Genomic DNA, 93,725 nt, shown 5'->3' on the forward strand with positions numbered 1-93,725 from the left:
TTTGACAAATATAGGTGAAATTCAAAATCAAGGATTTGAATTTGATCTTGGTTTAGTACCGTTAAAATATGAAAACTTCCAATGGGATTTAGGTGTTACAGTAACTACTAATAAATCTGAAGTTATCTCATTGGCAGATGGAGCAGATCGTTTACAAGTAGGAACTGGATTCCAAAACACAGCAACATTATTTGCGCAAGTAGGAGAAGCTTATCCAGCTATTTTTGCACCAGGTTATGTTAGAGACCCAGAAGGACGTGTTGTAATTGATGCAAACACTGGAGATCCACTAGTGACTAACGAGTTTATAAATTTAGGTTCAACTGTCCCAGATTTAATTATAGGAGCAACAACAAGAATACGCTTTAAAGATTTTACGCTTTCTGCTGTAGCTGATTATAAAACAGGTCATGTATTCTACAATACAGTTGTTGAGGCATTAGAATTTGCAGGTTTGACTGTGCATAGTGCTTCTACAAACAGACAGCCGTTTGTGTTTCCTAATTCATCTTATGAAACATCACCAGGATCTGGAGTTTATGTGGAAAATAATAACATAACCACTTCGGGAGGAAATAGAAATTTCTGGCAAACATCTTATAATAACATAAAGGAGAATTATGTAGTAGATGCTTCAGCTATCAAGATAAGAGAGATTGCATTAGACTATAATTTGCCTTCTAAATTTTTGGAAAAAACACCTATTGAAGCCTTGTCGTTTGGAATAGTTGCTAATAATTTACTTATGTGGCGTGCTAAAGAAAACAAATATACTGATCCGGAATTTTCAATAAACACAGGAGGTAATGGTGTTAGTGGTATTGGTTCAAGTGCGCAAACACCACCGACTGGGACTTACGGATTTAAAATGAATGTTAATTTTTAAAAAAATGAAAATGAAAAATATTAAAACAAACTTATTGCTCTTTTTGATGCTTGTTTCTTTAGCATCATGTAGTGATGAATTTTTAGACGTTAACGATAGTTCAACAAACCCACCGTCGTCAACACCTGAACTCACGTTGCCTGCAGCACAAAAGTATAGTGCAGATATGATGTACAATGCTAACAATGCTAATAACTCCTTCAATTTGTTAGGAGGTATTTATGCTGGAGTAATCTCGGATTCTGGAGATAGAGTTTGGTATCAAACCGAACAATCATATATCATTAACAATGATACCTATCAGTCTTTATGGAACAATACTTATACACTTGCTTTATATAGTTATGATTATGTAGAAACTTTTCCAGAAGCAGGTTATGATTATTATAAAGCTATAGCCAAAATAATGAAAGCTTACCATTTTGCTGCCTTGGTAGATATGTATGGTGATATTATTTATAGTGAAGCATTTCAAAGAGGAGAGAACACTCAACCAGCTTATGACGATGATAGAGCTATTTATGATGCTATCTATGAACAATTAAATGTAGCAATCAATATGATATCCAACGCAGGAGCTAATACAAAGTCAGTGACTACTGATGTTATTCTTGGCGGTGATATGAATGCTTGGCAAAAATTCGCAAACACGTTGAAATTGAGAATGCTTTTACGTCAGATTAATACAGGTGAAGATTTAACAGCACAATATAACGAGTTGATGAATAGTGGAATAGGTTTTATTGATAGCACAGTATCAGTAAATCCGGGTTATTTAGATGAAGCAGGAAAACAAAATCCGTTTTATGCTGTTCATGGATTTGCTCCTGGAGGGACAACTCCTGGGCCAAATGGAGGAGCAACCAGAGGTAGTGATACGTATATTGATTTCATGACAGATAACAATGATCCTCGAGTTGCAAGGCTATTTTTGCCTGTTGGAGGTGAGTATGTAGGTGTTCCTCAAAATGTTTATGATAATGCATATAATTCAAATCTGGTGTCAGATTTAGGACCTGGGATTATTAATTCCAGTTCTCAAGACGCTCAACTAATGTTACTTTCTGAAGCATTATTTCTTCAGGCTGAAGCAGCGCAAAGAAACTTAATTACAGGGAATGCAGGAGATTTGTATAAAGCAGGTATTGCAGCATCATTTGCTGAACTTGGAGTTCCAAATCCAGTTGCTGCTGCTGCTGATTATGAATCAAATAGTATTAACCCAATAATCAATTGGGAATCTGCTGATGGTATAGGGAATGAAATCGAAGCAATAATTACCCAAAAGTGGATAGCAGGAGGCTTCATTTCAGGTTTTGAAGTGTGGATGGATCGTGTTCGTACAGAATTTCCATCTTTTGTTCCTATACCAGTAGGCGCAGCTTCAGCTGTGTTTCCTTCTAATTTACTTTATCCAACTGCAGAATTAGCATCAAACTCAGCTAATGTTCCGGCTCAAGGTGCTAACGCGGCATTTGATAGACACACATTTTGGATGCAATAACCATAAAACAAATAAAAACAGATATGAAAACATTTAGATATATATTAGTATTGTTTGCAATGTCATTTGCAATAACATCTTGCGTTTTAGATGATGATGAGCAAACGTTCAATGAAGGACCCAATGTATTATTATTTCCTTCTTCACAAGTAACAGGATTTTTCTTAAATGATAATGCTGATGATTTTACTTATACTGTTCCTTTAAGTATTACTGGAGGTGACGGAAATCCACTTAATGCACCAACAAATGCAAATTTTGAATTGGATGCTTCTTCAACTGCTATAGAAGGTGTTGAATTCGATTTTGTGGACAATAGCGGCTCTGTGGTTATCCCTGCAGGCAACACATTTACTAATGTGCCTATAATTGTGCATTCAGGAGAATTGGATCCTGCAAACCCAACAACAGTTGTATTAAATATAACAGGAGGTTCGTCTTCAGCATCAAATAATATTGTTGCTTCAGGAAACCGAGGTCAAGTAACTATTGTATTACAGGCAACATGCTCTTCTGATTTAGGTGGTATATATGAATTGTCAGTTACATCAAGTTCTGGATTAACCAATTTTCACCCAGCAGAATCAATTACAGAAATTAGTGAAGGTGTTTATTTGACAAATACATCCGGTACTTGGGATGTGGGTGTTCTCAATGGAGGGGTTAGAGAAGGCTTTATTTTTACTGAAGTCTGTGGAAGTATTGTCATTGAACAGCAAAATTTAGCTGGTATCTATAGTAACCTCTTGGAAGGTACAGATGTTTTAGGAACTGTTGACCCTGCCACTGGTGATATAACTTTGGAATACACAATAGGATTTAGTGGTAATACAGTGTTTAATACATATACGGCTACTTATGTTAAACTTTAAAAAAATAATTATGAAAATAAATTTAGTAAATAAGTTGCATTACGTCTTTTTATCAGCATTACTAATTGGCTTAAGTGCCTGTGAGAATGATGATGTTGAAGATGTAGTAATTGATGGTAATCAACCAACTTTAACAGTTACGAGTTCTACTGGAAGTTTCAATTTTAATGAGGTAGAAAATGATCAGGTTATCACATTGACAGCAACACTTGATAAGCCTACTAATAAGCAAGTTCGAGTATATATTTTTCAAGAAAGTGGTACTGCTGATGGAAATGATATTTCATTGCCTGCCACAGGATATATAAATATACCGGCATATCAAACATCGGCAACAGGAACAATCACTATTCATAAAGATATAGTTATTGAAGATACAGAAACCGCTGTGATTAACATAGGTGATTCGCGTACAACTGCAGCATTTTATCAGCCATTTCAAATGAACATAGCAATTCAAAATTTTTCTAATGAAAATGCTACCATGTTACTTGAGTGGGATGATGATAATTTAGATGATCATTTATGTGATATGGATTTTGATGTTTATTTAGATACATTTGAAGCATATGCATTTACTGGTGATTGTCCAGAAAATTTATTTGAGCCGTCAAACCCAAATAATTTGTGGACAGGAGAGTTGACAGAAGGTACACATAATATCATGGTTGACTTATGGGATACTAATGGCTTTATGCCAGATCCTGCAATAGCTATTCCTTTAAGATTAACATTTGGAAAGTTAGGATCATTTGCAGCATTTTTAGACTTAAATGGATTATATACATCAGAAAGTGAAGATTCCAACAATGGTGCAGGTGGTGTAATGATGGTAGGCTCTGTTGAAGTTGTGAATGGTCTTTATACTGTTTATGATAGAAATGGAGTTTTAATTGCTCAAGAATCAAACTAACTTATAATTATGATTGGTTGAGATGAATTTAATTCATCTTGCGAGAAAAGCCATTGATTTCAATGGCTTTTTCTTTGAAATTTGATTGTAGGTTTCCTTTTAAATCAAATTTCAAGGCTTTCATATCAAAACAATCTATTCAACAGATAAGATTGATACTTTTGAGTAAGTTATTCCACTAAACTTTGATAATAAAAAAAGGAATAAAATTTGGATTAGTCTCCTATAAAAAGGCTTGAGGTAACTCTAGCCTTTTTTTTGATTAAGATATATCAAAATGAAACCAAGGTAAAGCGTTGTCACTATTATAGTTCCATTAAAACCAAAAAACTCGATTCATACGAATCGAGTTTTTTCTGGTGGTGCCTCCAGGAATCGAACCAGGGACACAAGGATTTTCAGTCCTTTGCTCTACCAACTGAGCTAAGGCACCAGTCGCATAATTGCGGATGCAAATATAAAGTTGTTTTTATTATTCACCAAAAGAAAATTTATAAAAAATGGTTTTGTAAATTTACCACCTTAATTTTGCCTATGAATTTAATTGTAGATGTTGGAAATACTTTCGTAAAGTTAGCTGTTTTCAAGGATGATAAACTATTAGTAAGTAGAAGTATAGAGGTTATTGGTTTTGAAGCAGAGTTTAAAGTTTTAAATAAAAAATTCCCCAATATTCAAAGCTGTATAATATCTTCAGTAGGAAATTTGCCTGTTGAAAATATAAAATTAGTTAGAGAAAGATTACATGTAATTTACCTTGACTCGTCAACCCCTCTTCCTTTTGAGAATTTATACAAAACACCCACAACACTTGGTGTAGATAGATTGGCTTTGGTTAGTGCATCTGCAATTCAATATCCAGATAAAAATGTGCTGATAATAGATGCTGGTACGTGTATTACTTTTGATTTTATAAACAACAAAAACCAATATTTGGGTGGAGCAATATCACCAGGTGTTCAAATGCGATACAAATCACTAAATAATTTAACTGCAAATCTTCCGTTATTAGAAATTAAAGAGCCAAAAAACTTGATAGGTAATACAACCAGTGAGGCCATTCATTCTGGTGTAATCAATGGCGTTTTACATGAAATTGATGGCGTAATTGAAGCATATAAACTAAAATATGCAGATTTAACAGTTATTTTAACAGGAGGAAATGCTAATTTTTTGTCTAAACAATTAAAAAGTAGCATATTTGCGAACTCTAATTTCCTTTTAGAGGGCTTAAACTATATTTTACAATTTAATTCAAAAGAATGATTAAAAAACTTGTATTAGTTTTCATCGTATTATTTACCATTAAAAGTTTTGCCCAAAATGGTACTTCGTCACCTTATTCATTTTACGGAATAGGTAGCCTTAAATTCAAAGGAACTGTTGAAAACAGGAGTATGGGAGGTTTAAGCATCTATACGGACAGTATCCACATTAACTTAAGAAACCCTGCTTCATATGCTGGAAAGAATTTAGCATTATACGGTAACGAGGGTAGGCCAATCAAGTTTTCTGTTGCAGGATCTCATACCAATTTAAAATTATCAAGTGATTCAGGAGAAGATAAATTATCATCTTCTACATTTGACTATATATCGCTAGCAATTCCTGTAGGAAAATTGGGAGTTGGTGTTGGATTAATACCTTATACATCAGTTGGATATAAGCTAGAGACATTAGATGACAGCAATCGATTAAATGAGCGTTTCAGTGGTGATGGTGGCTTAAATCGTACATACTTGTCGCTTGGATATCTTATTAATGACAATTTCAGTGTAGGTGTCGATTTAAGCTATAATTTTGGAAATATTCAAAATAGCACAATTGTGTTTGATTATAATGATGATGGTGATTTGATTCAATTCCAATCACGTGAAACAAACCGATCAGACTTAAGCGGCTTGAGTTTAAATATAGGATTAACTTACAGGGCTAAAATATCTGATAAGTTAGAACTCAAATCAGGATTTACATTCACTCCCGAAACTAATTTAAAATCAGTTAATGAGCGCGATTTTAGTACAATAGTTATTAATGCATCTACAAACAGGGAGATTGTTGTAAACACAATTGAAGCTGATTTAAGATCTCAAGGATTAGACGAAACAAATTTTTTATTGCCTTCCAAATTTTCGTTAGGAGCGGGAGTTGGTCAACCAAGAATTTGGTTTGTAGGTGCTGAATATACGTTTCAAAACACATCAAAATTTGTGAATGAATTACACGGATCAAACGGAACGGAATATTCCAATGGGTCAACATTTGCACTTGGTGGGTTTTTTATACCTAAATATAATTCCTTCTCAAGTTACTTTAGTAGAATGGTTTACAGGGCTGGAATACGTTTTGAAGACACGGGTCTAAATATTAATAATACTAATATAAATGAGTTTGGCATATCTTTTGGAGTAGGATTACCTATAGGTAGTGCTAGAGACTTTTTCTCCAATGCCAACCTAGGTTTTGAAATTGGTAAACGTGGAACAACCAGAAATAATTTAATACAAGAAAACTTTATTAATTTTAATTTGAGTTTGTCTTTAAATGATAGATGGTTCCAAAAAAGAAGATATGAATAAACACAATAAATTTGATATTATGAAAACGAGAATTACATTATTAACTCTAATGCTATTGTTTTTAGGTTTTAATGGTATGCAAGCACAACAGGATGAAGAATGTATGACTAATCTGTCGATATTTTCTGAATATGCTAAAGCAAAAAATTACGATGCTGCATTTGAGCCTTGGATGAAAGTTAGAAATAAGTGCCCAAAATTAAATTTAAACATATACTCTGCAGGTGAAGATATTTTAGAACACAAGATTGACAAATCCAACGGAGCTGAAAAGGTTGCTTTTATCAATGACTTAAAGAAGCTTTGGGATGAGCGTGCAATGCATTATGCGAGTAAAACAAAAAAAGGTGAATATGGTGCCAAGTCTTGTCAGTTAATGTATGATAACCGTGAGTTGTTAAAGATGACGGATGAAGAATTGTATAACTGTTTTGATGCTGCTTACAAAGCAGATCCAGACTCCTTTACTAATCCAAAATCATTATACACATATTTCTCTTTGATGGTTGACTTATATGATGCTGGTAAGAAATCTGCAGCAGAATTATTTGACAAATATGATGATATCACTGAAAAGGTAGAAACTGAAGTAGGTAATTATTCTGAAGATTTAAATAAATTGGTTGCAAAGGAAGATGCTGGAACAGCCCTTACAAGTAAGGAAGGTAGATATAAAAGATTTTACGAAAGTTATTTGAATGCTTTTGATCAAATATCTAGTGGAATTGATAAGAAGTTGGGTGATCGTGCTAATTGCGAAAACTTAATCCCTCTTTATACTAAAGACTTTGAAAAGAATAAAGACAATGCATTATGGTTGCAACGTGCAGCTGGTAAAATGTCGGAAAAAGAATGTACTGATGACCCTTTGTTCTTTAAATTGGTAAATGCATACCATGCTTTGAGTCCTTCAGCTAATTCTGCTTATTATTTAGGTATTTTAAAGGATAAAGAAGGTAAGTCTAGTGAAGCTGTTAAGTTCTATGAGCAAGCTATTAGTTTAGAAACTGATAATTTTAAGAAAGCCAAGCTTAACGAAAAAATAGGTGACAAATTAAGAAAAAGAGGTAGCTTTGGTAGTGCAAGAAATTATTATTCTAAAGCATTGCAGTTAAATCCATCTAATGGTCGTCCGCACTTAAAAATAGCAGATATGTATAATCGTAGTGCTAATGATTGTGGTGACACAAACTTTAACAAGCGTGCGGTGTTTTGGTTAGCTGCTGATGAAGCTGAAAAAGCTGGTCGTGTTGACCCAACATTAAAAAGTTCTGCAGCACAATCTGCAGCAAGTTATAGAGCAAAAGCTCCAACTAAGAGTGAAATTTTTAGTGAGGATAAAGCAGGTAAATCTATAAGCATAGGTTGTTGGATTGGTAAAACCATTACAGTTCCTAAAATCTAATGACTACAGCAAAATATCAAATATTTTCTAGCATAGTCATGGTAACAGCCATGACTATGTTTTTTTCATGTAAAAGTAATTTAGATGAAGTTAATAAAATTGGTATTTCTGAAAATGAACCTATTGGTGTCGCTGAAAATATTGACTTAAAATACACAGATTCAGGTCGTGTTACAGCTAACCTGTTAAGCCCTAAAATGTTGGATTTTTCCAATAGAGCTTTTGCTTATAATGAATTTCCAAATGGAGCCCATTTAGACCTTTTTGGTGAGAATAACGAAAAAAGTACTGTAATAGCTGATTATGCTATTGTGTATGACAAAACAGGGATTATTGATATGCAAGGAAACGTTATATTGGCATCAGCTGAACAAGATACCTTATTTGCAGAGCAATTGTATTATGACCAAAACCGCGAATGGTTATTTACAAATAAACCAGTAACCTTTAGAAGAGGTCAGGACATTATTAATGGTAAGGGTTTTGATTCAGATGCAGAGTTTAATCAGGCCGAGGTTTTAGAGATTGATGGCATCATAACCCTTGATGAATAACGAACCCAAATTACCATTAACATCTTTTTTTAAGTATCTTTACATCAAATTAGTTAAAACTCATTTAATGAAAATATTTAAGTTTTTTCAATATGCTTATTTAGTATTTGCTGCACTGTTCATTTATGTAGCAATTGAGAAGTATATGAAATCGGAAACTGTAGACTATATTTCTATTTTACTAGCTGCTACAGCAGTGTTTATGTTTTTCTTTCGACGAAAATTCAACAAACGTTTCGAAAATAAAAAGTAACTTTAGCTTATGCCAGCAGAAGTTATCATTATAATTTCGTCACTTATACTTTCAGCTTTTTTTTCTGGAATGGAGATTGCCTATGTGTCTTCAAATAAAATTCATATAGAAATCGAAAAAAAGCAAGACGGTCTTTTAGCAAAAATACTATCAAAACTTACTGAAAGTCCTTCAAAGTTTATTGCCACCATGCTTATTGGAAACAATATTGCTTTAGTAGTTTATGGCTTTTTTATGGGTGACCTGTTGGTAGATTGGTTTCAATCTATGCTGCCTTCAAGTATTGCTATTGTAAATACACTGTTGGTAGAGTTGAGTTTGCTTACTCAAACGATTATTTCGACACTTATTATACTTATTACTGCCGAGTTTTTACCAAAAGTATTTTTTCAAATTTATGCCAATTCATTACTCAAAATATTGGCAGTTCCGGCGTATATTTTTTATGTGATATTTACCTGGATTTCAGATTTTGTTATTTGGATTTCAGATTTTGTACTCAAGAAATTTTTTAAAACAGAAGGAGACCAGGTTCAGTTAGCCTTTACAAAAGTAGAATTAGGAAACTATATTAGTGAGCAAATGGAAAGTGTTGAGGCGCATGATGATTTAGATTCTGAAATTCAGATTTTTCAAAACGCACTCGAGTTTTCTGAAGTGAAGGCAAGAGAAGTTATGGTGCCTAGAACCGAAATAATAGCGGTTGATGTGAGCGAGTCTGTAAAAGCTATCAATGCTTTATTTACAGAAACAGGTATTTCAAAGATTATTGTTTATAAGGATAACATTGATGATATTTTAGGGTATGTTCATTCTTTTGAACTTTTTAAGAAACCAAAAGCCATTAAATCTGTTATCATGCCAGTTGAGTTTGTGCCAGAAACCATGTTGGTAAAAGATATTTTGAACGCATTGATTAAAAAACGAAAAAGTATTGCGGTTGTGTTGGATGAATATGGCGGAACATCAGGAATTATGACAGTTGAAGATATTGTAGAAGAATTATTTGGCGAAATTGAAGATGAGCACGATACAGTTGTTTTAAAAGAAGAAAAAATTGATCATAAGAATTTTGTCTTTTCTGCTAGGTTAGAAGTTGATTATCTCAATGAAACCTATAAATTGGAACTACCCGAAAGTGAAAATTTCGAAACCTTGGGTGGTTTAATAGTTGACCGAACAGAAGGTATTCCGCAACAAAACGAAGTAGTGGTTATAGATGATTTTCAATTCACGGTTTTAGAAGTATCAAATACTAAAATTGACCTGGTAAAACTGAAAATTCTACAAGAAGACTAATTTACTGTACATTATATCAATTAAAGCGATATTCTACTTTTATTATTAAATAGAAAATGGTATTTTCGCGCACTATATCGTAAAAAATTTAAATGACAGATGGCAGTTTTAAATAAAATTAGAAAACAATCAATTGTACTAATAGCTGTAATTGCGTTAGCCTTATTCGCTTTTATAATTGGAGATTTGTTTAGAAATAGTGATGCACTATCGGCTAAATCCCAAAATGTAGTCGCAACTATAAACGGTAAGGATATTACCCGTGAAGATTTTCTTCAAAAAGTTGAAGCAGCACAAAGACAGTTAGGGCCAAATGGCACAGCGACTCAAGCCATGAATCGTGTTTGGGATCAGGAAGTAAGAAATGCTGTAATGGAAAGTCAATATGAAGCTTTGGGAATTACAGTTGAAAAAGATCAAATGCGCGATTTATTAAAAAGTGCATTAGCCAATAATCCAGACTTTCAAAATGAAGCAGGAATTTTTGATGAAAATAAACTGTCAGAATATATTCAAAATTTAAAATCTAGTTCAGAAGTTGCTTACCAACAATGGGTGGATTATGAAAAAGCACTTGCCAACAATGCGCTTCAGCAAAATTATATGAACATGGTAAAGGCAGGCATGATTGGTACCCTAGCTGAAGGTAAGATGGCTTATCATTTAGAAGGAGATAAAGTAGATTTAAAGTTTATTCAAATCCCGTATTCTTCAATTCCTGATAGTACTATTACAGTTTCAAAAGCAGAAATTACCAATTACATAAAAGAACACGAAGAACAATACAAGGTTGACGCTTCTAGAGATATTCAATTTGTTGAATTTAAAGAAGTGGCATCGGTTGAAGATGAAGAAGAAATAAAAAAAGAGTTGATTTCTTTTAAAGACGGTAAAGTAGAGTATAATAATGGTAGAACAGATACAATTAAGCCGTTTTCGCAAGTAAAAGACCATGCAAACTATATCAATTTTGTTGCAAGTTCAGATATTAAATTTGATAATCGTTTTTTGAAGAAATCTCAATTGCCAACCGCATTTGCTGATAGTATTTATAATTTGAATGTTGGTGAGGTTTTTGGTCCTTATAAGGATAACGGACATTTTAAATTAAGTAAAGTTATTGCTGATACTCAAATGCCAGACTCCGTTAAAGCGCGTCATATTTTAATTCCATTTATTGGTTCACGTTCTGCAACGGACTCCACGACCCAAACTGAAGCACAAGCAAAAACGACAGCTGATAGTTTAATGCGTATTGTAAAAGCGGATACTACAAAATTCAAATCTTTATTAGATTTTTCTGCTGATAAAGTAAGTAATGAAAAGGATGGTGTTCTAGATTGGTACACATACAATGCTATGGTTCCAGAATTCAGGGATTACACCTTTGAAAATGAAACAGGCGATATAGGTGTTGTTAAATCGGCATTTGGATTCCATGTAATTGAAATATTGGGACAAAAGAATAAGCAACGAGCTGTTAAAGTTGCTACTATTGCTAGAAAAATTGAGCCATCTGAAGCGACTGTCAATAAAGTGTTTAGAGATGCATCTAATTTTGAAATTGCTCTTGAAAAAGGAGATTTCCAGACTTTAGCTGAAGAAAATGATTATGTTGTTCGTCCTGTAAATACTATAAAAGAATTGGAAGAAAACATACCTGGATTGGGCAGTCAACGTCAAATAGTAAGATGGGCTTTTGAGGAAGAAACAGAAGTAGGTGATTATAAGCGTTTCAATGTGCCTGGTGGTTATGCTATTGTGCAATTAGTAGCAAAGAACAAAGAAGGTTTAATGGGAACCGAAGAAGCATCGGTAACCGCATTACCAAAAATAAGAAAAGAAAAAAAGGCAGCGCAAATTAAATCTAGAATCACAGCAACAACTGTTGAGGATTTAGGTAAAGCTGAAAACATTACACCAAGAACATCTTTAGCATTAACTATGAAGAACCCAACGATTTCAGGTGCTGGAAGAGAACCATTAGTAATAGGTACAGCTTTCGGTATGGAACAAGGTGAAACATCTGGATTAATTGAAGGTGAAACAGGTGTTTTTATGATTCATGTTGTAAAGAAAGAATTGGCTCCTGAAATGGATAACTATCAAGGATTTGCCAATCAAGTGCAAACGGCTAAAGTTAATGGCGTTACAACTAAATTGTACAATGCATTAAAAGAAGCTGCAGAGATTGAAGATAATAGAGCTAAAACGGTTCAATAATCGTTTTGAAATATAATTAAAAAGCCTTTCTAAAAAGAAAGGCTTTTTCGTTTTAGAGTATTAAATCATTATAGGAAATAACTGTTTCAAACCCTTTGGCTTTAAAATAGGCTGAAGGATTTTCGGTAGCTGTTGCTAAAATAAAGTCGCCTCCCCAAGCGCCTAAACTTTTTGCCGAACCTTGAAAATCTGAAAATAGACGTTCTTTAATCGGTTTTTGGTTTAGAATAGAACTCAATATTTGCTCATGTGTATTAATTAGGTTCTCGAAATCAGAAAGTGTTTTACAGGTAATTATGTTTTCCGTTACGGTATTTATGGTTTCAATGTCTTTGGTTAAGTCAGTTGTGTTTTGTCTGTAAGACTCAATCGCATCGCGACTGTTTTGCTTTTTGTTTAAATACACAAAATACAAGCAGTCTTTAAAACTTGGATTAAAATTAACCGTTTGAATATCTCGTACTGCTTCAATTAATCTATATGTTATTGCTGTGTTATGTTGCGCGCAAGCAATATCGTAACCACTACCACCAAAGGTTTTTTTAAGTAATTCGTATGGATCAACTTGAGCCCATTGGGCTATATTGTTTATTAGGGTTGATGAGGTGCCTAATCCCCAATCTTTAGGGAAAGTCAATTTTGTTTTAACGGAACAACCTGTTTCTAAAAAATCAGGATTTAATTGTAGGGCTGCTTTTAAAATTTGAAGGAGTCTTTTAGTTAAATCATCAGAAGAATCTTTAGAATCTAAATCATTTAGTTCTAAAATTGTCTTAAACCAAACTTCACCATTCTGGTCATAGCTTTTCCAGTTAATGAAATTGGAATCATTAGTTTCAACATTTAAGTATTGACCATATTTTGTAGGAAGCGCGAGTCCTAAAGCACCATCTAAAACCAGATATTCTCCTGTGAGTAATAATTTACCGTTACTGTAGTATTCAGAATTCTCCACTGCGCATTTTATTTATAGCTTCAACTACAGCACTATGAGTAACAACATGTGTTTTAAAATGTTCGATGAGTTTGTTTTTTTCCGCATCAGTAGCTTCAAATTGATTTAAAATATTCATAAGGTGCATTTTCATATGACCTTCTTGAATCCCTGTGGTTGTAAGTGAGCGTAGGGCTGCGAAATTTTGTGCCAACCCAGCAACAGCTACAATTTCCATGAGTTCACTTGCTGATGGATGATGGAGTAGTTCAAGAGATAGCTTAACTAATGGATGTAATCCTGTCAATCCGCCTACAGTTCCTAATGCTAAAGGTAGTTCTATCCAAAAATAAAAAATACTATTTTCAATTTTAGCATGTGTTAAACTACTGTAATTTCCATTTCTAGAAGCGTAAGCATGTACACCAGCTTCAACAGCTCTAAAATCATTTCCTGTAGCTAGCACAACAGCATCAACACCATTCATGATACCTTTGTTATGTGTTACAGCTCTATAAGGTTCTATTTCTGCTATTTTTACAGCTTGTACAAACTTTTTTGCGAAGGCTTCAGGATCAATGTCATCTGAATCACTTAATTTGTCAATAGGGCAAGAAACCTCTGCACGCACTAGACAATTAGGGACATAATTAGATAGAATGCTCATGATGATTTCTATCGCTTTTTCTTCATTTGAAAATTCTTCAAAATTTAAAGCTTCGCTTTTAAGGGTTTTGGCAAACTGTTCCAAACAACTATTTATAAAATTGGCTCCCATGGCATCCTTTGTTTCAAAGGTGGCGTGCAATTGATAGTAGTTCGGCAAAGCGCTGGTCTTGTCCTTTAGTTCAATATCTAAAATGCCACCACCACGTTTTTCCATATTTTTTGTTATGGGTTTGGCATCTTCAATAAGTTTGGGTTTGACCTCGTTAAAAAATCGCTGTAGTTTCTCAATATTACCAGAGAAAATAAAGTGTACATGACCTACTTTAGTAGTAGAAATAACCGTGGCTTTAAATCCACCTCTATCTAACCAGAATTTGGCAGCTTTACTCGCTGCTGCCACAACAGAACTCTCCTCAATAGCCATTGGGATAGTATGTAATTTATCATTAATCAGAAAATTAGGTGCTACCCCTAAAGGTAAATAGTAATTTGTTATAGTGTTTTCAATAAATTCGTCATGTAATTGTTGTAATTTTTCGTTGGAATTCCAATATTGCTTTAGAATATTTTTGGCATCTTCTTTATTTGAAAAGTACGTATTAACAATCCAATCTATCTTGTTGGATTTTGATAATTTTGAAAAGCCAGTAATTTGTTTGCTCATCTACCTAAAATTGAAAATGTAAAGATAGTATTATTGGATGATTTGCGTTTCAATTGCCCATTTAACTGTTAATAAATACGGTTTTTTGCTTTATTTTTAGTAAACTTGGCATTATTTTAAAATTACTTTTTCAACATGAAACATGTCTTCGTTTTAAATTTTAAAGTTAAGCATACTCCACAACCTAATAAAAGAAACTAACTAATATATACTATATGGCAGATCAATTAGACCATTTTAAAGAAGAGCCAGAATTATTTGGACATCCAAAAGGATTATTCTATTTGTTTTTTGCAGAACTGTGGGAGCGATTTAGTTTCTATGGCATGCGCGCCTTACTAACACTCTATATGATAGATGTTGTTTTTGAAGCGTTATCAACTAGAGATTATGCAGCAGCAGCAGTATATGCATCATATGGGTCATTGGTTTATGCCTCAACAGTTGTTGGAGGTAAAATTTCAGATAGTATTTTGGGAATGCGCCATTCAATATTTTTGGGTGGTATTCTAATGGCAATAGGTCATTTTGTTTTGGCTGTTGAAAATGATATGGCATTCTTTTTAGCTTTAGCCTTTATTGTTGTTGGAAATGGTTTTTTTAAACCAAATATATCCACATTTGTTGGGTCGTTGTATAAAGATGGTGATGCTAGAAAAGATTCAGGATTTACCATTTTTTATATGGGAATAAACATTGGTGCTTTTGCTTCACCATTACTTTGTGGTTGGTTAGGACGTGAGTACGGTTGGCATTATGGCTTTGCACTTGCCGGATTTGGTATGTTATTGGGATTAGCATTCTTTTGGAGTGGAATCAAGAAAAATGTTTTTGGAAATCAAGGTATGCCTAGTGATGAAAAAGCTTATAATAAACCAGTTCTAGGAATTAAGAACAGTAAATTGGTGACTATTTTATCTTTACTTTCTGTTCCATTAATCGCTTTCCTGCTATCATCTTATCAGCCAGTTTTTGGCGATCAGAATATTGTGAATATTATTTTTAAAGGAATAGGATTTGCGGTATTAGCTTACCTAATTTACATATTGGCTAATGTTTCACCAGAGGAAAGGAAGAAGTTGATTGTAGCTATATTTATAACCATTTTTATGACTATTTTTTGGGGTTTTCACGAACTTTCAGGAAGTGTAATTACTTTATTTGCTGATAGAAATGTAAACTTATCGGTCATTGATGCTGCTCAAACAAATTCAATTAATGCCATGTATATCATTATCTTGGCTATTCCTGTTTCTCTGTTATGGCAGTTTTTATCAAAGAAAAAAATCAATCCAAGAACGCCCTTTAAGTTTGCTATGGGATTAGCCTTTGCTGCCATTAGTTTTTATGTGTTGGCCATTAGTGGTGAAAGTGCAGATGCCAATGGAAAAGTGCCTTTTGCTTATTTAATGATTATGTACTTTATTTTATCAGTTGGCGAACTATTTATGTCTCCTGTTGGGCTATCTAAAATAACTGATTTGTCACCTAAAAGAATTGTCGCATTTATGATGGGTGTTTGGTTTTTATCATCAGCATTTGCATTTCAAATAGTAGGATTCATTGGTAAGGAATTATCAATTGAAAGTACAGATAAAAATGTTGGTGGTTTTGACTCATTAGGAGTTTATACTGACGGGTTCCATATGATTGCTATGTATGCTGGTGGAGCCGCAATAATAACCTTAATTTTAGCACCATTTTTAAAGCGATTAATGGGTAACGTTCACTAAATGTAAATTAACTAAACTAACTATATATGAATACGGATATTGAAAATCTATTTAAGGACAAAGTCATTGGACATCCAGCTGGACTGTTTGTGCTATTTTTTACTGAAATGTGGGAGCGTTTTTCGTTCTATGGGATGCGTATTTTGTTGGTACTGTTTTTAACAGCTCCAATTTTAAGCGATAACCCAGGGTGGGAATGGCCACGAGAGCACGCTTTAGCATTAATTGGAACGTATGCGTCTTTACTATACTTAACACCAATTATTGGTGGTTGGATAGCCGATAAGATTACAGGATACCGAATAGCTGTTGTAATTGGATGTGTCATTATGACTTTAGGTCATGCTGCAATGGCTCTTGAAACAACAATGTCTTTTTATCTTGGATTAGCCTTATTGGTGATTGGTACAGGTTTTTTTAAACCAAATATTACGTCTATTATTTCAACCATGTATAAGGGTAAAGAGTCCAAAAAAGATGGTGCTTATACCATTTTTTACATGGGTGTAAATGCTGGTGCCTTTTTCGGGATGATGCTTTGCGGTTATTTAGCAGAAAACTTTGGATGGTCATGGGGCTTTGGATTAGCTGGTATTTTTATGTTATTAGGGATGCTTCAATTCTGGTTAGCTGGAAGTTTGTTTGGAAGTATAGGAGCAAAACCGTCTAAAATACATGAAGTTGAATTGCCTCAAAACATTAATGAAGAAGCACCCAAAGAACATGATGCTGAATCTGATGAGAAGCTCAATCCGTTTACTATGTTTGATAAAGTGCTAATGGTGCTTTCGGCAATTGGTGGATTGTTGTATTTGTTTAATGACCCAATGGAGAAGATAGGTGATATCAACATGTTGCCATTTGAAATTGGAGGGTTATCTGGATCTAACGTTGTCGTTTTAACTGCCTTGGCCTTATTCTTAATTTTGCTGATTACACGTATTTCTAGATACATTCCATTGGTAAGAGATCGTATTATTGCCGTATCTATATTTGGTGTGTTTACGGTTTTCTTTTTTGCATTCTTCGAACAATCTCTGGGATCCATGACGTTATTCGCTCGTGATTATACCGATAGAATGTTAGTGGGTAACTCTGCAATGGTTTTTAAAGTAGTAGATGCATTATTAACAACAGTTCCGTTGATTATTATCACCTGGGTTTTAATTTTATTAGCCAAAAAAACATTTTCTAGAATTGGTTTGTCTAACATTATTTTAGCCATTGCATTCATTGGATTATGGTTTTTAGTATTGTATAGATTAAATGATAAGTTTTCACAAGAAGGTAACGAGGTTGAAGCAACATGGTTTGGTATTCTAAATTCCTTCTTCATTATTACACTTGCACCTTTGTTTTCACGCTGGTGGGAGAGTAAATACAATCCGAGTGCTGCTATGAAATATGGCATAGGCCTTATATTACTTGGATTAGGTTTTGCATTTTTATCGTATGGAGCTGGTGAGATACCATCAGGAGCAAAAACGGCTTCAGTAAGTATGATTTTCTTAATTATGGCTTATTTATTTCATACTATGGGTGAATTATGCATTTCTCCAGTAGGTTTATCATACTTAAGTAAATTAGTTCCAGCTAGAATGATAGGTTTTATGTTTGGAATATGGTATTTAGCCATTGCTGTTGGACAAAAGGCTGCAGGAACCATGGGTGGAATGATAGATAAAATATCAGAAGAATACTCAATGAGTACCTTCTTTTTGATATTCACCTTAATACCAATTGGTGTTGGTTTTGTGTCAATATTGCTAAATCCATTATTAAAACGTTTAATGCACGGTGTTCGTTAATCGAAGAAATCGTTAAAATATCTACAAAACACGTCTTACTTGGCGTGTTTTTTTTACTTTAGGAACAGTTTTTGAAATGATTTAAGTTCAAAAACGACTTTATAAAAAACATTAGAAATGAAAAGAATACTATTTATAGCATCTGTGTTGTTTTTTACAATACAAGTAAATGCACAAGAAATTAATTGGGTGACACTTGAAGAAGCTGTAGAGCTTCAGAAAAAGAAGCCAAAAAAAATAATGATGGATGTTTACACCAATTGGTGTGGCCCTTGTAAAATGTTAGACAGAAATACGTTTCACAACAAAGATGTAGTAGATTATGTCAACAAAAATTACTATGCCGTAAAATTTAATGCTGAAGGGAATGAAACCGTAAATTTTAGTGGTAAAACGTTTGATAATCCACAATACGACCCTGCCAAAGCGAATAGACGTAATAGTGTGCATGAACTAGCGCGCCATTTTAGTATTAGGTCTTATCCTACAATTGTATTTTTGGGAGAAACTGGTGAGTTTTTAACACCAGTTATTGGTTACAAAACACCGAGACAATTAGAATTGTATTTAAAGTTATTTAAGAATGATGATCACAAAGACTTTAAATCTCAAGAAGATTTTACAACTTACTACAACGCTTTTAAACCTGAATTTTCAGAATAAATTATTTTAAATTTAAAATATAAGCTCCCTTTTCACGAGTTGCGTGGAAAGGGAGTTTTCGTTTGAAAGCAGTTTCTTTCCATCTTTGTACATAACTTTTGTAATTACTGCCATCAGCTATTATCATACGTGGCTGTAATGAGTCTATAACCCTATTCAGATTGACTTTAGGAGAATTTCGTAATAGAACATAATGAGGTTTAAAACGATTCAGATTATAAACACCTAAACTGTCAATGATTAAAAGTTTGTTGCTTTTAAACTGATAAATATCCTTTAAGCTATCTTCTTCAGTTGAATTAATAAATTCGCCAATTCTGTAACTTGCTATTATCTTATCATTAGATTTAGTTAGACTATCTAAATCATGAAATACTTGTAAATCCTTCCCGTTCTTAAACCCAATAATACTGTGTTTGGTTTTGTTGAAAATCACTAATTCATCTTTTGTTTCTACCTGCCATTTGTTATAAAATAGTAGTGATTGAAGTATCAGTATGGAACATAAAACTGAAACGATACCTATATTAGAATGTCTTTTAAAGTAGTTTAAGGATGTCATGATTACAAGATAAATTCCAATAGCCAAATACCAGTTCATGGAAATATCAGTGAAAAGAAATGACTCTTGTTTAGCAATCCATTTAAATAGTAAGTTCATCCAATGGATAATTAATTCATAAAAATCAAAAAGGAAAAATTTTGGTACCTGAAACACAGCTAGAATTATAATGATAAAACCATAACCTAAAATGATTCCTAGAAATGGAATGATTACTACATTGGCAATAAAAAATAACCCAGGAAACTGATGAAAATAATATAAACATAACGGAAAAATACCGACTTGAGCAGCAATAGAAACGGTTATCAATTCCCAAATTTTATCAATTAACCAAACATTACTCCTCATTAGAGCATATAGCATGGGTTGCACACTTACAATACCAATAACTGCTAAATAACTCAACTGAAAACCAACTTCAAAAAGTAAAAAGGGGTTCCAAAGTAAAAGTAAAAATGCTGATATGGCTAATGTATTGTATATGTTATGAGGACGTTTGAGGTTCATGCCTACAGCAAGTGCACTGAACATGGTAGCCGCTCTTAAAATTGAAGGTGATAATCCTGCGATGGTAGCAAAACTCCATAATAGTATAAGAATAATAACTGTTTTTGTAATCAGACCATATTTAAACCTTTTTAAAAATCCCAATATGAAATTTAACATGAGTAATATGATGCCAATATGTAATCCAGAAATGGCTAGTATATGAACAGCACCAGAGTTGATGTAATCATCATATAAATCTTTTTTAATATCTAACCTGTAGCCAAGCAGTAAAGCTTTTATTACAGACATTTCATCAGGCTTAAAATTGTAAGATTCCAATTGTTGTATTACTTTCTGCCTGATTTTATGGGCATAACCTTTTAGGCTATGAGTATCATTTTTTGCTAAAAATAATGATTGATAATCTGAATAAACCTGCGCGTAAACATTGTGGTTTTCTAAATAGGTTTTGTAGTTAAACTGATGAGGATTTAATGGTGATTTCAAAGGTTGAAAATGTGTGAATACAATTAATTTATCATCAACCTGAAACATTTCATTTAGGGAGTCTTTTGTAATATTAAGTTGTACTTTGCCACGTACACGTTTAGAATCAACTTGAATGACTTCAGCAAAATAACGGTCGTGAAATGAACTTGGTTTTAGAACTTCTCTAATACTTAATACGATTTTTGAATCTGTACGCTCTTGAAAAACGCTAGTATGTGTATAATGGTTTTTGAAGTTTCTTTCATTATGCAATGTCAAAACCAGAATACCAATAGAAAGGGTAGTTAGAATAGCAAATAGCCCAAACCAAATGTTTTTTGTAAATCGTCTTTTAGATGTTAAATAAATAATGAATGTAGTAAATAGTAACAAGCAAGAAATACACAAGGCAATTATGACAGAAACAGTAATGTAATGGCCTATGATTATACCATTAACCAAACATAGTACAAGTTTAACAATCGGGAAATCAAGTAACTTCATATAAGAAAGTTACTAAAAAAAATTATAAAATGCGCCTAGCTTGAACAAAGGCAAAGTACCAATATTTTTCTGATAATTCAGAAGTTATAACACCTTTGCTTGTTGTGGAATGAATGAATTCCACATAGCCAGGTCTTGTGTTAGTAACAATACCAACATGATTTACAGTTCTGCTATTTTTTCTGGTAGCAAAAAAAAGCAAATCTCCTTTTTGAACTTCTTTTACATCTATCCATTCTCCAGATACAGCGAGTTGCGATGTGGTTCTTGGTAAAAGAATGTCTTCCTTTTTAAAAGCTGTGGTTACTAAGCCGGAGCAGTCCATGCCTTTTTTTGTAGTACCACCATATTTGTAGCGCACACCGTTAAAGGTTTGAGCGTAATCAATTATAGCATCAGCTTTTTCATTGTAGTTTGAGTTGTTACTGTAGGTGTTTTTTTTGGTTTCGGTTTTATGAGATTTATGTGATGAAGCTGTTGCTGTCTTTTTGGATTTGCAAGACATCAAAACGAACAAACAACAAATAAGTAGGGCTATTTTATGCATGCTTCGAAAATACATAATTTTGTTATTAAAAAAATAATAACCTTTCAAAAAGTTGATTTGTTCAAACTTCAAATTCTCTTATTTTTAGCGTTCAATAAGTAGATTTATGAATGTAATTGATTTGTTTTCTGGATGTGGTGGTTTGGCATTAGGCTTTAAATGGGCTGGTTTTAATACACTACTGGCAAGTGATGTGGATGAAAATTGTGAAAAAACCTATAAGTTTAATTTTCCAAGGGTGCCATTCATTAGAGAAGACTTAAGGAATATTTCAACAAATCAAATAAAAAGTCAAGTTACTGAATCGGTTGATGTTGTAATAGGAGGGCCGCCTTGTCAGGGCTTTTCTTTAGCAAATAAAAACAGAAACAAAGTAAAGCATGATCCAAGAAACGAATTGTTCTATGAATTCGTTCGTGTGGTAACGGACTTACAACCTAAAGCCTTTGTTATGGAAAATGTCAGAGGTTTACTTTCAATGCAGAAAGGAAAAGTTATTCAGCTTATGAAAGAAGAGTTTGAAAATGCTGGATTCGGTTATGATGTTGATTATAAAGTGCTTTTAGCCTCAGATTATGGAGTGCCACAAAACAGGCAACGGGTTATTATGATTGGTATTAGAAAAGATTTAAATATAAAGCCTGAATTCCCTATCCAAAGTCATGATAGACCAATTACAGTTTGGGAAGCTATTTCAGATTTACCTCAAATAAAGGCTTCGGAAGGCGATGAAAAAATGACGTATAAATCTCATGCAGAAAACAAATATCAAGCGTTTATGCGCCAGTCTAGCTCGGCAGTTTTCAATCATGTTGCCATGAGGCATACAAAAAGACTTATTGATAGATTTCAAGTTATAAAAGCAGGTCAATCATTGGCACATGTACCACAAGAACATGCTGCTGTAAAACGTGGTAAGCCAAAGGAGAAATCTAAAATTGTGTTTTCACAAAACAATCAGCGTTTGCATGCAGATAGACCTGCACCAACCATTGCAGCATCATTTCAAAGTAATTTTATTCACCCTTTTTTACACAGGAATTTTACAGCCCGTGAAGGTGCGCGCTTGCAATCGTTTCCAGATGATTTTATTTTTCAAGGTATGCGAACTAAAATGAGTTGGGAGAAGGGGTTAAGTCAATATCAACAGATTGGGAATGCTGTTCCGCCGTTATTGGGTTACGCAATCGCTAATAAAATCAATGAAATTTTAAAGGGTGTTAATAAAAATGATGAGACCAAATTATTTGATGTAACCAAGTTGGTTAACTAATCGCTTTGTAAATAAGTTTCGCAGTTTTTTCACTAGCACCTCTACCACCTAACTTTTTTTCAAGCTCATAATAAGCCATAAAGAATTTTGTGCGTTCATATTTGTCCAAAATTCTGTCTAATTCTTTTTTGAGTTTATTCGTATTAAAATCGCTTTGAATAAGTTCGGTTACGACTTCTTTGTCCATGATTAAATTGACTAGTGAAATGAATTTAATATGTTTTACCAAACGCTTACCAATTTGATAGGATAGCCAGCTACCTTTATAACAGACTACTTCTGGTACTTTAAATAAAGCTGTTTCAAGAGTGGCAGTTCCAGATGTAACTAGTGCAGCTGTTGAAACACTTAAAAGATCATAGGTTCTGTTTGAAATAAAATGAACATTTGTATTTTTAATAAATTGCTTGTAAAACGAATATTCTTGACTTGGAGCACCAGCAATCACAAATTGATGGTCAGGATATTGATTGACAATACTCAACATAACCGAAAGCATTTTGGTTATTTCTTGTTTTCTACTGCCAGGCAATAGTGCTATTATGGGCTTTTCATTCAACTCATGTTCAGCTCTAAAAGTATATTCGTCAACTTGATTTCTATTGGCAATGGCATCAATTAAAGGGTGTCCAACAAATTCAACCGTATAGTTGTGTTTTTTTTCATAAAAATCCTTTTCAAAAGGTAGAATAACATACATACTGTCAACATCACGTTTTATGGCATTGATCCGGTTTTCCTTCCAAGCCCAAATTTGTGGTGAAATATAATAGTGAGTCTTAAAACCTTCTTGCTTTGCCCATTTGGCAATGCGTAAATTAAACCCTGGATAATCTATAAAAATAATGACATCAGGATTAAAGGATTCAATGTCTTTTTTACAAAATGATAGATTTCTTGTTATGGTTCGTAAGTTCATGATAACTTCTGCAAAACCCATAAATGCTAAATCTCTGTAATGTTTAATTAAATTATTGCTAACAGCTTCCATCAGGTCACCACCCCAAAACCTGAATGAGGCATTAACATCTTCTTTTAGTAAGGCCTTCATTAAGTTGGAACCGTGTAAGTCACCTGATGCTTCTCCAGCAATAATGTAATATTTCATGGTTACATGAATTTAAAAATAAACGTGAAAATAGCTATTAAAACAGTTGCTAGTAAAACACCTCTAGCTCTATAATCTTGTTTTTTCTTTATAAAAACGAAAAAGGCTATTAAATTTAGTATTGAACCCAAACTTATAAGTTTTCCTAAAAAACCTTCGGCTGAAGCAGATTTGAGTACTGTAATAAACTCATCGCCATTGCCTAGTATGATTGTGGCTAGATAAAGACCAATAATATTTGCTATGAGTCCTACCAATAATCCTTTAAAAACTTCTTTTTTAATCATTAAACTTCCATGTATTTAATTGTTGAATACAATGATGTGCAGTTAAATCAAACTGAACAGGAACAACAGAAACATAACCATTTTCTAATGCCCATTCATCAGTATCTTCACCGTTATCTAAATTAACAAATTTTCCAGTTAACCAATAATAATCTTTGCCTTGAGGGGTTTTTCGCTTGTCAAATTCCTCTTCCCAATTTGCTTTTGCTTGTCTACAAATTTTCACACCTTTAATTTCAGATTGTGAAAGATTAGGGATATTGACATTTAGAACTACATTTTTTGGTATGCCATTATTAAGAACATTTTGAGCAATTTGCTTTACAAAACTTTTTGATGCTTCAAAATTAGCATTGTAGTTATAATCCAAAAGTGAGAAACCTATGGCGGGAATGCCTTCTATACCAGCTTCTAGAGCGGCACTCATAGTCCCAGAATATATCACATTGATCGATGAATTTGAACCGTGATTAATTCCAGACACACATAAATCTGGTCTCCTATCTAATATTTCATTCACTGCTAGTTTGACACAGTCAGCAGGAGTGCCAGAACAACTATATTCAGGTTGCGTGCCATCATCAATCACCACCTTTTCAAGATGTAATGTAGAATTGATTGTTATAGCATGACCCATTCCGCTTTGAGGACTGTCTGGTGCCACAACAACAACATCTCCTAAATCTGACATAACTTCAATAAGAGTTCTTATCCCAGGAGCAGCTATACCATCATCATTAGTAACTAAAATTAAGGGTCTTTCTGACATTTCTGAAGTTAATTTACAAGTTGCTAAAATACATAATTTAGAGTGCTTTTGTCGAATATTTGGTGTTTAACAAAAAATTAGTACCATTTGATTATATTGGCATAGTTTTTTCTTTAATTTAGTGAAAAATATATCATGCTTATTATGAGAATTATGAAAAGGAATTATAACATTTTAATATTAATGCTTTTGTTGGCGTTTGCCTCATGCAGCTTTACCACAAAAACATTTAGCGACCCTAATAAAGATAAGCTTTTAATTCAAGCAATTACATATGTTCTAGAGCGAGGTCATTTTGATCCTAAAGAAATTAATGATGAGTTTTCAATTGAAGTATATTCAGATTATTTGGAGCAGATAGATCCTTTAAAACAATATTTTTATGAATCTGACATCAAGGAATTTGAGCAATATAAGACGGAAATTGATGATCAATTAAAGGCTTTAGATATTTCGTTTTTTAATTTGACTCATGAACGACTTATGCAACGTATAGAAGAGGCAAAGGTTATTTATAAAGAAGTATTGGATACTCCTTTTGATTATTCAGTTGATGAGGTCTTTAATTCAGATTATGAAGCTTTAGATTTTGTAAGTTCTAAAAAGGAAATGAAGGAACGTTGGAGACAACGATTAAAGTATACCAATCTAGCGAATTATGATGATTTGATAAATGCGCAGGAATCAGCTGATGAAAATGACGACGTTGAAAAAAAATCATTAGAAGAGATTGAGGTTGCGTCCAGAAAGGAAACACTCAAAACCATAGATATCTATTATAATGATTATATAGATGATATGGAGCGTAAAGACTGGTTTGTAGTTTTTATAAATGCCATAACTCAAGAATTTGACCCACATACAACTTATTTTGCACCTGAAGATAAAGAGGTTTTTAATCAAGGGATGTCTGGTAAATTAGAAGGAATTGGCGCTAGACTTCAAAAACGAATGGATAATATTAAAATTGTCGAGTTGATTTCTGGTGGTCCAGCTTGGAGAGGTAAGGAGTTGGAAGTTGGTGATATCATTCAAAAGGTAAGACAGGAAGACGAAAAAGAAGCTGTGAGTATTATTGGAATGCGCATTGATGATGCTATAAAATTGATTAAAGGACCTAAAGGAACTAATGTTTACTTAACCGTAAAAAAAGTTGATGGAACAATTGAGGTTATAAAAATTACACGAGATATTGTTGAACTTGAAGAAACTCATGCAAAGAGTTCCATTGTAACCAAAAATGATAAACGTTTTGGCGTTATTAATTTACCCAAGTTTTACGCTGATTTTGAAGATTATCAGAAGTTAAATGCAGCATCTGACGTTAAGAAAGAAATTGAGCGTTTAAAAGAAGAAGGAATGGAAGGCTTGGTGCTTGATCTACGTGGCAATGGAGGTGGATCATTACAAACCGTAGTTGAGATGGCTGGTTTGTTTATTGAACAAGGGCCAATCGTTCAAGTGCGTTCTACTGATGAACCTAAAGAAGTTTTAAAGGATACAGATAAATCTATTGTTTGGGATGGTCCATTAGTTATTTTAGTGAATGAGTTTTCAGCATCTGCTTCTGAAATTTTGGCAGCAGCCATGCAAGATTATAAGCGTGCTATTGTAATTGGAAGTAAGCAAACTTATGGTAAGGGAACTGTTCAATCATTTTTTGATTTAAACAGGATGGTAAGAAATTATAAAGATGGTGATTTAGGAGCCTTAAAAGTTACCAGACAAAAGTATTACCGAATCAATGGTGGATCGGTCCAACTTGAAGGAGTAAAAAGTGACGTTATTGTTCCGGATCGTTATAGCTTTATGGATATTGGTGAGAAAGATCAGGAAAACCCATTAGGTTGGGATGAAATTGATGCTGCTGAATTTTCTTTTTGGGAAGGTTACTTTGATTATGATACGACCATAAAAAAGAGTATTGAAAGAATGAAGGATAATTCACAATTAAAATTAATTGAAGAAAACGCAAAATGGGTTAAAACGCGTATGGATGAAAAACAACATCCATTGAATTATAGTAAGTACAAATCGCAATTAGATTTAAATGAGGAAGAAGCTAAACAGTTTGATGAAATCTCAAATTACCAAACCAATCTAACATTTGAATCATTGCCATATGAAAAAAGACTTTTCGAAAAAGATACAGTTTTAAAAGATAAACGCATACGTTGGCATGAGAGTTTAAGTAAAGATGTATATATGGAAGAGGCATTAAATGTGCTTGAAGATTTAAAAATGTCGTACTCTATTAAAAAGGTAGCAACAGTAAAAGACTAATTTAAATGAGTCAAAGCTCAAGCTCATTAAGCAAACTAGCGCTCCAGAAATTTAAAAAAGATTTCTGGGGCGTTTTTAGTTTGTTTTTAATTGTATTTGTAGGCTTCATCTCTGTCTTTGCATATGTTATTGCTCCTGATAACTCGCAACATGCTAATCAAATGCATTTGTCTATTCACTCTAAAAAGCCAGGTTTTAAAGTTGCCATGTTGGTCATGCCCAATGACAATCTTGGTAAACAAAGTGTTTTTGACAAATTATTTTTTGGTAGAAAAAATACCGAAAATGAAATCCCGATTTCAAGTCATACTCACAAAGAGAGTTTATTGACTTATACTGAATATACAGCTGATGATTTGGAAGGTATAACAAAAACTATTGATTTAAATCATTTCACAGATAAGCAAAAACCTTATGTTGAAGAAAAAATATTTCTATTTGGTACTGATAAGTATGGAAGGGATTTATTAAGTAGAATCCTTGTGGGAGCAAGAATTTCATTTTTTATTGGTTTCATTGCGGTTTTTATATCACTTGTAGTAGGAATACTTATGGGTAGTTTGGCAGGTTATTTTGGTGGTAAGGTTGACGCGCTTATTATGTGGTTTATCAATGTATCATGGTCAATACCCACATTGTTATTGGTGATTGCTACAACCTTGGCTTTAGGTAAAGGTTTTTGGCAGGTTTTTATTGCTGTTGGCCTTACCATGTGGGTTGAAGTAGCTAGAGTAGTTAGAGGGCAGGTAATGAGTGTAAAGGAAATGCAATACGTAACTGCGGCACGAGCATTAGGTTTCAATGATTTCAGGATTATTACTAGACATATTTTGCCTAATATTATGGCACCTGTAATTGTAATTTCGGCTGCAAACTTTGCGGCAGCCATTTTAATTGAGAGTGGCTTGAGTTTTTTGGGCATTGGAGCTCAACCACCTATGTCTAGTTGGGGAGCTATGATAAAAGATCATTATAATTATATCATTCTTGGAAAACCATATCTGGCCTTAATTCCTGGTTTTTGTATAATGATATTGGTCATGGCATTTATGCTTATGGGTAATGCTTTAAGAGACGCTTTGGATGTGAGAAGTTAGTTAATCTAAATATTCATAGAATTGTTAATTGAATCAATATAATCCAAAACTTCCTCTTTACCAATAGATTTTGAAGACGATGTTATAAAATAGTTAGGCATTTCCTCCCAAGTCTCCAATAACTTATTTTTATAGGTTTCAACCTGTCTGGTTATGGCGTTGGGTTTCAATTTATCGGCTTTTGTGAATATGATAGAAAATGGAATGCTATTTTCTCCGAGCCATGCCATAAATTCTAAATCTATGGGTTGCGCATCATGTCTAATATCTACCAAAACAAAAGCAGATACCAATTGCTCTCGCAAACTAAAATATTGTGTAATAAATTTTTGAAATGTTTTTTTTGCGCTTTTTGATACGCGTGCATATCCATATCCAGGTAAATCAACTAAATGCCAATTTTTATTAATTAGAAAATGATTGATTAACTGTGTTTTACCAGGTCTTCCAGATGTTTTAGCCAAACTTTTTCTATTGGTTAACATATTGATTAAAGATGATTTTCCAACATTACTTCTGCCAATAAAAGCGTATTCTGGCAACATGCTTTTAGGGCATTTAGCCACATCAGAATTGCTCATTACGAATTCTGCCGATTTAATTTCCATAGCGAGATAAGGTTTAGAAATTTCTTTTGTTCAACCAAGAATTAAGAATTTCATTAAACTCATCTGGATGCTCCATCATGGCAGCATGCCCACATTTGTCAATCCAGAATAATTCTGAATCTGGTAAGAGTTCATCAAATTCTTCAGCTACTTCAGGAGGTGTAACTGTATCGTTTTTACCCCAAATAATACAGGTAGGGGTTTTCATGTTTGGTAAATCTTTTGCCATATTGTGTCTAATGGCACTTTTGGCAATGGCAAGTGTTTTTATGAGCTTGTTACGATCATTTACAGTTTCATAAACTTCGTCAACTATCTCTTTTGTAGCAACTTCAGGATCATAGAAAACGTCTTGCGCTTTTTTCTTTATTACTTCATAATCACTGCGCTTGGTGTAACCACCACCCATAGCGCTTTCGTATAAACCAGAACTACCTGTTATAATCAGTGCCTTTACTTTTTTTGGGTATAATTTTGTGTGATATAAACCGATGTGTCCGCCAAGAGAATTTCCTAAAAGAATAACATCGTCGAACCCTTTAAATTCAATAAAATCATGTAAGTATTTTGCAAAACTTTTAACATTGGTTTTAAGTAGAGACATGGTGTAAATAGGTAGTTCAGGAATAATAACAGAATACCCTTTTTTACTAAAATAACTTGTGACAGAATCAAAATTACTCAAACCACCCATAAGCCCATGAAGAACAATAATGGGAGTGCCTTCGCCTACCTCTATATAACTGTAACTTTTCTCTTTTTTTAATCGGTGCGCCATTATCTGGTTTAGCTATTCTAAAAGCAAATATAGTTAAATCATTCACAATATATGGATAATTATTGTTGACATGTAATACGCCATATTCCAAGATATTAACATTATAAAGTCAATATTTTTAGCGACTCTGTAACTCTCTGAAATAAAGAGTTTAAGATGTTTTAAGCAATTTTAATATCGACATAATTCCACTTTTAATCGAAAAATTATCAACAAAGTGGTAAAATGTGGTAAAATGTGGTATATTTTTCAATATATTTGAAACTTAATCTCAAGAATCTGTAAATAGCGTTTTGAATTCATTAATAGGGACATACGAATGCAAGGTAGATGCCAAAGGGCGTTTAATGCTTCCGGCTGCTTTAAAAAAGCAGTTGTCACCTGTATTGCAAAACGGTTTTGTTTTAAAACGTGCTGTTTTTCAGCCTTGTTTGGAATTGTATCCCATGTATGAATGGGAATCGCTCATGCAGAAGGTTAATAAACTAAACAGATTTAAGAAGAAAAATAATGATTTCATCCGTCGGTTCACTGCTGGTGTGAAAATGATTGAAGTGGATTCAACCGGTCGATTGTTAATACCTAAAGACTTGGTTGGTTTTGCAAATATTTCCAAAGAAATCGTTGTGTCTTCCGCTATAAACATTGTGGAAATTTGGGATAAGGATAAATATGAGCAGGCTATTGATGATGCAACTGGTGATTTTGCAGATTTGGCTGAAGAAGTAATGGGACAAGATGATGACGACCATGGAATATCATAATCCCGTTTTATTAAAGGAAACAGTTGATGGTTTAGATATAATTGAAGATGGCGTCTATGTTGATGTCACTTTTGGAGGAGGAGGTCATAGCAAGGAAATATTAAAAAGGCTGGGTGAAAATGGGAAGTTGTATGCTTTTGATCAAGATCCAGACGCTCTTAAAAATAAGATTGATGATAATCGCTTTACGCTGATACATGAGAATTTTAGATATCTCAAACGTTTTTTGCGATTCTATGGTGTTAAGCAGGTAAATGGAGTTTTGGCTGATTTTGGAGTTTCTTCACATCAGTTTGATGTTGCCGAAAGGGGTTTTTCAACACGATTTGAAGCTGATTTAGATATGAGAATGAATCAAAAGAATCAACTGTCAGCTTATCATGTGGTTAATGAATATGATGAAGAAAAGTTGCGTCAGGTCTTGTGGCAGTATGGTGAGTTAAGGCAGGCGCCTGCAATGGCTAGAGTAATTGTTGAAAGTAGAAATGAAAACGAGATAAAAACAAGTGAGCAATTAAAGGCTGTGTTAAAGCAATTTTTACAACATAAAAAGGAGAATAAAGTATTAGCTCAAATTTTTCAAGCCATTCGTATTGAAGTGAATCAAGAAATAGAAGTATTAAAGGAGTTTTTATTGCAAACTTCCGAAGTGTTGATAAAGGGAGGGAGGTTAAGCGTTATATCCTATCACTCTCTAGAAGATAGATTGGTGAAAAGATTTATTAGAAATGGACTTTTTGAAGGAGAACCAGAACGTGATGTTTTTGGAAACTTTGAAGTGCCTTTTAAGAAAGTCGGTGGACTTATTGTGCCAACCAGAGAAGAAATTAAAATCAATAATAGAGCGCGTAGCGCAAAATTACGAATAGCTGAAAAGTTGTAAATGAAAAAAGGGTTATACAGTATTTTAAAAGGAACATTTCTCATTAGCGATGATGCTTTTAAAAACTGGCGTATGATTTTATTTATTTCTGCGCTTGCTATAATCATGATTGCAAGTTCTCATAGTGCTGATAAAAAAGTACATGAGATTGCACGATTGAGTAATGAAGTTAAAGAATTACGTTCAGCCATGATTGATGGCCGAGGAAAACTGATGAATCTCAAAAAGGAGACAGTGGTCGAAAAGAAGATGAAAGAAAAAGGTTTGGCAATTTCAGAAATACCACCAACCAAAATTAAAGTGAAATCCCAAAATTAGTTCAGCTTGGCAGCAAACGAGAAGAACATATTGAACCGATTGTATTTTATAGCAGGATGTATGTTCATCTTCGCTCTAGCAGTGGTGTTCAAATTATTGAGCATTCAGTTTATGCAAGGTGATAAGTACAGAAGTTTAGCTGAAGAACGAACTATTAAGGACGTAGTTATTCCTGCTAATCGTGGCAATGTGTATTCAGCAAATGGGAATCTTCTCGCTACCTCTATTCCAAAGTATGATATACGAATAGATGCTATTACACCATCATCCGTGACATTTGAAAAGTACTTAAAGCCACTTTGCGATTCGCTATCGGTTTTTTCAGGAAAGTCAACCTCATATTATGAAAAATTGATTAGAAAGGCACGTGCCAATAAAAATAGGTACTTACTACTTGCTAGAAATATTGGCTATTCAGATTATATACGTGTTAGAAATTTTCCCATGTTAAATCTGGGTGCTTTTAAAGGAGGTTTAATTGTTGAGCAGACCACCAAGCGTGAACATCCTATGGGTGGCATTGCGCAAAGGTCAATTGGTTATGAAAGACATGATGAAAATGGCAATATAACTAGAGCAGGGTTGGATGGTGCCTTTGGAGCTAAATATTTACGAGGGAAAGATGGTCATCGTCTTAAGCAAAGAATAGGTAAAGGTCAATGGAAACCTATAGTGGATTATAATCAGGTTGAACCTAAAGACGGTTATGATATTTACACGACTATTAGCGTCAACATTCAAGATATTGCCCACCATGCTTTATTACAGCAATTAGAATATTATGAAGCAGAGCATGGTTGTGTTGTTGTGATGGAAGTTGAAACAGGTGAAATTAGAGCGATTTCTAATCTAGGCAGAACGAGCAAAGGTACTTATTATGAAAAGTTGAATTATGCCGTTGGTGAGTCACATGAGCCTGGCTCTACCTTTAAAGTTATGGCTTTAATGGCTGCATTGGAGGATAAAGTAATTGATACTTCAACGATTGTTGATACCAAAAGAGGGCGTAAAATGTTCTATGGTCGATACATTAATGACTCCCGTCATGGTGGGTATGGAGAAATATCAGCTGCTAGATCTTTAGAAGTTTCATCAAACATAGGCTTGGCAACTATAATTGATGATAACTATGCTAAAACACCAGAGAAGTTTTTAAATAGAATAAAAAGCTGGAAACTTCATAAGCCTTTAGGATTACCAATTTTAGGTGAAGGTAAACCAGCAATTTATGAACCAGGCCATGAGAAATGGAGTAAAAATGCCTTGCCATCAATGGCTTATGGTTACAATCTGTCTCTTACGCCTTTGCAAACCTTAACTTTTTATAATGCGATAGCTAATAATGGTGTGATGGTGAAGCCACGTTTTATAAGGGAAGTTAAAGAATTGGATAAGCAAATAGAAAGTTTTGATAAGGAAATCATTAATAACAAAATCTGTTCAGATAAAACATTAAAAGAAGTTCAAGAAATACTTAAAAATGTTGTGGTTAGAGGAACCGGTCGGTCATTGTATTCACCATACTTTTCTATGGCTGGTAAAACTGGAACTGCCAAAACAGAATATTGGATGTCAGATTGGGAAGACAATAGGCGTTACGTGTCTTCTTTCGCTGGATATTTTCCAGCAGAGAACCCAAAATATTCATGCATAGTAGTTATCCATAAGCCAAGTGTAGAAAAAGGATATTATGGAGCCGATGTAACAGGGCCAGTTTTTAAGCGAATTGCTCAAAAAATATTTACGGATACGCCATTAATTGATCAGGTGGAATCTTTAGAGATAAAACAGGCTTCAGTTGAAAACGAATATGAACTTTACTATGATATCTCTGAAAAACATAAAACGATAATGCCCAATGTTGTTGGATTACCTACAATGGATGCTATTGCTATTCTAGAGAATATGGGATTAAAAGTGAGAACGCAAGGTGTTGGTGAAGTTAAATCACAGTCAATCAACAAAGGAGACAAAGTAAAGCGAAGTCAAACAGTAGTAATTGAAGCCTCATGATGACTTTAAAAGACATATTGTATAAGGTTACTTTAAATGCTGTCGCAGGAAACACAAATGTACCTGTAAATAATATTGTGTTTGATTCACGAAAGATTTCAAAAGGGGATGTCTTTGTTGCAATTGTAGGAACTCAAGTAGATGGTCATGATTATATTGATAAGGCTATTTCTTTGGGCTGTATAGCTGTAGTTTCAGAAAAACTCCCTAAAAATCTCAAGCATGATGTTACCTATGTTGAAGTTGAGAATACATCGACAGCTCTGGCAATAATGGCTTCCAATTTTTATGAGGTACCATCTGAAAACTTAAAATTAGTTGGCGTAACTGGCACGAATGGAAAAACAACAATTGCAACTCTGTTGTACCAACTGTTTAAAAAAGCCGGCTATAAAGTAGGGCTATTGTCAACAGTCAGAATTATGGTTGATAATACCGAGTATAAAGCGACACATACAACACCAGATTCACTTACAATAAACAGTTATCTAAAGAAAATGAATGACGCTGGTGTTGAGTATTGTTTTATGGAAGTTAGCTCACATGGAATCCATCAAAAGCGTACTGAAGGACTTCGTTTTGAAGGAGGAATTTTTACAAATCTTTCACATGACCATTTAGATTATCATAACAGTTTTGCAGAATATCGAGACGTTAAAAAAGCATTTTTTGATGGTTTGCCAAAACAAGCATTCTCCTTGGTGAATATTGATGATAAAAATGGTTTGGTCATGATGCAAAATACCCAAGCTAGAAAATTCACCTACGCACTTAAAAGCTTCGCTGATTATAAAGCACAAATTTTAGAAAATCAATTTGGGGGATTATTATTGAAGATTAACGAGAATGAAGTCTGGACACGTTTGGTAGGTAATTTTAATGCTTACAATGTTTTAGCCATCTATGCAACTGCAGAACTTTTGGGTCTTGAGAAGGTAGAAGTTTTAAGACTGATAAGTGATTTAGAAAGTGTATCAGGGCGATTTCAATATCTTATTTCTGAAGAGAAAATCACTGCTATCGTTGATTACGCACATACACCAGATGCTTTGAAAAATGTTCTAGAAACAATTAATAGTATTAGAACCAAAAATGAAGAACTGATAACCGTTGTTGGGTGTGGTGGTGATCGTGATAAAACAAAGAGACCAAAAATGGGTCATATTGCATCGGCTTTAAGTACCAAGGTCATTTTTACAAGTGACAATCCAAGAAGTGAAAATCCTGATATTATAATTAATGAGATAGAAGCTGGAGTAGAGCCACAGAATTTCAAAAAAACCATTTCAATAACTGATAGAAAACAAGCTATAAAAGCAGCCTGTCAAATGGCCAAAACCAATGATATTATCCTTATAGCAGGTAAGGGACACGAAACCTATCAAGAAATTAAAGGAGAGCGTTTTGACTTTGATGATTTTATGATTGTACAAGAATTTTTAAAGCAATTACAAAAATAATATGTTGTATTACTTATTTGAATATTTAGAGAAGCAGTATCAATTTCCAGGTGCATCCTTATTTGGGTTTATAACCTTTAGGGCAGCTATGGCTATTATTCTGTCACTCTTAATATCTACTATATATGGTAAGCGTATAATAAAGTTTTTACGTAAGCAACAAGTAGGAGAAACCATTCGTGATTTAGGTTTAGAAGGCCAAGTAGAGAAAGCTGGTACACCAACCATGGGTGGAATTATAATCATTTTAGCAACACTCATTCCTGTATTGTTATTGGCAAAACTTGAAAATGTCTATATCATACTTTTAATAGTCACAACAGTCTGGATGGGAACTATTGGATTTATTGATGATTATATCAAAAAATTTAAAAATGATAAGGAAGGGTTAAAAGGAAGATTTAAGGTGCTAGGTCAAGTGGGATTGGGAATAATAGTTGGAGTAACTCTATTCTTTCATTCTGATGTTACTCTAAAGGAAAAGTTGCCACTAGCTGAACAGCAGGAAATTTTAGCTAAAAACCCAGATGCAAAACCAACAGATTTATTCGCATCAGAAGAACGTTCAACAAAAACAACAATTCCATTTGTAAAGGCCAATGAATTTGATTATGCCGAAATAATTACATGGATTAATAAAGATTGGGCACAATATGCTTGGATCATTTTTATTCCTATTGTCATTTTTATTATCACGGCAGTTTCCAATGGGGCCAATCTTACAGATGGTATTGATGGGCTCGCAGCAGGTACTTCGGCAATAATTGTACTCACATTGGGCATTTTTGCTTGGGTATCTGGTAATATAATATTTTCGGAATACTTAAATATTATGTATATCCCAAGGGTAGAGGAAATTACAATTTATATAGCCGCTTTTGTAGGAGCCTTAATTGGATTTCTATGGTATAATACCTACCCAGCGCAGGTTTTTATGGGTGATACAGGTAGTTTAACTATTGGCGGCATCATTGCTGTAATAGCAATAGCTGTTAGAAAAGAATGGTTAATACCTGTGCTATGTGGAATATTTTTAGCCGAAAATCTCTCTGTGGTTATGCAGGTAAGTTGGTTTAAATATACAAGGAAGAAATATGGTGAAGGCAGGCGTATTTTTAAAATGTCACCACTTCATCATCACTATCAAAAATCAGGATATCACGAAAGTAAAATTGTTACTAGGTTCTGGATTATAGGAATTCTGCTAGCTATTATTTCGATTGTGACATTGAAAATCAGATAGTATGAAAAGGCTTGTGATTTTGGGTGGAGGAGAAAGTGGTGTTGGAACCGCTTTATTGGGTAAAGCCAAAGGATATGATGTTTTTGTTTCAGATAAGGGAATAATCAAACAAAAATATCAAGACGTTCTTAAAAATAATGAGATTGATTGGGAAGATCAACAGCATACTGAAAATAAAATATTGAATGCTGATGTTGTAATGAAAAGCCCTGGCATACCATCAAAGGTGGATTTGGTCCAGAGATTAATAGCAGCCAATGTTCCCGTGATTTCCGAGATAGAATTTGCCTCAAAGTTTACTGAAGCTACTATTGTGGGAATCACTGGGAGTAACGGCAAAACTACAACAGCATCCTTGACACATCATATTTTGAAACAGGAACTTGATGTTGGATTGGCAGGGAATATAGGAGATAGTTTTGCTAAACAGGTTTTGGAAAAGCATTATGAAAATTATGTTTTAGAGATAAGTAGTTTTCAGTTGGATGATTGTTTGAATTTTAGGCCACATATTGCTGTTATTACCAATATAACACCAGATCATTTGGATAGGTATGATTACAAATTTGAGAACTATATAGCGTCTAAATTTCGTATTGCTATGAATCAAAAATCAAGTGATTATCTAATTTATGATGCTGATGATTCAGTTATTACAAGTTGGTTATATCAAAACCCAGTGCAATCAACATTATTGCCGTTTTCATTAATAAAATCAATTGAAAACGGAGCCTTTTTAGAAAAAGATAATATAAAAATAACAATAGATAACGAACAGATAATTATGCCAACAAAAAATTTAGCATTAGAAGGTAAGCACAATATAAAAAATGCTATGGCTGCTTCAACCGTAGCTCATTTATTAAAAATAAGAAAACAAACCATCAGAGAGAGTTTGGAAAATTTTCATGGTGTAGAGCATCGTTTGGAGCAAGTTCTAAAAATTAATAAAGTTCAGTATATCAATGACTCTAAAGCCACGAATGTGAATGCTACTTATTATGCTTTAGAGAGCATGGAAGCTCCAACTGTATGGATTGTTGGAGGCCAAGACAAAGGCAATGACTATACTGAATTATTTCCATTTGTTAATGAAAAAGTAAAAGCCATTATCTGTCTTGGTGTAGATAATGAAAAGCTAATGAATAATTTTAGTTCGATGGTTGATGTCATTGTTGAGACACAATACATGAGTGAGGCTGTAAAAATAGCTTATAAAATAGCTGAATCTGGTGACAATGTGCTGCTATCTCCTGCCTGTGCAAGTTTTGATTTATTTGAAAACTACGAGGATAGAGGCAGGCAGTTTAAAGATGCTGTAAGAAACTTATAAAAAACTATATAAATGCAGGCTGTATTTAAAAACATAAAAGGAGATAGGTTAATTTGGGCAATAGCTGCGCTATTGGCTATTTTTTCTTTTCTACCAGTTTATAGTGCGGCTAGTAATCTTGCTTATGTTGGAGGCAATGGTAATACATTCACCTATTTTGTAAAACATTTTATGCACTTGTTTTTGGGTTTTGCAATTATGTATGGGGTTCATAAAATACCTTATAGATATTTTAAGGGTTTGTCTATTATCATGTTGCCGGTGGTTATTGTTTTGCTTGTTTTGACTATGCTTCAAGGAACAACTATTGAAGGAGCCAATGCTAGTAGATGGATTCAAATACCCATAGTAAATATGTCTTTTCAAACATCAACCTTTGCATTTGTTGTTTTGATGGTTTATGTGGCGAGATATATGTCCAAAATCAAGGATAAAACAATATCATTTAAGGAATCTATTCTACCACTATGGATTCCGGTTTTTTTGGTGTTAGTATTGATTCTTCCTGCTAACTTTTCAACCGCTGCCATTATGTTTTTAATGACTTTGGTGCTTGTGTTTTTAGGAGGTTACCCAGTAAAGTATTTAGCTATAATTATTGGAACTGGAATATTATGTCTGGCTTTTTTTGTTTTGATAGCAAAAGCATTTCCGGAGGCTATGCCTAATAGAATTGATACTTGGATGAGTCGTATTGAAAGTTTTTCCAATGATGAAGTAACTGAAGCTGATTATCAAATAGAAAAAGCAAAAATAGCCATTGCGTCAGGAGGGATTAAAGGCGTTGGGCCTGGAAAAAGTAAACAAAAAAACTTTTTACCGCAATCATCATCTGATTTTATTTTTGCCATTATTGTTGAAGAGTATGGCTTATTAGGAGGCTTTACATTGATGGTTTTTTACTTATGGTTATTGTTCAGGATAGTAATAGCATCTCAAAAGTCTGATACCATATTTGGGAAACTTTTGGTGCTTGGTGTGGGTCTTCCAATTGTATTTCAAGCACTTATTAACATGGCCGTTGCGGTAGAACTGTTCCCTGTAACTGGGCAGACATTACCACTAATAAGTAGTGGTGGTACATCTATTTGGATGACCTGTTTAGCAATTGGGATTATTTTAAGTGTAAGTGCCAAGCGAGAGGAGTTAAAGGAGCAAGAAATTGAAAGTGAAAATCCGTTGGAAATTTTATCAGAAACTATTTAATGAGTCATTATAAAATTATATTATCTGGAGGAGGAACAGGAGGTCATATTTATCCTGCTATTGCTATAGCCAATGAATTGAAATCTCGTCATAAAGATGCTGAATTTCTTTTTGTTGGAGCTAAAGATCGCATGGAAATGGACAAAGTGCCACAAGCTGGATACGATATAGTTGGTTTATGGATATCTGGTATTCAGCGTAAGCTAACAATTAAAAATTTAACTTTTCCATTTAAGCTTTTGAGTAGTTTATTAAAGGCTAGAAAAATAGTTAAAAATTTCAAACCTGATGTTGTAATAGGAACAGGAGGTTTTGCAAGTGGACCATTGTTGCAAGTGGCCACTTCAAGAGGAATTCCCTCATTAATCCAGGAACAGAATTCATATCCTGGAATAACCAATAAACTACTTTCCAAAAAAGCTAATAAAATATGTGTGGCTTATGACGGTTTGGAACGGTTTTTTCCTTCTGATAAAATTATAAAGACAGGAAATCCTGTACGTCAGGATTTATTGAACATTGATGATAAGAGACAAGAGGCGCTAAGCTTATTTGGTCTAGAAAAAGAGAAAAAAACGCTTTTGGTCCTAGGAGGTAGTTTGGGTTCAAGACGTATAAATGAGTTAATTGAAAAAGAATTAGATTATTTACTGACACATAATATACAGGTGGTTTGGCAGTGTGGAAAACTTTATTATGATCAGTATAAAATTTACAGCCACACCAAGAATATTCAAGTACATGCATTTATAAATGATATGGCATGTGCCTATGCATCGGCAGATATTATTATTTCTCGAGCAGGAGCAAGTTCAGTTTCTGAATTATGTATTGTTGGAAAGCCAGTGATTTTTATTCCATCACCAAATGTTGCCGAAGATCATCAAGCAAAAAATGCCCAAGCAATTGTTGATGAAGATGCTGCTATATTAATTAGAGAAGCCGATTTGGAAGTGGATTTTCAAAATAAGTTTACCCAATTAATGGTTTCACCAGAAAGGCAAAAACAACTAGGAGAAAATATAAAGAAATTGGCGTTAGTAAATGCTACTAGCGAGATTGCTGATGAAGTAGATAAACTATTAAAGCAAAGCATTAAATGAATCTAGATACTATCAATAATGTTTATTTTATTGGAATTGGCGGTATAGGAATGAGCGCACTAGCAAGATATTTCCATGCTAACAATAAGTTTGTATCTGGATATGATAAGAATAAATCTGAAATTACTGATGGGCTCATAGAATTGGGTGTTCCTGTACATTTTGATGATTCTATAGCCAATATTGATTCCCGATTATTGAATACTAATAATACACTTGTTGTTTACACGCCAGCAGTGCCAAAAGATCATATGGAATTGGCTTATTTTAATAACAATCATTACACAGTTATGAAACGTGCGGCTGTTTTAGGGCTTATAACGGAAAACACTAATTGCTTGGCAGTAGCAGGAACTCATGGGAAAACTACGACAACAAGTATTTTGGGTCATTTGTTGAATGTCTGTAATGTTCCAGTAACGGCATTTCTTGGCGGTATCAGTGAAAATTATCAATCCAACTTAATTATAAATGGAACGGACGTTACAGTGGTTGAGGCTGATGAATTTGATCGTTCGTTTTTAACATTATCACCTAACATTGCTTGTATCACTTCAATGGATGCGGATCATCTAGATATTTATGGGGATGCCTCTGAACTAGAAAAGTCATTTATAGATTTTGCCAATAAAATCAAGAAAAACGGAAAATTATTTGTCAGAAATGGTCTGCCTATTAAAGGTATTACTTATGGCATTGAAGATGATTCTGATTACACAGTAAAAAATATAAAAATAAAAAATGGAACATATGTTTTTGATGTAAGAACACCAGAAACAACCATTGAAAATTTCAAATTTAACCTACCTGGTAGACATAATCTGTCGAATGCATTAATAGCCTTGGCGATGGCTGTAGAGTTTGGTTGCCCTCACCAGCAGCTCGCCAAAGCTTTAGCATCTTATATAGGGGTTAAACGTAGATTTTCATATCATATAAAAACAGATGATGTGGTTTATATTGATGATTATGCGCATCATCCGGAGGAAATAAAAGCTGTTCATCAAGCAGTGAGAGAAATGTATCCAGAAAGTAGGGTTTTGGCAGTTTTTCAGCCGCACTTGTTCAGTAGAACTCGAGATTTTATTGATGAGTTTGCAAAGAGTCTTTCAAGTTTTGATGAAGTAATCTTATTGGATATTTATCCAGCAAGAGAATTGCCTATTCCTGGAGTTACCTCACAGTTGTTATTGGATAAAATTGAAAATAATCATAAACAATTGGTTGAAAAATCAGATTTAATTTCAAAAATAAAAGAGAGTCAAGCAAAAATTGTGCTTACAATCGGTGCCGGAGATATTGGGGAAGAAGTAAAACATATTAAAAAGGCTTTGTTGCGTGCGAGTTAATTGGAATTACATAAAAATGATTGGATTGCTGCTTTTGGTAGTGATGTTGTATGCTTTTTCGAACACCAAAAATAATGCTCGAAAAGTATCAGAGCCAGAAATAGTTTTTGAAGGAGAAAACAATCTTTTTATAACCCATGAAACTGTTAGTAAATTGTTAATACAAAATCAAGCAGGAGTTAAGAATGTGCCCAAAGAAACTTTAGATTTGAATCAATTGGAAACTGCCCTAAATAAAAATCCAATGATTCGTTCAGCACAGGTTTTTGTTGATGTTAATGGAAAACTCACTGCTGAAGTACAACAAAAAAAACCTATAGCACGAGTGTTTAACTCGGGTTCATTTTATATAGACGATCAAGGAGGATTCATGCCTTTGTCAACAAATTACACTGCTAGAGTACCTATTGTAACAGGTGTTGTTGATAAAAATAATCTGGTTAATGTATATAAAATGTCAAAAAAAATAGAAAGTGATAACTTTTTAAAGAAGCATGTAACGCAAATTCATCAAGATCAACAAGGAGGTATTTCTTTGAGATTAAGACAATGTAACTTTAATGTGTATTTAGGAAGCTTGAAAAAACTTGATAAAAAAATTAACAACCTAAAGGTGTTTTATAAAAAAGCAACAAAAGAAAAATTAATGAATAAGTATAGTAAGGTTAATCTGCAATTTGATAGCCAAGTGATATGCACTAAATCTTAAACTATGGAAGGGAATATAGCAGTAGGGTTGGATATTGGAACCACAAAGATTGTGGCTATGATTGGTCGTAAAAATGAGTACGGCAAGGTTGATATTTTAGGAATAGGAAAATCTAAGAGTTTAGGTGTTCATCGTGGAGTTGTGAATAACATAACACAAACTATTCAATCGATTCAATTGGCTATCCAAGAGGCTGAAATGGCATCTGAATTTAAAATTGAAGATGTTACCGTAGGTATCGCAGGTCAACACATACGAAGCTTACAGCACAGTGATTATATTACGCGACCAAATTCGGAATTGGTTATAGATGAAGATGATATTGATAGGCTTATTAATCAAGTTCATAAGTTGGTAATGTTACCAGGTGAAGAGATTATTCATGTATTGCCTCAAGAGTATAAAGTTGACGGTCAAGCTGAAATAAAAGAACCTATAGGTATGTATGGCGGTAGGTTGGAAGCTAATTTCCACGTGGTAGTTGGTCAGGTGTCATCCATTAGAAATATTGGTCGATGTGTAAAAAGTGCTGGTTTGAATTTGGAAGGAATCACACTTGAGCCTTTGGCATCTTCAAACGCAGTCTTGAGTCAAGAGGAAAAAGAAGCAGGTGTCGCATTAATTGACATTGGAGGTGGTACTACAGATTTAGCCATATTCAGAGATGGTATTATTCGTCATACCGCAGTTATCCCTTTTGGAGGTAATGTTATAACTGAAGACATAAAAGAAGGCTGTTCCATTATAGAAAAACAGGCTGAATTATTAAAAATTAAGTTTGGATCGGCTTGGCCAGGAGAGAATAAAGAAAATGAAATTGTTTCAATTCCAGGATTAAGGGGAAGAGAGCCCAAGGAAATTACATTAAAAAATCTATCCAAGATTATTCATGCTCGTGTAGTGGAAATCATTGAGCAAGTTTATGTAGAGATAAAAAATTATGGGCACGAAGAACAAAAGAAAAAATTGATAGCTGGGATTGTTTTAACAGGAGGAGGAAGTCAATTAAAACATTTAAAGCAGTTAGTAGAATATATAACAGGAATGGATACTCGAATTGGTTATCCAAATGAACATCTAGCAGGCGATAGTGATGATGAAGTGACAAGTCCACTTTATGCTACAGCTGTTGGATTGGTAATGGATGGACTAAAGAGACAGGAGCGCAAAAAAGTGGAGGCAGCTTACGTTGAAGCTGTAAAAGAACAAGAAACAAATGACGATGACAATGAAGAAATTATTGAGCCTCCAAAGCCAGTGAGACGATCATTTTTAGATAAATTAACTGATAGAGTAAAAGATTTTTTGGACAACGCCGAGTAAATCTTAAAAAACGATAAATAAAGAATAAATAAACGTAATTCATGAGCAGCAACAAAGAATTCGAACCAAGTATTTCATTTGATTTACCAAAGAATCAATCAAATGTTATTAAAGTGATAGGAGTTGGTGGAGGTGGCAGTAATGCCATCAATCACATGTTTCAACAAGGTATTAAAGGAGTTGATTTTGTGATTTGTAATACAGATGCGCAAGCACTTCAAAACAGTGGTGTGCCTAATAAAATTCAGTTGGGTGTTAACCTAACAGAAGGTCTAGGAGCTGGAGCTAATCCTGATATAGGAGAAAAATCTGCAGTAGAGAGTGTTGAAGAAATTCAAACTATGCTAGATACTAATACCAAAATGATTTTTATTACTGCCGGAATGGGTGGTGGTACAGGTACTGGAGCTGCGCCTATTATTGCAAAAATGGCAAAGGATTTGGATATCTTGACAGTAGGTATTGTAACAATGCCTTTCCAATTTGAGGGAAAAATGAGAAATCAACAAGCTCAAATAGGTATTGAAAAATTGCGCGATGTTGTAGATTCTTTGGTAGTAATAAACAATAATAAGCTTCGTGAAGTATATGGTAATTTAGGTTTTAAAGCTGGTTTTTCAAAAGCTGATGAGGTCTTATCCACTGCTGCACGTGGAATAGCAGAAGTCATTACGCATCACTATACACAAAACATTGACTTACGTGATGCCAAAACTGTATTGAGTAATAGCGGTACAGCTATAATGGGCTCATCAACAGCTTCTGGTCAGGATCGAGCTAAAGAGGCTATCAGAAAAGCTTTAGACTCTCCTTTATTAAATGATAATAAGATAACAGGTGCTAAAAACGTATTGCTGCTTATAGTGTCTGGAGCTCAAGAAATTACTATTGATGAAATTGGTGAAATAAACGATCATATACAGGATGAGGCTGGACATGGTGCCAATATTATAATGGGTGTTGGAGAAGACGAAGCTTTAGAAGATTCAATAGCCGTAACAATTATTGCAACAGGTTTTGATATTGAACAACAAGATGAAATTTCAAATACTGAAACAAAAAAAGTCATTCATGCTTTAGAAGACGATCAATCTATGGAGCAAGATTTGTCAAGAAAAATGAGAGAACCTGCTATTATTACACCAAATATTGAGCTGGAAGAAAAACAAGAAAATCCGGTAGTAAAGCATACTTTGGATTTAGATGAATTAGAAGATTTAGAGCCTAAAAATACTGCTGCAGTTGATGAAGGGAATGATTTAATTCCGACTACCGAACAAATTAAAAACCTAAATGTTGTTTATGATGAGGTATTGTTGGATGTGCCTGAAGATGAATTTATAATCACTCAAGCAGAGACTAAAGTTGAAGTTGAGAATATTGAAGATACAGACGATGAGCAACAAATCACATTAACATTTGATTTGCCTATAAGTGAAAGTTCTATTGAAAATAAAGGCGATGACATGGTTGTTCATGAGCTAGAGGAAAACATCAAAAAACTTCCTGTTAAGGATTATGTTGAGCTTATTCCGGTAACTGAGTCAAATGAAGAAGGGGAAGTTCGCTATGCTCTAGATGATTATATAGAAGTTGAATCTAATATGAATCAGACGCAAGCGGAACCTCAAATTAAAGAGAAGATAGAAGTTGAGGATTCAGAGGTGGTTTTTGAAAAGAAAGTTGTTCAAACTGAAGTTAGTGAAGAACCTGTTTCAGAGGAATTAGATCCTATGAACAGTCCAATATCAGATCTTTTAAAAGAACGTGCTGAAGAGCGCAGACGCAAAATGAAAGATTTTAATTATAAGTTCAATAATGCCAAGATTGATGATATTGAGAAAGTTCCTGCCTATAAAAGACAAGGCGTAAATTTGGATGAAACACAACATTCATCAGAATCTAACAGATCAAGTACCAGTTTGAGTATTGATGATAACGATGATATCCAATTGCGTAACAATAATTCGTTTTTACACGACAACGTCGATTAATAGCAAATTAAGTTTAGTGTTTAGACTTCATGGAAAGCCCGAAGAACTTCTTAAGTTAATTCGGGTTTTCTTTTTATCTTCGCAGCAAATTAAAAAGTAATATGAGTTTACAGAATAATGTCATGGCTGCCTTAAAAGAGGCTATGAAAGCGAAAGACCAAACAGCTTTAACAGCGTTAAGAGCCATTAAGTCAGCTATTTTATTGGCACAAACAGAGAGTGGTGTAAAATCTGATTTAACTGAAGAAGAAGAACTTAAAATATTACAGAAACAAGTTAAGCAACGTAAGGATAGCGCGGCAATTTTTATGAGTCAAGGTCGTGAAGATTTAGCCGCTCCGGAATTGGCTGAAGCTGAAGTTATTAGTCAGTTTTTACCGGAGGCTTTGTCTGAAGAAGAAATTGAAGGTGTTGTTGTTGCAACAATTGAGAGTATTGGAGCAGAAGGAATGAAAGATATGGGTAAGGTTATGGGTATAGTTAGTAAAGAATTAGCTGGTCAGGCTGATGGTAAGACCATTTCTAATATTGTTAAAGCTAAACTTTCTTAAAATAACAATATGGCTGCGTAGTTCAACTGGATAGAATATCAGATTTCGGCTCTGAGGGTTGGGGGTTCGAATCCCTCCGCGGTCACGAATAAATTGTTTAATAATGAAAAGCGCCAAACTTGTTTGAGCGTTTTTTGTTTAAACTATTTTCAAAACGGAACGTATAGGGAGCTATAATCCCTTTTAAAGATGAAAAGCGCCAAACTTGTTTGAGCGTTTTTTGTTTAAGCTATTTTCAAAACGGAACGTATAGGGAGCTATAATCCCTTTTAAAAGATGAAAAGCGCCAAACTTGTTTGAGCGTTTTTTTGTTTAATCAGTTTTCATGATGATTAGGAAATTTAATTTATTATAAAAAATCCGGTACTTCAAAAATAACATTTTGTTGTTTTAATACATCAACAACCATTTTTAAAGTATCATCCTCTTTATCTAGTATGGTTTCATTTTTCAGCAAAGCCTCAACCTGTTCTTTCATATTGCGATTATGGTATTCTAAGTAAAGATTATCACCATTTAATAAAATTAAACAATCATTCTCAGTATATTCAATTTCAATGGAAGGGTTCACCTTAAGAATAGACACATTTTTTGGATACGCTTTTTGGAGAAGTTTATAGATTGAACCAATTACTCTATTAACAGTAATAGAATGTAAGCATATTTTATGCTCACAATTTAAAATTACATCATAATTACAACGAATATTACACACACCCTGTTTACCCCAAATGATTTCATTGTTTTCCGAAAAACTCCCCCAACTTCCAGGGCCTGTAGGACCATAAATACCTACTGTAGGTACATTAAAGGCACCCGCTACATGGGTGATTCCTGCATCGTTACCAATGTGAAACAATGCACCAGACATAGCTCTTCCAACATCTTCCATACCACCTTTAATATATGTCACATGCGGCATTGGTTTGGAGAAACAGGTGTCTATATTTGGATCATTAGGACCTTGAATAATTTTACATTTTAAATGTGGGTAAATATCTCTTAACTTTTCTATTAGTTCAGCATACTTTTCTGTTGGCCAAATCTTCATTAAAAACCCAGCACCATGATGAACTACAAAATAATCTTGTTGCTTTTTTTGCCTTTTAAAATATGGGTATTTTTCATGTTTATTATCAATTGATATATGCAGTTTTGAAACGGTATCTATATAATGGCTAATGGCGTGTTGTTTTACCTTTTTATGTGTTGGATACTTCAATGCGTGCGGTAAATCGTAACCTCTAAATGCAGGGTAGTTGCCTAACTCATAAATATTATCATATAAATGTTCTTCTTTTCTGGCGACTTCTTCATTAATAACAATGACTTGTGTTAAATGGGTTTTAAAAAAGTCAACCAACCTTGGCGCAACAGCAAAATGAACACATTTCGAAACTTTTGCCAGTTTATTAATAGCAGGTATGGCAAAAAAAATATCACCTAATCCACCATAGCTTTTATAGACTAATACTTGACCTAGATTTTCTGAAGATTTTTGTGCTTCCTTGTTTAGAATGGTTTCCGTTTCAATCCAAAAATCATTTAGGGCATCTTTCATCTCCTGAATGGCTCTCACTTTGTCATCGGGATAAAAGTCAAATGAAAATGTGCCTATCCTGTCATTTCCTATGATATTACAGCCGGAAAGAAATGCTTCAGCAGCTAGTCTTCCTGAGGGTTCAGGCCAAACAGGTTGGCAAATGAAGGTCTCTGTTTTTCCTAGTATTTCCAGAACTTTATCGTTACTTATAGGCTCATGGAATGTGATGTTATCAGGTAAGACTTGCTTTAATTGATTTCGCCCGTAAACAGGAAATTTAACTTCTGGATGGTTTTCAGCGTAAGCAGCATATGCTTTACCACCTTTTAAATAATTTAAATCACCAAAAAAAGGAATATTATCATTAATTTTTTCATTTGATGGTTTTAAGTCATCAACGAAAACGGTAGGTGGCATAATGAAGTAGTTTGATAATGCTTCACCATAGAATTCATAATGCGCTTGATAATGTTTTGGAGATTGAAAGATATTTAGATTGGCTTTAGCAAATAGTTTTCTGTAGAGATGAAATTTTTCTGAATTGCAACAATTGGTGATTTTTTTATCAACCGTACATAAAATATTACGCCTTACGCAAAAATTGTAGTCAAATTCAATTTTTATATAGGGTTTATTTATTTTTAAAATTTGCTTAATTAAATCAATTTCAAAGCGACAACGGGAAGTGCTACAATAAATAATAATATCTGTTTCAGATATAAGTTTTTTGGTCTTTTCAAAGTTTCTTAAGCTGTCTAATTTGACATTGTGTCGTCGCTTTACACCTAATTCTATTAATTGTTTTATAGTAAGCTCTGCACCTCTGGGAGTTGATAAAGCAGTGTCATGTAAAAATAAAATGTTCTTCAATTCAATTGATTTTAAATGCCATAACTTAATAAAACAGCATCTTCTGAAAATAAATTTCGTTAATTCTAATAACCATCATCATAATAACCATCATCATAATAACCATCATCATAATAACCATCATCATAATAACCATCATCATAATAACCATCATCATAATAACCATCACCATAATAGCCTCCATTGAAATTGTCATCATCATTACTGCATGATGTTATCAATGATGCTGTAATTGAAATAGCTGAAATTGCTAAAATTGTTTTTCCAGATTTTTTTATGAAGTTTCTTCTGTCCATAATATGAATAAGGATTTAAAATTAATAAAAAATTAGATCGTTTATAATATAACAACCTAGTTATTATTTCTCCTCAAAAAAAGATGCTTTGTGTCTTTTTCTTAAAAGGAAACTAATGTTAAATCAATATAATTTGTATATTTAATTCCCTCTTTTATCATTTCCCTCAATAATTTTAAAGTCTAATTACCGTTGTTTATTTATGAATTATTTAATACTAATTCAAGATGATGCCATGGCAAGTAAATTAATACTCGGATTTTTATTTGCCATTCTTTTTTACATGATGCTCCACTATGCATTTAAGATGTATGAGATGACATATGTTATGAAGAACAAAAAACCTTTATATAGGCATGGAATTGGTTGGTTACGTAAGTTGCCTGATACTCAAAAAAAACTACTTCATCAAGAGTTTTCTTTTTTTAGAAAGCTAAAAGAAAAGGAACAGAGATATTTTGAGCATCGCGTTGCATCGTTTATAAAAGATAAAACATTTATAGGAAGAGAGGGTTTGAATGTTACTGATGAAATGCGTGTGTTGATTTCGGCAACAGCAGTCATGTTGACGTTTGGATTTAGAGATTTTTATATTGGGTTGGTTGGTAAAATATTTATCTATCCCGATCAATTTTTTTCTAATGCTAATGGTGAATATCACAAAGGAGAACTAAACCCTAAACTTGGAGCATTGGTTATTTCATGGAAACATTTCTTGGAAGGTTACGATATTGAAAATGATAATTTAAATTTAGGTATTCATGAGTTTGCTCATGCTATTCATTTAAACAGTTTAAAAGAGCGAGATGTGAGCTCAACCATTTTTTCAGATTCGTTTCGAGAACTTACAGAATTACTTTCTAATGAAAAGTCATTGCGTGAACGTTTAATAGAGTCGCAATATTTTAGAGAGTATGCCTATACTAATCAATATGAATTTATAGCAGTAATAATTGAAACATTTATTGAAACACCTCATGAATTTCGTTCTCAATTCCCTCAGGTTTATAATAAAACAAAACAGATGTTAAATTTTGGTTTTGCAGGCTATTGAAAAATTTACATGATTTTTATCATGCTTTTTGGTTTTTAAGATTCTTAAATTTAAAGTAGAATTTTAATACGAGAAAGATGAAAAAAAGAACACCAATTTCAGAGATAATGACTAGTAATGTCATTACATTAAATCATAATGATGATTTAGAGACAGCAGAACGTTTGTTTAAAACAAAAAAAATAAGACATATTCCGGTAGTAAGTGGCGATAGCATAATTGGTATGTTGAGTTATACGGATTTATTGCGTATCAGTTTTGCAGATGCAGTAGATGAAGATGAAGACACTGTAGATACCGTAGTTTACAATATGTTTACAATTGAACAGGTAATGGCAAAAAACCTTATAAGCGTGTCATCTAGTACGACTATTAAGGAAGTTGCTGAAATACTTTCCAAACGTGAATTTCATGCTTTGCCAGTAGTAGATAGTGATAAACTTGTTGGTATTGTAACAACAACGGATTTAATTAACTACTTAATTGACCAATTTTAACTAACACTTAAAGTAAAAAAAGCTCCTTTATTGGAGCTTTTTTTTTTATGAGTTTGCAAGTTCTTTCAATCGTTTAATAGTTTCAGTTGGATTGTCACTTCTAAACACATGACTACCTGCAACAAAGGCATCAGCACCTGCTTCTACTAGTGCTTTTATATTTTTGTCTGTTACACCACCATCAACTTCAATACGTGTGTCTAGGCCTTGATCATTTGCCATTTTACGTAATTTCTTAATACGATTATACGTGATATCTTCAAATTTCTGACCGCCAAAACCAGGATTAATTGACATTAGTAAAACCATATAGCATTTTGGTAGAATATCTTCTAGTACATTAATGGGAGTTGTTAAATTTAAAACGACACCTGCTTTGCAGCCTACGTCTTCAATTTGTGTTAGCGTTCTATGCAAATGCACAGTCGATTCATAATGTACGGTAATAATATCAGCACCTACTTTTGCGAATTCTTCGATGTAGCGTTCTGGCTTTTCAATCATTAAATGAACGTCCAGAGGTTTAGTGGCATGTTTTTTTATGGCTTGAATAACTGGCATACCATACGAAATGTTGGGTACAAAATGCCCATCCATAACATCAATATGAAACCAATCGGCTTCACTGTTATTAACCATCTCGGTATCACGTTGTAGATTGCCAAAATCGGCAGCAAGCATAGAAGGTGCTATTATTTTTGAATTCATTAGTGAGGTGTTGTTTGTTTCGGCAAAAATAATGTAAAAAAGTGAACCCTCGGTAATCAGCCGAGGGTTCTTTCATCAATCAAAAAACGAACAGTTATGTTTTGTAACTGTTTGTTACTGTTATTTAGTCGTAAGAAACTTACTAACCTAAATATGTTTTTAATATTTTACTTCTAGACGTATGTTTTAATCTACGAATAGCTTTTTCTTTAATTTGTCTTACACGTTCACGTGTTAAATCAAACGTTTCTCCAATTTCTTCTAATGTCATTGGGTGTTGATTACCTAAACCAAAGTATAATCGAATTACATCGGCTTCACGAGGCGTTAAGGTTTCAAGTGCACGCTCAATTTCTGTACGTAAAGACTCATGTAGTAAATCTTTATCTGGGTTTGGTGACTCACCAGAATTTAATACATCGTATAAGTTAGAGTCTTCACCTTCAACTAAAGGAGCATCCATACTTACGTGACGACCAGAATTTTTCATAGACTCCTTAACATCGTTAATAGTCATATCTAATTCTTTCGCAATTTCTTCAGCACTTGGCGGACGCTCATGTGCTTGCTCTAAAAAAGCAAAAGTTTTATTGATTTTGTTAATCGAACCAATTTTGTTTAGAGGTAAACGTACAATACGAGATTGTTCAGCTAATGCTTGTAAGATAGATTGACGAATCCACCAAACAGCGTAAGAAATAAATTTAAAACCACGTGTTTCATCAAAACGTTGCGCAGCTTTAATTAAACCTAAATTACCTTCATTAATTAAATCTGGTAAGGTTAATCCTTGATTTTGGTATTGCTTTGCTACCGAAACAACGAAACGTAAATTAGCTTTAGTTAATTTTTCCAAAGCTATTTGATCTCCAGCTTTAATGCGTTGTGCTAATTCTACTTCTTCATCTGCGGTAATTAAGTCAACTTTTCCTATTTCTTGTAGATATTTATCTAACGAAGCAGTTTCTCTGTTGGTAACCTGCTTGGTGATTTTAAGTTGTCTCATGTAAAGAATTTCTGTATTTAAATTGTTCGAACATTAATGTTCTATATAGTTATACGTAAGAAAAGCAGTTTTTGTTACAAAAATGTATTTTTTTTTCAATTTAATAAAAATTAAAGCTGTTTTTACAGAAATGTAGTATCTTGTGTTAGAATTTTAACCTTGAAATAATTATGAAAAAGTTATTGTTTATTTTTTTAGCATGTAGTATGATGCAAGTTATGGGACAAGAAATTACGCCATTGTCTCAATCTGATTCCGAAACCATTACTGATAATGTAGCTGAAGCTCAAATGAAGCTTTTGTCTAAACGATTGAATTTAAATAAAGCTCAACAAGGCGTTGTTGTTAATATGGTGACAAGTCAATTAAGAAGCGAAAAATTTCAAAAAATCCTGGCTACAATTGGTATTGAAAAGTTACTAGATTCTAGTAAATCGAATGAAGTTAATGAACAAATACAAAATGCGTTGTTTCTTGATCCAAGTTTTAAAAAAACAATAGGTTATGTTTTAGATGCCAATCAGAAGCAATCTATGGAAGATTATACGCCTAAATAGAATAAAATATTCACATACTAAAAAAGCCCATCAAATTTGATGGGCTTTTAATTTTATTGAATAGAACAATTAATCGTCCTTTTTATCTTCTCTAGGTTTTCTATCGTCACGACGGTTATCGCGACCACGATTATCTCTACCTCTGTTGTCTCTTCCGCGATTATCACGATTACCTTTGTTATTATCTCTTGGAGGCCTTTCTTTAAAACCTTCTGGTTTAGGTAAAATTGCTTTACGTGATACTTTTTCTTTACGAGTTCTAGGATCTAAACCAAAGTACTTCACATCAAAAACGTCGCCCATATTTACAACATCAGATACGTTTTCTGTGCGTTCCCAAGCTAATTCACTTACGTGTAATAACACTTCGTTTCCTGGAGCTTCAGTATATTCAACAACAGCACCAAAATCTAACATCTTGATTACTTTTACTTCATATATACTACCAACTTCTGGTTTAAATAATAACGAATCTATTTTCGCCATTACAGCTTCAATACCTTTTTTACCAACACCAAGAACTTCAACAATACCTTCTTCTGTTACCGGATCTTCATTAATAACTATGGTAGTATCAGTTTCTTTTTGTAGTTCTTGAATTACTTTTCCACCAGGACCAATTAATGCTCCAATAAATTCGTTAGGAATACGTCTTGTAACCATTGTTGGTGCGTGTTCTTTAACTTCAGGATTTGGTGCAGCAATTGTGTCTGTTAATTTTTCAAGAATATGTAAACGACCATCGCGCGCTTGTTTTAAAGCATTCACTAAAATCTCGTATGATAATCCTTTTACTTTAATATCCATTTGGCAAGCGGTAATACCATCGGCAGTACCAGTTACTTTAAAGTCCATATCACCTAAATGATCTTCATCACCTAGGATATCAGATAGTACAGCATATTTTCCAGAATCGGCATCAGAAATTAATCCCATTGCGATACCAGAAACAGGCTTCTTTAATTGAACACCAGCATCCATTAATGCCATTGTTCCCGAACACACCGTTGCCATTGAAGAGGAACCATTAGATTCTAACACTTCTGATACAACACGGACTGTATAAGGACAATCTTCAGGAACCATACCTTTTAAAGCACGTTGCGCTAAATTACCATGTCCTACTTCTCTACGAGATGTGCCACGAATTGGTCTAGCTTCACCTGTTGAAAAAGGAGGGAAGTTATAGTGTAAGTAAAAACGCTCTTCGCCTTCAAACGATGGCATATCTATTTGGTTAGCTTCTCTACTTGTTCCTAAAGTAACAGTTGCTAGTGCTTGAGTTTCTCCACGTGTAAATATAGCTGAACCATGAGTTGATGGTAAATAATCAACTTCACACCAGATTGGTCGAATCTCATCAGTCTTACGACCATCTAATCGCAACCCCTCGTTTAAGGTTAAATCACGAACAGCAGCTTTTTCGGCTTGACTGTAATATTTAGAAATTAAACCTCCTAAATCTTCTAATTCTTCTTCAGAAAAAGTGGCTTTTATTTCTTCTTTAATTTCTGCGAAAGCTGCGCCTCTTTCATGTTTGGCTGAACCAGCTTTTGCTACAGCATACACTTTATCATAGGCCATATCATGAATTTTTTTAGCTAAATCTTCATCTTCACGTTCAGGCTCATATTCACGAACTTCTTTTTTGCCAAATGCTTCAGCAAGACGAACTTGTGCAGCACATTGTATTTTAATAGCTTCGTGAGCAAACTTAATGGCTTCAGTCATTTCTTCTTCAGAAATTTCATCCATTTCACCCTCAACCATCATTACTGAATCGGCAGAAGCACCAATCATCATATCAATGTCAGATTCTTCTAATTGAGCACGTGTTGGGTTGATAATAAACTCACCATTCACACGACCAACTCTAGCTTCAGAAATTGGGCACTCAAAAGGGAAGTCTGATAACTGAATAGCAGCAGATGCAGCTAAACCAGCCATTGCATCTGGCATGACTTCATCATCATGAGACATTAACTGAATCATAACTTGTGTTTCAGAATGATAATCTTTTGGAAATAACGGACGTAAAACACGGTCTACTAAACGCATAGTTAGTACTTCACCGTCACTTGGTCTTGCTTCTCTTTTAAAGAAACCGCCTGGATAACGTCCAGCGGCTGCAAATTTTTCACGATAATCTACCGTTAAGGGTAGAAAGTCAACATCTGCTTGTTTGTAATTGGAAACAACTGTACATAATAACATACATTTTCCAGATTGCACAACAACGCTACCATGAGCTTGTTTTGCTAATTTTCCGGTTTCAATAGAGATTTCTCTACCATCACCAAGGTCTATGACCTCTTTAAAAACTTGTGGAATCATAAATTTTTTAATTCTAATTTCGATACATTTATTTGCACGTCGAAATTCTGTTAAACAATGGTCGTTGTGTTGTTGTGTAGTTGTTGTGAGACCAATGAAAAACCTTTAGCCCTGAATTTAATTCAGGATCCAGCTTCTTATTTACGATTGTTATACTCTTACGTTTGAGTTATATTAAAACAAAAAAGAGGCTAAAAGCCTCTTATATTGTGATTATTTTCTTAATCCTAATTCTTTAACAATTGCACGATATCTCATGATATCTTTTTTAGTTAAGTAGTCAAGTAAAGCACGACGCTTACCAACCAACTTTACTAATGAACGCTCTGTATTAAAATCTTTACGATTGATTTTTAAGTGTTCTGTTAAATGATTAATTCGGTGCGTAAACAACGCAATTTGAGCTTCAGCAGTACCAGTATCATTTTTACCTTTACCGTACTTTGAGAAAATCTCTTCTTTTTTTTCTTTTGTTAAATACATGCTAATATTATTGTAAATGATTGTTATGTATATGAAAGCCTTTCTTTCAAGCGGCAAATATAGTAATTTTTAACCATTTACAAGTTTTCATCAAAATAATTATTGTCAATAAAAAAGTAATTTTCATTAAACCTTTGCGTTATTATGTTGTCTTAACATTATATTAACTATAAAGAAGTAATGATGAAAACATGTAATTTAACAAAGGTGGTTTTAGCTCTTGTGGTTTTAGGGCTGACATTCACTGGGTGTACAGAAAATGACACAACTGATCCTGTTCCTCAAGAACAAGATGTATCTGAAGTGATGCAAGCTGCTGAAATGGATGAAGTTTCAGCCTCATTGGAAGATTTTATTATTGAAACGTATGAAAACCAAGAAGCTTCTGAAGCTCGAGGAATGTCTGTTTCAACGGCAAAAATGCCAGATTGTGTGACACTGACTTTAGTTGCACAACAAAACTTTAGGGAACTAACTGTTGATTTTGGAATTGATGGGTGCATGATAAGAGGTCATAGATATAGAGGTGAAATAGTTATCAATTGGGAACGTGATCCTCAAGCCCAGCAAGTTACTTTGGGTTATGTGCTGAATGATTTCTATTTTGATGCTAAGCAAGTAATTGGAAGTAATTCTATTTTGCGAGAATTGTCAAATATTAACGGCAATCCTCAATTTACACATACTGTTGATATAACTGTTATTTGGCCAAATGGTGTTGAGGCATCACGTGAAGGACAAATAATAAGAGAATGGATTGAAGGTTTTGGCAGTGGTGAATTTACTGACAATGTTTTTGAAGTAACAGGCTATTGGAATGCAACTTTTAGAAATGGTAACTCACATGCTTATGAAGTTATTTTACCTCTACGTCGTGAAGTAACATGCTACCACTTTGTAGGAGGATCTGTAGATGTGGAAAGAACTTATTTTGGCGGTTTGTTAGATTTTGGAGATGGTGCTTGTGATAATTTGGCAACATTTACGTTTAATGATGGTAATACTATTGATATTATTTTAAGATAGTAAACTGAAAAGTTTTAATACATAAAAAAAAAAGCGACCATTTGGTCGCTTTTTTTTATTCTCTTAAGGGTTGATTCGTAATTAAATCAATATACAAGTTCACTTTCTTTTTTAGGTCTTTTCTATGAGTAATGAAATCTAAAAACCCATGTTCTAATAAGAACTCTGATGTTTGGAAACCTTCAGGTAATTCCTGTCCCGTAGTATCACGTACCACTCGTGGGCCTGCAAACCCAATTAAAGCACCAGGTTCTGATATATTGATATCTCCTAGCATGGCAAACGACGCTGTCGTACCTCCAGTTGTTGGGTCAGTACACAATGAAATATAAGGTATGCCAGCATCAGCTAATTGAGCTAATTTAACAGATGTTTTGGCTAATTGCATTAGTGATAGTGCTGCCTCCATCATACGAGCCCCTCCTGATTTTGAGATAATCATAAAAGGAGTTTTCTTCTTTAATGCATAATCGGCTGCACGTGCTATTTTTTCACCCACAACACTTCCCATTGAACCACCAATAAATGAAAAGTCCATACATGCTACAACCAAATCTTTGCCTTTAGATTTTCCAACGGCACAACGTACAGCATCTTTTAGTTTCGTTTTTTCCTGTGCTGCTTTTAAACGGTCTGGATATTTTTTTGTGTCCTCGAATTTTAAAGGGTCTTTAGATTCTAGTTTGGCGTCTAATTCTTTGTATTTGTTTTCGTCAAAAAGGATACTGAAATATTCTTCACTACCTATTCTTACGTGGTAACCATCTTCTGGACTAACAAAGTAATTTTGCTCAAGTTCTTTAGCATCAACTATTTTACCTGTTGGCGATTTATACCACAGACCTCGCGGTGTATCTTTCTTCTGTTCTGTTGAGGTTTGAATCCCCTTCTCTTTTCTTTTAAACCAAGCCATGACTATTTTGTTTAGTTGTTAGTTAGGGTGCAAATTTATAAAGTATTTACATTATTAAGGTCTTCAAAAGCCTTTTTTAATCTTTCAACAAAGGTATTTTCGCCTTTTCGCAGCCAAACTCTTGGGTCATAATACTTTTTATTAGGAACGTCATCACCATCAGGGTTGCCAATTTGTGATTGTAAATAGGCTTCCTTTTCTTTCATATAATCACGGACACCACTCATAAAGGCATATTGCATATCAGTGTCAATATTCATTTTTATAACCCCATAACCAATGGCTTCACGAATTTCTTCAACTGTTGATCCTGAACCACCATGGAAAACAAAATCTATGTGGTTGTGTTTCAAACCAAATTTTTTACTCACATATTCTTGGGAATTCTTTAGTATTTTAGGTGTTAGCTTAACATTTCCAGGTTTGTAAACACCGTGAACATTTCCAAATGCAGCAGCGATTGTGAATTGGTCACTTACCTTACTTAATTCTTCATAGGCATATGCTACTTCTTCAGGTTGCGTGTATAATTTAGAATCGTCAACATCCGTATTGTCAACGCCATCTTCTTCACCGCCTGTTATACCTAATTCAATTTCAAGGGTCATCCCCATTTTACTCATTCTTGATAGATATTGTTTACAGATTTCAATATTTTCTTCGATAGGTTCCTCACTTAAATCTATCATATGTGAACTGTAAAGCGGCTTTCCAGTTTCGGCAAACTGTTTTTCACTAGCTTCCAATAAACCATCTATCCATGGCAGCAATTTTTTAGCACAATGATCAGTATGTAAGATGACAGGTACACCATAAGCTTCAGCCATTAAGTGAACATGTTTGGCGCCAGCAATGCTACCAGCAATGGCTGCCTTTTGGTTTTCATTACTCAATCCTTTACCTGCATTAAAAACACCACCTCCATTAGAAAACTGAATAATAACAGGTGCATTTAAATCTCTGGCGGTTTCTAAAACACCATTGATACTGTTTGATCCTACTACGTTAACAGCAGGTAGGGCAAACCCTTTTTCTTTGGCAAGTTTAAATATTTCTTGAACTTCGTGGCCAGTGGCGACACCAGCTTTAATATTGTGAGACATATTTTAAAAATTTTGAATAACAAAAATAATAAAATAAAACAGCTTAAAAAGGGTAATTGATACCAATGTTATAAACAGCACTCTTGAAGTTGTAATCATTAAACCATCTATTTGAATTTTGATAAGAGGGGTCATAGGTTTTAAACCCTATGTCAAAACGAAAAACAACAAAGCCAAAATCATACCTTAAGCCAAAACCTGTGCCTAGAGCAATGTCTTCTAGTGAGCTAAAATCAGTGAAAGTGGCACTTTCATCTTCAACATTGTCCAATACATTCCAGATATTTCCAGCATCAGCAAAAAGGGCACCATGCAGACTTTCAAAAATATTAAAGCGGTATTCTAAATTCAAGGCTATTTTAAGGTTAGCTTCATTAAATTCATCATTACTATCAGAACTTCCGGGTCCTAAACTATATGCTGTCCAAGCTCTATTGTCATTAGTTCCACCCGCAAAGAAACTTTTTGAAAATGGGATACTATTTGAATTCCCATATGGAATAGCTATTCCAAAAAACGACCTCATTGCCAATACCCGTTTATTGCCTAGATCCCAATGTTTAATATAATCTAGTTCTGGTTTTACATATTGGGAGTAAGCAACATTAAAAATTTCATAATTACCATCATTATTTTTCTCTAAATTAAAAACGCTTGAAGCTAATGATAATACATTTCCTGCTGATTCTAGCTTAACCCTGAAAATTGAAAAACTTTCGTCAAAAAGACTTGATCTATTGTCACGCACATAATTAAAGCTAGAGGATATGATTAAGTTGTTTTCAGTAAGTCGAGTTTGTCTTTCATCAATGTAATTTACGGTTTGAATATCGTCATCTGTCAATCCAGGTGGTGGGTTATTGCTTAATACTTCATCAATAAACTCGTTGGCTTGACCAGGGATTCCTAGTTCATCATCTGGTCCAATGTAGCCAATGTCTTGTGCAATATCATTTAATGTAGTAAACGAAGTGCTATAAACATTAAAATAATTGTCAGGATTTAGATTTCTAACATATTGTGAACTCAATAAATCAAATCGGTTTGTTACTTTATCATTGGGTCGCCACTTATAATTAATCGCTCCTGTAAAAGTGCGTTTATCAAGGCCAATATTAGTTTGGTTTGAACTTGATATGCTAATACGTGTAGAAGGAGACATGCTTTTTGGAATGATACTTTCAGTATTAAAAGGAAAAAATAGTCTTGGAATAGTTAATTTTAAATCGGCACCCCATTCTTGAATATCAAAAAATCGATCTTCATCATTGGCAGCGTCTTTAGAAGCTCCAATACTTCCAAATGCTGTTAATTCTAAAGTTTCGGCTCCTCCAAATACATTTCTCATTAAAATGGAAGGATTGAAGGACAATCCAATTTGTTGGATATTGCTCTGTGAAACTTCAGCGCCAAAACTTAAACTAAACTTCTTTAAAGGAGTTAAGTACACATTGGCGGTAAGCGTGGTGTCTTGATTCTCAATATATTCAATGTTAGGATACTTAAACGTGCGCAGTTCAGAAATATGTCTGTATGACATGGTTCGGTCCCTATCCTTAAAAACCGATCCTGGTGTAATGAATATAGCATCAGTTAGAGCCTTGGGTTTGAACCGTAATTCATCATTGCTGTACAGATTATAACCCTCGTAACTGGTGGAATCTTTTTGAGTTTTATTACGGTCTAAATATGAATAGTCGGTAAATATATTGACTTCTTTTATTTTGTAAATATTGAAAGGTTCTCGTCTTGAAGAGTCATCAATTTTTATTAACCTATTTTGAATTTGTAAATCTACTTTTACTTTTTTATTTGTGTCGATGGTGTCCATTTCAAAATAGACATAATCTTCACTAAAATGATAAACACCATTGTTTCTGAAATAGTTGGTTAAGCGGTCTTTTTCTTTTTCAAAAGTAGCTGTTTTATATTGTTTGTTTAGTTTGATATACGATTTGCCTTTGGAGACTAAATAAAGCGAGTCAACAACACGAGAATCTATTTTTGTTGACAAGGAGTCAACAATATAGGGTTCACCTGTTGCTACTTGGTAATCAACGGTCGCTCTTTGATTATCGTTTCGCGTGATTTTTGATGTGGCTTTTGCATTGAACCAGCCATTATGAAAATAGTAGGCTTCCAATCGCCTTATTGAGCGCTCAACTTTAGAATCATCTAAAATCACAGGTGCTTCTCCTGTTTTTTTTAGCCAATTATTGAATCCTATGCGCGATTCAACATATTTGTCCAATTGTTTTTTTGATAAAAACTTTTCTAATCGTTCTCTTTTTTTAGGCTTCTTATCAATATTACTATTAACTATGGAGTCTATATTAGGTCTAGCTAAATTATAGATATGTAGTCTAAACGGAAAGCCCAAAAATTTTCTGTTATCCTTTTGATAGAGGAGGTTATTTATGGTTTCAGTTTTATTAACTTTGTCGTTAACGTAAATAGTGTTATTAGTAAGTAGATGCTCATCATCAGCTACGCGCTTAATAGAATTACAGGATGCCAAAAGCAAAGCTATAGTTATATTTAGTGCTATTTTATTGATGTCTATTTTCAAGTACAAATAAATTAAAAGTATTTTAGTCTGATAATTGTAAAAAGGTATTAGTTTTATTTAAAATGCTTACTAAATATATGATTCAAAAGTACATTATTTCTATTAAAAAAGATAGTTTATCATCAAAGCTTTGTATGAGCTATTTTCAATTTTTTTTAATTGTTTTTCTACTGTAAAAAAGTAAGATAAGTTATATGCTTTCAAAAAATCAAATAAAATTAATAACAAGTTTAAAACATAAAAAGTTCAGGCAAGAGCATGGGCTCTTTGTGGCTGAAGGGATTAAAACAATTAAAGAGTTTTTAAATGCTCCATTTGAATTAGTTCAGTTATTTACGGTAAAACCGTTCAATATTGATGCCAAATTTGAAACTTTAATTACTGATCAAGAATTAAAAAAAATAAGTTTTTTAAAATCACCTAATCAGGCTTTGGCACTTTTTAAAATCCCAAATAGCCATGTAATTGATTTTAATAACCTTGTTGTAGTTTTGGACGCAGTAAGAGACCCAGGCAATTTAGGTACTATTATCAGGCTATGTGATTGGTTTGGTATTCCTGATTTGATTTGCAGTGAAACAACAGTCGATGCGTATAATCCTAAAGTGATTCAGGCTACAATGGGATCATTAACCAGAGTAAATATTACGTATTTAAATTTAGATGCCTTTTTAGAAAAAACGTCTTTGCCAATTTTTGGAGCCTTTATGGAAGGGAATAATGTATATCAAGAAAAATTACCTAAAAAAGGGATTTTGGTACTGGGAAATGAGGCCAATGGTATTTCTAAATCTATAGAAGAAAAAATTAATCAACGTATTGCTATTCCAAGATTTGGTACTATTCAAAAAACCGAAAGTTTAAATGTAGCTACTGCCGCTGCAATTTTAATAAGTGAATTTAAGCGTTAAAATTTAGATTACTGAAATGTGAAGTTTATAAAAACGCCTCTAGTTTTCATACTGTTCACGTTTCCTGTCCACGGACTATTAGGGTCTTTGTCTCGAACCAATTCATCGTTTATGGCAAATACACCTCTTATAGAAGGTGTGAACTTGAAATAGTGTAAGTAGAAATCAATACCAAAACCAATTTCATAAAAATACATGTTTCTTTTAGTTCTAAATTGACCTGAACTATTGTCGTCAGGATTGTTTTCATTACTAGATAAATTAAGCGCAGTAGAAACGCCACCAACCACAAACGGTTTAAAGTTATTGAGGCGTTTGGTAGAGAATTTCAATAACAAAGGCACATGAATATAGGTTGATTGTACTTCCCTTTTAAGGTCAGAATCTGTAAAATCTTCAACACCATTAAAATAACTCTCATCATATTCTAAATTTCGAGTAGAAATATATAGACCTGGTTCCAAGCGCAAATCAATATGTTCATGAATTCTCATATTACCAATTAATCCCACATTAAATCCTGTTCCTTTTTGGACAAGAATATCGGCTTTATCTTCGTTGTAATCAAAATTGAAATCGTAGCTATTAAACCCTAAAAAGTAGCCGTAGCTTAAAAATTTCTTATCTTCATTATCGAGATTTCTAATCTTTTCTTTTGAAAAGAGCTGGGCAGAAACCGACTGAAAGGTTAATATAAATACAAGTAGAACAAATATATTCTTCATAGTTTTATTTAGATGATGTATAAATAGTTGCCACACCAAAAGTTTGTGGCAAATCATTAACATTAATAAACCCAATTTTACGTAAAATATTGTTCATAGCTTCACCATAAGGAAAAACAGATGCAGATTCACATAAATATTTGTAAGCACTTTTGTCTTTAGAAAATACTTTGCCAATTATAGGTAAAATATTTTTTGTGTAGAAATTATAACCCTGTTTGTAAGGTGTTTTTGTAGGTATTGATGTTTCAAGTATTACAAACGTACCACCAGGTTTAAGAACACGATAAATTTCAGCTAGTCCTTTTTCAAGAGTTTCAAAATTACGGATGCCAAATGCTACAGTGATGGCGTCAAAATAATTATCTTCAAAAGGCATGTTTTCGGAATCACCCAAAACCAATTCTACTGTATTTTCTAACCCTTTTTTTCTGATTTTTTGTTTTCCAATCTCGAGCATGCCACTACTAATATCTAACCCAATAATGGTTTTGGCATTGGTTTCAGTAAGATTAATTGCTAAATCTCCTGTTCCTGTTGCAATATCAAGAATATTTTCTGGGTTTTTCTCACTAACTATTGCAACTACTTTTTTTCGCCAAGATATATCAATTCCAAATGATATAACACGATTCAATCCATCGTAATCTCCGGAAATATTATCAAACATTTTAGCTACTTGTTCCTTCTTACCAAGATCACTATCCTTATATGGTTTAACTTTTGACAAACTGTATTTTTTTCGCAAATATAAACTATTAACAAGGCATTAAGCAACTAGTTAGTAATTTATTATAATACCTTTAATTAATATGGCAATAGTTATTTTTGCTTTATATTTGTACTACTTTTTAGTAATACTACACATGAAAATAATTATTGCTGGTGCTGGTGAAGTTGGATTTCATTTAGCAAAATTATTGTCTTTTGAATCACAAGAAATCACACTTATAGATACGAATAAAGATAGTTTGCTCTATGCAGATAATCATCTTGATATCAAGGTTATAAAAGGCGATGCAACATCTATTTCTATTTTAAAGGATGCGCGTGTCAATACAAGTGATTTAGTAATTGCAGTTACCTCTTCTGAAACTACTAATATTACAGTTTGTGTATTGGCAAAGCAATTGGGTGCCAAACGAACCATTGCAAGAATATCAAATACAGAATTCATAAATCATAAGGATGAGGTTGGCTTTACCAAGTTTGGAATAGATGAATTGATTTCGCCTGAAGCGTTAGCAGCATCTGAAATCAAATTATTATTAGATCAATCGGCCTTTAGTGATACCTATGCTTTTGAAGATGGCGCTTTGACTATGGTGGGATTGGATCTTTCTAGAACGATGGCTTTTGCAGGTAAAACTGTAAAAGAGGCTGCTCAAATTTTTCCTGAAATTCATTTTGTACCCATTGCCATTCAACGTTTTGGAACACAATACACTATTATCCCAAGAGGAGATACGATGTTGAAAGAAGGTGATCATGTGGTTTTTATAACCTCTGAAGGTGGTGCCGAAGAACTCTGTAAGATTACTGGTAAGATTAATACTGACATCAAGAATGTTATGATTTTGGGCGGTAGTAAAATTGGATACAAAACAGCACGCGATCTGGCAAACAGTAACTTGAACATCAAATTAATAGAAAAAGATAAAAATAGAGCCTTTGATTTAGCTGATGAATTACCTAATGTGTTGGTTATTAATGGTGATGGACGAAATGTGGATTTACTTGATGAAGAAAATATTAGTGATATGGATGCCTTTATTGCTGTTACTGGTAATAGTGAAATCAACATTATGTCAAGTCTAGTTGCGAAATCAAAAAATGTAAAAAAAACAATAGCTCTTGTTGAGAATATGGATTATTTTGAGTTATCCCAATCCATAGGTATTGATACTCTGATAAACAAAAAGCTACTAGCTGCCAATAATATTTTTAGATATGTAAGACGTGGCGAAGTGGTAGCCATGACCAAGCTGAATAATATGGATGCTGAATTATTGGAGTTCAAAGTAAAACCATCATCCAAAATTTGTAATAAGTTTATCAAGGATGTTGGTTTTCCAAGATCAGCTATCATTGGTGGTGTTATTCGCGATGATATTGGTTATATTGCTTTAGGAGATTTTAAAATACAAGAAGGTGATCGGGTTGTTATTTGTGGCTTGCCGCGATCAATTGTTGAGGTAGAAAAGCTCTTTTTATAATATGAAGCTTAATTACAAAATCATTTTTCATTTTTTTGGATTATTACTACTGTTCAACGGTGGTTTCATTCTATTATCTGCATTAGTAAGCTTTATTTATAAGGATGGTGTAACTAATAATCTATTGTTAGGAGGAATCATTATTATAGCCATTGGTGCATTTCTTATGTTCAAAACTAGAGATCATAGAAAAGAAATGAACAAACGTGAAGGCTATGTCGTTGTTACCTTTGGGTGGATTATTATGGCTTTATCAGGCACGCTGCCATATGTTTTAACAGGTGCCATTCCAGAGTTTACCAATGCATTTTTTGAGACTATGTCAGGTTACACAACAACTGGTGCTTCCATTTTGGATGATATAGAAGCTGTTCCTTACGGTGTATTGTTTTGGCGAAGTTTAACGCACTGGATAGGAGGTATGGGAATTATAGTTCTCGCAGTTGCCATATTACCGCTTTTAGGAATTGGTGGCATGCAGTTATTTGCTGCTGAAGCGCCTGGTCCAAGTGCTGATAAACTCCATCCCAGGATTACCGATACAGCTAAACGCTTATGGTTAATATATTTCGGGTATACAGCTGTTGAAACCATATTGTTAAAAGTAGCAGGAATGTCATTTTTTGATGCTATTAATCATGCTATGAGTACTTTGTCTACTGGTGGTTTTTCAACTAAAAATGCGAGTGTAGCACATTGGAATGACCAGCCAATCATTCAGTACATTATCATAGTATTTATGTTTTTGGCGGGAACAAACTTCGTTTTAAGCTATTTTGCTTTTAAAGGAAAAGTGCAAAAAATTATCCGAGATGAAGAGTTTAAATTGTACTTCAAATTTATATTGGTTTTTACAATTATAGCATCGTTGATAATTTATTTTAAGTCAGATCCAACCTTGTCTTCAATTTCTCATCCTATGATTTTTGGAGCTGGCGAGAGTGCATTTAGGCATGCGCTTTTTCAAGTATTGGCAATTGTAACAACAACTGGTTTTGTGACGGCCGATTACACGCTTTGGACACCATTCTTGGTTGTGTTTTTCTTTGGATTGATGTTTTTGGGTGGTTCGGCAGGAAGTACTTCAGGTGGTGTAAAAGTAGTAAGACATTTATTGATGATAAAAAATGGATTTGTAGAATTTAGGCGCTCATTACATCCAAATGCTATACTTCCCGTACGCTATAATACCAAATCGGTTTCCGGAGATATTGTCTTCAATATACTAGCATTCTTTATTCTCTATATGTTATCTTTTATTGTTGGTGCTTTAGTTTTTTCAATGTTTAATATTGATTTTCAATCAGCTATTGGTTTGGCTGCTTCGAGTTTGGGTAACGTTGGTCCTGCATTGGGTGATTTTGGACCTGTAAATAATTATGCGGCATTACCGGCTTTAGGAAAATGGTGGAGCGCCTTCTTAATGTTAATTGGAAGGTTGGAACTATTCACAGTACTCATATTATTGACGCCATTCTTTTGGAGGAATCGCTAGTAAATTAATTTTTTGATTGTTGTAACAATTTTTAAAATGGCTCGTCTTAATTATGTAACCAATTTAAAAACCAAAATCATGGAATTAGTTTTAACAAATCAAGAAATAGAGTCGCTTTCCATAAGCGAGCATGAAATTATTCATAATAAACCTATGGGATTTTTAACGTCAAATTATAAAGCCTGTACTTCAATTGACAGCTTAAATTATTCTGATCATACCCTTTTTGGTAAAAGGCAAAACATAAAAAGTCGTTTTTACAATACAGAATCTAATGTTGACTTTACTTTGAAGATAGCGCTATTTTTGACTGCATTCTTGGTGTTTTTCATCTAATCATCGTTATCTGAATATATTCCTGTAACATTTTTTAAATTTTATCTACATATATAGTATAAGTGCTTATTGAACTTTTACTGTGTGTTAATTGGATTTCCTCATAACACCACATGATTTTATAGTAATCAACAACTTTTTTTGTTGATAATACTTCACTGAAATTACAACGGATAATATTTTAAAATTGATGAATATGGGATTTGGAGGATCTGCTCAATCAATGATAACTATTCTTAAAAATAACAAGAATATGTTATCTGAAATAAGAAATAAAAAACACTCTTTAACAGGTTATAAAACTACAGACACTGAATTTAAAATAGGTGAAGCTTCACCGCAAGTACTGCGTGAAATAAGAGAACGTTTACAAAAAGAGCAACGCAGTAAAAGAAGAAAAATACTAATATTATTTGGATTAATAATGTCGCTTATTTTATCAGTATTTATATATTTCTATTAAAAAGTATGCAGACAAAATAGTAGAAAAAAGTAGCTGTCTGATTGATAAACGGACTAGATAAGAATTTAGATACGTGTAAATTATTTTTAGCTGACAGCTCTTTTTATCCGCTTTATAGCTTCAACAATTTGTTCTTGGCTTGCTGCATAAGAAATGCGAATACAATCAGGATTACCAAAAGCGTCACCTGTTACGGTAGCAACTAAAGCTTCTTCTAGCAAATATAATGAGAAATCCGTGGCATTGTTAATCGTTTTTCCTCTTAAAGTTTTTCCAAAGAAAGCAGAAATATTAGGAAATACATAAAATGCACCTTCAGGTGTGTTGGTTATAAACCCAGGCACATCATCTAGCAGTTTTAGAACTAAATCACGACGGGTTTTAAATTCCTGTATCATGTAGTCAACTCGAGAAGGCGATTCATTTAAAGCTGTAATTACAGCGCGTTGCGCAATACAATTTGCACCACTAGTTACCTGACCTTGCATTTTATTACAAGCTCTAGCTATTGTTTCTGGAGCGCCAATATAGCCAATACGCCATCCTGTCATTGCGAATGCTTTTGAAACACCGTTTATGGTAATCGTTCGGTTGTACATATCACTAAATTCAGCCATACTTGTGTGGCCTTTTTCAGTGAAATTAATATGTTCATAGATTTCATCTGAAACCACATAAATATCTGGATGTTTTTTAAGTACATCAGCTAAAGCACGCAGTTCTTCTTTACTGTATAATGAACCACTAGGATTGCATGGCGAACTATACCAGAGCATTTTAGTTTTTGGTGTGATAGCAGCTTCTAGCTGTTCAGCTGTGATTTTAAAATCAGTCGCAATACTTGTTTGAACTTCCACTGGCACACCTTCGGCTAGCTTAACAATATCAGCATAGCTTACCCAGTAAGGGCAAGGTAAAATAACTTCATCCCCAGGATTAAGCATTACTTGAGCAACATTATATAAGGCTTGTTTTGCTCCTGTAGATACCACAATTTGTGGTAACGTATAATTAAGATTATTGTCTCGTCTAAACTTCGTAATGATGGCTTCTTTTAGCTCCACATAACCATCTACTGGTGTGTAGGCATTGTAATCATCATGAATGGCCTGTATGGCTGCTTCTTTAATGTAATCAGGTGTGTTAAAATCAGGCTCGCCTAAACTCAAGCCTATTATATCTTTGCCTTCAGCTCGTAATTCACGAGCTTTTGCTGCCATAGCTAAAGTGGCAGATGTGGACATGTTCAGTACTCTGTCTGAAAGTGAACTTTTTGTAATTGCTGTTTCTGACATTATAAAAATTAGGCCATACTCGGTTTATGACCAAGTGTTTTTAATTGCTGGTAATGTTCTGCGATGGCTTTCCAAATAGAATTGTATTCGTTGTAAGGTAAGCTAAATTCATTTGCCGTTTCTTTTACAATTTTAGCAATATCTCTATAATGTACATGGCTAATATTTGAAAATAAGTGATGCTCTACTTGTCTGTTTAATCCACCTGTGTAAAACTCAACAATCCAGCTTTTAGGAGAAAAATTAGATGTTGTAAACAATTGATGTATAGCCCATGTGTTTTTCATGCTACCATTTTCATCAGGTAAAGGCATTTCAGTATTTGGCATAACGTGAGCTAACTGAAAAATAACACTCAAAATTATTCCTGCTGTATAATGCATGATAAAGAACCCAATCAGTACTTGCCACCAAGCATAACCTAACATTAACGGTAAAACTACCCAAATGGAATAATAAATTATTTTTCCAATAATTAGCTTAGTCCATTGCGTAGCAGGACTAGGGAAATCACCATAAGATAATTTTCGTTTAAGATATTGATAGGTTTGTTTAAAATCGGTTGTTAATGCCCAATTGACAGTCAAGAAACCATATAAAAAGAAAGCGTAATATTTTTGGTACTTATGAATTTTAAACCATTTTGCATGTTTTGAAAAGCGAATAATTCTTCCAGCATCTATATCTTCATCATGTCCTTGGATATTTGTATATGTGTGATGCAAGACGTTGTGTTGCACTTTCCAATTATAATCATTACCAGCTAAAATATGGATACTACTACCCATTAATTTATTTACCCATTTCTTGCTTGAAAAAGAACCGTGATTAGCATCATGCATAACATTCATACCAACACCTGCTATTCCTACACCAATAATAACCATTGAAATAATTTGTAACCAAACAGGTAGGTTAACCGTTAGTAGTAATACAAAAGGACCTAAAAGCAAGGTAAACATAAATATGGCCTTTGCATACAATTTCCAGTTTCCGGTTTTCTTTATGTCATTTTCTTTAAAATAATTATTGACACGCTTGTTAAGCGTTCTAAAAAAATTTGCTGGATCTTTTCTTGAAAAAGATACTGTTTGTTGAGTCATATTATTGCTATTAAATAAAAATAAAATTATGAAAAATAAAATAATTTTATAATCTCCAAAGATAACCATTATCTGTATCCTCTTCTATAAAGTTTTCATAAAAATATGCACAAAAAATGGTTACTTTTGTTGAAAATTCAATAAAATGGAGCTTATTCTGAAATATTTTCCAAATTTAACAGACGATCAGGTATTGAAATTCAAGCAATTAGAGTCTCTCTATCAAGATTGGAATTTGAAGATTAATGTGGTGTCTAGAAAGGATATTGATGAGTTGTATTTACGTCATGTTTTACATTCATTAGCCATCGCCAAGATTATTGAATTTAAACCTGAAACTAAAATCATGGATGTTGGAACGGGTGGTGGCTTTCCGGGAATTCCGTTAGCCATTTTATTTCCCCAATGTTCTTTTCATTTAGTAGATAGTATAGCTAAAAAGTTAAAAGTTGTCAATGAAGTTGTTGAAGGACTAGGATTGGAAAATGTAAAAACCTCTCATTCGCGTGTAGAGGACGTTAACGATACTTATGATTTTATAATAAGTCGTGCTGTAGCTGCTATGCCAACGTTTGTTCATTGGATAAAAGGAAAAGTTGCCAAAAAACAAAACCACGATTTAAAAAATGGCATACTATATTTAAAAGGTGGTGATTTGTCTGAAGAACTTCAAGATTATAAAACAGCAGAAATCTACAATATTTCAGATTATTTTGATGAAGATTTCTTTGAAACTAAAAAGGTTGTTCACTTGCCAATTAAATTTAAGGGTTAATAGTTAATTAACAATTAGCTTCATTGTTTTTAATGAATTATCTGTTGTGTTAATTTGCATGGCGTACATCCCAGAAGGTAGGTTTATGCTAATATCCGTTTTGTTTGCTATGTCTATTTTTTCATTAAAAACAACTTGTCCAGTCATATCAATAATTGATACGGAAGAATTGTAGTGATTTCGCTCACTCAATAATGTGATTTGGTTGTGAACAGGATTTTGTTGGAGCATCATGTCGTTTATAGCTATTAAGCTTTGTGAAACATTGAGAGTTTCGCTTCTAATTTCTTCTAGAGCAAAAGCGACGTTTCCATCAGTTAGAGTGACGTGTGGTTCATTGTTGGTTGGTATGTAGGTGTTGGCAAATGGTGCATCGTTAGCATCAGGAATCGTGTACCAATCCGTTTCGCTACTTATTGCTAAACCACTTAATGTGGGAATGAAATTAAAATATTGCGAATTCAAATTATCAACAAACTCTGTAATTAATGGGTTTGTTCCGTCATCAAAAGCATATAAATCAAATTGCCCTCCAGGAGCACTGTCCAGACCATCTGATGTGCTTGTAGATTCTGCTGATGCACTATACTCAAAGCCAGTAACCCAACCAATAAAAATGAAAGCTTGCCCAACAAAATCAGTAACTTCAATATTTTGATTGGCATCAGGTGTAAAATTGACTCTAATAATGGCTCGTGTATTAAATCCACTTGTCATACCCGTATTAAAAGTATGATTAATAAGTTCCATACCTGGTGTTCCAGTTAATTGGCCTGTTCCGCTTCCGTTTGTGATAGATACATTTCGAACATTTTGAGGAAAACCAAGGCCATCGAGTTCACTTTGAAAGCTGTCTCTAAAATTAGGAGCGCCTTTTGGAGTGGGTGACGTACCATCTTGGTTAATCCCACCAGAATCAACATGTCCTAGATAATGATCAATTAACATTTGTTTCGCTGCAGCACTATTTAACAAACCAGAAACTAATGGTTCGGCTTCCGAAATACCTGGTTCACCATTAACCATATAATTAAATAAATATTGAATGCCAATAGGAACATTGGCTCCTAAATGCGGTGAGTCGAACGAAATATAAAGTCTCGTATCATGATCTATGCTCTGACTTTCCATATATGCCAAAGCATATCGTGATATCAATCCACCCATACTTGGTCCAATTACGACATTTTCTTCTGCACCCATGACTTTGCTTTGGTTAATGGTATTTATTAGCTCAACTAAAATAAATGCATTGCGCTGAATGAAATCGGCTCCACCTTTTATCATAGTCGTTCCGTCAGTTGGGCTTAAGTATTCTTCAGGGAAATTTAAAACTACTAAATCATACCCTTCATCTCTTACAGTATCACCTAAATTTTCACCTGAATTTCCATAATTCAATAAACTGTACATAGCATCTATGTCGCGCGTATCATTAGGGTCAAAACCATCAACGAAAAAAATAGGTTTATCCAAAACGCCATCAACATTATCGTAGTAAATTTTGTACTCACCTGATCCTAATAATGCTAAAGATTCTCCAAAGCCTTGATATGGTATAGTCGCATCAATTGTTGTGATAGCACTTTCTCCACCAGGTGTTTGAGCATGAAGTGTCACAGTAAAAACTAAAATAAATAAGAACGTAATTTTTTTCATAAATTGGTTAATTAGCAATGTTATAAATGTAGCAATTTTTCATAAAAAAAGCTACTCATATTTTGAGTAGCTTTCGTTTAAGATGTTTATTTACAGTTTTTTATCCTAAAAATGGATAGCGATAATCTGTTGGTGTTACAAAGGTTTCTTTTATCATTCTAGGTGAAACCCAACGTAATAGGTTTTGAGCAGAACCCGCTTTGTCATTTGTTCCCGAAGCTCTAGCGCCACCAAATGGTTGTTGCCCAACAACAGCACCAGTTGGTTTATCGTTAATATAGAAGTTTCCAGCACAATTTTGTAAAGCAGTTGTTGCCTCGTTAATAGCATAACGATCTGTAGCTAAAATAGCACCTGTTAAAGCATATTCGCTAGTTTCGTCAACTAATTTTAAGGTTTCAGAATATTGATTGGCATCATATACATAAATAGTAATTACAGGGCCAAATAATTCAGTACACATCGTACTATATTTTGGATTACTTGTAACAATTACAGTAGGCTCAACAAAGTAGCCTTTTGATTTATCATAATTTCCTCCAACAATAATTTCTGCATCGGCATCAGCTTTTGCGGCATCAATATATTTTGCTAATTTATCAAAAGACCCTTCGTGAATTACAGCTGTAATGAAATTACTCATATCTTCTGGAGAACCCATTTTGAAAGATTTCACATCTTCTATTACATAGTTCTTAACGTCATCCCATAAATTATTCGGTATGTAAGCTCGAGATGCTGCACTACATTTCTGACCTTGGAACTCAAATGCACCACGAGTAATAGCTGTAGCTACTTGTTTTGCGTTAGCCGATTTGTGTGCAACGATGAAATCTTTTCCACCTGTTTCACCCACAATTCTTGGGTAGGTTTTATAATTGTGAATATTATTTCCTATTTGTTTCCAAAGCTCTTTAAAGATAAATGTAGAGCCTGTGAAATGTAAACCAGAAAAGTCAGGGCTTGCCATAACTGTATTGGTAATCATTACTGGATCTCCAAATACAACATTAATTACACCATCAGGCACACCAGCTTCTTTAAACACATCCATAATTACTTTAGCCGAATAAATTTGGCTGTCACTTGGCTTCCAAACCACAACATTACCCATTAATGCCATACAAGCCGGAAGGTTTCCAGCAATTGCTGTAAAGTTAAATGGTGTAACCGCATATGTAAAACCTTCTAATGGTCTATACTCAATACGGTTCCAAGCATCACTTGTACTTTCAGGTTGTTCCATGTAGATGTCAGTCATAAACTGAACATTGAAACGCAAGAAATCTATAAGCTCACAAGCGGCATCAATTTCTGCTTGATGAATAGTTTTAGACTGTGCTATCATGGTAGCTGCATTAATTTTTGCACGATAAGGTCCTGCGATTAATTCGGCAGCCTTTAAGAAAATACCAGCACGTTGTTCCCAAGGTAATTGTGACCACGTTTTACGAGCTTCTAAAGCCGTAGCAATAGCTTCATCAATATGAGATTTTTCAGCTTTATGATAAGTTCCAACTATATGTTGGTGATCATGAGGAGGTGACATGGTTTGTGTGTTCCCAGTTGTAACATCTTTACCATTAATGTACATTGGCACATCAATTTTGCTGTTAAACATCTCTTTATATGCTTTCAATACTGCTTCGCGTTCTGCTGAACCTGGTGCATAAGACATTACAGGTTCGTTAACAGCTATTGGTACATTAAAAAATCCTTTTCCCATGGGTATTTATTTTTTCAATTAGTATAATTTTCGAGCCGCAAAGGTACGATATTTTTAGCTATTTTTTTGAAAGAAAGCCTCTTAAAAGCACGTTAAAAGTTTTTGAAATTTTGTAAGTTGCCCAGATAAATTCAGACTATTGATTTTTATGTGTACCGTTACTTTAACACCATTAGGAAAAACCGATTTTGTTCTTTATTCTAATAGAGATGAAGCACCATCTCGAGTTTCTACACCTCCTGAATTTTATGTATATAATGATACCCAGCTTCTGTATCCAAGGGATGTTGAATCTGGAGGAACTTGGGTTGGATTAAGCGAAAAAAATCGTTGTATATGTTTGCTAAATGGTGGTTTCGATATTCATGAAAGAAAACCAAGTTACAGACAGAGCAGAGGTATTGTAGTTAAAGATTTATTGTCCTCTGTTACTATTGTAGAAGCAATTGATAATTATAATCTTAATGATATTGAGCCATTTACAATGGTGATTGTGGATTGGACAAACCAACTTGAGTTTTATGAATTAGTTTGGGACGGTCATCAAAAACACTTTAAATCGTTAGAAAAAGAATCGCATATTTGGTCTTCATCAACACTATTCAATGTAAAAATGAGAGAAGAGCGTATGCAGTGGTTTAATGATTTTAAAAGTGAAAACAAATTGAATTCAGAATCGCTTGCGCTTTTTCATAAAACAGCCGGAAAAGGAAATAATGATTATGGTGTTATTATGAATCGTGGCTTTGTAAAGACGACGAGTATTACTCGAGTTGAAAAACAAGATGCAACAATAAGAATGTATTACGAAGATCTAGCCACCAATAACCAAAGTGAAAAAATATTAAATCAAGTACCAGCTAGTTAATGAATAACGATGCTATTATTTTAACTTTAGCTTACCCTGAAACTATTGTTTTGCATGCTGAAGAATGGTATTCTACCTATTTAAAGTATTTGGGGATAGGTAATAAAACTCATGTGAGAGCAGGTCATGCCGCTTTAGTTTTAATTAGTAAAGAAACAGGAGAGTTAGAGTATCATGATTTTGGTCGCTATATAACTCCAGAGCCCAATGGTAGAGTTAGAGGCAAGGATACAGATTGTGAATTAGACTTCCCCTTAATAGCTGAAATAAAAAATGACGATATAGTGAATCTTGAAGCTATTTTGCATTTTTTGGGTACACATCCAAAACTTACTCATGGCGATGGTACATTGTATGCATCAGTGTGTGTTGATGTTAATTACCAAGCTGCTAGAAGTCATATAACTCACATGCAAAATAAGCACTTCATTAAATATGCTGCATTTGAGGTTGATGCTTGTAATTGTGCACGCTTTGTTACAGATACACTAATCTCTTCAATAACTAATTCAAAAATTAAGAATAAACTCATGCAATCAAAATGGTTTACACCAAGTACAGTGGGTAATGTGGTTTTAGCTGATACTGAAAATAAAGTTTATAAAGTAGATGAAACAGGTGTGATATCAGAATTTAAAGGCTCGGTTGGAAACATAAATAGAGCTTGTTTTTTAGATGGTTTAAAAGAATTCAAACCTAATTATAAGGGAACACAACTGCCAAAATATAACGATGAGAAACATGAAAACGCCCAATGGTTAAGTGGCATTGCTGCTGGAGCTTGGTTTGAATTGCATACTTCAATCAATGAATACGAATACCGATATCGAAGAATTGCACCTAATGGTCGCGTTGATGTTGAAGGTATATATATAAATGATAATTTCGGATTTAATCATCAAGAACCTTATGAATTTGTCCATTACTCAAATTGCAAATTCTTTCATATCATGCAAAACGAGAAAACTTACAAATTTGTTTTAAAAGAAAGACTAATTTAATGCGAAAGGTGCGCTTAATTTGAAACTAGGAATGCCGACCTTAAACTTTTTAGTAGAAGCTAAATTAATCATGCTGTAATAGCCTTGCATGGCGCCAAAAGGAGAAGTTAATAAACAACCAGACGTGTATGTGTGTGATTCGCCAGGTTTTAGAACTGGTTTTTTGCCTATAACGCCTTCGCCCGAAACAACTTCAGTATTGTTAAGCGCATCTAAAATATTCCACTCTCTAGCATACAATTGAACTGAATCTTTACTTTGATTCTCAATAGTTACCTTATAACCATAGGCAAATTGTATTTTATAGTTTTTATAAAATGTACCTTCAAAATTTGTTTCAACCGAAATTTTTATGCCTTTTGTTACTTGTTGAACCATGCTATTATAGGAAATCAAAGGGATTAGCTTGTAGCTAAAATAGTAAAATTAAAGGGATAATAAAAAAAATAGTGATTTAGTCGATTAAATACCTCATTAGTTAGATATATCAACGGAATTTCCTTGTCCAACTCCTACAATACGGTCATACCTAGCTCCCAAATCACGATAATAGACTATCACTTTGTAGTCATTTTCGGTTTGCCAAAAATTTCCGCCTATAGCTCCCTCATCCAGTTTGTTTGTTTTTTTGTCAACAACAACATATTTGTAGTTGTAAAAACCTTGTTTTAGCAAAATAGGAACTTGGTAGAGATTTTGCTGGTCGTTATAGGTCATTTCTGTGCTCTCATTAATATCGTAATTATTAAAGTTACCATAAACATGAACAGATTTGTTGCTTGGGAGTTTGTTCATGGATAATGCAAAGTGAATCCAAACATAATCTGCCTCAATATAAGGTTTCTCTACATCGATAGCTGTAATAAGAAAGTTTCCGTTAATATCAGGGTTGTAGGTGTAAGGTCTGTTTTTTCTAACAATATTGGCAAAGAGATAATTATTGTATAAATCACCCAATTCTATAAACTGAATTGATGAAGTGGCACCACGAACATCTTTGTTTTCAAAGAAGAAATACTCGTTTCCCGCAAAAAAACTGGTTTCAGTATTGTATTTATATATTAACTCATTACCAATGGTGTATTGGGGTTTTACATTGTAAATGGCTGTGTTAAGGTTGTTGTTTTGGATGATGACTGTATTGACCGTTTGCGTTGGATTTGTAAATTGAATGTTATTGGAGTTGATTACAATATCGACACTTTGCTTTTCGTCAATGAAATTGACATCTCTGGATCGCTTGATTGAGACACCAACATTTGCAGCATTTTCATGAACCATAAATCGTCTAGAGAACACCAATTCATCTAAATCATTGAATACTTTAACCATGTAATTACCAGAAACCCTTAAGCCTCGAGTCCGTTCGTTTGGTAGTCTTAAAGTGTAGTGAGAATATATTTGATAGGTGTTGAATGAGTTCTCATAATGTCTAATCCGCTGATTGTCATAGCCATTTAAGAACTCTGTTTTCATGAGCTGCGATGGTGACCAATCATAATCATAATGTTCAATTTTATAATAAAAATCTTCTTCGTCACCATTTAGAACATCAAACTCCAATAAAAGGTTTTCTCCAAGCCTTAAAAGTGGCAATTGACTTTCTTGCGTATTGCCTTGAAATGTTATGGTTTTTATATGGTCAGGCGGATTTAGTTCTGTTTCAACTTGTGAGTATAGGTTGCAAACTAGAAATAGAAAACCAATATAGAATAAAGTTCTTTTAATCATTGAAAATGTAATTTGAAGCATAAAGATAAGCAAATTTTGTGCCTAATGGCATCTTGTTATTTAGAACTAATATAAATAACAAAAGTCATTCATCTCTAGCATTTTTTCATATAGAAATTCGTAAATTTGCACGGATTTTTCGAGTTTATTGAAAATCACATTTATATTTTACTATTAACAAATAGATTTATAAGCATGTCAAACGACATTAAGATTAAAAAGGGTCTAGACATTAAACTTAAGGGTGCTGCTGAAAAAGCAACTGAAAATGCTATAATTAGCAATACATGCACCATTAGACCTGAAGACTTTCACGGCGTAATTCCAAAATTAATTGCCAAAGTTGGGGACAAAGTTAAAGCAGGGCAACCTGTTTTTTATAACAAAGATATTGAGGCTATTAAATTTGTAGCTCCTGTTTCTGGAGAGGTTGTTGAGGTAGTTCGTGGAGAGCGAAGACGTATCATGGCTGTTAAAATTCAAGCTGATAAAGAACAAGCTTATCAAGATAATGGCAAATTCAATTTGGATGCTGCCGATGGGAATGCTTTAAAAGCGCACTTATTGGCAACAGGTTGTTGGTCATTTATTAAGCAACGTCCGTATGATATTATTGCTAACCCAGAGAGAGCTCCAAAGGCTATTTTTATTTCAGGTTATGCAAGTGCCCCTTTAGCGGCAGATTTAGATTATGTGTTGCAAGGTAAGGAAGCTGAATTGCAAGCTGCAATAACTGCTTTAGGAAAAATGACTGAAGGTCAGGTTCATGTTTCTGTTGGTAAAAATGCCAATTCACCATTGTCTGGTTTAAATGGTATTACACTTCACACAGTAACGGGTCCTCATCCTTCAGGGAATGTTGGAACTTTAATTAATAAAATTGATCCTGTAAATAAAGGTGAAACAGTTTGGACAGTCAATGCACAAGATTTAGTAATTATAGGAGAGCTGTTATTAACTGGTAAGTTTAATGCAGAGCGTATTGTTGCTCTTGTTGGTTCTTCAGTTAAAAAGCCAAGATATTTTAGAACGAAAATTGGTAGTGAAGTAGCTACAATGGTATATGATAATGGTGTTGATAAGGATGGTAATGACCGCATAATTTCTGGTAATGTGCTTACAGGCAAACAAGTAAAACCAGATGGGGCATTAGATTACTACAGCAATACAATTAGCGTAATTCCTGAAGGTGATGATTATGAGTTTTTTGGGTGGAATAAACCTGTATTTAATAAGGTTTCAACTTCGAGAGCGATGACATTTTCGTGGTTAACACCAAATAAAAAGTATGAATTAGATACTAACACTAATGGTGAACATCGTGCTTTTGTGTTAACCGGTAATTATGAAGAGGTTTTTCCATTAGATATATATCCATTGCAAATTTTAAAAGCTTGCATGTATAGTGATTTGGACGAAATGGAAGCATTAGGAATGTATGAGGTGGCACCAGAAGATTTTGCTCTAACAGAATTTATATGTGTGTCAAAACAACCACATCAAGAGATTATAAGAAAAGGGTTGGACGTAATGATTAAAGAAATAGGATAACATAGCTATGGGTTTAAAAAGTACATTACATAATTTAAAAGAAAAGTATAAAGGAACCAAAATGGCTCCAGCATTTAATGCGTTACATACTTTTTTATACTTACCTAATGAGACTACACATAATGGTACTCACATTAAGGTTGCAGACGATTTAAAGCGTACTATGAATACGGTAATCATGGCAATGGTACCGTGTTTAATATTCGGTATGTTTAATGCAGGTTATCAGCATTATGCCGCATTTGGTACGCCAGTAGAGTTTTTATCTTGGGATGCATTTTACATTGGTTTAATTAAAATTTTACCATTAGTAATTGTGTCTTATGGTGTTGGTTTAGCCATCGAGTTCTTATTTGCTGTTATTAAAAAGCACGAAGTAGAGGAAGGTTATTTGGTAACGGGAATGCTAGTGCCATTAATAGTACCAGTAGATACACCGCTTTGGATGTTGGCAGTTGCTGTTGCATTTGGTGTTGTCATTGGAAAAGAAGTTTTTGGCGGAACAGGAATGAATATTCTTAATCCAGCATTAACTATTCGTGCCTTTTTATTCTTTGCTTATCCAACTTGGATGTCAGGAGATAAAGTTTGGGTTCATGGTGCTGTGGAACGTGCTCAAAAGATTGCAGATGGTGCGGAACTAGATGCTATTTCAGGAGAAACTATTTTAGGTGGTTTGGCTCAAGGTAAGGATTTAGGATATTCTGTTGCTGATATGTTTTACGGATTTATTCCTGGTTCGGTTGGTGAAACATCTACATTATTAATTCTTTTAGGGGGCTTATTTTTAATCTTCACCAAGATAGGAAGTTGGAGAATAATGCTGTCTTCTGTATTAGGAGCATTGGCTATGGGATTAATTTTCAATGGTGTTGTAGATGCTGGTTGGATAACGGAATCCAGTAAATTTTATGGATTAATGAGTACCATGTGGTGGCATCATTTACTAATTGGTGGTTTTGCTTTTGGTACAGTATTTATGGCCACAGATCCGGTAACAGCTTCGCAAACCAATAAAGGGAAATGGTATTACGGATTTTTAATTGGATTTATTTCAATTTTAATTCGAGTATTTAATCCGGCTTATCCAGAGGGTGTCATGTTGGCTATACTTCTTATGAATGTATTTGCACCAACAATTGATCACTACGTAGTTCAAGGAAATGTAAAACGACGTATGAAGCGTTTAAAAGTTAAAACGGCGTAATTATGAGTAATAAAACAGATTCAAATATATATACAATAATATTTGCCATTGCAATGGTAATAGTTGTAGGTTCTTTATTGGCTTTTATGGCATCGTCATTAGAGCCAACTATTTCTGAAAATAAGCGTTTAGAAAAGCAACAAAATATTTTATATGCTATGGGTGTCAACGCGAATGACGAAGGTAGTGCCGTTTTTATATCTACTGATAAAGCACCTCAAGCATTTTCAGAATACATTACGAAACAATTGGTTATTCAAGATGGTGAAGTAACTGAAAATGACCAAGCTTATTTAATTGATGTAAAGAAAGAGAAATCATTAGCAAAAAAAGATGATTATTCAAGACGCTTGCCATTATTTATTGGAGAAAAAGATGGTCAGACTTATTATATAGCACCAATTTATGGTAAAGGTCTTTGGGATGCCATTTGGGGATATGTAGCTGTTGATGAAGATATGGTAATTCGTGGTGCCTATTTTGACCATAAAGGTGAAACACCTGGTCTGGGTGCCAATATTAAGCAACGCTATTTTATGGATGACTTCATTGGTGAACACTTATTGGATGGTAATGGCAATTTTGTTGGTGTTACAGTTTCCAAAAGTAACGCAGACCCAACAAACAAAGATAAAATGGATAATGAAGTAGATGCTATTGCAGGTGCTACTATTACTGGTGATGGCGTTTCTGCTATGGTTAAAAGCGATTTGAGGCTTTACGAACCTTATTTTAAAAATTTAAAAAACAACTAATTTATGGGACTTTTATCAAAAAAAGACGCCAAATTAATTACTGATCCATTAGCGGATAACAATCCAATTACGATTCAGGTATTAGGGATTTGTTCTGCTTTAGCAATTACTGCCGAATTAGAAGCGTCAATAGTTATGTCTATTTCGGTATTATTTGTTTTAGGTGTTGGAAACGTAGTGGTTTCATTAATGCGAAATATAATCCCTAATAAAATTAGAATTATCGTGCAACTAATAGTAGTTGCTACATTGGTGATTATAGTGGATTTGGTATTAAAAGCATTTGCTTATGAGTTAAGTAAAACGCTATCTGTATTCGTTGGATTAATAATTACGAACTGTATTATTATGGGTCGTTTTGAAGCTTTTGCTTTAGGAAATGGACCATGGAAATCCTTTTTGGATGGTATTGGTAATGCTGCAGGATACGGTGTTATACTTATAATAGTTGGATTTTTTAGAGAATTACTAGGTTCAGGAACCTTATTAGGAATTCCTGTTCTAGGAGACCCTATTGAAAAAACAGGATTGTATGCAATAGGTTATGAAAACAATGGGTTTATGCTGTTGTCACCTATGGCGTTAATTGTTGTAGGAATCATTATTTGGGTACAACGTACAAGAAATAAAGCATTAGTAGAAGATCATTAAAAAAATTAGTATGCAGCGGACAGAGGCAGTAGGCTCTTACTGATAGCTGAAAACTGAATACTAAATACTAAAAAACATATGGAACATTTAGAATTATTTTTAAAATCAATATTTATAGATAACATGGTATTTGCCACGTTCTTGGGAATGTGTTCTTACTTGGCTGTATCTAAAAAAGTTTCAACAGCTGTTGGTTTAGGAGCAGCCGTAATATTCGTGTTAGCAATAACAGTTCCTTTAAACTGGTTGTTAGATCAATATTTATTGCAACCAGGTGCCTTATCATGGTTAGGAGAAGAATATGCAACTTATGATTTAAGTTTCCTGTCCTTTATCATGTTTATAGCTACGATTGCAACCATGGTACAATTAGTAGAAATAGTTGTAGAAAAATTTTCACCATCATTATATAATTCACTAGGTATTTTCTTACCGCTAATTGCTGTAAACTGTGCTATTTTAGGTGGTTCATTATTTATGCAATCTCGTGAAATTCCAACTTTAGGATTAGCAACTACGTATGGAATAGGTTCTGGTATAGGATGGTTTTTAGCCATTTTAGCGATAGCTGCTATACGCGAGAAAATCCGTTATTCAAATGTGCCACCTGCATTAAGAGGATTAGGAATTACATTCATTATTACAGGTTTAATGGCTATTGGTTTTATGAGTTTTGGTGGGATGCTTACTGGAGGCGATGAGGAAGCAGCAAAAGAAACAAAATCAGCTCAAGTTGATGAATTAAATGATACTGAAAAGGAATTAGCTAACAATACAAAAGTAATCGAGTAACATGATATTAGCTTCAAGTACAATAGGAACAGTTATAACAACAGTAGTGGCCTTTTTAGTAGTCACAATATTATTAGTTGCCTTATTATTATTCGTAAAGCAAAAATTATCACCATCTGGTCCTGTAACCATTAAAATTAATGGTGAAAAGGAAATAGAAGTTGCATCAGGTGGAACTTTACTATCTACTTTGGGTAATCAAAAAATATTTTTACCGTCGGCATGTGGTGGTGGTGGAACCTGTATTCAGTGCGAATGTCATGTTTTATCTGGAGGTGGAGAAGCTTTACCAACAGAGACACCTCATTTTACGCGTAAAGAATTAAAAGATGGTGCACGTTTATCATGTCAGGTAAAAGTGAAGCAGGACATGGAAATCACCATTCCTGAAGAAGTTTTTGGTATCAAGAAATGGGAAGCAACTGTTGTGAGAAATTATAACGTGGCTTCTTTTATCAAGGAATTCGTTGTTGAAATTCCAGAAGATATGGGCTATAAAGCTGGTGGATATATTCAAATTGAAATTCCACCATGTACTATTAAATATGAAGATATTGATATTACAGCGCATCCTGAAGAGCATGATACACCAGATAAATTCCAAGCAGAATGGGATAAGTTTGGATTGTGGCCTTTAGTTATGAAAAACGACGAAACTGTTGAGAGAGCTTATTCTATGGCTTCTTACCCAGCAGAAGGTCGTGAGATTATGTTGAATGTTCGTATTGCAACACCACCATGGGATCGTGCTAAAAATGGATGGATGGATGTTAATCCTGGTATTGCTTCGTCATATATTTTTGCTCAAAAACCAGGTGATAAAGTAACAATTTCTGGACCTTATGGTGAATTCTTTATCAACGAGTCTGAATCTGAAATGTTATATGTAGGAGGTGGAGCAGGTATGGCACCAATGCGTTCACACTTGTATCACTTATTCAAAACATTAAAGACCAATAGAAAAGTTACCTATTGGTATGGTGGTCGTTCTAAACGTGAATTGTTCTATCTAGATCATTTTCAACAATTAGAAAAAGATTTCCCGAATTTTAAATTCTATTTAGCATTATCTGAACCTTTAGAGGAAGATAACTGGAAAGTTAAAAAGGATATTAATGATGAAGAAGGAGACGGTTTTGTTGGATTTATACACAATTGCGTAATTGATAATTACTTAAATCATCATGAATCTCCAGAAGATATAGAATTGTATTTTTGTGGTCCACCATTAATGAACCAGGCTGTTCAGAAAATGGGAGAAGATTTTGGAATCCCAGATGAGCATATTCGATTTGATGACTTTGGAGGATAAATTCCAATTCAATAAAAAAAAAGCCCAACATGAAAGTGTTGGGCTTTTTTATTTACTTCATTTAAAATATGCTATTCTATTGTTTGCAATGACCTCATAGAGGTTTTCTCCGATTTAAATTTGAATAGGCTTGAACAATCCATGACGTCAGGAATATTGTCAAGCTTGCACATGTAACTGACAACAGCCTGTAAGCCATTAAAAAGCGTATCAGGATGTGTTGGATTCTTTGGCTTATGATTTTTATGATGTAAGGGTAATTGATAACCACAGCCTTTTAAAAACGTTCTTTCTAGTTGCAAGAGTTCTAACGGTGTAAAGCCGTTAAACCGTTTCCCTAATTTTTGATTGACCAATCCAACATAATTTAAAGTTAATGATCCATGATCATCTGACAGATGCTTCCAAAAATCTTGATTGTTTAAAATATTACCAACAGCACATTGTTTACAATCTTCGGGATGAAGCGTGTGGTTATGAAAGGCATTGTACAATTTTTGGACGGCATTATTAAAGCGCAACGATGTTTTCATGATTAATACTTGTTATCTTTTTCAATAAAAAGGTACAAAATAATCAGGAAATTATATCATTATCAGATTCGCTACTTGAACGAGCTTCTTTAGCGAACTTAAATATTACTTTAATTATTACCCGTAAAATTAGCGCAGCGGCAACTAGATAGATTATGGTTTTAGTTTCCATTTATTTAAATTACTTGTTATCCTGCTTTACCATCACCATCAATATCTTGCACCAAATGTGTTTCTAAGGCTATTAATGTTTTTTTAAGTAAGGCTTTAGTACATGCCAATTCTTCTTCTAATAACTTGACACGTTCTTCAACACTATCAGCTTGTTCTTGTTGTTTTTCTAATTCGTCTTGTTGTAATAAATCCCAGAATATTCCCATAATTAGTTCTTGTTTTATGTTAGCTTTTTAGTTTAGCATCAATTAATTTTAGCAGACCAGTTGCTAATTCTTTTTGAATTATTATGCGGTTTACTACGCGTTCTTTTCGCGTATAATCTGCATATAGTCTATTTCTGAATTTATTAGATGTTATAAAATTCACTATCTCATTTCTTGTATTATCATCTAAATTTGGTAATTGTGTGTTTTCAATGCTTTTGTTTAATACTGAAAGGTCAATATTGTCATATTCCAGAAACTCACTGTCATTCATATCAATAGTTTGTTCCTTGTCCCATTCAATATATTCACCATAAATTTTATATTCTACAGTGTAGTATAAACTAATGGTATTAAATAGCTCTCTGTATTCTTTGGCTTCGGTAAAACCAGTATTTAATAGTTTTGTATATGTTGAATTATTTATTTGATAGATGCGCATAGAATGATGAATTCTTAATATGTCATATAATGAATCTTTTGTGATTGAATTAAAATCATTAGCTGCAATAATAGCTTTGTCTTTTTGGATTGTATTATTAGCACGTTTTAAGGCTCTGTTAAAAATTATAGTATCGTTTACAAGGTCTTTTTTAAAATCTTCAAGATAATCAATGGTAAGCTCTTTATTGCGTTGTTTTTGATTCCAATTATTAATTTGTAAAGCAATCAAAATACCGATCACGACTAGTATGATTTCACCAATGGCATATTTAAAATACTTCCGAGTTTTATTTTCACTCATAAGATTATAGCGTATTTTTCTGAAAATTTTAATCATTCAATATTGGCTTCTATAAGTGTTAACGTGTTTTCTAAGTAGTTCATTATTTGATCTTCATTTATAGTTACAAAAGATTGATTCATATAATAATCAAAAAACATATTGTCTACTTCCATTTTGTTTAGAAATTCAATATAATATGATTTTGGTACCTGTATCGGTTTAATTAATATATCTCGTTTATAATCTTCTCGATCCATTGATGCATCTGCATTTCTAATTGGAATGTATTTATTAATTATTGAGGGAACATTGTTAATCCAATATTCTCTGCGTATAATTACATCCTCTGCATAATCGCCTAGTTCTCCTGTCCATTGATTTAAAGCATAGCGTAGCTTTGAGTCTCTAATTAATTGTAGATTCCCAGATGAAATAACATCATTCATTACACCAAGTCTAGCATCAAAAGTTGCAAAATTGAATATTTGTCCAATCAGGCTATCAATAGTTTTTGTTTCAAAATCTTGGTTGGTATCAAAATTTAAGAGTGTCACAATAGCATTAATGCAACTCAAATTTATGTTATGGTCAAATTCAAGTTCATTTATGTTTTGCTGAAATTCTTCCTTTAAACTTAAAAGTATTTGTTGTTCTTTTTCCAGTTCTTTTTTATGTTGGTTCCAATTGTTTATTTGAAGGGCAATTAAAATACCAATAACCACAAGTACAACTTCACCTATTGCGTATTTAAAGTATTTAGATGTTTTGTTTTCCATAAGTAGGGATTTGCGAATTTGTCGAAAGAATTTAATCATTAATATTGAAGTTTTGAATCTATTTTACTGATGACATTTTCAACATCTAATTTTGTGTTATTTAATGCGTGATAAATATTTTGAAAATTTATTTTTGCTGTTAAAACATTGTTCATAAAAACGATGTCATTCATTAATTCATCATAATTAATTGGGATGTAAATTACTTCATCAGAATTAGTATAATCGAATTTAAATTTTACTCTCATTTCAGGTCTGAAAAAAGCAATTAGATTATTACTAAAATTATCAATATAATTTTGTAATTCGGGATAATTCATATTGTATAATCTTACAATATCGTTTTTTATGTCAGGGTCTTTTATTATTTGAATACCTTCATTTTCAAGGTTTTTGTATGCCGTAATTTCATATTTAAAAGCCTTACTAAACATCAGTGATCTGTATTTTGGATTTAATGAATCGTTATATGCCAGTTTGTCTTTAATAGCTGCTTCGATATCATTTATGTTTTTAAGATCCTGCAGTATGGTTTCTATATTAGGGTTTAACTGATTGACAATATCTCCATTTAATGACTTTTTTATATCCTTTAAGATATCCGTTTCCAATATACGTGCCTTTCTACTTTCATTCCAATTATTAATTTGAAGCGCAATAAGAATACCAATGACCACAAGCACAATTTCACCAATAGCGTATTTTAAATATTTACCAGTTTGGTTCTTCATAAGTAGCGATTTACGAATATGTCTAAAGAATTTAATCACGATTTCTTTTCTTATTGGAATAACTATATACTAATGCTATAGCTTATTAAGATAATTATTCAGTTTTAATCGTAATTGGTCGTTGTCTTTAAGAAAACGTTCTGTTTGACTATAACAATTTTGATTACTCCCCATAAGTATTGTCAAATAACCTTCCAGGTTTTCTGTCTCACAATAAACTTTATAATCTAAAAGGCTCATGGGTTTATTGAATTGCGAGATTTTATCATGTTCAATTCTAAAAATATTATCAAATTTTCTGACAGTTTCGTTGGTAATTTCAATTGCGGTAGATATAAACACGAAAGATTTATTATAATTACGCAATGCTTGTTTAATACTGTCATCAGAAATCTGTTCCATGATGTCCTGGCTATTATTAATTACATCTGAATAATTCGCAGCTTTAACAAAAGGTGTTTCGAAGTCTTCAAGAATTAATGAATCTTTAGGTAAGTTCTCGGCACTTGAACACATTTTATAAATATTATTGTAAACATTAATTTGTTTGCTGAAAAGCTCTAATCTCGAGTTGTAAAAAATAGAGTCCGCTTTGACATCTGCTATTAACCTATTTACCAATTTAATTTCAACAGCTCTTGTTTTTCGGTTTTCATTCCAATTATTGATTTGAAGGGCTATAAGAATCCCTATAACTACAAGAACAATTTCACCAATAGCATATTTGAAGTATTTACTTGTTTTATTTTCCATAAGAAGGGATTTGCGAATATGCCTAAAGAATTTAATCATTGAGTGTTGTTTCTGTAGTTTCAATTAATTTAATTAGGCGATCATTTAATATGTTTAGCGCTTCAATTGCTCGCTCATTTCTACGATAATCTATTTTTAAAATGTTTCGTGCTGTTGGAGATTGTAATAGAATAATTAGATTTTTTTTAGAGTCTTCTTTTTTTTGCCTAGACTCCAATTCATTATTGTAAGTAAATTCATAAGAATTCTGATTGTACCTCCAATAATTATCCTCTTGATCCACAGCGCGATTATGAGTTTCTGATGATTCAATAAAATCTGGAATGATATAATTATAGTAGATTTTTAAATCTTCAATCAAAGATTCGTACTCACCATAATTTGTAATCCCAGAACTCTCTAATTTTTTAAATGCGGAACTATTAAATGGTACTTTAGAGTAAAACGTTTCTAAATTTTTTTCTAAACTATCTATAGTTAATGTGCTGTAGTCTTTTAATGCCAAGAATGATTTAGTGGTTTGTATGCGTTTTTTTGTAAAATCTAGTTCGATATGTATGGTTGTGGTATCATTTTTTAAATCTTTAATAATCTCGGTTAAATAGTCTCTTAATTTGCTGTTATTTATTCGGTTCTGGTTCCAATTATTAATCTGCAGTGCAATCAGAATACCAATTACAACGAGTATTATTTCACCAATAGCGTATTTAAAATATTTGTTTGTTTGGCTATTCATGATAAGGTTTTGGCGAATTTTACGAAAGAATTTAATCATTCAGCATATTATTAATACAGAATGTTGTCCAATATTCTGTCTAGATTGCGTTCCATCATTTTAAAGTCACAATCGCTGAAGAAGATTTCATATATTTCTCTCCGAAGTTGAGCCAATTCCATGTTTGTGAATTCGTGAAGATGAATATTGTCATCAATTTTTTCGATACGTTCATCCTCATCATCATTTTTAAATTCCGTGTAAATACGCTCAAAGGTAACTTTGTCAACTTTAGACTTAATTAAATTTAATTCTTCTTCAGTTTCCATAGAATCTGCATTGGCACAGCATAGTAAAATGTAAATTTGCAATTCAATTTTACTTAATTTATTGGTTTTTGAATTCATTTGTAATTATTTATTTTGGTTGCTTATATTAAAATTTGATTATGACCTAAAATGTACCAGTTATCAAGCTTCTATTTGGGTATAGTATCTCCATGTAAAGTACAATAGAAATCCTGCTGTAATAAGCCCTAAAACTTTATTGACGGTTAAAATAGCCTTTCGAGAAGCTTTATAAGCTAGAAAAATAGATATTAGTAAGGCGAAAAATGCACTTATTATACCATATCCAAATACAATGGCACCACCTGCTAATCCTTGACCTTTTGCTGCATCTGTAATACCAGCATAAAACATTCCCAAGAAAAAGAATGTAATGCTTGCCAAAAGGTATAACAGTAAACTGTAGGGTTTGATAAAACGTTTCATGTACTTTTTTAATTAAGCAAAGAAAGTTCACTAAGTAGTTTTGGTTGGTGCTTTTAAAGTTAAACAATTTTTAATTCTGTTGTAGTCAATTTATTTAATATTATTTTTGCAGTATGAAGAAAGAACTTACAGAACAAGAATTACATAATCTAGCTATGAATCACGTAGGAAAAGAGTTAGAAAAACGTGGTTTTGAATTTGTTGCAATAAATAGTAAATTGAAAAAGCATCCGCAATTTGTTTGTATTGATAAAAACAATCAGTATTTTTTTGTGTTAGTAAGAGCTGTTTTGTTACCTGAAAATCCAAACAATTATGATGTGATTTGGATGGAGACTTTTAAAAAGCATGCTCGTGAAAAAGATGCTAAAGTACTTTATGCAGGTGTTGGATTGGGTAATCCACAAGGTGAGGATTTGCCAATTTATTTAAATGAAAATTACTTAATTGAATACAATGGTATTCAGGTTATTGAAACACATCTGAACTAGAGCTAATTATTTTAATATAATAAACTCACAGCGTCTGTTGATGGCATGCTCATCTTCTGTGCAATTATCACCACAGTTTACTAACGGTTGACTTTCGCCAAATCCTTTTGATAGTAGCCTTTTGGAATCAATACCATTTGAAACTAAATATTCTAGAGTAGCACGAGCTCTATTGTTTGAAAGTTTTAAGTTATAAGCTTCGGTGCTTCTTGAATCTGTATGAGCGCCTAATTGTATTTCCATTCGCGGGTATTTTTTTAGTAAGTCAACTAGAACATCTAAAGTTTTGGCTGCTTGCGGTTTAATATCCCATTTGTCTAAATCAAAATAGATGTTTTCCAGTTCAATGTAAATATAACCATCAACTTTTGTGACTACAATTTCTTCAGCATCGTCATATGATTCAATTTCCAATTCAATATTTAGTTCAATTTTCCCTTCATCAGAAGTATCAAATGCTTCTGTGGTAGGGATGTAAAAATCTCGGTATCCTTCAATCTTATATTTTTTATTAGGTTCAGTTTCAAAAACATACTTTCCATCTTCACCAACATAAGTTTCACCTGCTATACTACCATCTTCATTCAAGAGCGTGATTTTAGTTCCGGGTAAAATGGCTTTGGTGTTTTTATCTCTAACCTCACCTTCAACTAAATAAGTTCTTTTGTTTTCCTGACGCTGAAAGGCATAAATTTTATCAATTCCATCTCTGTTTGAAGAGAAATACCCTTTTTCAAATGAGCCTTTAAGAACAAAACCAAAATCGTCTATACCTGAATTTATAGTGCTTCCTAAATTCATGGGTGTAGAGTGACCTTCTTCATTTAAATGAGTCATGTAGATATCCAAGCCACCAAGACCTTGATGACCATTAGAAGCAAAATATAATACATTGTCTTTTGAAACGAATGGGAATTGCTCTCTGTGCTTTGTGTTTATTGTTTCACCTAAATTTACTGGTTCTCCATAGGAATCACCATTAACGTCTACATAAAAGATGTCAAATGAGCCAAAAGAGCTGGGCATATCGCTGGCAAAGTACAGCCTACTGTTTTTTTCATCGAGAAAAGGGTGTTGCGTAGAGTAGGAGTCATCTGTAAACGGTAAGACTTCAATATTAGTCCAAATATCATCAACTAATTCAGCACGATAAATTTTGACTACAGCATATTTTGATTCACCAATTTTAACTTGCTTATTATGTGTTCTTGAGAAATACATGGTCTTTCCATCGGTTGTAAATGTAGCATTGCTTTCATGGGTGTCAGTATTTATTTCTTCTGAAAAAGGAATAACATTGTCAAAACTTATATCATTTGATACAGAGGCTTTATATAAATCTAGGTAAGGTTTCTCATTCCATTTATAGCTTGGACTTTCAAAGTTTCTCAAAGATGCAAAAACAACCTCATTTCCTAAATATGAAACTCCAAAATCGCCAGCTGAAGACCCAGTGTTGACCGCCTTTACAGTATAGTTATATGGCACTGTTCGCGTTAATTTATCAATAAAGTTTTGGGTATTGACTTCTGTTGAGAGGTATTCTTCAAGTATTTTATCAGCTTTTTTATAATCATTCAGACCTTTTAATACATGTGAATATCTAAAATAAACCTCTTTGTCAACGCTGTCCTTAAATTTGCTGAACAATTGGTCGTAAGTATTTTTAGCTTCTTGAATTTGCGAATTATAGTAGTATGAATCTCCCAAATTGGTTAATACTTCTTGGTTTGGTTCTAATTCTTGGTATAGAGAAGCGGCTTCTACATAGGCCTTATTTTCAAAAAGTCTATTGGCTTGTTTGAGTTTTCTTGCTTGACCAAAATGGGATTGGGCTATAAATAAAAGAATAATAATGATGATGCCTCTTTTCATAAGTCTAAAAGAATCTTGGTGATTTATCATAACCGTTACCTAGTTTTCCAATATCAAATAATATGATGATTTCATGTGAACCTGAATTGAATCTTCCTAAGTTTGATAGGGTGTAATCATAAGCGTATCCAATACGTAATGGCTCAATAATTCTAAAATTTGCTAAAGCACTTACAGAATCATCAAACCTATAGCCTACACCAAACTCTAATTTATTATTAATTAGAACATTTGTTGTTAAATCTAATGAGATAGGTGCTCCTGAAACAGCTTTTGTCATAAAGGCAGGTTTTAATTTTAGATTAGAATTTAAATCAAAGACGTAGCCACCTGTTAGAAAAAAATGCATCTCTTCTGTTCCAGAAGTAACTACACCATTGCTATTATCTAAATGTTCAGATTTTAATAAATTTGGAACCGAAAATCCAACATAATAGTTTTCAGCGAAATAGAAAGCACCTACGCCTATATTTGGAAATGTTTTATTTAAGTTATTTGCAAAAGCTTGATCAGGTAGTGGATCTGAATAAACAAATCCATTAAAATTGGTGCTAAAAAAGGTCGCGCCAGCTTTTACACCGAATGATAATTTTGAATTTTCATTTATAGGGATAGCATAGGCAAAATCAGCAAAAACATTAGTTTCCTTAACAACATCACCAATTTGGTCATGTACTATAGAAATACCTCCTTCCATTCGTTTTCCTATAACGCCGTGAGCAAAAAAAGTTCCTGTAGTAGGACCTCCAACAGAACCAACCCACTGGGCTCTATAAAGAACTCCTAGATTTATCAAATCAGGATTGTCTGTTGCATAACCTGGGTTTATAACACTCATGTTATACATGTACTGCGTGTATTGAGAATCTTGTTGGGAATAAGTTTGTGTACCCCAAAAAAAGATAAGTAATATAGTATATTTTATAAAGTATTTTGTCTTCATATTTTCTTAAGCTATCGGCTTAAATAAACCCTGCCTTGTATTGGTTTTCTGTTTCCATCGTTAAACTTTAGAATATAGAAATAAACACCCACTGGTAATTCAGAATTGCCTAATGTTATACCTTTTTCAGAATAGCCATTCCAGTTTGGAGTGTCAATATTTCCTTTGTATAAAATATTCCCATAGCGATTATAGACTTCTAAAGTAAAATTTGGATATAAGTCTCTTAAGTTTACGATATTAAAATCATCGTTAATATTATCTCCATTTGGAGAAAAACCATCTGGAATAATAATATCATTAGGGCAATCATCAAGCTGAACTGTAACCTCTAATCTTGGAATGCTTTCACAGCCTTCGGCAGTAAGTGTAGAAGCATAATATGTTTCTCCATCTTCTAATAATGTAGTATCTGAATAATTGGTACCTCCATTTGGGTCATCATACCATGTAATGGGAGCATTACCAACTATACTTGCTGTTAAATCAGAAATTGTTGGTTCATCTTGTTCGCAAAAAATGTTTCCTTCTTCAATAATTTCAGGAGTTACATTGTCAAACACTATGAAATCTGCGGATGTAATTAATGTTACATCGGCACTACACATGGAATTCATTGGGATTAGTGAAATGATAGCTATAGTTGTGGTACCAATATTGGTCAAAAAACTATCAGGAATACTAAAATCTGAATTACCACCTGTGAAAGTAACAGTTACTGAATTCTGAAAATTATTAGCATTGGTTAAACTATATATAATCGTATAGTCTCCATCTGGCAATGAAGTTGCTCCAATTATTTCAACTAAATTAGGAAGTCCCAAACATATATTACCTACTTGGAGCTCAAGTCCAGTTACATCTGGGTTGGTTTCAATTGTAACAGTAATTTCAGATAAGTCACGTTGATTACATTGATTTGGACCCACAGAATAGCTGTAAACACCTGGCGTATCTAGATTGGGATCAAAAAAACCTGTGCTAGAGGCTAGAGGAGGACTCCAGATACCTCCAGTGTCTGGATTACCAGTTATAAAATCGAATAAATTTTGGATACCATCCTCTGAACATATTACAACTGAAACATCATTACCAGCATTAGGTTCAGGAACTACCGCTACAGTTACAGTAGCCGAAGCATCCGGACAAGGAGCTGTTCCGGTTACGGTATACGTATAAGTTCCAGGCGCATCCACATTAGGATCAAACAGGCCAGTTCCAGAAGCTAGGGCAGGACTCCAAGTTCCACCTGTATCAGGCGAACCACCAAGGACATCAAAAAGATCTTGAGTAGCATCATTGTTACAGATATCAATAGAGCCACTTGTACCAGCATTAGGTTCAGGAACTACTGCTACAGTTACAGTAGCTGAAGCATCCGGACAAGGAGCTGTTCCGGTTACGGTATACGTATAAGTTCCAGGCGCATCCACATTAGGATCAAACAGGCCAGTTCCAGAAGCTAGGGCAGGACTCCAAGTTCCACCTGTAT

The 93,725-nt window shown here is 33.5% G+C and carries 87 protein-coding genes and 2 tRNA genes (1 of these 89 only partly in view); 50 read left to right on the forward strand and 39 right to left on the reverse strand.

Annotated elements, in window-relative coordinates; genetic code table 11:
* The 4 genes in view from HGK31_RS05405 to HGK31_RS05420 are tightly spaced (at most 23 nt apart) and all read left to right on the forward strand, a layout consistent with a single transcriptional unit that may run on beyond the window.
* A protein-coding gene (locus HGK31_RS05405) for a SusC/RagA family TonB-linked outer membrane protein (protein WP_191858806.1) crosses the window boundary here: on the forward strand, positions 1-886 show its 3' end. 2,210 nt of this gene lie to the left of the window's left edge; only the last 886 of its 3,096 coding nucleotides appear in the window; its start codon lies off the left edge, out of view; it ends in the stop codon at positions 884-886.
* 10 nt (positions 887-896) lie between these two features.
* On the forward strand, positions 897-2,390 hold the full coding sequence (locus HGK31_RS05410; RefSeq protein WP_191858807.1) for a SusD/RagB family nutrient-binding outer membrane lipoprotein: 1,494 nt from the start codon (positions 897-899) through the stop codon (positions 2,388-2,390).
* A gap of 23 nt (positions 2,391-2,413) precedes the next feature.
* Positions 2,414-3,262: a hypothetical protein gene (locus tag HGK31_RS05415; RefSeq protein ID WP_191858808.1), complete on the forward strand. Its 849-nt coding sequence runs from the start codon at positions 2,414-2,416 to the stop codon at positions 3,260-3,262.
* 10 nt (positions 3,263-3,272) lie between these two features.
* A complete protein-coding gene (locus tag HGK31_RS05420) occupies positions 3,273-4,175 on the forward strand; it encodes a hypothetical protein (protein WP_191858809.1) in 903 nt (300 codons plus the stop codon).
* A gap of 357 nt (positions 4,176-4,532) precedes the next feature.
* On the opposite strand, the gene HGK31_RS05425 is transcribed toward HGK31_RS05420, so the two are convergent.
* Positions 4,533-4,608 (reverse strand) — tRNA-Phe (locus HGK31_RS05425).
* Between the two features lie 101 nt (positions 4,609-4,709).
* Between HGK31_RS05425 and HGK31_RS05430 the strand changes: the two genes are divergently transcribed.
* The 6 genes from HGK31_RS05430 (at position 4,710) to HGK31_RS05455 (ending at position 12,488) form a co-directional block, all read left to right on the forward strand.
* Positions 4,710-5,441, forward strand: coding sequence for a type III pantothenate kinase (locus HGK31_RS05430; protein ID WP_104735521.1), 732 nt, complete (start codon positions 4,710-4,712; stop codon positions 5,439-5,441).
* The gene (locus HGK31_RS05435; RefSeq protein ID WP_191858810.1) at positions 5,438-6,754 is read left to right on the forward strand and encodes a hypothetical protein; all 1,317 of its coding nucleotides are present in this window, start codon (positions 5,438-5,440) and stop codon (positions 6,752-6,754) included. Before HGK31_RS05430 ends, HGK31_RS05435 begins: the two co-directional genes overlap by 4 nt.
* A 19-nt stretch (positions 6,755-6,773) precedes the next feature.
* Complete coding sequence (locus HGK31_RS05440; protein WP_191858811.1) at positions 6,774-8,159, forward strand: hypothetical protein; 1,386 nt, start codon at positions 6,774-6,776, stop codon at positions 8,157-8,159.
* Positions 8,159-8,713 (forward strand): LPS export ABC transporter periplasmic protein LptC, encoded by a 555-nt coding sequence (lptC, locus tag HGK31_RS05445; RefSeq protein ID WP_191858812.1) that lies wholly within the window; start codon positions 8,159-8,161, stop codon positions 8,711-8,713. The genes HGK31_RS05440 and lptC overlap by 1 nt, the downstream gene beginning before the upstream one ends.
* A gap of 262 nt (positions 8,714-8,975) precedes the next feature.
* Positions 8,976-10,265, forward strand: coding sequence for a hemolysin family protein (locus tag HGK31_RS05450; protein WP_191858813.1), 1,290 nt, complete (start codon positions 8,976-8,978; stop codon positions 10,263-10,265).
* Between the two features lie 99 nt (positions 10,266-10,364).
* Positions 10,365-12,488, forward strand: coding sequence for a peptidylprolyl isomerase (locus tag HGK31_RS05455; protein WP_191858814.1), 2,124 nt, complete (start codon positions 10,365-10,367; stop codon positions 12,486-12,488).
* Between the two features lie 52 nt (positions 12,489-12,540).
* Here HGK31_RS05455 and HGK31_RS05460 read toward each other — a convergent pair whose 3' ends face one another.
* Together HGK31_RS05460 and HGK31_RS05465 are read right to left on the reverse strand one after the other, a co-directional pair.
* Positions 12,541-13,443, reverse strand: coding sequence for a GYDIA family GHMP kinase (locus HGK31_RS05460; RefSeq protein ID WP_191858815.1), 903 nt, complete (start codon positions 13,441-13,443; stop codon positions 12,541-12,543).
* Positions 13,430-14,755, reverse strand: coding sequence for a hydroxymethylglutaryl-CoA reductase, degradative (locus HGK31_RS05465; RefSeq protein ID WP_191858816.1), 1,326 nt, complete (start codon positions 14,753-14,755; stop codon positions 13,430-13,432). Before HGK31_RS05465 ends, HGK31_RS05460 begins: the two co-directional genes overlap by 14 nt.
* Positions 14,756-14,970: 215 nt before the next feature.
* Between HGK31_RS05465 and HGK31_RS05470 the strand changes: the two genes are divergently transcribed.
* From HGK31_RS05470 to HGK31_RS05480, 3 genes are all read left to right on the forward strand, one after another.
* Entirely contained in the window at positions 14,971-16,488 is a 1,518-nt protein-coding gene (locus HGK31_RS05470) for a peptide MFS transporter (RefSeq protein ID WP_104735527.1), read from the forward strand.
* A 26-nt stretch (positions 16,489-16,514) separates the two neighbouring features.
* Positions 16,515-18,296: a peptide MFS transporter gene (locus HGK31_RS05475; RefSeq protein WP_104735528.1), complete on the forward strand. Its 1,782-nt coding sequence runs from the start codon at positions 16,515-16,517 to the stop codon at positions 18,294-18,296.
* 117 nt (positions 18,297-18,413) lie between these two features.
* Positions 18,414-18,959, forward strand: a complete 546-nt coding sequence (locus HGK31_RS05480) for a thioredoxin family protein (protein ID WP_191858817.1) — start codon at positions 18,414-18,416, stop codon at positions 18,957-18,959.
* 1 nt (position 18,960) lies between these two features.
* Here the strand turns inward: HGK31_RS05480 and HGK31_RS05485 are convergent, their stop codons facing one another.
* Positions 18,961-21,006 carry a ComEC/Rec2 family competence protein gene (locus HGK31_RS05485; protein WP_191858818.1) on the reverse strand — a complete coding sequence of 682 codons (2,046 nt, stop codon included), beginning with the start codon at positions 21,004-21,006 and terminating at the stop codon, positions 18,961-18,963.
* Positions 21,007-21,028: 22 nt separating this feature from the next.
* A complete protein-coding gene (locus HGK31_RS05490) occupies positions 21,029-21,553 on the reverse strand; it encodes a C40 family peptidase (RefSeq protein WP_191858819.1) in 525 nt (174 codons plus the stop codon).
* Between the two features lie 106 nt (positions 21,554-21,659).
* On the opposite strand from HGK31_RS05490, the gene HGK31_RS05495 reads away from it, so the two are divergent.
* On the forward strand, positions 21,660-22,826 hold the full coding sequence (locus tag HGK31_RS05495) for a DNA cytosine methyltransferase (protein ID WP_191858820.1): 1,167 nt from the start codon (positions 21,660-21,662) through the stop codon (positions 22,824-22,826).
* Here HGK31_RS05495 and lpxB read toward each other — a convergent pair.
* The 3 genes from lpxB to surE are packed head-to-tail and all read right to left on the reverse strand — an operon-like array spanning position 22,819 to position 24,990.
* Positions 22,819-23,934, reverse strand: a complete 1,116-nt coding sequence (gene lpxB, locus HGK31_RS05500; protein WP_191858821.1) for a lipid-A-disaccharide synthase — start codon at positions 23,932-23,934, stop codon at positions 22,819-22,821. The two genes, HGK31_RS05495 and lpxB, sit on opposite strands and share 8 nt — an antisense overlap.
* A gap of 2 nt (positions 23,935-23,936) precedes the next feature.
* Positions 23,937-24,221, reverse strand: coding sequence for a hypothetical protein (locus tag HGK31_RS05505; protein WP_191858822.1), 285 nt, complete (start codon positions 24,219-24,221; stop codon positions 23,937-23,939).
* A complete protein-coding gene (gene surE, locus HGK31_RS05510) occupies positions 24,214-24,990 on the reverse strand; it encodes a 5'/3'-nucleotidase SurE (RefSeq protein WP_104735534.1) in 777 nt (258 codons plus the stop codon). The genes HGK31_RS05505 and surE overlap by 8 nt, the downstream gene beginning before the upstream one ends.
* Before the next feature lie 153 nt (positions 24,991-25,143).
* Between surE and HGK31_RS05515 the strand changes: the two genes are divergently transcribed.
* The gene (locus HGK31_RS05515) at positions 25,144-27,273 is read left to right on the forward strand and encodes a carboxy terminal-processing peptidase (protein WP_191858823.1); all 2,130 of its coding nucleotides are present in this window, start codon (positions 25,144-25,146) and stop codon (positions 27,271-27,273) included.
* A 5-nt stretch (positions 27,274-27,278) separates the two neighbouring features.
* On the forward strand, positions 27,279-28,370 hold the full coding sequence (locus HGK31_RS05520) for an ABC transporter permease (RefSeq protein ID WP_191858824.1): 1,092 nt from the start codon (positions 27,279-27,281) through the stop codon (positions 28,368-28,370).
* A 5-nt stretch (positions 28,371-28,375) separates the two neighbouring features.
* On the opposite strand, the gene yihA is transcribed toward HGK31_RS05520, so the two are convergent.
* Together yihA and HGK31_RS05530 are read right to left on the reverse strand one after the other, a co-directional pair.
* Positions 28,376-28,978, reverse strand: a complete 603-nt coding sequence (yihA, locus tag HGK31_RS05525; protein WP_191858825.1) for a ribosome biogenesis GTP-binding protein YihA/YsxC — start codon at positions 28,976-28,978, stop codon at positions 28,376-28,378.
* 13 nt (positions 28,979-28,991) lie between these two features.
* On the reverse strand, positions 28,992-29,756 hold the full coding sequence (locus HGK31_RS05530; protein ID WP_104735539.1) for an alpha/beta fold hydrolase: 765 nt from the start codon (positions 29,754-29,756) through the stop codon (positions 28,992-28,994).
* A gap of 293 nt (positions 29,757-30,049) precedes the next feature.
* Here HGK31_RS05530 and mraZ point away from each other — a divergent pair, with 293 nt between their 5' ends.
* The 15 genes from mraZ to HGK31_RS05605 all read left to right on the forward strand — a co-directional run bounded on the left by mraZ (position 30,050) and on the right by HGK31_RS05605 (position 46,090).
* Complete coding sequence (gene mraZ, locus HGK31_RS05535; RefSeq protein ID WP_191858826.1) at positions 30,050-30,520, forward strand: division/cell wall cluster transcriptional repressor MraZ; 471 nt, start codon at positions 30,050-30,052, stop codon at positions 30,518-30,520.
* The gene (gene rsmH / locus HGK31_RS05540; protein WP_191858827.1) at positions 30,495-31,403 is read left to right on the forward strand and encodes a 16S rRNA (cytosine(1402)-N(4))-methyltransferase RsmH; all 909 of its coding nucleotides are present in this window, start codon (positions 30,495-30,497) and stop codon (positions 31,401-31,403) included. Before mraZ ends, rsmH begins: the two co-directional genes overlap by 26 nt.
* Entirely contained in the window at positions 31,404-31,721 is a 318-nt protein-coding gene (locus HGK31_RS05545; protein ID WP_104735542.1) for an FtsL-like putative cell division protein, read from the forward strand.
* A 60-nt stretch (positions 31,722-31,781) separates the two neighbouring features.
* Positions 31,782-33,734 (forward strand): penicillin-binding protein, encoded by a 1,953-nt coding sequence (locus HGK31_RS05550; RefSeq protein ID WP_191858914.1) that lies wholly within the window; start codon positions 31,782-31,784, stop codon positions 33,732-33,734.
* Positions 33,731-35,194 (forward strand): UDP-N-acetylmuramoyl-L-alanyl-D-glutamate--2,6-diaminopimelate ligase, encoded by a 1,464-nt coding sequence (locus tag HGK31_RS05555; protein ID WP_191858828.1) that lies wholly within the window; start codon positions 33,731-33,733, stop codon positions 35,192-35,194. Before HGK31_RS05550 ends, HGK31_RS05555 begins: the two co-directional genes overlap by 4 nt.
* Position 35,195: 1 nt before the next feature.
* A complete protein-coding gene (mraY, locus tag HGK31_RS05560) occupies positions 35,196-36,437 on the forward strand; it encodes a phospho-N-acetylmuramoyl-pentapeptide-transferase (RefSeq protein WP_104735545.1) in 1,242 nt (413 codons plus the stop codon).
* Between the two features lies 1 nt (position 36,438).
* A complete protein-coding gene (gene murD / locus HGK31_RS05565) occupies positions 36,439-37,770 on the forward strand; it encodes a UDP-N-acetylmuramoyl-L-alanine--D-glutamate ligase (RefSeq protein WP_191858829.1) in 1,332 nt (443 codons plus the stop codon).
* 12 nt (positions 37,771-37,782) lie between these two features.
* Positions 37,783-38,976 (forward strand): FtsW/RodA/SpoVE family cell cycle protein, encoded by a 1,194-nt coding sequence (locus HGK31_RS05570; protein WP_191858830.1) that lies wholly within the window; start codon positions 37,783-37,785, stop codon positions 38,974-38,976.
* Positions 38,976-40,079 carry an undecaprenyldiphospho-muramoylpentapeptide beta-N-acetylglucosaminyltransferase gene (murG, locus tag HGK31_RS05575; RefSeq protein WP_191858831.1) on the forward strand — a complete coding sequence of 368 codons (1,104 nt, stop codon included), beginning with the start codon at positions 38,976-38,978 and terminating at the stop codon, positions 40,077-40,079. Before HGK31_RS05570 ends, murG begins: the two co-directional genes overlap by 1 nt.
* Complete coding sequence (gene murC / locus HGK31_RS05580; RefSeq protein WP_191858832.1) at positions 40,076-41,428, forward strand: UDP-N-acetylmuramate--L-alanine ligase; 1,353 nt, start codon at positions 40,076-40,078, stop codon at positions 41,426-41,428. Before murG ends, murC begins: the two co-directional genes overlap by 4 nt.
* A gap of 16 nt (positions 41,429-41,444) precedes the next feature.
* A complete protein-coding gene (locus tag HGK31_RS05585; protein ID WP_223115306.1) occupies positions 41,445-42,137 on the forward strand; it encodes a cell division protein FtsQ/DivIB in 693 nt (230 codons plus the stop codon).
* A gap of 3 nt (positions 42,138-42,140) precedes the next feature.
* A complete protein-coding gene (gene ftsA / locus HGK31_RS05590) occupies positions 42,141-43,460 on the forward strand; it encodes a cell division protein FtsA (protein WP_104735551.1) in 1,320 nt (439 codons plus the stop codon).
* 41 nt (positions 43,461-43,501) lie between these two features.
* Positions 43,502-45,454 (forward strand): cell division protein FtsZ, encoded by a 1,953-nt coding sequence (ftsZ, locus tag HGK31_RS05595; protein ID WP_191858834.1) that lies wholly within the window; start codon positions 43,502-43,504, stop codon positions 45,452-45,454.
* A 101-nt stretch (positions 45,455-45,555) separates the two neighbouring features.
* Positions 45,556-46,005, forward strand: a complete 450-nt coding sequence (locus HGK31_RS05600) for a GatB/YqeY domain-containing protein (protein WP_191858835.1) — start codon at positions 45,556-45,558, stop codon at positions 46,003-46,005.
* An 11-nt stretch (positions 46,006-46,016) separates the two neighbouring features.
* Positions 46,017-46,090, forward strand: a tRNA-Arg gene (locus HGK31_RS05605).
* Between the two features lie 264 nt (positions 46,091-46,354).
* On the opposite strand, the gene HGK31_RS05610 is transcribed toward HGK31_RS05605, so the two are convergent.
* Together HGK31_RS05610 and HGK31_RS05615 are read right to left on the reverse strand one after the other, a co-directional pair.
* A complete protein-coding gene (locus HGK31_RS05610; RefSeq protein WP_191858836.1) occupies positions 46,355-48,418 on the reverse strand; it encodes a glycosyltransferase family 9 protein in 2,064 nt (687 codons plus the stop codon).
* A gap of 65 nt (positions 48,419-48,483) precedes the next feature.
* On the reverse strand, positions 48,484-48,714 hold the full coding sequence (locus tag HGK31_RS05615) for a hypothetical protein (protein WP_191858837.1): 231 nt from the start codon (positions 48,712-48,714) through the stop codon (positions 48,484-48,486).
* Between the two features lie 202 nt (positions 48,715-48,916).
* Between HGK31_RS05615 and HGK31_RS05620 the strand changes: the two genes are divergently transcribed.
* Together HGK31_RS05620 and HGK31_RS05625 are read left to right on the forward strand one after the other, a co-directional pair.
* The gene (locus tag HGK31_RS05620; RefSeq protein ID WP_233450988.1) at positions 48,917-49,768 is read left to right on the forward strand and encodes a zinc-dependent peptidase; all 852 of its coding nucleotides are present in this window, start codon (positions 48,917-48,919) and stop codon (positions 49,766-49,768) included.
* Positions 49,769-49,845: 77 nt separating this feature from the next.
* A complete protein-coding gene (locus HGK31_RS05625; RefSeq protein WP_104735555.1) occupies positions 49,846-50,265 on the forward strand; it encodes a CBS domain-containing protein in 420 nt (139 codons plus the stop codon).
* A gap of 45 nt (positions 50,266-50,310) precedes the next feature.
* Here the strand turns inward: HGK31_RS05625 and rpe are convergent, their stop codons facing one another.
* Positions 50,311-50,973: a ribulose-phosphate 3-epimerase gene (gene rpe, locus HGK31_RS05630; protein WP_191858838.1), complete on the reverse strand. Its 663-nt coding sequence runs from the start codon at positions 50,971-50,973 to the stop codon at positions 50,311-50,313.
* 142 nt (positions 50,974-51,115) lie between these two features.
* Complete coding sequence (locus HGK31_RS05635; protein ID WP_007648330.1) at positions 51,116-51,979, reverse strand: sigma-70 family RNA polymerase sigma factor; 864 nt, start codon at positions 51,977-51,979, stop codon at positions 51,116-51,118.
* 170 nt (positions 51,980-52,149) lie between these two features.
* Between HGK31_RS05635 and HGK31_RS05640 the strand changes: the two genes are divergently transcribed.
* Positions 52,150-52,536, forward strand: a complete 387-nt coding sequence (locus tag HGK31_RS05640) for a hypothetical protein (RefSeq protein WP_191858839.1) — start codon at positions 52,150-52,152, stop codon at positions 52,534-52,536.
* Between the two features lie 69 nt (positions 52,537-52,605).
* Here the strand turns inward: HGK31_RS05640 and HGK31_RS05645 are convergent, their stop codons facing one another.
* Both HGK31_RS05645 and rpsO read right to left on the reverse strand, forming a co-directional pair.
* Complete coding sequence (locus HGK31_RS05645; protein ID WP_191858840.1) at positions 52,606-54,870, reverse strand: polyribonucleotide nucleotidyltransferase; 2,265 nt, start codon at positions 54,868-54,870, stop codon at positions 52,606-52,608.
* A 213-nt stretch (positions 54,871-55,083) separates the two neighbouring features.
* Entirely contained in the window at positions 55,084-55,353 is a 270-nt protein-coding gene (gene rpsO / locus HGK31_RS05650) for a 30S ribosomal protein S15 (protein WP_104735559.1), read from the reverse strand.
* A gap of 180 nt (positions 55,354-55,533) precedes the next feature.
* Here rpsO and HGK31_RS05655 point away from each other — a divergent pair, with 180 nt between their 5' ends.
* Positions 55,534-56,379, forward strand: coding sequence for a hypothetical protein (locus HGK31_RS05655; protein ID WP_233450990.1), 846 nt, complete (start codon positions 55,534-55,536; stop codon positions 56,377-56,379).
* A 55-nt stretch (positions 56,380-56,434) separates the two neighbouring features.
* Here HGK31_RS05655 and accD read toward each other — a convergent pair whose 3' ends face one another.
* The 3 genes from accD to tamL are packed head-to-tail and all read right to left on the reverse strand — an operon-like array spanning position 56,435 to position 60,964.
* Positions 56,435-57,292: an acetyl-CoA carboxylase, carboxyltransferase subunit beta gene (gene accD, locus HGK31_RS05660; RefSeq protein WP_104735561.1), complete on the reverse strand. Its 858-nt coding sequence runs from the start codon at positions 57,290-57,292 to the stop codon at positions 56,435-56,437.
* A gap of 35 nt (positions 57,293-57,327) precedes the next feature.
* Positions 57,328-58,395 (reverse strand): class II fructose-bisphosphate aldolase, encoded by a 1,068-nt coding sequence (gene fbaA / locus HGK31_RS05665; RefSeq protein ID WP_191858841.1) that lies wholly within the window; start codon positions 58,393-58,395, stop codon positions 57,328-57,330.
* Positions 58,396-58,438: 43 nt separating this feature from the next.
* Positions 58,439-60,964 carry a translocation and assembly module lipoprotein TamL gene (gene tamL, locus HGK31_RS05670; protein WP_191858842.1) on the reverse strand — a complete coding sequence of 842 codons (2,526 nt, stop codon included), beginning with the start codon at positions 60,962-60,964 and terminating at the stop codon, positions 58,439-58,441.
* Between the two features lie 194 nt (positions 60,965-61,158).
* On the opposite strand from tamL, the gene HGK31_RS05675 reads away from it, so the two are divergent.
* Positions 61,159-61,875 (forward strand): TrmH family RNA methyltransferase, encoded by a 717-nt coding sequence (locus HGK31_RS05675; RefSeq protein ID WP_191858843.1) that lies wholly within the window; start codon positions 61,159-61,161, stop codon positions 61,873-61,875.
* Positions 61,876-61,883: 8 nt separating this feature from the next.
* On the opposite strand, the gene porT is transcribed toward HGK31_RS05675, so the two are convergent.
* Together porT and ubiE are read right to left on the reverse strand one after the other, a co-directional pair.
* Complete coding sequence (gene porT / locus HGK31_RS05680; RefSeq protein ID WP_191858844.1) at positions 61,884-62,600, reverse strand: type IX secretion/gliding motility protein PorT/SprT; 717 nt, start codon at positions 62,598-62,600, stop codon at positions 61,884-61,886.
* 4 nt (positions 62,601-62,604) lie between these two features.
* Positions 62,605-63,330, reverse strand: coding sequence for a bifunctional demethylmenaquinone methyltransferase/2-methoxy-6-polyprenyl-1,4-benzoquinol methylase UbiE (gene ubiE / locus HGK31_RS05685; RefSeq protein ID WP_191858845.1), 726 nt, complete (start codon positions 63,328-63,330; stop codon positions 62,605-62,607).
* A 136-nt stretch (positions 63,331-63,466) separates the two neighbouring features.
* Between ubiE and trkA the strand changes: the two genes are divergently transcribed.
* The 4 genes from trkA to HGK31_RS05705 all read left to right on the forward strand — a co-directional run bounded on the left by trkA (position 63,467) and on the right by HGK31_RS05705 (position 67,110).
* The gene (trkA, locus tag HGK31_RS05690) at positions 63,467-64,816 is read left to right on the forward strand and encodes a Trk system potassium transporter TrkA (protein WP_191858846.1); all 1,350 of its coding nucleotides are present in this window, start codon (positions 63,467-63,469) and stop codon (positions 64,814-64,816) included.
* Between the two features lies 1 nt (position 64,817).
* Positions 64,818-66,311, forward strand: coding sequence for a TrkH family potassium uptake protein (locus HGK31_RS05695; protein ID WP_104735567.1), 1,494 nt, complete (start codon positions 64,818-64,820; stop codon positions 66,309-66,311).
* A 78-nt stretch (positions 66,312-66,389) separates the two neighbouring features.
* The gene (locus HGK31_RS05700; RefSeq protein ID WP_191858847.1) at positions 66,390-66,647 is read left to right on the forward strand and encodes a hypothetical protein; all 258 of its coding nucleotides are present in this window, start codon (positions 66,390-66,392) and stop codon (positions 66,645-66,647) included.
* A 196-nt stretch (positions 66,648-66,843) separates the two neighbouring features.
* The gene (locus tag HGK31_RS05705; RefSeq protein ID WP_191858848.1) at positions 66,844-67,110 is read left to right on the forward strand and encodes a hypothetical protein; all 267 of its coding nucleotides are present in this window, start codon (positions 66,844-66,846) and stop codon (positions 67,108-67,110) included.
* Between the two features lie 86 nt (positions 67,111-67,196).
* Here the strand turns inward: HGK31_RS05705 and HGK31_RS05710 are convergent, their stop codons facing one another.
* Together HGK31_RS05710 and HGK31_RS05715 are read right to left on the reverse strand one after the other, a co-directional pair.
* Positions 67,197-68,405 carry a pyridoxal phosphate-dependent aminotransferase gene (locus HGK31_RS05710; protein WP_191858849.1) on the reverse strand — a complete coding sequence of 403 codons (1,209 nt, stop codon included), beginning with the start codon at positions 68,403-68,405 and terminating at the stop codon, positions 67,197-67,199.
* An 8-nt stretch (positions 68,406-68,413) separates the two neighbouring features.
* Positions 68,414-69,508, reverse strand: a complete 1,095-nt coding sequence (locus HGK31_RS05715; protein ID WP_191858850.1) for a fatty acid desaturase family protein — start codon at positions 69,506-69,508, stop codon at positions 68,414-68,416.
* Between the two features lie 145 nt (positions 69,509-69,653).
* On the opposite strand from HGK31_RS05715, the gene rsmG reads away from it, so the two are divergent.
* Positions 69,654-70,283, forward strand: coding sequence for a 16S rRNA (guanine(527)-N(7))-methyltransferase RsmG (gene rsmG / locus HGK31_RS05720; protein WP_191858851.1), 630 nt, complete (start codon positions 69,654-69,656; stop codon positions 70,281-70,283).
* Between the two features lie 3 nt (positions 70,284-70,286).
* On the opposite strand, the gene HGK31_RS05725 is transcribed toward rsmG, so the two are convergent.
* Both HGK31_RS05725 and pruA read right to left on the reverse strand, forming a co-directional pair.
* Positions 70,287-71,942, reverse strand: coding sequence for a T9SS type A sorting domain-containing protein (locus HGK31_RS05725; RefSeq protein ID WP_191858852.1), 1,656 nt, complete (start codon positions 71,940-71,942; stop codon positions 70,287-70,289).
* 100 nt (positions 71,943-72,042) lie between these two features.
* Positions 72,043-73,668: an L-glutamate gamma-semialdehyde dehydrogenase gene (gene pruA / locus HGK31_RS05730; RefSeq protein WP_191858853.1), complete on the reverse strand. Its 1,626-nt coding sequence runs from the start codon at positions 73,666-73,668 to the stop codon at positions 72,043-72,045.
* A gap of 148 nt (positions 73,669-73,816) precedes the next feature.
* On the opposite strand from pruA, the gene HGK31_RS05735 reads away from it, so the two are divergent.
* Together HGK31_RS05735 and HGK31_RS05740 are read left to right on the forward strand one after the other, a co-directional pair.
* Positions 73,817-74,536: an NRDE family protein gene (locus HGK31_RS05735; protein WP_191858854.1), complete on the forward strand. Its 720-nt coding sequence runs from the start codon at positions 73,817-73,819 to the stop codon at positions 74,534-74,536.
* The gene (locus HGK31_RS05740) at positions 74,536-75,537 is read left to right on the forward strand and encodes a DUF6695 family protein (RefSeq protein ID WP_191858855.1); all 1,002 of its coding nucleotides are present in this window, start codon (positions 74,536-74,538) and stop codon (positions 75,535-75,537) included. Before HGK31_RS05735 ends, HGK31_RS05740 begins: the two co-directional genes overlap by 1 nt.
* On the opposite strand, the gene apaG is transcribed toward HGK31_RS05740, so the two are convergent.
* Together apaG and HGK31_RS05750 are read right to left on the reverse strand one after the other, a co-directional pair.
* Complete coding sequence (gene apaG, locus HGK31_RS05745; protein WP_191858856.1) at positions 75,529-75,915, reverse strand: Co2+/Mg2+ efflux protein ApaG; 387 nt, start codon at positions 75,913-75,915, stop codon at positions 75,529-75,531. The genes HGK31_RS05740 and apaG overlap by 9 nt on opposite strands.
* 96 nt (positions 75,916-76,011) lie before the next feature.
* Positions 76,012-77,268 carry a type IX secretion system plug protein gene (locus HGK31_RS05750; RefSeq protein ID WP_191858857.1) on the reverse strand — a complete coding sequence of 419 codons (1,257 nt, stop codon included), beginning with the start codon at positions 77,266-77,268 and terminating at the stop codon, positions 76,012-76,014.
* 195 nt (positions 77,269-77,463) lie between these two features.
* Between HGK31_RS05750 and HGK31_RS05755 the strand changes: the two genes are divergently transcribed.
* The 6 genes from HGK31_RS05755 (at position 77,464) to nqrF (ending at position 83,536) form a co-directional block, all read left to right on the forward strand.
* Entirely contained in the window at positions 77,464-78,819 is a 1,356-nt protein-coding gene (locus tag HGK31_RS05755; protein WP_191858858.1) for a Na(+)-translocating NADH-quinone reductase subunit A, read from the forward strand.
* A gap of 7 nt (positions 78,820-78,826) precedes the next feature.
* Positions 78,827-80,026: an NADH:ubiquinone reductase (Na(+)-transporting) subunit B gene (locus HGK31_RS05760; RefSeq protein ID WP_191858859.1), complete on the forward strand. Its 1,200-nt coding sequence runs from the start codon at positions 78,827-78,829 to the stop codon at positions 80,024-80,026.
* A 2-nt stretch (positions 80,027-80,028) separates the two neighbouring features.
* The gene (locus tag HGK31_RS05765; protein WP_191858860.1) at positions 80,029-80,781 is read left to right on the forward strand and encodes a Na(+)-translocating NADH-quinone reductase subunit C; all 753 of its coding nucleotides are present in this window, start codon (positions 80,029-80,031) and stop codon (positions 80,779-80,781) included.
* Between the two features lie 3 nt (positions 80,782-80,784).
* Positions 80,785-81,432 (forward strand): NADH:ubiquinone reductase (Na(+)-transporting) subunit D, encoded by a 648-nt coding sequence (locus HGK31_RS05770; protein WP_104735582.1) that lies wholly within the window; start codon positions 80,785-80,787, stop codon positions 81,430-81,432.
* 78 nt (positions 81,433-81,510) lie between these two features.
* Positions 81,511-82,224 carry an NADH:ubiquinone reductase (Na(+)-transporting) subunit E gene (nqrE, locus tag HGK31_RS05775; protein WP_104735583.1) on the forward strand — a complete coding sequence of 238 codons (714 nt, stop codon included), beginning with the start codon at positions 81,511-81,513 and terminating at the stop codon, positions 82,222-82,224.
* A gap of 1 nt (position 82,225) precedes the next feature.
* Complete coding sequence (nqrF, locus tag HGK31_RS05780) at positions 82,226-83,536, forward strand: NADH:ubiquinone reductase (Na(+)-transporting) subunit F (RefSeq protein WP_104735584.1); 1,311 nt, start codon at positions 82,226-82,228, stop codon at positions 83,534-83,536.
* A 71-nt stretch (positions 83,537-83,607) separates the two neighbouring features.
* On the opposite strand, the gene HGK31_RS05785 is transcribed toward nqrF, so the two are convergent.
* From HGK31_RS05785 to HGK31_RS05825, 9 genes are all read right to left on the reverse strand, one after another.
* The gene (locus HGK31_RS05785) at positions 83,608-84,069 is read right to left on the reverse strand and encodes a Na(+)-translocating NADH-quinone reductase subunit F (RefSeq protein ID WP_191858861.1); all 462 of its coding nucleotides are present in this window, start codon (positions 84,067-84,069) and stop codon (positions 83,608-83,610) included.
* Positions 84,070-84,257: 188 nt separating this feature from the next.
* On the reverse strand, positions 84,258-84,449 hold the full coding sequence (locus HGK31_RS05790) for a hypothetical protein (RefSeq protein WP_104735586.1): 192 nt from the start codon (positions 84,447-84,449) through the stop codon (positions 84,258-84,260).
* Between the two features lie 19 nt (positions 84,450-84,468).
* On the reverse strand, positions 84,469-85,230 hold the full coding sequence (locus HGK31_RS05795; RefSeq protein WP_191858920.1) for a DUF6090 family protein: 762 nt from the start codon (positions 85,228-85,230) through the stop codon (positions 84,469-84,471).
* Positions 85,227-85,952, reverse strand: coding sequence for a DUF6090 family protein (locus HGK31_RS05800; RefSeq protein WP_191858862.1), 726 nt, complete (start codon positions 85,950-85,952; stop codon positions 85,227-85,229). The genes HGK31_RS05795 and HGK31_RS05800 overlap by 4 nt, the downstream gene beginning before the upstream one ends.
* A 38-nt stretch (positions 85,953-85,990) precedes the next feature.
* Positions 85,991-86,683 carry a DUF6090 family protein gene (locus HGK31_RS05805; protein ID WP_191858921.1) on the reverse strand — a complete coding sequence of 231 codons (693 nt, stop codon included), beginning with the start codon at positions 86,681-86,683 and terminating at the stop codon, positions 85,991-85,993.
* A 75-nt stretch (positions 86,684-86,758) separates the two neighbouring features.
* On the reverse strand, positions 86,759-87,436 hold the full coding sequence (locus HGK31_RS05810; RefSeq protein WP_191858922.1) for a DUF6090 family protein: 678 nt from the start codon (positions 87,434-87,436) through the stop codon (positions 86,759-86,761).
* 31 nt (positions 87,437-87,467) lie between these two features.
* Entirely contained in the window at positions 87,468-88,172 is a 705-nt protein-coding gene (locus HGK31_RS05815; RefSeq protein ID WP_191858923.1) for a DUF6090 family protein, read from the reverse strand.
* A gap of 50 nt (positions 88,173-88,222) precedes the next feature.
* Positions 88,223-88,558, reverse strand: coding sequence for a hypothetical protein (locus HGK31_RS05820; RefSeq protein ID WP_104735590.1), 336 nt, complete (start codon positions 88,556-88,558; stop codon positions 88,223-88,225).
* A gap of 63 nt (positions 88,559-88,621) precedes the next feature.
* Positions 88,622-88,924 (reverse strand): hypothetical protein, encoded by a 303-nt coding sequence (locus tag HGK31_RS05825; RefSeq protein ID WP_191858863.1) that lies wholly within the window; start codon positions 88,922-88,924, stop codon positions 88,622-88,624.
* 113 nt (positions 88,925-89,037) lie between these two features.
* On the opposite strand from HGK31_RS05825, the gene HGK31_RS05830 reads away from it, so the two are divergent.
* Positions 89,038-89,415: a Na(+)-translocating NADH-quinone reductase subunit F gene (locus tag HGK31_RS05830; RefSeq protein WP_191858864.1), complete on the forward strand. Its 378-nt coding sequence runs from the start codon at positions 89,038-89,040 to the stop codon at positions 89,413-89,415.
* A gap of 6 nt (positions 89,416-89,421) precedes the next feature.
* Here HGK31_RS05830 and HGK31_RS05835 read toward each other — a convergent pair whose 3' ends face one another.
* The 3 genes from HGK31_RS05835 to HGK31_RS05845 all read right to left on the reverse strand — a co-directional run.
* A complete protein-coding gene (locus tag HGK31_RS05835) occupies positions 89,422-91,320 on the reverse strand; it encodes an OmpA family protein (RefSeq protein WP_233450991.1) in 1,899 nt (632 codons plus the stop codon).
* On the reverse strand, positions 91,295-92,233 hold the full coding sequence (locus HGK31_RS05840) for a PorP/SprF family type IX secretion system membrane protein (protein WP_191858865.1): 939 nt from the start codon (positions 92,231-92,233) through the stop codon (positions 91,295-91,297). Before HGK31_RS05840 ends, HGK31_RS05835 begins: the two co-directional genes overlap by 26 nt.
* Positions 92,234-92,244: 11 nt before the next feature.
* Positions 92,245-93,725: gliding motility-associated C-terminal domain-containing protein (locus tag HGK31_RS05845; RefSeq protein ID WP_191858866.1), on the reverse strand; the 1,481-nt coding region annotated here is incomplete at its 5' end.

The sequence above is a fragment of the Hanstruepera ponticola genome (genome assembly GCF_012931685.1).
In the GTDB taxonomy this organism is placed as follows: Bacteria; Bacteroidota; Bacteroidia; order Flavobacteriales; family Flavobacteriaceae; genus Hanstruepera; species Hanstruepera ponticola.

Excerpts from the sequence above, each read along its gene's own strand:
- HGK31_RS05410 (WP_191858807.1), top strand. The coding sequence starts at position 897 with ATGAAAAATATTAAAACAAACTTATTGCTCTTTTTGATGCTTGTTTCT.
- HGK31_RS05415 (WP_191858808.1), top strand. The coding sequence starts at position 2,414 with ATGAAAACATTTAGATATATATTAGTATTGTTTGCAATGTCATTTGCA.
- HGK31_RS05420 (WP_191858809.1), top strand. The coding sequence starts at position 3,273 with ATGAAAATAAATTTAGTAAATAAGTTGCATTACGTCTTTTTATCAGCA.
- HGK31_RS05430 (WP_104735521.1), top strand. The coding sequence starts at position 4,710 with ATGAATTTAATTGTAGATGTTGGAAATACTTTCGTAAAGTTAGCTGTT.
- HGK31_RS05435 (WP_191858810.1), top strand. The coding sequence starts at position 5,438 with ATGATTAAAAAACTTGTATTAGTTTTCATCGTATTATTTACCATTAAA.
- HGK31_RS05440 (WP_191858811.1), top strand. The coding sequence starts at position 6,774 with ATGAAAACGAGAATTACATTATTAACTCTAATGCTATTGTTTTTAGGT.
- lptC (WP_191858812.1), top strand. The coding sequence starts at position 8,159 with ATGACTACAGCAAAATATCAAATATTTTCTAGCATAGTCATGGTAACA.
- HGK31_RS05450 (WP_191858813.1), top strand. The coding sequence starts at position 8,976 with ATGCCAGCAGAAGTTATCATTATAATTTCGTCACTTATACTTTCAGCT.
- HGK31_RS05455 (WP_191858814.1), top strand. The coding sequence starts at position 10,365 with ATGGCAGTTTTAAATAAAATTAGAAAACAATCAATTGTACTAATAGCT.
- HGK31_RS05465 (WP_191858816.1), bottom strand. The coding sequence starts at position 14,755 with ATGAGCAAACAAATTACTGGCTTTTCAAAATTATCAAAATCCAACAAG.
- HGK31_RS05470 (WP_104735527.1), top strand. The coding sequence starts at position 14,971 with ATGGCAGATCAATTAGACCATTTTAAAGAAGAGCCAGAATTATTTGGA.
- HGK31_RS05475 (WP_104735528.1), top strand. The coding sequence starts at position 16,515 with ATGAATACGGATATTGAAAATCTATTTAAGGACAAAGTCATTGGACAT.
- HGK31_RS05480 (WP_191858817.1), top strand. The coding sequence starts at position 18,414 with ATGAAAAGAATACTATTTATAGCATCTGTGTTGTTTTTTACAATACAA.
- HGK31_RS05485 (WP_191858818.1), bottom strand. The coding sequence starts at position 21,006 with ATGAAGTTACTTGATTTCCCGATTGTTAAACTTGTACTATGTTTGGTT.
- HGK31_RS05490 (WP_191858819.1), bottom strand. The coding sequence starts at position 21,553 with ATGCATAAAATAGCCCTACTTATTTGTTGTTTGTTCGTTTTGATGTCT.
- HGK31_RS05495 (WP_191858820.1), top strand. The coding sequence starts at position 21,660 with ATGAATGTAATTGATTTGTTTTCTGGATGTGGTGGTTTGGCATTAGGC.
- lpxB (WP_191858821.1), bottom strand. The coding sequence starts at position 23,934 with ATGAAATATTACATTATTGCTGGAGAAGCATCAGGTGACTTACACGGT.
- HGK31_RS05505 (WP_191858822.1), bottom strand. The coding sequence starts at position 24,221 with ATGATTAAAAAAGAAGTTTTTAAAGGATTATTGGTAGGACTCATAGCA.
- surE (WP_104735534.1), bottom strand. The coding sequence starts at position 24,990 with ATGTCAGAAAGACCCTTAATTTTAGTTACTAATGATGATGGTATAGCT.
- HGK31_RS05515 (WP_191858823.1), top strand. The coding sequence starts at position 25,144 with ATGAAAAGGAATTATAACATTTTAATATTAATGCTTTTGTTGGCGTTT.
- HGK31_RS05520 (WP_191858824.1), top strand. The coding sequence starts at position 27,279 with ATGAGTCAAAGCTCAAGCTCATTAAGCAAACTAGCGCTCCAGAAATTT.
- yihA (WP_191858825.1), bottom strand. The coding sequence starts at position 28,978 with ATGGAAATTAAATCGGCAGAATTCGTAATGAGCAATTCTGATGTGGCT.
- HGK31_RS05530 (WP_104735539.1), bottom strand. The coding sequence starts at position 29,756 with ATGGCGCACCGATTAAAAAAAGAGAAAAGTTACAGTTATATAGAGGTA.
- rsmH (WP_191858827.1), top strand. The coding sequence starts at position 30,495 with ATGATGACGACCATGGAATATCATAATCCCGTTTTATTAAAGGAAACA.
- HGK31_RS05545 (WP_104735542.1), top strand. The coding sequence starts at position 31,404 with ATGAAAAAAGGGTTATACAGTATTTTAAAAGGAACATTTCTCATTAGC.
- HGK31_RS05550 (WP_191858914.1), top strand. The coding sequence starts at position 31,782 with ATGTTCATCTTCGCTCTAGCAGTGGTGTTCAAATTATTGAGCATTCAG.
- HGK31_RS05555 (WP_191858828.1), top strand. The coding sequence starts at position 33,731 with ATGATGACTTTAAAAGACATATTGTATAAGGTTACTTTAAATGCTGTC.
- mraY (WP_104735545.1), top strand. The coding sequence starts at position 35,196 with ATGTTGTATTACTTATTTGAATATTTAGAGAAGCAGTATCAATTTCCA.
- murD (WP_191858829.1), top strand. The coding sequence starts at position 36,439 with ATGAAAAGGCTTGTGATTTTGGGTGGAGGAGAAAGTGGTGTTGGAACC.
- HGK31_RS05570 (WP_191858830.1), top strand. The coding sequence starts at position 37,783 with ATGCAGGCTGTATTTAAAAACATAAAAGGAGATAGGTTAATTTGGGCA.
- murG (WP_191858831.1), top strand. The coding sequence starts at position 38,976 with ATGAGTCATTATAAAATTATATTATCTGGAGGAGGAACAGGAGGTCAT.
- murC (WP_191858832.1), top strand. The coding sequence starts at position 40,076 with ATGAATCTAGATACTATCAATAATGTTTATTTTATTGGAATTGGCGGT.
- HGK31_RS05585 (WP_223115306.1), top strand. The coding sequence starts at position 41,445 with ATGATTGGATTGCTGCTTTTGGTAGTGATGTTGTATGCTTTTTCGAAC.
- ftsA (WP_104735551.1), top strand. The coding sequence starts at position 42,141 with ATGGAAGGGAATATAGCAGTAGGGTTGGATATTGGAACCACAAAGATT.
- ftsZ (WP_191858834.1), top strand. The coding sequence starts at position 43,502 with ATGAGCAGCAACAAAGAATTCGAACCAAGTATTTCATTTGATTTACCA.
- HGK31_RS05600 (WP_191858835.1), top strand. The coding sequence starts at position 45,556 with ATGAGTTTACAGAATAATGTCATGGCTGCCTTAAAAGAGGCTATGAAA.
- HGK31_RS05615 (WP_191858837.1), bottom strand. The coding sequence starts at position 48,714 with ATGGACAGAAGAAACTTCATAAAAAAATCTGGAAAAACAATTTTAGCA.
- HGK31_RS05620 (WP_233450988.1), top strand. The coding sequence starts at position 48,917 with ATGAATTATTTAATACTAATTCAAGATGATGCCATGGCAAGTAAATTA.
- HGK31_RS05625 (WP_104735555.1), top strand. The coding sequence starts at position 49,846 with ATGAAAAAAAGAACACCAATTTCAGAGATAATGACTAGTAATGTCATT.
- rpe (WP_191858838.1), bottom strand. The coding sequence starts at position 50,973 with ATGAATTCAAAAATAATAGCACCTTCTATGCTTGCTGCCGATTTTGGC.
- HGK31_RS05635 (WP_007648330.1), bottom strand. The coding sequence starts at position 51,979 with ATGAGACAACTTAAAATCACCAAGCAGGTTACCAACAGAGAAACTGCT.
- HGK31_RS05640 (WP_191858839.1), top strand. The coding sequence starts at position 52,150 with ATGAAAAAGTTATTGTTTATTTTTTTAGCATGTAGTATGATGCAAGTT.
- HGK31_RS05645 (WP_191858840.1), bottom strand. The coding sequence starts at position 54,870 with ATGATTCCACAAGTTTTTAAAGAGGTCATAGACCTTGGTGATGGTAGA.
- rpsO (WP_104735559.1), bottom strand. The coding sequence starts at position 55,353 with ATGTATTTAACAAAAGAAAAAAAAGAAGAGATTTTCTCAAAGTACGGT.
- HGK31_RS05655 (WP_233450990.1), top strand. The coding sequence starts at position 55,534 with ATGATGAAAACATGTAATTTAACAAAGGTGGTTTTAGCTCTTGTGGTT.
- accD (WP_104735561.1), bottom strand. The coding sequence starts at position 57,292 with ATGGCTTGGTTTAAAAGAAAAGAGAAGGGGATTCAAACCTCAACAGAA.
- fbaA (WP_191858841.1), bottom strand. The coding sequence starts at position 58,395 with ATGTCTCACAATATTAAAGCTGGTGTCGCCACTGGCCACGAAGTTCAA.
- HGK31_RS05675 (WP_191858843.1), top strand. The coding sequence starts at position 61,159 with ATGCTTTCAAAAAATCAAATAAAATTAATAACAAGTTTAAAACATAAA.
- porT (WP_191858844.1), bottom strand. The coding sequence starts at position 62,600 with ATGAAGAATATATTTGTTCTACTTGTATTTATATTAACCTTTCAGTCG.
- trkA (WP_191858846.1), top strand. The coding sequence starts at position 63,467 with ATGAAAATAATTATTGCTGGTGCTGGTGAAGTTGGATTTCATTTAGCA.
- HGK31_RS05695 (WP_104735567.1), top strand. The coding sequence starts at position 64,818 with ATGAAGCTTAATTACAAAATCATTTTTCATTTTTTTGGATTATTACTA.
- HGK31_RS05700 (WP_191858847.1), top strand. The coding sequence starts at position 66,390 with ATGGAATTAGTTTTAACAAATCAAGAAATAGAGTCGCTTTCCATAAGC.
- HGK31_RS05705 (WP_191858848.1), top strand. The coding sequence starts at position 66,844 with ATGGGATTTGGAGGATCTGCTCAATCAATGATAACTATTCTTAAAAAT.
- HGK31_RS05710 (WP_191858849.1), bottom strand. The coding sequence starts at position 68,405 with ATGTCAGAAACAGCAATTACAAAAAGTTCACTTTCAGACAGAGTACTG.
- HGK31_RS05715 (WP_191858850.1), bottom strand. The coding sequence starts at position 69,508 with ATGACTCAACAAACAGTATCTTTTTCAAGAAAAGATCCAGCAAATTTT.
- rsmG (WP_191858851.1), top strand. The coding sequence starts at position 69,654 with ATGGAGCTTATTCTGAAATATTTTCCAAATTTAACAGACGATCAGGTA.
- HGK31_RS05725 (WP_191858852.1), bottom strand. The coding sequence starts at position 71,942 with ATGAAAAAAATTACGTTCTTATTTATTTTAGTTTTTACTGTGACACTT.
- pruA (WP_191858853.1), bottom strand. The coding sequence starts at position 73,668 with ATGGGAAAAGGATTTTTTAATGTACCAATAGCTGTTAACGAACCTGTA.
- HGK31_RS05735 (WP_191858854.1), top strand. The coding sequence starts at position 73,817 with ATGTGTACCGTTACTTTAACACCATTAGGAAAAACCGATTTTGTTCTT.
- HGK31_RS05740 (WP_191858855.1), top strand. The coding sequence starts at position 74,536 with ATGAATAACGATGCTATTATTTTAACTTTAGCTTACCCTGAAACTATT.
- apaG (WP_191858856.1), bottom strand. The coding sequence starts at position 75,915 with ATGGTTCAACAAGTAACAAAAGGCATAAAAATTTCGGTTGAAACAAAT.
- HGK31_RS05750 (WP_191858857.1), bottom strand. The coding sequence starts at position 77,268 with ATGATTAAAAGAACTTTATTCTATATTGGTTTTCTATTTCTAGTTTGC.
- HGK31_RS05755 (WP_191858858.1), top strand. The coding sequence starts at position 77,464 with ATGTCAAACGACATTAAGATTAAAAAGGGTCTAGACATTAAACTTAAG.
- HGK31_RS05760 (WP_191858859.1), top strand. The coding sequence starts at position 78,827 with ATGGGTTTAAAAAGTACATTACATAATTTAAAAGAAAAGTATAAAGGA.
- HGK31_RS05765 (WP_191858860.1), top strand. The coding sequence starts at position 80,029 with ATGAGTAATAAAACAGATTCAAATATATATACAATAATATTTGCCATT.
- HGK31_RS05770 (WP_104735582.1), top strand. The coding sequence starts at position 80,785 with ATGGGACTTTTATCAAAAAAAGACGCCAAATTAATTACTGATCCATTA.
- nqrE (WP_104735583.1), top strand. The coding sequence starts at position 81,511 with ATGGAACATTTAGAATTATTTTTAAAATCAATATTTATAGATAACATG.
- nqrF (WP_104735584.1), top strand. The coding sequence starts at position 82,226 with ATGATATTAGCTTCAAGTACAATAGGAACAGTTATAACAACAGTAGTG.
- HGK31_RS05785 (WP_191858861.1), bottom strand. The coding sequence starts at position 84,069 with ATGAAAACATCGTTGCGCTTTAATAATGCCGTCCAAAAATTGTACAAT.
- HGK31_RS05790 (WP_104735586.1), bottom strand. The coding sequence starts at position 84,449 with ATGGGAATATTCTGGGATTTATTACAACAAGACGAATTAGAAAAACAA.
- HGK31_RS05795 (WP_191858920.1), bottom strand. The coding sequence starts at position 85,230 with ATGATTAAAATTTTCAGAAAAATACGCTATAATCTTATGAGTGAAAAT.
- HGK31_RS05800 (WP_191858862.1), bottom strand. The coding sequence starts at position 85,952 with ATGGAAAACAAAACATCTAAATACTTTAAATACGCAATAGGTGAAGTT.
- HGK31_RS05805 (WP_191858921.1), bottom strand. The coding sequence starts at position 86,683 with ATGAAGAACCAAACTGGTAAATATTTAAAATACGCTATTGGTGAAATT.
- HGK31_RS05810 (WP_191858922.1), bottom strand. The coding sequence starts at position 87,436 with ATGGAAAATAAAACAAGTAAATACTTCAAATATGCTATTGGTGAAATT.
- HGK31_RS05815 (WP_191858923.1), bottom strand. The coding sequence starts at position 88,172 with ATGAATAGCCAAACAAACAAATATTTTAAATACGCTATTGGTGAAATA.
- HGK31_RS05820 (WP_104735590.1), bottom strand. The coding sequence starts at position 88,558 with ATGAATTCAAAAACCAATAAATTAAGTAAAATTGAATTGCAAATTTAC.
- HGK31_RS05825 (WP_191858863.1), bottom strand. The coding sequence starts at position 88,924 with ATGAAACGTTTTATCAAACCCTACAGTTTACTGTTATACCTTTTGGCA.
- HGK31_RS05830 (WP_191858864.1), top strand. The coding sequence starts at position 89,038 with ATGAAGAAAGAACTTACAGAACAAGAATTACATAATCTAGCTATGAAT.
- HGK31_RS05835 (WP_233450991.1), bottom strand. The coding sequence starts at position 91,320 with ATGATAAATCACCAAGATTCTTTTAGACTTATGAAAAGAGGCATCATC.
- HGK31_RS05840 (WP_191858865.1), bottom strand. The coding sequence starts at position 92,233 with ATGAAGACAAAATACTTTATAAAATATACTATATTACTTATCTTTTTT.